At 74.5% G+C, this 114552-nt stretch carries 103 protein-coding genes and 2 riboswitches (2 of these 105 only partly in view); of the genes, 48 read left to right on the forward strand and 55 right to left on the reverse strand.

Features of this window, described 5'->3' with window-relative positions; translation table 11 throughout:
• Nucleotides 1-758: the 5' portion of a YibE/F family protein gene (locus O2V61_RS20385; protein ID WP_269185091.1), read on the reverse strand. Its footprint begins 517 nt before the window's first position; only the first 758 of its 1275 coding nucleotides appear in the window; the start codon lies at nt 756-758; its stop codon lies beyond the left edge, outside the window.
• 143 nt (nt 759-901) lie between these two features.
• On the opposite strand from O2V61_RS20385, the gene O2V61_RS20390 reads away from it, so the two are divergent.
• Nucleotides 902-1789: an oxidoreductase gene (locus O2V61_RS20390; protein ID WP_269185092.1), complete on the forward strand. Its 888-nt coding sequence runs from the start codon at nt 902-904 to the stop codon at nt 1787-1789.
• On the opposite strand, the gene O2V61_RS20395 is transcribed toward O2V61_RS20390, so the two are convergent.
• Nucleotides 1752-2906: an MFS transporter gene (locus O2V61_RS20395; protein WP_269185093.1), complete on the reverse strand. Its 1155-nt coding sequence runs from the start codon at nt 2904-2906 to the stop codon at nt 1752-1754. The genes O2V61_RS20390 and O2V61_RS20395 overlap by 38 nt on opposite strands.
• A 45-nt stretch (nt 2907-2951) precedes the next feature.
• On the opposite strand from O2V61_RS20395, the gene O2V61_RS20400 reads away from it, so the two are divergent.
• The 4 genes from O2V61_RS20400 (at nt 2952) to O2V61_RS20415 (ending at nt 5695) form a co-directional block, all read left to right on the forward strand.
• A complete protein-coding gene (locus O2V61_RS20400) occupies nt 2952-3554 on the forward strand; it encodes a TetR/AcrR family transcriptional regulator (protein WP_269185094.1) in 603 nt (200 codons plus the stop codon).
• Nucleotides 3555-3652: 98 nt separating this feature from the next.
• Complete coding sequence (locus tag O2V61_RS20405) at nt 3653-4630, forward strand: YihY/virulence factor BrkB family protein (protein ID WP_269185095.1); 978 nt, start codon at nt 3653-3655, stop codon at nt 4628-4630.
• Between the two features lie 170 nt (nt 4631-4800).
• Nucleotides 4801-5286, forward strand: a complete 486-nt coding sequence (locus O2V61_RS20410; RefSeq protein ID WP_269185096.1) for an Hsp20/alpha crystallin family protein — start codon at nt 4801-4803, stop codon at nt 5284-5286.
• A 64-nt stretch (nt 5287-5350) separates the two neighbouring features.
• A complete protein-coding gene (locus tag O2V61_RS20415; protein WP_269185097.1) occupies nt 5351-5695 on the forward strand; it encodes a helix-turn-helix domain-containing protein in 345 nt (114 codons plus the stop codon).
• A 10-nt stretch (nt 5696-5705) separates the two neighbouring features.
• Here the strand turns inward: O2V61_RS20415 and O2V61_RS20420 are convergent, their stop codons facing one another.
• From O2V61_RS20420 to O2V61_RS20430, 3 genes are read right to left on the reverse strand one after another with little or no spacing between them, the layout of a single operon-like run.
• Nucleotides 5706-6644, reverse strand: a complete 939-nt coding sequence (locus O2V61_RS20420) for a quinone oxidoreductase family protein (protein ID WP_269185098.1) — start codon at nt 6642-6644, stop codon at nt 5706-5708.
• A gap of 40 nt (nt 6645-6684) precedes the next feature.
• Nucleotides 6685-7623 carry a M56 family metallopeptidase gene (locus tag O2V61_RS20425; RefSeq protein WP_269185099.1) on the reverse strand — a complete coding sequence of 313 codons (939 nt, stop codon included), beginning with the start codon at nt 7621-7623 and terminating at the stop codon, nt 6685-6687.
• Nucleotides 7624-7625: 2 nt separating this feature from the next.
• A complete protein-coding gene (locus O2V61_RS20430; RefSeq protein WP_269185100.1) occupies nt 7626-7985 on the reverse strand; it encodes a BlaI/MecI/CopY family transcriptional regulator in 360 nt (119 codons plus the stop codon).
• Between the two features lie 156 nt (nt 7986-8141).
• Between O2V61_RS20430 and O2V61_RS20435 the strand changes: the two genes are divergently transcribed.
• The 5 genes from O2V61_RS20435 to O2V61_RS20455 are packed head-to-tail and all read left to right on the forward strand — an operon-like array spanning nt 8142 to nt 15387.
• Nucleotides 8142-9707, forward strand: a complete 1566-nt coding sequence (locus tag O2V61_RS20435; protein WP_269185101.1) for a cytochrome ubiquinol oxidase subunit I — start codon at nt 8142-8144, stop codon at nt 9705-9707.
• Nucleotides 9708-9737: 30 nt separating this feature from the next.
• Nucleotides 9738-10763: a cytochrome d ubiquinol oxidase subunit II gene (cydB, locus tag O2V61_RS20440; RefSeq protein ID WP_269185102.1), complete on the forward strand. Its 1026-nt coding sequence runs from the start codon at nt 9738-9740 to the stop codon at nt 10761-10763.
• Nucleotides 10760-14203, forward strand: coding sequence for a thiol reductant ABC exporter subunit CydC (cydC, locus tag O2V61_RS20445; RefSeq protein WP_269185103.1), 3444 nt, complete (start codon nt 10760-10762; stop codon nt 14201-14203). The genes cydB and cydC overlap by 4 nt, the downstream gene beginning before the upstream one ends.
• A gap of 38 nt (nt 14204-14241) precedes the next feature.
• Nucleotides 14242-14982, forward strand: a complete 741-nt coding sequence (locus O2V61_RS20450) for a GAF domain-containing protein (protein WP_269185104.1) — start codon at nt 14242-14244, stop codon at nt 14980-14982.
• A gap of 30 nt (nt 14983-15012) precedes the next feature.
• Nucleotides 15013-15387, forward strand: coding sequence for a DUF1801 domain-containing protein (locus O2V61_RS20455; protein WP_269185105.1), 375 nt, complete (start codon nt 15013-15015; stop codon nt 15385-15387).
• A gap of 7 nt (nt 15388-15394) precedes the next feature.
• Here the strand turns inward: O2V61_RS20455 and O2V61_RS20460 are convergent, their stop codons facing one another.
• The gene (locus tag O2V61_RS20460) at nt 15395-16069 is read right to left on the reverse strand and encodes a hypothetical protein (RefSeq protein ID WP_269185106.1); all 675 of its coding nucleotides are present in this window, start codon (nt 16067-16069) and stop codon (nt 15395-15397) included.
• Between the two features lie 19 nt (nt 16070-16088).
• Here O2V61_RS20460 and O2V61_RS20465 point away from each other — a divergent pair, with 19 nt between their 5' ends.
• Nucleotides 16089-16358: a hypothetical protein gene (locus tag O2V61_RS20465; protein WP_269185107.1), complete on the forward strand. Its 270-nt coding sequence runs from the start codon at nt 16089-16091 to the stop codon at nt 16356-16358.
• Between the two features lie 112 nt (nt 16359-16470).
• Here the strand turns inward: O2V61_RS20465 and eutC are convergent, their stop codons facing one another.
• The 4 genes from eutC to O2V61_RS20485 all read right to left on the reverse strand — a co-directional run bounded on the left by eutC (nt 16471) and on the right by O2V61_RS20485 (nt 21665).
• Nucleotides 16471-17247, reverse strand: a complete 777-nt coding sequence (gene eutC / locus O2V61_RS20470; RefSeq protein ID WP_269185108.1) for an ethanolamine ammonia-lyase subunit EutC — start codon at nt 17245-17247, stop codon at nt 16471-16473.
• Nucleotides 17244-18656 (reverse strand): ethanolamine ammonia-lyase subunit EutB, encoded by a 1413-nt coding sequence (locus tag O2V61_RS20475; protein WP_269185109.1) that lies wholly within the window; start codon nt 18654-18656, stop codon nt 17244-17246. Before O2V61_RS20475 ends, eutC begins: the two co-directional genes overlap by 4 nt.
• Nucleotides 18653-20116 carry an ethanolamine permease gene (gene eat, locus O2V61_RS20480; protein WP_269185110.1) on the reverse strand — a complete coding sequence of 488 codons (1464 nt, stop codon included), beginning with the start codon at nt 20114-20116 and terminating at the stop codon, nt 18653-18655. The genes O2V61_RS20475 and eat overlap by 4 nt, the downstream gene beginning before the upstream one ends.
• Before the next feature lie 151 nt (nt 20117-20267).
• Nucleotides 20268-21665 (reverse strand): MFS transporter, encoded by a 1398-nt coding sequence (locus tag O2V61_RS20485; RefSeq protein WP_269185111.1) that lies wholly within the window; start codon nt 21663-21665, stop codon nt 20268-20270.
• Nucleotides 21666-21898: 233 nt separating this feature from the next.
• Between O2V61_RS20485 and O2V61_RS20490 the strand changes: the two genes are divergently transcribed.
• The gene (locus tag O2V61_RS20490; RefSeq protein ID WP_269185112.1) at nt 21899-22858 is read left to right on the forward strand and encodes a hypothetical protein; all 960 of its coding nucleotides are present in this window, start codon (nt 21899-21901) and stop codon (nt 22856-22858) included.
• A 4-nt stretch (nt 22859-22862) separates the two neighbouring features.
• On the opposite strand, the gene O2V61_RS20495 is transcribed toward O2V61_RS20490, so the two are convergent.
• The 11 genes from O2V61_RS20495 to O2V61_RS20545 all read right to left on the reverse strand — a co-directional run bounded on the left by O2V61_RS20495 (nt 22863) and on the right by O2V61_RS20545 (nt 35054).
• Complete coding sequence (locus tag O2V61_RS20495) at nt 22863-23465, reverse strand: TIGR03086 family metal-binding protein (RefSeq protein WP_269185113.1); 603 nt, start codon at nt 23463-23465, stop codon at nt 22863-22865.
• A 32-nt stretch (nt 23466-23497) separates the two neighbouring features.
• A complete protein-coding gene (locus tag O2V61_RS20500) occupies nt 23498-24145 on the reverse strand; it encodes a response regulator (RefSeq protein WP_269185114.1) in 648 nt (215 codons plus the stop codon).
• The gene (locus O2V61_RS20505; protein WP_269185115.1) at nt 24142-25395 is read right to left on the reverse strand and encodes a sensor histidine kinase; all 1254 of its coding nucleotides are present in this window, start codon (nt 25393-25395) and stop codon (nt 24142-24144) included. Before O2V61_RS20505 ends, O2V61_RS20500 begins: the two co-directional genes overlap by 4 nt.
• A 77-nt stretch (nt 25396-25472) precedes the next feature.
• Nucleotides 25473-26675 carry a hypothetical protein gene (locus O2V61_RS20510; RefSeq protein ID WP_269185116.1) on the reverse strand — a complete coding sequence of 401 codons (1203 nt, stop codon included), beginning with the start codon at nt 26673-26675 and terminating at the stop codon, nt 25473-25475.
• 115 nt (nt 26676-26790) lie between these two features.
• Nucleotides 26791-27204 (reverse strand): hypothetical protein, encoded by a 414-nt coding sequence (locus O2V61_RS20515; RefSeq protein ID WP_269185117.1) that lies wholly within the window; start codon nt 27202-27204, stop codon nt 26791-26793.
• Complete coding sequence (locus O2V61_RS20520) at nt 27201-27347, reverse strand: hypothetical protein (RefSeq protein WP_036337061.1); 147 nt, start codon at nt 27345-27347, stop codon at nt 27201-27203. Before O2V61_RS20520 ends, O2V61_RS20515 begins: the two co-directional genes overlap by 4 nt.
• Nucleotides 27348-27367: 20 nt before the next feature.
• Nucleotides 27368-28345, reverse strand: coding sequence for a siderophore-interacting protein (locus O2V61_RS20525; RefSeq protein WP_269185118.1), 978 nt, complete (start codon nt 28343-28345; stop codon nt 27368-27370).
• Between the two features lie 112 nt (nt 28346-28457).
• On the reverse strand, nt 28458-28853 hold the full coding sequence (locus O2V61_RS20530; RefSeq protein ID WP_269185119.1) for a very short patch repair endonuclease: 396 nt from the start codon (nt 28851-28853) through the stop codon (nt 28458-28460).
• A 65-nt stretch (nt 28854-28918) separates the two neighbouring features.
• Nucleotides 28919-32377 carry a TM0106 family RecB-like putative nuclease gene (locus O2V61_RS20535; protein ID WP_269185120.1) on the reverse strand — a complete coding sequence of 1153 codons (3459 nt, stop codon included), beginning with the start codon at nt 32375-32377 and terminating at the stop codon, nt 28919-28921.
• 104 nt (nt 32378-32481) lie between these two features.
• A complete protein-coding gene (phaZ, locus tag O2V61_RS20540) occupies nt 32482-33291 on the reverse strand; it encodes a poly(3-hydroxyalkanoate) depolymerase (RefSeq protein WP_269185121.1) in 810 nt (269 codons plus the stop codon).
• Entirely contained in the window at nt 33288-35054 is a 1767-nt protein-coding gene (locus O2V61_RS20545; protein ID WP_269185122.1) for a PHA/PHB synthase family protein, read from the reverse strand. Before O2V61_RS20545 ends, phaZ begins: the two co-directional genes overlap by 4 nt.
• 366 nt (nt 35055-35420) lie before the next feature.
• On the opposite strand from O2V61_RS20545, the gene O2V61_RS20550 reads away from it, so the two are divergent.
• Nucleotides 35421-36434 carry a LacI family DNA-binding transcriptional regulator gene (locus O2V61_RS20550; protein ID WP_269185123.1) on the forward strand — a complete coding sequence of 338 codons (1014 nt, stop codon included), beginning with the start codon at nt 35421-35423 and terminating at the stop codon, nt 36432-36434.
• A gap of 56 nt (nt 36435-36490) precedes the next feature.
• Here O2V61_RS20550 and O2V61_RS20555 read toward each other — a convergent pair whose 3' ends face one another.
• From O2V61_RS20555 to O2V61_RS20565, 3 genes are all read right to left on the reverse strand, one after another.
• The gene (locus tag O2V61_RS20555; RefSeq protein ID WP_269185124.1) at nt 36491-37489 is read right to left on the reverse strand and encodes an iron-siderophore ABC transporter substrate-binding protein; all 999 of its coding nucleotides are present in this window, start codon (nt 37487-37489) and stop codon (nt 36491-36493) included.
• 91 nt (nt 37490-37580) lie between these two features.
• Entirely contained in the window at nt 37581-38798 is a 1218-nt protein-coding gene (locus tag O2V61_RS20560; RefSeq protein ID WP_269185125.1) for an acetyl-CoA C-acetyltransferase, read from the reverse strand.
• Between the two features lie 78 nt (nt 38799-38876).
• A complete protein-coding gene (locus tag O2V61_RS20565) occupies nt 38877-39671 on the reverse strand; it encodes an SDR family NAD(P)-dependent oxidoreductase (RefSeq protein ID WP_269185126.1) in 795 nt (264 codons plus the stop codon).
• A 172-nt stretch (nt 39672-39843) separates the two neighbouring features.
• On the opposite strand from O2V61_RS20565, the gene O2V61_RS20570 reads away from it, so the two are divergent.
• The 3 genes from O2V61_RS20570 (at nt 39844) to O2V61_RS20580 (ending at nt 42481) form a co-directional block, all read left to right on the forward strand.
• On the forward strand, nt 39844-40068 hold the full coding sequence (locus O2V61_RS20570; protein ID WP_269185127.1) for a hypothetical protein: 225 nt from the start codon (nt 39844-39846) through the stop codon (nt 40066-40068).
• Nucleotides 40069-40072: 4 nt separating this feature from the next.
• Nucleotides 40073-40182: riboswitch (TPP riboswitch) on the forward strand.
• Nucleotides 40173-41183: an alcohol dehydrogenase catalytic domain-containing protein gene (locus O2V61_RS20575; RefSeq protein WP_269185128.1), complete on the forward strand. Its 1011-nt coding sequence runs from the start codon at nt 40173-40175 to the stop codon at nt 41181-41183. It overlaps the preceding riboswitch by 10 nt.
• 44 nt (nt 41184-41227) lie before the next feature.
• On the forward strand, nt 41228-42481 hold the full coding sequence (locus O2V61_RS20580) for an MFS transporter (RefSeq protein ID WP_269185129.1): 1254 nt from the start codon (nt 41228-41230) through the stop codon (nt 42479-42481).
• Between the two features lie 13 nt (nt 42482-42494).
• On the opposite strand, the gene O2V61_RS20585 is transcribed toward O2V61_RS20580, so the two are convergent.
• Entirely contained in the window at nt 42495-43187 is a 693-nt protein-coding gene (locus tag O2V61_RS20585; protein WP_269185130.1) for a maleylpyruvate isomerase family mycothiol-dependent enzyme, read from the reverse strand.
• A gap of 176 nt (nt 43188-43363) precedes the next feature.
• Here O2V61_RS20585 and O2V61_RS20590 point away from each other — a divergent pair, with 176 nt between their 5' ends.
• Nucleotides 43364-43669 (forward strand): UBP-type zinc finger domain-containing protein, encoded by a 306-nt coding sequence (locus tag O2V61_RS20590; protein ID WP_269185131.1) that lies wholly within the window; start codon nt 43364-43366, stop codon nt 43667-43669.
• 21 nt (nt 43670-43690) lie between these two features.
• Here the strand turns inward: O2V61_RS20590 and larA are convergent, their stop codons facing one another.
• Nucleotides 43691-44962 carry a nickel-dependent lactate racemase gene (gene larA / locus O2V61_RS20595; RefSeq protein WP_269185132.1) on the reverse strand — a complete coding sequence of 424 codons (1272 nt, stop codon included), beginning with the start codon at nt 44960-44962 and terminating at the stop codon, nt 43691-43693.
• A gap of 221 nt (nt 44963-45183) precedes the next feature.
• Nucleotides 45184-45642 carry a hypothetical protein gene (locus O2V61_RS20600; RefSeq protein WP_269185133.1) on the reverse strand — a complete coding sequence of 153 codons (459 nt, stop codon included), beginning with the start codon at nt 45640-45642 and terminating at the stop codon, nt 45184-45186.
• Nucleotides 45643-45878: 236 nt separating this feature from the next.
• Here O2V61_RS20600 and O2V61_RS20605 point away from each other — a divergent pair, with 236 nt between their 5' ends.
• From O2V61_RS20605 to O2V61_RS20625, 5 genes are all read left to right on the forward strand, one after another.
• On the forward strand, nt 45879-46688 hold the full coding sequence (locus tag O2V61_RS20605) for a TetR/AcrR family transcriptional regulator (RefSeq protein WP_269185134.1): 810 nt from the start codon (nt 45879-45881) through the stop codon (nt 46686-46688).
• Nucleotides 46689-46821: 133 nt separating this feature from the next.
• Complete coding sequence (locus O2V61_RS20610) at nt 46822-47664, forward strand: PRC and DUF2382 domain-containing protein (protein ID WP_269185135.1); 843 nt, start codon at nt 46822-46824, stop codon at nt 47662-47664.
• Nucleotides 47665-47818: 154 nt separating this feature from the next.
• Nucleotides 47819-48490 (forward strand): hypothetical protein, encoded by a 672-nt coding sequence (locus O2V61_RS20615; protein ID WP_269185136.1) that lies wholly within the window; start codon nt 47819-47821, stop codon nt 48488-48490.
• Between the two features lie 185 nt (nt 48491-48675).
• On the forward strand, nt 48676-48915 hold the full coding sequence (locus O2V61_RS20620; protein WP_269185137.1) for a hypothetical protein: 240 nt from the start codon (nt 48676-48678) through the stop codon (nt 48913-48915).
• 157 nt (nt 48916-49072) lie between these two features.
• The gene (locus O2V61_RS20625) at nt 49073-55297 is read left to right on the forward strand and encodes a DUF4011 domain-containing protein (RefSeq protein WP_269185138.1); all 6225 of its coding nucleotides are present in this window, start codon (nt 49073-49075) and stop codon (nt 55295-55297) included.
• Here the strand turns inward: O2V61_RS20625 and O2V61_RS20630 are convergent.
• The 4 genes from O2V61_RS20630 to O2V61_RS20645 all read right to left on the reverse strand — a co-directional run bounded on the left by O2V61_RS20630 (nt 55287) and on the right by O2V61_RS20645 (nt 58069).
• The gene (locus O2V61_RS20630; RefSeq protein ID WP_269185139.1) at nt 55287-55895 is read right to left on the reverse strand and encodes an HD domain-containing protein; all 609 of its coding nucleotides are present in this window, start codon (nt 55893-55895) and stop codon (nt 55287-55289) included. The two genes, O2V61_RS20625 and O2V61_RS20630, sit on opposite strands and share 11 nt — an antisense overlap.
• 289 nt (nt 55896-56184) lie before the next feature.
• Complete coding sequence (locus tag O2V61_RS20635; RefSeq protein WP_269185140.1) at nt 56185-56331, reverse strand: hypothetical protein; 147 nt, start codon at nt 56329-56331, stop codon at nt 56185-56187.
• Nucleotides 56332-56415: 84 nt separating this feature from the next.
• Nucleotides 56416-57081 carry a hypothetical protein gene (locus O2V61_RS20640; RefSeq protein ID WP_269185141.1) on the reverse strand — a complete coding sequence of 222 codons (666 nt, stop codon included), beginning with the start codon at nt 57079-57081 and terminating at the stop codon, nt 56416-56418.
• Between the two features lie 19 nt (nt 57082-57100).
• The gene (locus O2V61_RS20645; RefSeq protein WP_269185142.1) at nt 57101-58069 is read right to left on the reverse strand and encodes a TIGR03557 family F420-dependent LLM class oxidoreductase; all 969 of its coding nucleotides are present in this window, start codon (nt 58067-58069) and stop codon (nt 57101-57103) included.
• 108 nt (nt 58070-58177) lie between these two features.
• Here O2V61_RS20645 and O2V61_RS20650 point away from each other — a divergent pair, with 108 nt between their 5' ends.
• The gene (locus O2V61_RS20650) at nt 58178-59077 is read left to right on the forward strand and encodes an SMP-30/gluconolactonase/LRE family protein (RefSeq protein ID WP_269185143.1); all 900 of its coding nucleotides are present in this window, start codon (nt 58178-58180) and stop codon (nt 59075-59077) included.
• A 141-nt stretch (nt 59078-59218) separates the two neighbouring features.
• Nucleotides 59219-60061, forward strand: coding sequence for a hypothetical protein (locus O2V61_RS20655; RefSeq protein ID WP_269185144.1), 843 nt, complete (start codon nt 59219-59221; stop codon nt 60059-60061).
• A gap of 11 nt (nt 60062-60072) precedes the next feature.
• Here O2V61_RS20655 and O2V61_RS20660 read toward each other — a convergent pair whose 3' ends face one another.
• On the reverse strand, nt 60073-60543 hold the full coding sequence (locus O2V61_RS20660; RefSeq protein ID WP_269185145.1) for an NUDIX domain-containing protein: 471 nt from the start codon (nt 60541-60543) through the stop codon (nt 60073-60075).
• Nucleotides 60544-60650: 107 nt separating this feature from the next.
• On the opposite strand from O2V61_RS20660, the gene O2V61_RS20665 reads away from it, so the two are divergent.
• Nucleotides 60651-61814: an RtcB family protein gene (locus O2V61_RS20665; protein ID WP_269185146.1), complete on the forward strand. Its 1164-nt coding sequence runs from the start codon at nt 60651-60653 to the stop codon at nt 61812-61814.
• Between the two features lie 58 nt (nt 61815-61872).
• On the opposite strand, the gene O2V61_RS20670 is transcribed toward O2V61_RS20665, so the two are convergent.
• The gene (locus tag O2V61_RS20670; RefSeq protein ID WP_269185147.1) at nt 61873-62640 is read right to left on the reverse strand and encodes a biosynthetic peptidoglycan transglycosylase; all 768 of its coding nucleotides are present in this window, start codon (nt 62638-62640) and stop codon (nt 61873-61875) included.
• Nucleotides 62641-62805: 165 nt separating this feature from the next.
• Nucleotides 62806-64671 carry a metallophosphoesterase gene (locus O2V61_RS20675; RefSeq protein ID WP_269185148.1) on the reverse strand — a complete coding sequence of 622 codons (1866 nt, stop codon included), beginning with the start codon at nt 64669-64671 and terminating at the stop codon, nt 62806-62808.
• A gap of 127 nt (nt 64672-64798) precedes the next feature.
• Here O2V61_RS20675 and O2V61_RS20680 point away from each other — a divergent pair, with 127 nt between their 5' ends.
• A complete protein-coding gene (locus tag O2V61_RS20680) occupies nt 64799-65698 on the forward strand; it encodes a hypothetical protein (RefSeq protein ID WP_269185149.1) in 900 nt (299 codons plus the stop codon).
• A 59-nt stretch (nt 65699-65757) separates the two neighbouring features.
• On the opposite strand, the gene O2V61_RS20685 is transcribed toward O2V61_RS20680, so the two are convergent.
• The gene (locus O2V61_RS20685) at nt 65758-66852 is read right to left on the reverse strand and encodes a DUF3048 domain-containing protein (protein WP_269185150.1); all 1095 of its coding nucleotides are present in this window, start codon (nt 66850-66852) and stop codon (nt 65758-65760) included.
• Between the two features lie 155 nt (nt 66853-67007).
• Nucleotides 67008-67415 (reverse strand): type IV pilus modification PilV family protein, encoded by a 408-nt coding sequence (locus tag O2V61_RS20690; protein WP_269185151.1) that lies wholly within the window; start codon nt 67413-67415, stop codon nt 67008-67010.
• Nucleotides 67416-67817: 402 nt separating this feature from the next.
• On the opposite strand from O2V61_RS20690, the gene O2V61_RS20695 reads away from it, so the two are divergent.
• The 5 genes from O2V61_RS20695 to O2V61_RS20715 all read left to right on the forward strand — a co-directional run bounded on the left by O2V61_RS20695 (nt 67818) and on the right by O2V61_RS20715 (nt 73309).
• Entirely contained in the window at nt 67818-69344 is a 1527-nt protein-coding gene (locus tag O2V61_RS20695) for a M20/M25/M40 family metallo-hydrolase (protein WP_269185152.1), read from the forward strand.
• 153 nt (nt 69345-69497) lie between these two features.
• On the forward strand, nt 69498-70448 hold the full coding sequence (locus O2V61_RS20700; RefSeq protein WP_269185153.1) for a threonine/serine dehydratase: 951 nt from the start codon (nt 69498-69500) through the stop codon (nt 70446-70448).
• 1 nt (nt 70449) lies between these two features.
• Nucleotides 70450-71643: an amidohydrolase family protein gene (locus O2V61_RS20705; protein WP_269185154.1), complete on the forward strand. Its 1194-nt coding sequence runs from the start codon at nt 70450-70452 to the stop codon at nt 71641-71643.
• Entirely contained in the window at nt 71640-72086 is a 447-nt protein-coding gene (locus tag O2V61_RS20710; RefSeq protein ID WP_269185155.1) for a RidA family protein, read from the forward strand. Before O2V61_RS20705 ends, O2V61_RS20710 begins: the two co-directional genes overlap by 4 nt.
• A complete protein-coding gene (locus O2V61_RS20715; RefSeq protein WP_269185156.1) occupies nt 72083-73309 on the forward strand; it encodes a M20 family metallo-hydrolase in 1227 nt (408 codons plus the stop codon). Before O2V61_RS20710 ends, O2V61_RS20715 begins: the two co-directional genes overlap by 4 nt.
• 42 nt (nt 73310-73351) lie before the next feature.
• Here the strand turns inward: O2V61_RS20715 and O2V61_RS20720 are convergent, their stop codons facing one another.
• From O2V61_RS20720 to O2V61_RS20755, 8 genes are all read right to left on the reverse strand, one after another.
• The gene (locus tag O2V61_RS20720) at nt 73352-74584 is read right to left on the reverse strand and encodes a metal-dependent hydrolase family protein (protein WP_269185157.1); all 1233 of its coding nucleotides are present in this window, start codon (nt 74582-74584) and stop codon (nt 73352-73354) included.
• A gap of 40 nt (nt 74585-74624) precedes the next feature.
• A complete protein-coding gene (locus O2V61_RS20725; RefSeq protein WP_269185158.1) occupies nt 74625-75590 on the reverse strand; it encodes a threonine/serine dehydratase in 966 nt (321 codons plus the stop codon).
• 8 nt (nt 75591-75598) lie between these two features.
• Nucleotides 75599-76444 carry an ABC transporter permease gene (locus O2V61_RS20730; protein ID WP_269185159.1) on the reverse strand — a complete coding sequence of 282 codons (846 nt, stop codon included), beginning with the start codon at nt 76442-76444 and terminating at the stop codon, nt 75599-75601.
• Between the two features lie 30 nt (nt 76445-76474).
• On the reverse strand, nt 76475-77401 hold the full coding sequence (locus tag O2V61_RS20735) for an ABC transporter permease (protein WP_269185160.1): 927 nt from the start codon (nt 77399-77401) through the stop codon (nt 76475-76477).
• A gap of 94 nt (nt 77402-77495) precedes the next feature.
• A complete protein-coding gene (locus O2V61_RS20740) occupies nt 77496-79043 on the reverse strand; it encodes an ABC transporter substrate-binding protein (protein WP_269185161.1) in 1548 nt (515 codons plus the stop codon).
• A gap of 136 nt (nt 79044-79179) precedes the next feature.
• Nucleotides 79180-80232: an ABC transporter ATP-binding protein gene (locus O2V61_RS20745; protein WP_269185162.1), complete on the reverse strand. Its 1053-nt coding sequence runs from the start codon at nt 80230-80232 to the stop codon at nt 79180-79182.
• On the reverse strand, nt 80229-81272 hold the full coding sequence (locus O2V61_RS20750; protein WP_269185163.1) for an ABC transporter ATP-binding protein: 1044 nt from the start codon (nt 81270-81272) through the stop codon (nt 80229-80231). The genes O2V61_RS20745 and O2V61_RS20750 overlap by 4 nt, the downstream gene beginning before the upstream one ends.
• A 135-nt stretch (nt 81273-81407) precedes the next feature.
• Nucleotides 81408-82430, reverse strand: coding sequence for an Lrp/AsnC family transcriptional regulator (locus O2V61_RS20755; protein WP_269185164.1), 1023 nt, complete (start codon nt 82428-82430; stop codon nt 81408-81410).
• Nucleotides 82431-82522: 92 nt separating this feature from the next.
• Here O2V61_RS20755 and O2V61_RS20760 point away from each other — a divergent pair, with 92 nt between their 5' ends.
• On the forward strand, nt 82523-83734 hold the full coding sequence (locus O2V61_RS20760; protein WP_269185165.1) for a M20 metallopeptidase family protein: 1212 nt from the start codon (nt 82523-82525) through the stop codon (nt 83732-83734).
• A gap of 90 nt (nt 83735-83824) precedes the next feature.
• Nucleotides 83825-89560, forward strand: coding sequence for a DUF4011 domain-containing protein (locus O2V61_RS20765; protein WP_269185166.1), 5736 nt, complete (start codon nt 83825-83827; stop codon nt 89558-89560).
• 121 nt (nt 89561-89681) lie between these two features.
• Here the strand turns inward: O2V61_RS20765 and O2V61_RS20770 are convergent, their stop codons facing one another.
• Nucleotides 89682-90884 (reverse strand): HNH endonuclease signature motif containing protein, encoded by a 1203-nt coding sequence (locus tag O2V61_RS20770; protein ID WP_269185167.1) that lies wholly within the window; start codon nt 90882-90884, stop codon nt 89682-89684.
• 541 nt (nt 90885-91425) lie between these two features.
• Nucleotides 91426-91558, forward strand: a riboswitch (cyclic di-AMP (ydaO/yuaA leader).
• Between the two features lie 16 nt (nt 91559-91574).
• On the opposite strand from O2V61_RS20770, the gene O2V61_RS20775 reads away from it, so the two are divergent.
• Together O2V61_RS20775 and O2V61_RS20780 are read left to right on the forward strand one after the other, a co-directional pair.
• The gene (locus O2V61_RS20775) at nt 91575-92111 is read left to right on the forward strand and encodes a C40 family peptidase (RefSeq protein WP_331254239.1); all 537 of its coding nucleotides are present in this window, start codon (nt 91575-91577) and stop codon (nt 92109-92111) included.
• Between the two features lie 220 nt (nt 92112-92331).
• Nucleotides 92332-92616 carry a HesB/IscA family protein gene (locus tag O2V61_RS20780; protein WP_269185168.1) on the forward strand — a complete coding sequence of 95 codons (285 nt, stop codon included), beginning with the start codon at nt 92332-92334 and terminating at the stop codon, nt 92614-92616.
• A 260-nt stretch (nt 92617-92876) separates the two neighbouring features.
• Here the strand turns inward: O2V61_RS20780 and O2V61_RS20785 are convergent, their stop codons facing one another.
• Complete coding sequence (locus tag O2V61_RS20785) at nt 92877-93578, reverse strand: helix-turn-helix transcriptional regulator (RefSeq protein WP_269185169.1); 702 nt, start codon at nt 93576-93578, stop codon at nt 92877-92879.
• A 62-nt stretch (nt 93579-93640) separates the two neighbouring features.
• On the opposite strand from O2V61_RS20785, the gene O2V61_RS20790 reads away from it, so the two are divergent.
• Nucleotides 93641-94222: a dienelactone hydrolase family protein gene (locus O2V61_RS20790; RefSeq protein WP_269185170.1), complete on the forward strand. Its 582-nt coding sequence runs from the start codon at nt 93641-93643 to the stop codon at nt 94220-94222.
• 95 nt (nt 94223-94317) lie between these two features.
• Nucleotides 94318-95151, forward strand: coding sequence for an alpha/beta fold hydrolase (locus O2V61_RS20795; RefSeq protein ID WP_269185171.1), 834 nt, complete (start codon nt 94318-94320; stop codon nt 95149-95151).
• A gap of 21 nt (nt 95152-95172) precedes the next feature.
• Here O2V61_RS20795 and O2V61_RS20800 read toward each other — a convergent pair whose 3' ends face one another.
• Nucleotides 95173-96351 (reverse strand): ROK family transcriptional regulator, encoded by a 1179-nt coding sequence (locus tag O2V61_RS20800; RefSeq protein ID WP_269185172.1) that lies wholly within the window; start codon nt 96349-96351, stop codon nt 95173-95175.
• 139 nt (nt 96352-96490) lie between these two features.
• On the opposite strand from O2V61_RS20800, the gene O2V61_RS20805 reads away from it, so the two are divergent.
• The 7 genes from O2V61_RS20805 (at nt 96491) to O2V61_RS20835 (ending at nt 102483) form a co-directional block, all read left to right on the forward strand.
• Nucleotides 96491-97231, forward strand: coding sequence for an amino acid ABC transporter ATP-binding protein (locus O2V61_RS20805; RefSeq protein WP_269185173.1), 741 nt, complete (start codon nt 96491-96493; stop codon nt 97229-97231).
• A gap of 83 nt (nt 97232-97314) precedes the next feature.
• On the forward strand, nt 97315-98274 hold the full coding sequence (locus tag O2V61_RS20810) for a glutamate ABC transporter substrate-binding protein (protein ID WP_269185174.1): 960 nt from the start codon (nt 97315-97317) through the stop codon (nt 98272-98274).
• 59 nt (nt 98275-98333) lie between these two features.
• A complete protein-coding gene (locus O2V61_RS20815; RefSeq protein ID WP_269185175.1) occupies nt 98334-98978 on the forward strand; it encodes an amino acid ABC transporter permease in 645 nt (214 codons plus the stop codon).
• On the forward strand, nt 98975-99844 hold the full coding sequence (locus O2V61_RS20820) for an amino acid ABC transporter permease (RefSeq protein WP_269185176.1): 870 nt from the start codon (nt 98975-98977) through the stop codon (nt 99842-99844). The genes O2V61_RS20815 and O2V61_RS20820 overlap by 4 nt, the downstream gene beginning before the upstream one ends.
• Nucleotides 99834-100796 carry an asparaginase gene (locus O2V61_RS20825; RefSeq protein ID WP_269185177.1) on the forward strand — a complete coding sequence of 321 codons (963 nt, stop codon included), beginning with the start codon at nt 99834-99836 and terminating at the stop codon, nt 100794-100796. The genes O2V61_RS20820 and O2V61_RS20825 overlap by 11 nt, the downstream gene beginning before the upstream one ends.
• Nucleotides 100793-101524 carry a copper homeostasis protein CutC gene (locus O2V61_RS20830; RefSeq protein ID WP_269185178.1) on the forward strand — a complete coding sequence of 244 codons (732 nt, stop codon included), beginning with the start codon at nt 100793-100795 and terminating at the stop codon, nt 101522-101524. The genes O2V61_RS20825 and O2V61_RS20830 overlap by 4 nt, the downstream gene beginning before the upstream one ends.
• The gene (locus tag O2V61_RS20835; protein ID WP_269185179.1) at nt 101521-102483 is read left to right on the forward strand and encodes an ROK family protein; all 963 of its coding nucleotides are present in this window, start codon (nt 101521-101523) and stop codon (nt 102481-102483) included. The genes O2V61_RS20830 and O2V61_RS20835 overlap by 4 nt, the downstream gene beginning before the upstream one ends.
• Before the next feature lie 39 nt (nt 102484-102522).
• Here the strand turns inward: O2V61_RS20835 and O2V61_RS20840 are convergent, their stop codons facing one another.
• Entirely contained in the window at nt 102523-104199 is a 1677-nt protein-coding gene (locus O2V61_RS20840) for a GmrSD restriction endonuclease domain-containing protein (protein WP_269185180.1), read from the reverse strand.
• A gap of 254 nt (nt 104200-104453) precedes the next feature.
• Here O2V61_RS20840 and O2V61_RS20845 point away from each other — a divergent pair, with 254 nt between their 5' ends.
• Nucleotides 104454-104831, forward strand: a complete 378-nt coding sequence (locus O2V61_RS20845; protein WP_269185181.1) for a VOC family protein — start codon at nt 104454-104456, stop codon at nt 104829-104831.
• The gene (locus tag O2V61_RS20850) at nt 104831-105148 is read left to right on the forward strand and encodes a DUF1905 domain-containing protein (RefSeq protein ID WP_269185182.1); all 318 of its coding nucleotides are present in this window, start codon (nt 104831-104833) and stop codon (nt 105146-105148) included. The genes O2V61_RS20845 and O2V61_RS20850 overlap by 1 nt, the downstream gene beginning before the upstream one ends.
• A 25-nt stretch (nt 105149-105173) precedes the next feature.
• Here the strand turns inward: O2V61_RS20850 and O2V61_RS20855 are convergent, their stop codons facing one another.
• From O2V61_RS20855 to O2V61_RS20865, 3 genes are all read right to left on the reverse strand, one after another.
• Nucleotides 105174-105572, reverse strand: coding sequence for a type II toxin-antitoxin system VapC family toxin (locus O2V61_RS20855; protein ID WP_269185183.1), 399 nt, complete (start codon nt 105570-105572; stop codon nt 105174-105176).
• Entirely contained in the window at nt 105569-105805 is a 237-nt protein-coding gene (locus O2V61_RS20860) for a FitA-like ribbon-helix-helix domain-containing protein (RefSeq protein WP_269185184.1), read from the reverse strand. The genes O2V61_RS20855 and O2V61_RS20860 overlap by 4 nt, the downstream gene beginning before the upstream one ends.
• 114 nt (nt 105806-105919) lie before the next feature.
• A complete protein-coding gene (locus tag O2V61_RS20865; RefSeq protein ID WP_269185185.1) occupies nt 105920-106048 on the reverse strand; it encodes a hypothetical protein in 129 nt (42 codons plus the stop codon).
• Between the two features lie 301 nt (nt 106049-106349).
• Here O2V61_RS20865 and O2V61_RS20870 point away from each other — a divergent pair, with 301 nt between their 5' ends.
• Entirely contained in the window at nt 106350-106673 is a 324-nt protein-coding gene (locus tag O2V61_RS20870) for a DUF898 family protein (protein WP_269185186.1), read from the forward strand.
• 57 nt (nt 106674-106730) lie between these two features.
• On the opposite strand, the gene O2V61_RS20875 is transcribed toward O2V61_RS20870, so the two are convergent.
• Together O2V61_RS20875 and O2V61_RS20880 are read right to left on the reverse strand one after the other, a co-directional pair.
• Nucleotides 106731-109460 carry an MGH1-like glycoside hydrolase domain-containing protein gene (locus O2V61_RS20875; protein WP_269185187.1) on the reverse strand — a complete coding sequence of 910 codons (2730 nt, stop codon included), beginning with the start codon at nt 109458-109460 and terminating at the stop codon, nt 106731-106733.
• A gap of 161 nt (nt 109461-109621) precedes the next feature.
• On the reverse strand, nt 109622-109774 hold the full coding sequence (locus O2V61_RS20880) for a hypothetical protein (RefSeq protein ID WP_269185188.1): 153 nt from the start codon (nt 109772-109774) through the stop codon (nt 109622-109624).
• A gap of 300 nt (nt 109775-110074) precedes the next feature.
• Here O2V61_RS20880 and O2V61_RS20885 point away from each other — a divergent pair, with 300 nt between their 5' ends.
• Entirely contained in the window at nt 110075-111115 is a 1041-nt protein-coding gene (locus O2V61_RS20885) for an NAD(P)-dependent alcohol dehydrogenase (RefSeq protein ID WP_269185189.1), read from the forward strand.
• Between the two features lie 26 nt (nt 111116-111141).
• On the opposite strand, the gene O2V61_RS20890 is transcribed toward O2V61_RS20885, so the two are convergent.
• Nucleotides 111142-112863, reverse strand: a complete 1722-nt coding sequence (locus tag O2V61_RS20890) for a putative bifunctional diguanylate cyclase/phosphodiesterase (protein ID WP_269185190.1) — start codon at nt 112861-112863, stop codon at nt 111142-111144.
• A gap of 88 nt (nt 112864-112951) precedes the next feature.
• On the reverse strand, nt 112952-114552 hold the 3' portion of the coding sequence (locus O2V61_RS20895) for a putative bifunctional diguanylate cyclase/phosphodiesterase (RefSeq protein ID WP_269185191.1). 193 nt of this gene lie beyond the right edge of the window; only the last 1601 of its 1794 coding nucleotides appear in the window; its start codon lies beyond the right edge, outside the window; its stop codon occupies nt 112952-112954.

The following is a 114552-nucleotide window of genomic DNA, read 5'->3' on the forward strand; positions in this document are numbered from 1 at the left end:
ATCGTCCCGAGCACCGCGCTGAGCGCGAGCCCGAACAGGGTGCCCAGCAGCGCCGTCGTCGTCCGGGCGTTGAAGCCGTGCGCCAGGTACAGGACGACGTACATGATCGCCGAGGAGCCGATCAGGCTGACCCAGATCGGTGAGGAGCCGGCCAGCAGGCCGGGCAGCATGAACTGCAACAGGATGAAGAACGCGAACACCAGGCCGAGCAGGGCGAGCAGCCCGCGCAGCCGGGCCACCGCCCCCACCACCAGGGTGAACGCCAGCGCCAGGGTGATGATCGGGGTGCTGCGCGGAAAGTCCTGGAACGAGTAGGTCACCTGCCCGCTGTCGATGCCCGGGTCGCGGTTGAGCACCAGCTCGTCACCCACCTCGATGCCCTCGGCCACCACCTCCGACGAGAGCTCGACCTGCACGTACTCGCCGGCGCTGTCGCCCTCGGCCACGACCAGGACCGCCCGGGCACATGTCTGCGCGGGCGCGCTCCCGGTCGCCGGGGCGCACTCGTAGGTCTCCAGCGAGGCGATGGTCGCCTCCGGGAAGGTGGTCCCCGGCGGCAGGAAAGACTCCGCCGCCCGCTGCGCCGCGGTCTGCTCGCCGCTGGGCCACAACGCCACCAGGCCGACCAGCGTCGCGATGCCGACCGGCACCAGGACCAGGAGCATCAGCCGGACGGCGGTGCGACGACGGGCGACCGCGGCCGGGTCGGAGGGGCGGACCTCGCCGTCGGGTCCGTGGACGTGGGAGTGGGCCGACACCCGGACAGGCTAGGTGGCCGGTGGGCCGGTCCCCGGCCGGACGGGCGGACGGCGTGGCCGCGTCCGGGCGGAGGGTCGCCCAGCGCCCGCCCGTCTGCAGCCGGCGCCCTGCCGGCCGGGGAGGCGCTGCCTACAGTCGGGACATGGCCTCCTGGAACACCGCCGACATCCCCGCGCAGACCGGCCGCACCGTCGTCGTGACCGGCGCGAACAGCGGCCTCGGGCTGGAGACCGCACGTGCCCTGGCCGTGGCCGGGGCGCGGGTCGTGCTGGCCGTGCGGGACACCACCCGCGGCACGGAGGCTGCTGCTGACCTCCCGGGTGAGGTGGAGGTGCGCCGGCTCGACCTGGCCGACCTGGCGTCGGTGCACGAGTTCGCCGAGGGGTGGACCGGCGACCTCGACGTCCTGGTCAACAACGCCGGGATCATGCAGGTGCCGGCCGGGCGCACCGCCGACGGCTTCGAGCTGCAGTTCGGCACCAACCACCTCGGCCACGTCGCGCTGACCTGCCTGCTGCTGCCGCACGTGACCGACCGGGTGGTCACCGTCTCCTCGATGCTGCACCGGTCCGGGGAGATCGTGCTCGACGACCTGAACTGGGAGCGCCGGCCCTACTCGGCCACCGGGGCCTACGCGCAGTCCAAGCTGGCGAACCTGCTGTTCACCCTGGAGCTGCAGCGGCGGCTCACCGCGGCCGGCTCGACGGTGCGTGCGCTGGCGGCCCATCCGGGCTGGGCGGCCACCAACCTACAGGGCCGCACGGGCAACCGGGTGAAGGACGCCGCGATGGCGGTGGCCAACCGCGCCCTGGCCACCAGCGCCCAGCAGGGCGCGCTGCCCACGCTGTTCGCCGCCGTCGCCGACGTGCCCGGCGGGAGCTTCGCCGGGCCGGACGGCACCACCATGCGCGGCGCGCCGACCTTGGCCGGCCGCAGCACCGCGGCCTCGGACCCGGTGCTGGCCGGGCGGCTCTGGGCCGCCTCCGCCGAGCTCACCGGCGTGGACTTCCCGACGCAGTCGGCCGCCTGAGCACCGCCGGTTCCGCGGCCGGCGCCGCCGCGAGGACGAGGACCGCAGCCACCACGAACGCCGTCCGGGTGCTCATCGCGTCCGCGACCGCGCCGAGGACCAGGGCGCCGGCAGCCTGGCCCACGGTGAGGCCGATGAAGAGCGCCGCCGCGGCCTGCGGCGCTGCAGCAGGCAGCCGGTGAGCACCCCAGACGATGAGCACGCCGCTGAGCGCGACGAATGCGGCACCGAACCCGGCCAGCGCCAGCGCCACGACGGCGGGTGAACCGGGCAGCGCGGCGAGAGCCAGGGTGGCCGCCGCGGCGGTCCCGGCCGAGCACGCCCACGCCCGGCGCAGCCCGACCCGCAGCACCAGGTCGCCGCTGAGCCCACCGATCAGGCCGGCACCGCCGAGCACGCACCAGAGCAGCCCGGTGGTACCGGCGGACAGCCCGCCGTCGACGGTCATCAGGTCCCGCCCGAACGTCCACACGGCGGCGCAGCCCGCGCCTGCCAGTGCGGCGGCGACCAGGGGCCGGACGAGGTCGCGCAGCGGCGCCTCGGGGCGGGTCTCCGGAACGGTGGGCCAGCGGCTGGCCCGGTCGGCCCACGCGGTGACCAGGACGGCGACCAGGGCGAACCCGGCCCACGCCGCCCGCCACGCGTCCGGCACGGCGAGCACGAGCAGCCCGCCGACGACGACCCCGGCGCCGGTGCCGCTGTTGACCAGGGCCTGTGCCCGCGGTGCGGCGTCCGGCCGCACGGTGGCCGCCACGGCAGCGACCAGCGCCGGGGTCGCTGCACCCGCCCCGCTGCCGGCCACGAGCGCACCGACCGCCAGCACGGGGACCGACCAGGCGGCGGCCACCAGCAGTGACCCGAGCGCGGCCGTGGTCCCCGCCAGCCACAGCGCCGACCGCCCGCGCGCCTGCCCGGCCAGCCGCTGGCCGAGGAAGGCGGCGAGGCAGTAGGCGACGTAGCTCGCTGCGGCGATGACGCCGGCGGTCCCCGGGGAGAGCCCGAACGCCGCGCGGAACTGCGGCAGGTAGAGGCCGAAGCCGTAGCGGGCCAGCCCGTAGGTGACGGCGATGACGGCCAGGCCGGGCACCACCAGGGCGGCCGGTCGGGTGGGCGACACTGACTGAAACGATCGTTTCATCATAACGAGCGTTACAGTAGGCCCATGACCCCGCGCTCCGCGACCCGACCCGCCCGCGACCGGCTGCTCGCCGCCGCCGGCGAGCTGTTCTACGAGTCCGGCATCGCCGCGACCGGGGTCGACGCGGTCCTGGCTCGCGCCCAGGTGGCCCCGGCGACGATGTACGCGCACTTCGCCGGCAAGGACGGGCTGGTGGCGGCCTATCTGGAGCAGCGGTTCGAGGTGTGGCAGCGAACCTGGGACGAGGTGCTCGCCGAGCTAACCGACCCGGTCGACCGGCTGCTGTCGCTCTTCGACGCCGTGGCCCGGTACCGGGAACGGGAGGGCAGCCGCCGTGGCTGCGGGTTCCTCGCGGCGGCCACCGAACTACCGCCGGACCACCCGGGCCAGCCGTGGCTGCGGGCCGACTCCCGGTTGCTGACCGACCGGCTGCGGGAGCTCGCCGTCGCCGCCGGCCTGGCCGACCCGGACGAGGCCACCACCACCCTGCTGCTCTGCTACGACGGCGCACTGGCCCGCTCGGCTCGGGAGTGGACCACCCCCGAGCTGCACGCCGGCGACCCGGTGCAGCGGGCACGCGACCTGGCCACCGCCTGGCTCGCCCAGCAAGGCCACGCCGCTCACTGAGCCCCGCGCGGCATCACGGCCGACGGTGACGACCGGGCGCGCCGCCGTCCTCAGCCCCACGTGCTGCGGCGGCCCGGGTGCCGTGATGCACTGCCGCCGTGTCCGTCGTGGAGAAGCTCGACCGGCTGCAGCGCCGGCGCCGCGCGGCCGGGTTCCCCATCGCCGTCGTCTACAAGTACGTGGACGACTCCGGCCCGTACCTCTCCGCACTGATCACCTACTACGCCTTCGTCTCGCTGTTCCCGCTGTTGCTGCTGTTCTCGACGATCCTGAGCAACGTCCTGGTCGGCAACCCCGAGCTGCAGCAGCAGCTGCTCGACTCCGCGGTGAGCCAGTTCCCCGTGGTCGGCCAACAGCTCGGTGAGCCGCGGGGCCTCAGCGGCGGCACCCTCGGGGTGGTCGTCGGCATCCTGGGCTCGCTGTACGGCGCCCTCGGGGTGGCCCAGGCGATCCAGTACGCGATGAACACCGCCTGGGCGGTGCCGCGCAACAGCCGGCCCAACCCGTTCCTCGCCCGGGGGCTGAGCCTGCTGCTGGTCGCCACCGCCGGGCTCGCCGTGATCGGCACGACCGCCCTGGCCACCTTCACCGCCGGCCACGCCGGCTCGATGGGCGGGGCGTCCCGGGTCCTGACCGTGCTCGGGTCGGTGCTGCTCAACGCCGCCGTCTTCGTGTTCGCCTTCCGGCTGGCCACCGCCCGACCCCTGACGATCCGCCAGGTGCTCCCGGGAGCGTTCCTCGCCGCCGTGCTGTGGCAGCTGCTGCAGACCTTCGGGGTCACCTACGTCAGCCGGGTCATGACCACGGCGAGCGCCACCAACGGCGTCTTCGCCCTGGTCCTCGGCCTGCTCGCGTTCCTGTACCTGGCCGCCGTGGTCGGCGTCCTGTGCGTGGAGATCAACGTCGTGCGGGTCAACCGACTCTGGCCGCGCGCCCTGCTCACCCCGTTCACCGACGACGTCGACCTCACCCCCGGCGACCGGCGGAGCTACACCGGCATGGCCAAGGCCCAGCGGACCAAGGGCTTCGAGACGGTGCACGTCACCTTCGACCCACCCGACCGCACGAAGGACTGAACCGGCTCCGACCCACGGCCGGAGAAGTCTCTAGCCGTCGCTGGAACTTCGTGCGTCGAGGGTGTTTACTCCAACGCGCGGCCGAGGTAATCTCCAGTTGCCGCTGGAGGTTCACCAGAGGCGGCGACACCAGAACATCGGACCTGCACGACATCCGGAGGTATGCAGCCATGATGCTGACTTCCTACGACCCCTTCGCCGCGACGTCCGCCGCCTTCCGCGCGCTGGACCAGCTGACCGGCCGATCCGGTACCACCACCGCCCGGCCACTGGCCGGCATGCCGATGGACGCCTACCGGGTGGGCGACAACTTCGTGGCCCACTTCGACCTGCCCGGCGTCGACCCCGGCTCGATCGACCTGTCGGTCGAGGGCACCACGCTGACCATCAGCGCCGAGCGGTCGGTGCCGCAGATCGAGAACGCGCAGTGGCAGGTCGCCGAGCGCCCGTTCGGCAGCTACACCCGGCAGCTGGTGCTGGGCCGCAGCCTGGACACCGACCGGCTCGAGGCGAGCTACCACGACGGCGTGCTCACCGTGAGCATCCCGGTCGCCGAGAAGGCCAAGGCCCGCAGGATCGAGGTCACCCGGGCGGACACCCAGGCCGCGGTGGAGTCGCACACGATCGAGGGCGAGCAGCCCGCCGTCGAGAGCTGACCGCCAGTCCGGGAGGGGCGGGACCAGCCGGTCCCGCCCCTCCCGTCGTCTTCCCGGAGGACCCATGAGCGCCGACCCGTTGCAGCCGCTGGACGACCCGGACCACCCGGTGCTCACCATGAGCCAGGCCGCCGACCTGCTCGGCGTCCAGGCCGCCTTCCTGCGCAGCCTGGACTCCTCCGGGGTGCTGCACCCACACCGCTCCCCCGGCGGGCACCGTCGCTACTCCCGACACCAGCTCCAGCTGGCCGCCCGGGTGCGGGTGCTGCTGGACGACGGCCACCTGCTCGGCTCGGCCCAGGTCATCGTCCAGCTCCAGGACGACCTGGCCGAGGCCGTCGCCGACGCCGAGCACGCCCGCGACGAACGCGACGCCGTCCGCGAGGAGCTCCGCGACCGGAGCCGGTGACCGGGCCGGGTCAGGGCTCCAGCACCAGCTTGCGGTGGGCGAAGGAGGTCTGCCGCGCCCAGGCCGCGGCCACGTCGGCCAGTGGTGCGCGCTCGACCTCCACGGCGATCCGCCCGTCGGCGGCGTGCCCGGTGAGCTCGTCCCAGCCCCGGGCTACGACGTCCGGCGGCACGTGCCGGGTCGTGTAGCCGAGCAGGTCGACCATCGCCTCCCGGAAGCCGCCCGCGACCACCTCCGCCGACGGGCCCGCTGAGTGGCCGATCTGCACGTGCCGCATGCCCATCCGGGCCGCCCCCATCGCCGCCACCGCCGGCTGACCCCAGACCGGGTCGATGGTCACGTCGACCCCGCCGTCGGCCGCCACCCTGATCCGCTCCGTCATCGCGGCGACGGACTCGTCGCCGGCGAGCTCGACGGTGGCGTCGGCGCCCAGGCCGGCCAGCCGTCGCAGTGACGCGCCATCCCGGGCCACGGCGACCACCCGGCCGGCGCCGAGCACCTTCGCCGCCTGGACGGCGATCGTGCCCAGCACCCCGCTGGCGCCCAGCACCAGCACCGTCTCCCCCGGCTGCAGCCGGGCCCGCCACTGCAACGGCAGCCACGCCGCCAGCCCGGCGATGCCCAGGGCGACCGCGAGCCCGTCGTCGAGCCCGTCGGGCACGTCGAACAGCGAGTCGGCCGGCACCAACGTGCGCTGCGCCATCGAGCCGAACGGCGCCACGCAGCCGTTGAAGTAGACCCGCCGCCCCTCGACCGTGCCGACCCCCTCCCGCCCGGCGACCGAGGGGAACGGCGGCTTGGTCACGAAGGCGCCGGCGGCGATGGCGACGTCGACCGGGTTGACCCCGGCGACCCGGACGTCCACGACCACCTGCCCCGGGCCGGCGACCGGCTCGTCGAACGAGGCGAAGGTGGGGGTGCCGGGCTCGGTGAGCACTGCTGCGTCCATGCCCCGACGCTAGGGGAGCAGGCGATCGCGCGCTCCGCGCCTACACCACCGCGGGGAGCAGCAGCAGCAACGTGGGCAGGAAGATCAGGGCGACCGCGCTCGCCAGCGCCGCCCAGCGGGCCCGGGCGGGCAGCGGGTCCGGTGCGGCGAGCAGCCGGCGGACCCGGACCGCGACCGGTCCCCCGGTGACGGCGAGCGCCCCGTCGGGCACCTGGCCACCCGCCCCGCCGGCGGCGGCCACGATCGCGACGGCGAGGGTGCGCCGCGGGTCCGGCCCGGACAGCGACCGGAGGGCGACGTCGTCGGCGCGCATCTCCACCAGGTCGCGGACGCCGTCGTGCGCCCGGTCCGCCGCCGGCAGCACCGGCAGCGCCGCCCGCCAGGCGACGAAGGGCAGCAGCAGGAGGTGGTGGTGCTCGCGCAGGTGCGCCCGCTCGTGCGCGACGACGGCGTCCAGCTGCGCGCCGTCCAGCTCGGCCACCATCCCGGAGGAGAGCACCAGCAGCGGGCGGGCGCCGGGGATGCAGAAGGCCACCGGCGCGGGGTGGTCGAGCAGCAACGTCTCCCCCTGCGCCGGGGTGTCGCTCGGGCGGACCAGCAGTTCCAGCAGCGCGCGGTGCCGCCGCCGGGTGCGGGCGGTCCGGACGCCGGAGAGCGCGAGCACCCCCAGCAGCTCCAGGGCCAGCACCGCGGCGAGGGTCTGGGCGACCCAGTGGTCACCGCGGACCGGCTCGGCGCTGTCCTGCCAGGTCACCCAGTGCCACCACGCCTCGGGCAGCGAGTGCCCCCACGGCGCGAGGCCGTGCACCAGCAGGGCCCCGATGATCGACAGGCCGCCGGCCAGGCCGACCGCCTGCCAGCAGACCAGCGCCGCCAGCGGGTCGCGCCGCGGCCAGCGCGCCCGGGCGAGCGCCGCCGGCACCGGCCAGGCCAGGAGTGCGGCGAGGACGCCGAGGGCCAGTGCGGTGGCCGGGAGCACGCTCAGCGAGCGCCGGCGGCGTCCGAGCCGGCCCCGTCCCCGCCGGCCAGCAGTGCCCGCAGCATCGCGGCATCCTCGGCGTCGACGCTGCCGACGAAGCGGGCGAGCGCCGCCTGCCGGTCCCCCGCCTGGCCGAGCACCTCGTGCATCAGCTCGGCCGCGTGCGCCTCGCGCGTGGCCCGGGGGGTGAAGCGCCGGGGGCGCCGCTCGTCGTGGACGAGGAACCCCTTCTGCTCCAGCCGGCTGAGCACGGTGTGCACGGTGGTCAGCGCGAGCCCGCGGTCGGCGAGCTGCTGCTGGAGCTCGGTCGCGCTCACCGGACCGGGCGCCGCCCAGAGCCGGTCCATGAGTGTGCGCTCCAACTCACCGAGTGAGGCCATTGGTCCCTCCCCTGTCCGGCGTCTCACACCCGATGGTCACTGCGGGTCGTGGACGAGAAGTTCTACGAAGCGTAGAAATGAGTTCTACAACAGGTAGAAGACTACGCGCCGATCGCACGAGGCAGGGAGGCAACAGCCGTGGACGTCCTGGACGTAGCGCGCTGGCAGTTCGGGATCACCACCGTCTACCACTTCATGATGGTCCCGCTGACCATCGGGCTCGGCATCCTGCTCGTGGTCATGCACACGATGTGGGTGCGCACCGGCAACCCCGAGTGGCTGCGGATGACCCGCTTCTGGGGCCGCATCTACCTGATCAACTTCGTCCTCGGCGTGGCCACCGGCCTGGTCCAGGAGTTCCAGTTCGGGCTGGCGTGGAGCGAGTACAGCCGCTTCGTGGGCGACGTCTTCGGGTCACTGCTCGCGCTGGAGGCGCTGCTCGCCTTCTTCCTCGAGTCGACCTTCCTCGGCCTGTGGATCTTCGGCTGGGGCCGGATCCCGAAGAAGGTGCACCTCGCCGCGCTCTGGGCCGCGGTGATCGGCTCGATCGTCAGCGCGTACTTCATCATCGCGGCCAACTCCTGGATGCAGCACCCGGTGGGGGTCGTGACCGACGACGCCACCGGCCGGCCGGAGCAGGTCGACTTCCTCGCCGTGCTGACCAACAACACCGCGCTCGCCGCGTTCAGCCACGCCATCGTGGGCGCCCTGATGGTCGCCGCCGCCCTGCTCGTGGGCATCGGCCTGTGGCACCTGCGCAAGCGCCGGCTGGCCGGTCTCTCCCCCGAGGACGTCGACCACGCGGTGTGGCGGCGCTCGGTGCGGATCGGCGGCTGGGCCTCGCTCATCGCCTTCGTGCTGGTGGCGGTCACCGGTGACTACCAGGCCAAGCTGATGTACCAGCAGCAGCCGCTGAAGATGTCCTCGGCCGAGGCGCTCTGCGAGAGCGAGGCGCCGGCGCCGTTCTCGGTCTTCGCCTTCGGCAAGCTGGGCAGCAACGAGTGCGACGACGTCCACTCCTGGACCGTGCCGGCGCTGCTCTCCTTCCTGGCCCACGGCGACTTCTCCAGCGAGGTGCCCGGGGTCAACGAGCTGCAGGAGGAGTACGCGGCGGCCTACGGGGCGACCTACCCCGACGACCCGTCCTTCGGCGACAAGGCCGGCGAGCCGATCGACTACGCCCCGCTGCTCGCGGTCACCTACTGGAACTTCCGGCTGATGATCGGCATGGGCATGGTCTCCGCCGGCGTCGGGGCCTACGCCCTGTGGGCGACCCGCCGGGGCAGGGTGCCGACGTCCCGGATCGGCGTCTACGGCTCCCTGCTCGCGGTCGGTGCGCCGTTCGTCGCCAACGCGTCGGGCTGGATCTTCACCGAGATGGGCCGCCAGCCCTTCGTGGTGTACCCGAACCCCGACGTGCCGCGCGAGGACCAGGTCTACTTCTTCACCGCCCAGGCGGTCTCGCCCGGGATCAGCGCGGCCGAGGTCTGGACGTCGCTGATCGCCCTGACCGTGGTCTACGGCGCCCTGGCCGTGGTGGAGCTGTGGCTGATCGTCAACTTCGTCCGCCGCGGGGTGACCACCAGCGACGGCTCCCCGACCCCCGGACACACCCCCGACGGCGACCCGGACGCCGACGTCACGCCGGGCAGCGCGAGCACCCGGCGACCGGACGACGACGACGTCCTGTCCTTCGCGTACTGACCGGCCCCGAGACCCGAGAGAGACCCTGACATGGACCTGCAGACCGTCTGGTTCGTCGCCGTCGCCGTGCTCTGGACCGGCTTCCTGCTGCTGGAGGGCTTCGACTTCGGCGTCGCCGCCCTGCTGCCGGTGATCGGCCGCAAGCCCGCCGACCGGCACCTGATGCTCCGGTCGATCGGCCCGCTCTGGGACGGCAACGAGGTGTGGCTGATCACCGCGGTCGGCGCGGTCTTCGCCGCCTTCCCCGGCTGGTACGCCACCTGGCTGCCCGCGCTGTACCTGCCGTTCGTGCTGGTGCTCTTCGGCCTGATCATCCGGGCCGTCGCCTTCGAGTGGCGGCACTCGCACCACACCGCGCAGTGGGACAGCACCTGGACCAACGTGATCACCACCGGCTCGCTGATCGCCGCCCTCGGCATCGGCGCGGCGCTGGGCGGCACCACGCTGGGCCTGCCGGTCGACGGCGACGGGGTGCGGGTCGGCGGTGCCTTCGCCGGGGTGACCTGGTCGGCGCTGCTGGGCGGGATCGCCGTCCTCGGCTACTCGATGGTGCACGGCGCCGTCTTCCTGGCGTTGAAGACGGAAGGCCCGGTGCGGCTGGCCGCCCGCGCCTTCGCCCGGCGCTGGTCGCCGGTCGCCGCGCTGCCGCTGCTGGCGTGGGCCGGGCTGGTGCACCTGCGCGAGGGGACGACCGTGACCGCGCTGCTGTGGCTGGTCGCCGCGCTCGCCGTGCTGGTCACGTGGGTGAGCACCCGACTGGACCGCGAGGGGCCGGCGTTCACCGCCTGGGCGGTGGTCATGCTCGCCTCGGCGGCGACCATCTTCGGCGCCGTCCACCCGGTGGTCGTGGTCTCCTCGATCGACCCGGCCTTCGACGTCACCCTGGCCGAGGCGTCGGTGAGCGACTACACGCTGACCGTGATGACCTGGGTCGCCGGCTTCGGGCTGCCCGTGGTGCTCGGCTACCAGGCCTGGACCTACTGGGTGTTCCGCAAGCGGCTGACCGCCGACCCGGAGACCCCGCACACCGCCGCCGGCGAGCCGGTGAACGCGTGACCGAGAACCCTTCCGGGGCAGAAATGGCCATTTCTGCCCCGGTGCGGGGGCGGGGGCCGCTGGGGGCGCTCGCGGGGGTGCCGGGGCTGACCGGGGCGCTGGTGCGGGCCGGGATCGCCGCGCTCGGGCAGACCCTGGGCGTCGTCCTGCTCGCCGCCGGGCTCGCCCGCGCCGTGGCGGACGTCGCCGACGGCGTCACGCCGGGGACGTCGTTGCTCGTGGCGCTGCTCGGCGTCGGGATCCGCGCGGCCGCCGGCGGGCTGGGCAGCGCACTCGCCACCCGGGACGCCCGGCGAGCCGAGGACACGCTGCGCCGCCGGCTGCTGGACCGGTTGCTGGCCGGAGAGGGCGAGGCGGTCACCGCCGCCGGCGGCAGCGGGCCGGCCGCGGTGCTGGCCACGACCCGGCTGCACGACCTCGGTCCGGCGCTGGCCACCTACCTGCCGGCGCTCGCCCAGACGGTCGTCGTCCCGCCGGTGCTGCTGGTGGTGCTGGGGCTGACCGACTGGCTCTCCGCGCTCCTGGTGGCGCTCACCCTGCCGCTGGTGCCGCTGTTCATGGCGCTGGTCGGGCTGCACACCCGGGATCGGACCGTCGATGCCGCCCGGGCGCTGGACCGGATCGCCGGGCACGTCGCCGAGCTGGTCCGCGGCCTGCCGGTGCTGGTCGGGCTGGGCCGGGCAGCCGACCAGCTGTCCGCACTGGCCGACCTCGGGGAGACCCACCGCCGGCGCACCCTGGCCACCCTGCGGATCGCCTTCCTCTCCTCGCTGGTGCTCGAGGTGCTCGCCACCCTGTCCGTGGCGCTGGTCGCGGTGACCGTCGGCGTGCGGCTGGTCAACGGGGACATGGGCCTGGACGTCGGCCTGCTCGCCCTGCTGCTCGCCCCTGAGGCGTTCGCGCCGCTGCGGGCGCTGGGCTCGGCCCACCACGCGTCCGAGGACGCCGCCGAGGCCGCCGCTGCCGCACGTGCGGTGCTCGCCGCCCCCGCCCCCCGGCCGGTGCTGAGCGCGACCCCGGCCGGCCAGTTGCGCGGGGTCACCGTCGACGGGCTCACCGTCGCGTTCGCCGGCCGCGGACGACCCGCCGTCGACGGCGCCTCCTTCGAGGTGGCACCGGGGGAACTGGTGGCCCTGCGCGGGCCGAGCGGATCGGGCAAGTCCACCGTGCTCGCCGTCCTGGCCGGGCAGCTCCTCGACGGGGCGACCGCTCAGGTCGACGGGGTGGTGCTGCGGCCAGAGGACGTCGCCGTCGTCCCACAGTTCCCGCACACCGTCGCCGACACCGTGCTCGACGAGCTGCGCCGGCACGCCGGTGACGCGCCGGTCGAGTCGGCCACCGACCTCGCCGACACCGCACTGGCCTGGCTGGACGCCGGGCACCTGCGCGAGCGCGCCTGCCGCACGCTCTCCCCCGGCGAGCTGCAGCGGGTCGCGCTGGCCCGGGCACTGGTCCGGGTGCAGCGGGGAGCGCGGGTGCTGCTGCTCGACGAGCCGACGGCGTCACTGGACGCGGCGAGCACCGCCCGGGTCGCCGAGCTGCTGGTGCGGCTGCGCGGCTCGCTGTGCACGGTGCTGGTCACCCACTCCCCGGCGCTGGCCGCGCTCGCCGACCACACCGTCGACCTCGCCGGCACCGACGCACTGCCGCCGCTCACCAGCACCCCGGCGCCCGAGCGCACCGGCACCCTCAGCGACGCCGGTCCCGCGCTCCCCCCGATCACCGAGCCCGGGGCTGTCCGCGACCCGGACGCCGGGCCGGCGGGCTGGAGCTGGCCACGACGGGCGGTGGTGAAGGCGGTCGCCGCGGGAGCCGCCTCCGGTGCGTCGGCGGTGGCGCTGACCGCGGTCTCGGGCTGGCTGATCGTCCGGGCCGCCGAGCAGCCGCCGATCCTCACCCTGCTGGTGGCCACCGCCGGCGTCCGCGGCTTCGGGCTGGCCCGTGCGGTGTTCCGCTGGCTGGAGCGGCTGGCCGGCCACGATGCCGCCTTCCGGCTGGCGTCGCGCACCCGGCTGCGGGTGTGGCGCGCCCTGGTCGCGCAGGGCCCGGCCGCCGACCGCACCCCCGGCCGCGCCCTGGCCCGGGTCGTCGGGGACGTCGGCCTGCTGCAGGACCTCTCCGTGCGGGTGGTCACCCCGCCGCTGGTCTCCGCGGTCGTGCTGGTCGGGACGACGGCGGTGCTGGCGCTGCTCGACCCGCAGGCCGGCGCGCTGGTGGCCGGGCTCGTCGGGATCGCGGTGCTGGGGGTGCTCGGCGTGCACCGCTGGGCCGACCGGCGCGGCGCCCGGCACGCCGCCGAGCTGCGCACGGTCACCCTCCGGGAGACCAGCGCGACGCTCGAGGCCGCCGGCGACCTGCGCGCGCACGGGCTCACCGGCGCTGCGGTGGACCGGCTCGACGCGCTGGGCCGCCGGCAGGGCCGCGCGGCCCAGGCCGGCGCCACGGCCACCGCGCTGGGCGACGCACTCGCGGTGCTGGCCACCGGCGCCGCCGCCGTCGGCGCGCTGGCCGTCGCTGCGGTGAGCGTCCGCGCCGGGGAGCTCTCCGCACCCACCGCGGCGATCCTGGCACTGGCGCCGCTGGCGCTGCTCGAACCGTTGACCGCGCTGGGCGCCGCGCAGCGCCACCGACTGGCCTGGCACGACGCGCGGGCCCGGATCGACGCCGTGCTCGCCGAGCCGGTGGCCGCCGACCCCGCACCGGCCGACCGGATGAGCCCGCCGCGACCGGTGCGCGAGCTGGCGCTGGAGCACCTGACCGCCGGCTGGCCCGGACGTCCGGGGGTGCTGCGCGACCTGGACGTCGTCGCGACCGCCGGGTCCGGTTGGCTCGTCGTCACCGGCCCGTCGGGCTCGGGCAAGTCGACGCTGCTGTCGGTCCTGATGGCCTCGCTGCGTCCAGCGGCCGGCGAGTACGTCCTCGGCGACGGGCGCCGCCCGGTGCCCGCCGACCGGCTGACCCGGGCCGACGTGCAGGCCGCCATCGCCTGGTGCCCGCAGGACGCGCACGTCTTCGACGCGACGCTGCGGGCCAACCTCGCGCTGGCCCGCCCCCGCGGTGAGCTCACCGGCGAGGACGGCGAGGCCGCGATGCACCAAGCCCTCACCGACGCCGGGCTCGGCGCGCTGCTGGCCGGCCTCCCGACCGGGCTGGACACCCCGGTGGGCGCCGGCGGCACCTCGCTGTCCGGTGGCGAGCGGCGGCGGTTGGCGGTGGCCCGGGCGCTGCTGGCCGACCGCGACGTCGTGCTGCTGGACGAACCGACCGCCCACCTGGACCCGCCGACGGCCGCCGCCCTGATGGCCGACCTGCGCCGGGCCCTGGCCGGCCGGCTCGTCGTCTGCGTGACCCATGACCCGGCGCTGACCGGGGAGCGCGACACCCTCCTGCACCTGGACGGGGCCCTCCCCGGGCAGGTCCCGGCACCGGCGCGCCGCTGACCGGTTTGCCGCCGCCGCGGCCGCGGCACGTCTGGGGCATGACCCTGGCCCAGCGGTTCGCCGCCGCGGTCGCCGCAGAGGTGGCCGCGGCGGCGGACGACGACGGTCACCTGCTCCCCGATCAGCTGGCCCGGGCCACCGTCCGGGTGCTGGCGGTGGACGGCGCCGGCCTCAGCGTGCTGACCGGCACCCACGGTCGCTGCCCGCTGGGCGCCAGCTCACCGGAGGCCGCCCGCGCCGAGCGGCTGCAGTTCACGGTGGGCACCGGCCCGTGCCTGCTCGCCCACGCCTCCGGCCAGCCGGTGTTCGCCGCCGAGGACGACCTGCACCGGCGGTGGCCCACCTTCGCCGACCTGCTGGTGGCCACCACGCCGTACCGCGGCGTCGTCTCCCTGCCCGTCCCCGGCGCGCTGGCCGGCGCGGGTGCGCTGGACCTCTTCCTCGTCGACCCTGACGACGTCGTGCGCCTGGACGTGTTCGACGCCCTCGGCATCGGTCACCTGGTGTCCGGCGCGCTCAGCGACGCCGTGGTGTGGTCGCCGCGGGCGGAGGGCGATGGCCCGGGCTGGTTGCACAGCCCGGCCGCGGTGCGCCGGGCCGCGGTCTGGCGGGCGGTCGGGGCGCTCAGCGTCTCGCTGGACGCCGACGCCGACGCCGCGCTGGCCGTGCTGCGGGCGCACGCCTGGGTGACCGGCCGCTCGGTCGACTCCGTCGCGGCGGACCTGGTGAGCGGCCGGCTGGTGACCGCCGACGTCCTCGGGCGGCCCGGCGGACCCTGACCGGGCGCACCGATGAGGCACGCTGGGCACATGGCGCAGCCGACGGTCGAGGAGTTCCTCGCCACCCTGGACCACCCACGCGCCGACGACGTCCGCCGGCTGCGTGCGGCGATCATGGACTCGGACGCCGAGCTCACCGAGCACGTGAAGTGGCGGGCGCCGAGCTTCTGCGCCCGGGGCGTCGACCGGGTGACCTTCCGGCTGTTCCCCGCCGACCACCTGCAGCTGGTCTTCCACCGCGGCGCGAAGCCCGAGGAGACCGCGGGCTTCGCGTTCGGTGACGACACCGGGCTGCTGCGCTGGGCCGACACCGACCGCGCCGTGCTGACGCTGGGCGACTCCGCCGACGTCGCCGCCAAGCAGAGGGCGATCGTGGCGCTCGTGGAGCGCTGGGTGAGGGGCTGAGCCGACCTCAGTCGCAGGGCGGCCCCTCCGGCACGTCGACCTGGATCTCCGGGCCCAGCTCGGCGTCGACCAGCGGCAGGTCGTCGCCGGACCAGAAGCTGCCCGGGTCGTAGGCGTTGAGCGGCCGGTTCTTCGGCAGCAGGCCCATCGCCGTGTAGGTGGTGGCGACCAGCTCGGCGCAGAAGACCGTGTCGTTCGTCTGGTGCCGGCGCAGCTTGCCGTTGACCCAGCCGTGCGCCAGGTGCCGGGTGGTGGGGAACGGCTTGCCGTCGAGCCGGGCGATGGTGCGCAGCACGGCGTCCTCCATCTCCCGCGTCACCCCGCCGTCGTCGGACGGGCCGACCAGCTGGCGCAGCCACGCCTGCTGGCCGTACCGCTTCTTCCAGACGCAGACCGCGTCCGAGAGGTCGTGCAGCTGGACCCCGCGCTGATGCCGGCCCGACCACACGTCGGCCAGGGAGTGACCCAGCTCGGCGTGCCAGAGCAGCGGGGGGAGGTCCTCGATGACGACGGCCATGCCGACGTGGTTGACCGGGGCGTTGGTGGCCGCCCGGATGGCCCGGTCGGCCAGCGAACGGCCCCGGAAGACCCAGACGTCGCCGGTCCGGGTGAGCTCGACGGCGTCGTGCAACGGCAGGACGCGGGCGGACGAGGTGCGGGACACAGCGCGGGAGTGAGCCACACCACTACCGTATCGGCTCATGCGCCTCTCGAAGCTGCTCGGAGTCGCCGGGATCGTCGGCGTTGCCGCGACCGGCACCGTCCTGCTCCGCCACGAACGCCACCGCCGGGCCTACACGCCGGAGGAGGTGCGCGCCCGGCTGCAGGGCCGGGTGGCCGACGTCGCGATCGCCGACGCCGACCCCGACCTGGCCCCCGACTGGCCGGCCGAGGTCGAACGGCCCCAGCGCCACCCGATGGAGGCGCTGCTGTCCTCGGTGATGAAGATCGGTCCGCTCCGCCGCATCTGACGGGCCCCCTCTCCCCCACCCTCCGGTGGGCCCGGGAGAGAGGGCCACCGGGCGCGCGCCGACGCTCGAGCTCTGGTGCACCCGTGCAGCCAGAGCTCGAGCATCGGCGCGGTCACCCGGCCCCCGGCGGGAGACTCGTCCCCTCGTCCTTCAGGACGACGCCGGAGGCCCCCAGCTGGCGGGAGGCCTGCAGCAGCGCGGCCAGGGTGTCGGCGGCCTGGGCGTAGCCGAGGCCGTGCGGCGGGCGGACGTTGGAGATGCAGTTGCGCTCGGAGTCCGCCCGCCCGGGCCGCGGCCCGTGGGTCAGGTACAGGCCGAGGCTGTCCGCGGAGCTCAGCCCCGGTCGCTCCCCCACCAGGACGACGACGATCCCCGCCCCCAGCGCCTCCCCCACCGGGTCGCCGAGGGCCACCCGCGCCTGGTGCGCGAGGACCAGCGGGGCGACCGACCACCCGGGCAGCCGGTCCAGCACCGCCGCCACCGTGCCGGCCGCGTGCTCGTGCACGGCCCGCGGGGACAGCCCGTCGGCCAGTACCAGCGCCAGGTCGTACGCGCCGCCGGGCAGCTCGGTGTCCGGGGCGAGCCGCCGGCCCAGGTCCGGGCGCTGCAGGTAGGTGGCCCGGTCGGGTGCCTGGCTGTGCACCTCCAGCACGTCGAGTCCGACCCCGGCCCCGGTCAGCGCCGTCCGCACCCGGTCGGCGTCCAGCGCGGTGTGCACCGCGTCGCGGGCGGCCGCGTGCGCCGCGCGGAACTCCAGCTCCCGCGAGGTCGGCAGCCCGTCCCCGGCCCGGCCGAGCGCCACCCGCGCCCGGGTCGCGTCCCGCAACACCGCCCACGGATCACCCCCCGGGGCAGAAATGGCCATTTCTGCCCCGTCCCGGTCGGTCATGGGCGGGCGGCGGCGAGGAGTGCGCGGGCGGCGGGCGCCTCCGGGGTCAGCTCGCGGACGTGGCCGTCGTCGTCGAGCAGGTCCATCATCGCCAGCCACGCCTCGAACTCCGGCGCCGGCCGCAGGTCGAGCACCGACCGGGCGGTGAGCACGTCGGTGAACGACAGCGACTGGTAGTGCAGCATCACGTCGTCCGAGCCCGGGACGGCGATGACGAACGCGCAGCCCGCCGCCCCCAGCAGCAGGGTGAGGACGTCGGTGTCGTCGCCGTCGACGTCGGTGTGGTTGGTGTAGCAGACGTCCACGCCCATCGGCAGGCCGAGCAGCTTGCCGCAGAAGTGGTCCTCCAGCCCGGCCCTGATCACCTGCTTGCCGTCGTACAGGTACTCCGGGCCGATGAACCCGACGACGGTGTTGACCAGCAGCGGGTCGAAGTGCCGGGCCACCCCGTAGGCGCGGCACTCCAGCGTCTGCTGGTCGACCGGGCCGTCGACCCCGTGGTGCGCGTCGGCCGAGAGCGCCGAGCCCTGCCCGGTCTCGAAGTAGGTGACGTTGCTGCCCACCGTGCCCCGGCCCAGCTCCAGCGCCCCGGCGCGGGCCTCGGTGAGCTGGTCCAGCGTGATCCCGAAGCCGCGGTTGCCCGCCTGGGTGCCGGCGACGGAGGCGAAGACCAGGTCGACCGGCGCACCGGCCTCCATCGCCCGCAGCGTGGTGGTCACGTGCGCCAGCACGCAGGACTGGGTGGGGATCTCGTAGCGGCTGATCACCGCGTCGACCAGCTCCAGCAGCGCGATCGTCTGCGCCGGGGAGTCGGTGGCCGGGTTGATCCCGATCACGGCGTCCCCGCTGCCGTGCAACAGCCCGTCGAGGATCGACGCGGTCACCCCGACGGCGTCGTCGGTGGGGTGGTTGGGCTGCAGCCGGGAGGCGAGCCGGCCGGGCAGGCCGAGGGTGCTGCGCAGCCCGGTGACCACCCGGGTCCGCCGGGCCACGGCGACCAGGTCGGCGTTGCGCATCACCTTGGAGACGGCGGCGACCATCTCCGGCGTCAGCCCGCGGGCCAGGCCGGAGATCGCCGCCTCGTCCCGCTCGGCGGCCCGGGCCAGCAGCCAGTCGCGGAACTCCCCCACGGTGAGCGACGCGACCGGGGTGAAGGCGGCCGGGTCGTGGGTGTCCAGGATCAGCCGGGTCACGTCGTCCTCGTCGTAGCCGACCACCGGCTCGGTGAGGAAGGTGGCCAGCGGGACGTCGGCGAGCACGTGCTGGGCGGCGACCCGCTGGGCCTGCGACTCCGCGGCGACCCCGGCCAGGACGTCCCCCGAACGCGCCGGGGTGGCCTTGGCCAGGACGTCGGTGAGCGAGCGGAACTCGTGGGTGTGCCCGCCCAGCGTCGTCCGGCGGACGGTCATCGCACGTCCTCCTCGGCGGCGGCCAGCAGCGCGAACTCCTCCTCCGGGGCGGAGGCGACCAGGTGGTGGCGGCTGTAGAGGGCGAAGTACGCGAGGAACGCCAGGAACGCCCCGAGGGTCCAGAGCGCGGCGGTCCGGTCGACGAGGAAGGTGGCGATCACCGCGGCGGCCGCGAGCACCAGGGCCACGCCGGTGGTGACCGTGCCCCCGGGCGTGCGGTACGGCCGGGCCAGCTCCGGCTCGCGCCGGCGCAGCACGATGTGGCTGACCATCATCAGCACGTAGGAGACGGTGGCCCCGAAGACGGCCATGTTCAGCAGCATGGCGCCCTGCCCGGTCAGCGAGAGCGCGAAGCCGATGGCGCCGGGCACCAGCAGGGCCAGCGTCGGCGCCTTGCGGGAGTTGGTCACCGAGAGCGCCCGCGGCAGGTACCCGGCGCGGGAGAGCGCGAAGGTCTGCCGGGAGTAGGCGTAGATGATCGAGAAGAAGCTGGCGACCAGGCCGACCAGCCCGGCGTAGTTGATCACCGTGGTGAGCCCGCTGGACGCCCCGGCGACCTCGAGCGCCTCCACCGGCGGGTTGCCGCTGACCGACATCGTCTGCGCACCACCGGCGCCCGCGGTGAAGACCAGCATCAGCACCGCCAGGACCAGCAGCAGGCCCATCGCGGCGACGATCCCCCGGGGCATGCTCCGAGCCGGGTCCTTGGCCTCCTCCGACGCCAGCGGCACGCACTCGACCGCGAGGAAGAACCAGATGGCGAACGGGAACGCCGCCCAGACGCCCAGCACGCCGAACGGCAGGAACTCCGAGGCGCCGGCGGCGTCGGTGGGCGCGATGTCGGTCAGGTTGGCCGCGTCGAAGGCGGGGACGGCACCGAACAGGTAGAGCACCAGGCCGGCGACGGCGACCGCAGCGATCACCAGCATCACCTTCAGCGCCTCACCGACACCGAGCAGGTGGATGCCGATGAACAGGCCGTAGGCCGCGAGGTACACCCACCAGCCGTCGGTGATGCCGAACAGGCCGAGCGACTCGACGTAGGCGCCGATGAACGTGGCGATCGCCGCCGGGGCGATCGCGTACTCGATCAGCACGGCGACGCCGGTCGCGTAGCCACCCCAGGGGCCCAGGGCCCGGCGGGCGAAGGTGTAGCCGCCCCCGGCGGTCGGCAGCGCCGATCCCAGCTCGGCCAGGCCGAAGACCATCGCCGAGTACATGACCGCCATCAGGACGACGGCGATCAGCAGCCCGCCGAACCCGCCCTGCTCCAACCCGAAGTTCCAGCCGGCGTAGTCACCGGAGATGACCGCGGCGACGCCGAGTCCGGCGAGCAGCACCCAGCCGGCGGTGCCGCCGCGGAGCTGCCGCTTCTCCAGGTAGCCGGCGCCGACCGCCTCCGCCTCGACCCCCCGCCCCGGTCCGTGTGGTGCGCGCGCGGGTGCGGGTTCGACGGTCATCTGCAGGCCTCCGGCTCATGGCCCCCGCATCAGGCGGAGGCATCAGGCGGGGGCCAGCGTGTTCCCCTCGCCCCCGCCGGTCAACGGGGTGCGACGTGCTGGAACACGTTGTTCACACCCGCCCCTGCTGAGCCCGGTGACCTGCCTGCGGTCAGCCGACCTCGAGCAGCTGCAGGTCGCGCACGTAGCTGCAGGCGCCGACGTTGGCGCGGGCCGCTGCCGGGCGGAGCACCACACCCACCGGACGCAGCACCACCGCCACCGGACGCCGGCCGAACAGCACCGGGTAGGTCCAGCCCCGGCGGGGCAGCACCGGGCGCCGCACCTGCTCGCCCTCGATGCCGAGCACCAGCACCGCGGCCAGCACCGCCATCAGCGCCACCGTGCCCAGCGCGGCGGGCAACCCGGCGTGCTCGGCGAGGAAGCCGATCACCGGCGGACCACCGAGCAGGCCGGTGTACCCGACGGTGGTGGACAGCGCGACGCCCGAGGGCCCGCCGAGGGCACCGGCCCGGGCGATGGCCAGCGGGAAGACGTTGGCCAGCCCGAGACCGACGACCACGAAGCCGGCCAGCGCGACGGGCAGCGACGTCGTCGTCACCGCGGTCAGTGCGCCGGCCGCGGCCAGCAGCGAGCCGCCGACGAGCAGCCGCCGCTCACCCAGGGCGAGGACCAGCCGCCCACCGGCCAGCCGGCCGGCCGCCATCGCCGAGGAGAAGCCGGCGTAGCCGGCCGCCGCCAGAGCCGGAGCGGCGGCCAGCTGCTCGCGCAGGTGCAGCGCACCCCAGTCGCTGAGCGCGCCCTCGCCGTAGGCGGTCGCCCCGGCCACCGCACCCAGCAGCACGAGGACGCCGGTGGGACGGGGGCCAGGTGCCCCGTCGACGGCCGGCGCCAGGCCGGCGGTCGGCAGGGGCTGGGACGCGTCACCGCGGACGAGCACCGGCCCGGCCCAGGCCATCACGACCAGGCCGACGACCGCCACGGCCGCTAGGTGTGGCGCCACCCCCATCACGGCGGAGGCCAGCCCACCGAGGAGGGCACCCACCAGGCCGCCGCCGCTGAAGGCGGCGTGCAGCCCGGACAGCAGCGGCCGTCCGGCGCGGGCCTCGACCTCCACCCCGACGCTGTTGGCGGCGACGTTCACCGCGCCGGTGACGGCGCCGAACAGGAACAGCCCGGCGCACAACGCCGGAACGGTGCCGGCCAGCCCGGGCAGGACGGCGCTCACGCTCGCCGCCACGCCGGCCAGCGCGGCCAGCCGGCCGGTGCCGAACCGGGCGCACAGCGCACCGGTGGCCTGCATGCAGGCGAGCGCGCCGAGCGACAGGCACAGCAGCGCGATGCCCAGCGCGGTGTGGCCGGCGCCGGTGGCGGCGCTGACGTCGGGGACCCGGGCGGCCCAGCTGCCGAAGACGAAGCCGTCGAGGCCGAAGAGGAGGGCGACGGCGACCCGCAGCCGGCGCAGGGAGGGTGGGCCGGATGGCGGGACGGCTCGGGCGAGGGCCGACCGGAGCAGACCCGGAGCCCGGGCAGGCGGACGAGTGGGCACAGAGATGACCATGGAAGACCTTCGGGGAGTGGGCGCGCAGCACCGCGGAACGGCTGGCGGGGGTCGGGGAGGAGCACACGACCTCGGGCGCTGGGTTCCACGGTGCCACTCGGACGCGCGCACTGCGTGTCCATCCGGTGTACAGACGGCGTGAGAGCGCGCACGGTGTCGCACCCCACGTCCCGCCGGCCTCTGCGGTTGCCGGACCGGCGCCGGGGGCCGAGGGTCAGGACATGACCGGGACCTTCGCTCGTGGGCTGCTCGCCGGCGCCGCCGGCACGACCGCCCTCAACGCGCTCACCTACGTCGACATGCTGCGCCGCGGCCGTCCGGCCAGCAGCGTGCCGGACCGGACCGCCGCCGCGCTCGCCTCCGCCGCCGGGGTGGACGTGCCCGGCAGGGGGGCGGCGAGGGAGGCCCGGACCAGCGGCCTCGGTGCGCTGCTGGGGATCGGCAACGGCCTGGGCGTCGGCCTGCTGGCCAGCCTGGTCCGCGCCGGTGGCGTGCGGATGCCCGGACCGGTCGGCACGGTCGTCACCGGCGCCGCCGCAATGGCGGCCACCGACGGCCCGACGGCGGCGCTGGGCGTGACCGATCCGCGCACCTGGACGGCCTCGGACTGGGCGGCCGACGTCGTGCCCCACCTCGCCTACGGCGCCGCGGTGCAGGCCGTCGTCTCCGCGCTGCCGACGCGCAAGGAGCGGGTCCTGGTCAAGCAACGCGCATCGGCCGGGCTGGTCGCCAGGTCGCTGCTGCTCGGCACGGCGGCCGGGTGCCGCAGCTCCCTCGGGCTGGCCGCGCCGACGCTCACCGCCGCCGACACCGGCGTCGTCAAGAAGCTGGGCTCCCTGGTCTCCGTGGGCGGTGAGGTCTACGCCGACAAGCAGCCGGGCATCTCGCCGCGGACCAGCGCTGCGGTCCTCCCCGCACGCCTGGCCAGCGGGGCCGCCGGCGCCGGGCTGCTCGCCCGGCGTCAGGGGCAGAACGCCGCGCTGCCGGTGCTGGCCGGGGCCGCCGGTGCCGCCGCCGGCTCCTTCGGCGGCCTGGCCTGGCGGCGCTGGGCCGCGGACCTGATGCCGGACTGGCAGGCCGCGCTGATCGAAGACGGCGTGGCCGTCGTCCTGGCGCTGTCCGCCTGTCTGCCCGGCCGCCGGCGCTCCACCCGGTTGCGCGTGGTCAAGATGGCCGACTGACCCGTCAGGCCCGCCAGCCGGGGTCGCGGCCGGTGAGCCCGAGCGCCCGGTCGAAGGCGGGGGCGTCGGCCGGCACGGTCACTGCGGGCCCGTACCAGCCGCCGTCCCGGCCCATCGACGCCAACGGCTCGACCGCCGCCAGCACGGCCTCCCCCAGCTCGGCCGGGACGTCGTAGCCCGCGCCGACCGCACGGGCCAGATCCCAGCCGTGCAGCGCGAACTCGGCGAGCATCAGCGGGCCGACGACGCCGGCGGGCATCGGGGTGGTGCCCAACAGCGTCTCCCCCTCCCAGGCGGCCGGGTCGGCCCAGGCGTCGGCCGCGGTGTCCAGTTCGACGGGGACGGCGCCGGCCCACTGCTCGACCGGGACGCCGTCCAGGAACGGGGCCGGCCGCAGGCTGGTCCCGTCGTGCTTCAGCGGCATGCCGGTCGCGGCCCGCTGGGACAGCAGGGCGGCCCAGGCCAGGTGGTCGACCAGCGCGCGGACGTCGTAGTCGCCGCACGGCGTGGGCGCGGTGAGCTGCTCGGGGCCGACCGCGCCGAGCGCGGTCGCGGCCAGGTCCGAGGCGGCGCGCACCGCGGCCGACGGGCTGAGGGGGGAGGTCATGCAGACAGCCTGCACCGTGGCCGCTGGGCGGCTCACCCGGGGACGAAGCCCGAGCGGTAGGCGAGCACGACGGCCTGCGTCCGGTCCCGGGCCCCGGTCTTGGCGAGCACCCCGGCGACGTGGGTGCGGACCGTCTCCACCCCCAGGAACAGCTGCCCGGCGATCTCGGCGTTGCTCAGCCCCTGGGCCATCAGCCCGAGCACCTGGCGCTCCCGCTCGGTCAGCCGCGCCAGCCCCGGCGCAGCCACCGGGTCGGCCGCGCGCACCTGCCGCCGGGCCAGTTCCCGGATGGCGTCGGGGAACAGCAGCGACTCCCCCCGGGCCACCGTCCGGATGCCGTGCAGCACCTCCTCGGGGGTCGACCGCTTGAGCAGGAACCCGTCGGCGCCGGCGGCCAGCGCAGCGAAGACGTGGTCGTCATTGGAGAAGGTTGTGAGCACCAGCACCCGGGTGGGCGAGCCGGCCCGCACCAGCGCCCGGGTGGCCGCAATCCCGTCCACCCGCGGCATCCGCACGTCCATCAGGACGACGTCCGGCGATGTCCGTCCGACGAGGTCCAGCACGTCGGCACCGTCCCCCGCCTCCCCGACCACGGACAGGTCCGGCTCAGCCCCGATGACGGCGGACAGGCCGCGACGGATCAGCGGCTCGTCGTCGACCAGTGCCACCCGGACGGTCACCGGACCGCGCTCCGGGCGTGTACCGGCAGCCGTACGGCGAGCTGCCACCGGCCGTCGGCGGCGACGCCGGCCCGCACCTCGCCCCGGAGGTCGCGCACCCGTTCCCGCACGCCGCGCAGCCCGCGCCCACCGCCGGACCCGGCGGCCGCGGCGCCCCGCCCGGTGTTGGCCAGCACCAGCTCGAGATCGTCCCCGGCGGCGTCGACCACCAGCCCGCAGGCGGTGTCCGGGGCGTACCGCAGCACGTTGGTCAGCCCCTCCTGCACGATCCGGTAGGCCTCCCGGGAGACCAGCGCCGGCAGGCTCTCCACCGTCCCGCGGACCTCCACCGAGACCACTGCACCGGCGGCCCGGGCGGTGCCGACCAGCTCGGCCAGGTCGCGCAGGTCGGGGGCCGGGGCGACGTCGGCGGCGGCCTGTTCCTCCTCGCGCAGCAGGCCGAGCACGTGGTCCAGGTCGACCAGTGCCCGCCGCGTGGCGTCCTCCGTCGCCCGGATGGCCTCCTCGGCGGCGACCGGGTCGCGGCTGAGCAACCGGCGGGCGGCGCCGGCCTGCACGCTGGCCAGGCTCAGCGCGTGCCCGACGCTGTCGTGCAGCTCGCGGGCCAGCCGATCCCGGCCGGTCAGCACCGAGACCGAGGCCTCGGCCGCAGCCAGCCGCTCGGCCGTGGAGCCGGTCAGCAGCCGGGGGGCGACCGCGGCCAGGCCCCGGCCGAGCAGCTCCCCGCCGGCCGCGACGAGCAGCAGCAGGCCGGCGGCCAGCCCGGCCCGGGCCGGCCATCCAGCGGGCACGGCCATCCCCAGCAGGTCGTCCGCCCCCGCGCCGCCCGGCACGGCCACCAGCAGCACGGCGGACGGCACACCGATGACCAGCAGGGCGCCGGCGACCGTGCCGGCCAGCACGTGCAGGGCCAGCAACAGCGCGGTGCGGACCCGCTGCGGCGCGGTGGTCGACGGCCCGGGGCGGTCGGTAAACCCACGGGCCAGCAGCCCACCGACCGCGACCGCCTCCACCGGCCGGACCTCGGCGAGCGCGCCGACCGCCACGACCGGGGCCGCCACCAGCAGCGCCACGAGCACCCCGATCAGCACCGGCGGCAGACCGGACGTGGCAATCACCTGCACCGGCCAGGCCAGCACGATCCCGACCGCCACTCCGATGGCCCCGCCCAGCAGCAGGTAGAGCCAGCGGTGCAGCGAGCGGCGCACCGCCGGGACCACCGCTGTCCGAGCCACCACCTTCCGAGCCACCACGCCATCCTCTCCGGCCGGACAAGACCCGGCCGATGCCCGCGCCACCCGATCGGCGCGGGCATCGGGGGGCCCGGTCAATCGCGCACCGACAGCGCCGACTCGCCCTGCCCGCAGGTGGCGCACGGACCCCGGCGCCGGAACGCGTACCCGGTCACCGCCGCGGCCAGCGCCAGCCCCCAGGGGAGCGTCGGGAAGACCAGGACCAGAGCGGCGTCGCCCAGATCGCCGGCCAGCAGCCGCTCCACCGCCATCGCCAGGAACGCCGGGCTGGCTGCCAGCAGGGCCACGGCGACCAGTCCGCCGGCCAGTACGGGGACCCGCACCGGCACCGGCCGGTCGTGCAGCCCGGGCAGCCACCGCGGCCAGACCTCACCCCACGGCTGGATCAGCCCGAGGGTGAGCACCGCTCCACCGAGCGCGGCGAAGCCCAGGCCCAGCCCGAACAACCGCATCTGCGGCTCCAGCACCACATCGGTGGGCATGCCCACTGGCCACGGGGTCAGCCAGGTCATCCGCAGCAGGGCGTACGGCAGCGGACCGGCCACGGCGATCCAGGTGGCCACGGTCCCCCAGCGCCGGGCCGCCTCCGGTCGGGTCCACGCGGCACCGGGGCGCCCACAGACCGCGCACCGGCCGGTCGCCGACCGCCGCAGCAGCATCGCGGTGGTGCCCCAGATCGTGGCGCCGGCCAGCAGCAGCGCCAGGTGGAGGTGCGGCATCGCATGCTCGGTGAAACCGGAGCCCAGCTCGCCGGCGAGGTCGGTGACCGTTCCCGGCCGCAGCAGCCCGGCGGCCATCCCGGCGGCGAGCACGACAGCCACCCCGATCAGCCACGGCCGGGTGCGCCGGTCCCGCGCCGCCCCGACGGTGAAGACCACCAGGAAGGTGGCCGGGCCGACGATCGCGGCCAGGTAGCCCAGCAGCACCAGCGAGCCGAGGTCAGTGGCGAGCCCGCCGAGGACCGCAGCCTGCACCGCCATGGCGGCCACCAGCAGAGGCGATCCGTTCCGCTGGCGGGTCAGCAGGGCGAGGACCAAGCCGGAGCCAGCGAGAGCCAGCAGGGTCCACGCCGTGGACGTGCGATCGAGCAGGGAGAGCACCCCGTACCGCTCGTCGGCGTCCAGTCCGGGCCAGCTACCTGGGTCCAGCAGCCAGCGCAGGGCCACCAGTGCGTGCAGCACGCTCCAACCGACGCCGGCGGCCAGCAGCCGGCGGACCGTGGGCGTGCTGTGGCCGTCAGCATGGGCTGGGGCGGCGGGTGCAGGGTCGAGGGTCACGGTGGACCTCCGGATCAGCGGCCCGGGTGGGTCCCGGGGTCGCCGTCCAGCGTCGTGAGCGCGCTCGACCACCGGCTCCCCCGCTCGGGGGACCTGCCTCCGCCGTGCGGGTGTCTCAGCCCTCGGCGGGAGCGGCCGCTCGGTCGGCCGCGGCCAGCAGCCAGCCTGGCCCGGCGATCCGGGCGACGGCGGGGAGCCGGTCGCGCAGCCCCCGGTCGGCGGTGACCACCAGCAGGTCGTCGTCGCCGTCGGCGAGGTCGGCGGCGGTCTCGGCCAGCGCGTCGTCGCCGCTGCCGGGCGCCCGGACCACCCGCAGGCCGGCCGGGGCCGCGACGTCCCGGGCCTGCCCCTCGACCACCGCGACCAGTGCGGTCACCGGAACCGGCTCGCCGTCGGGCCCGGCCAGCTCCCGGCCGGGCAGCACTGCCAGCTGCTCCAGCAGCCGGGCGGTGGCCCCGGCCCGATCACGCCACCAGCCGTCGGGCCGGGACCCGACGGTGTTGGCGACGTCGACCAGCAGGACCGTCATCGTCGTCGGGACGCGCCGAGCACTGCGGTGGCGACGAAGAAGAGCAGGCCGACGATGGCGAGCCAGAACAGGCCCTCCACGATCACGCCGACCACGGTCACGGCGACCCAGACGAGGAGCAGCAGGAGCAGGAGACGGAGCACGGGTCCGACCGTAGCGAGGGTCAGCTGCCCTCGGCTGCGCCCAGCCGCCAGTAGCCCATGAAGGCCACCGAGGTGCGCGGGACACCGAGGTCGCGGACCAGGCGGCGGCGCAGCTTCTTGACCATGCCCGCCTCCCCCGCCAGCCAGGCGTAACAGCCATCGGCGCCGCCCTCGTCCGGCACCTCCCAGAGGACGCCGCCCGCCAGGTCGACGTCCTCGACCTCCTGCCCGGCGGTGCGGGCGGCCACGCCGAGCTCGCAGAGGGCGGCGTGCACCGCCGTGCCGAGCGCCTCGCCGGGGGCCCGGCTGCCGCGGACGAGCCAGCGGACCTCCACCCCCGGGGGCACGGCGAGCGACAGCACGTCCCGGGCCTCGGGGACCTCGAGCACGGCGATGGCGCGCCGGCCGGCGGGGAGCGCCTCCACGATCGCGCTGATCGCCGGGACGGCGGTCTCGTCCCCGGCCAGGAACAGGGGGCCGTCGGCCGGCGGGGCCCACTCGACTCCCCAGGGTCGGCCGGACTCGGCCCGGCTGGGTCGGGGCCGGTCGGGGCCCAGCACGACGATCGGGTCGCCGGGGACAGCGGCGGCGGCCCAGCTGGCGGCCGGGCCGGAGTGTCCCTCCTCGACCCCGTGCAGCACCACGTCGACGTCCAGCTCGCCGAGGTCCGGGCGGGCGGCGCGCACGGTGTAGGTGCGGAGGTACGGACGGCGCTCGTCGGGGAGCGCGCAGTAGTCCTGGTACCAGGTCGGGCCGTCGGTGAGCAGATCGGTGACCGGGGCGCCGTCCCGGGAGAGCACCAGCTTGATCCGCTGGTCGTCACCGGCCGCACCGAAGCCGGTGAGCTCCGGGCCGCGGAGGGTGAGGCGGAGGAAGCTGGGGCTCAGCCGCTGGACGCGCCCGACGGTGGCGCTGAAGAAGCGGTAGCTCGGTGCGGCGACCGCCGGTTGCGGCTCGGTGAGGTTCTCGAGAACCGCCGTTCCGGCACGTCCGGTCATCGCTGCTCCCGCGCTCGTCGTGACCGGCTCGTGCGTAACCGGACGATGGTGAGGCTAGCCTAACCAGGGCATCGAGGGAACGCCCGGAGCAAGAAGGACTGCTCGAGGCCGCTCACCGAGCGCCCGGCGCGCGTCCCAGCGCGGCGCAGATGGCGTCCGCGACCGACTCCGGGTCCTCGTGCTCCCAGAAGCGCAGCACCCGCCACCCCAGTTCCGTCAGCACCGCGTCGGTGCGCCGGTCGCGCGCGACGTTGGCGGTCAGCTTCGCCGCCCACCACTCGGCGTTCGCCCTCGGCCAGTGGCCGCAGGTCGGGCAGGCGTGCCAGAAACAGCCGTCGATGAAGACGACGAGGCGCCGGCCTCTCCACACCAGGTCACCGCGGGCGCGGGTCTTCCGACAGGGCCGGACGTCGACCCGGTAGCGGACGCCGCGGGCGTGCAGCCGACGGCGGACTGCGAGCTCCGGCGCGGTGTCCCGCCTCCCCTGCCGGCGGAACCTCGCCCGCACCGGAGCCGACGAGGCAGCCGGAGCGCGCCGGAGGTCGACCGCTTCCGGCCCTGCGCCCGCGCTGCTCACACCTGAGTGGCCAGTGCTGATGGCGCCGGCACGGTCGCCTGGGTGGCGATCTCGACCAGCCGGCACAGGCCGTTGACCAGCCGCAGCTGCTCCGGGGTCTGCACGGGTGAGGTGAGCAGCGCCGGGCTGCCGACGAGGTAGGCAACGGTCTTCGCCCGGGACAGCGCCACGTTCAGCCGGTGCCGGTCGAGCAGGAAGTCCAGTCGGCGGGGCACGTGCGCGCCGCTGGAGGCGGCCAGGGAGAAGACCGCCACCGCCGCCTCCCGGCCCTGGAACTTGTCCACCGTGCCCACCTCCACCTCGCCCAGCCCGACCGCGGCGAGTGCGCTGCGCACCTGGTTGACCTGCGCGTTGTACGGCGTGACGACCAGGACGTCGGCCGGCCCCATCACCCGCTCGACCCCGCCGGTCCGCCAGCTCCGGCCCATCAGCCCGGCGACGAGCTCGGCGACGACGGCCGCCTCCTGTGGCGAGGCGGAGCCGTTGCCCTCGTGCACCACCGGCACCCAGCCGATCCCGGCCGGCGCTGCCCACCGGGCAGGGGCGTCGAGCTCGTTCCCGGCCGTGACCGGCGCAGGCTCCAGCTGCCCGCCGTAGGACAGCCCGGAGACCACCCGGCACAGCGCCGGCGCCATCCGCCAGCTGCGGTCCAGGAAGACCCCCCGGTCAGCGGGCAGCACCTCCTGCTCGCCGAGCACGTGCTGCAGCGCGGAGACGTCGGCGCCGTCGGGGTGGATGCCCCGGCCGGGCTGGCGCAGCTGCTGCGGGTCTCCGAGCAGCACCAGGTTGGTCGCGGCCCGGCTCACCGCCAGGGTGTTGGCCAGGGACAGCTGCCCGGCCTCGTCGACGACGAGCACGTCCAGCCGGCCGACCAGCTCCGGGCGGGCGAACAGCCACGAGGTGCCGGCCACCAGGTCGACGTCACCACCGTCGAGGGCGTCGACGACCTGGCCGTTGGAGCCGACGCACTGCACGTCGGCGTCGCGGCACCGCTGCAGCTCGTCGGCCTTCTGCAGCGCCCGGACCGGCACCCCGGCCTCCCGGGCAGCCGCCATCACCGCGTCCAGCAGGTTGCCGATCACCTTGTGGCTGGAGGCGGTCACGCCCACCCGCTTGCCGGCGCGGACCAGGTCGACGACGGCTCGGGCGCCGGTGTACGTCTTCCCCGCCCCCGGTGGTCCCTGGACCGCCAGCACCCCGCCGTCCAGCAGCCCCGCCAGCCGGCGCACCGCGGCCGCCGACTCCTCCCCCGGTTCACGCTGCGGAGCCCCGGCGAGCAGCCGTGGCGGCCGGCGCAGCAGCAGGTCACGCGCCGAACGGACGGGACCTGGGGCGTCGATGCCGCTGCCCGCCACCTGCTCGCCGAGGTCGGTGAGCGCGGCCCGGAAGAGCTTGTCGCTCGGCGGCGAGGTGGGCAGCAGGCCGGTCGGGTGCTCGAGGGCGGCGGCCGCGCGGCGCGCCAGCACCACCCAACCGGCGGTCGGGTCGATGTCGACGACCGAACTGGTCAGCCGCTTCCCGTCCGGGTCGGGCACCAGGTGCTCGTACCGGTTGCCGGCCGACACCTTCGTCTCCTGCGGCGGGAAGCGGTAGCGCCAGTGCTGCGACCGCTGCGCCGCACCGACCAGCTCGGGCGCCTCCAGCGGGCCCAGGGCCGGGGTCTCCCGCTCCAGGTCGTCGGCCGCGAGGTCGCGCAGCCGGAAGTACTCCCACCAGGCGGAGCGGGCCTCCCGGGCGTGCCACCCCAGCTGCTGGGCCAGCAGCCAGGTGGCCTCCTGGTCCGGGGTCCGGTCGGTGTCGGGCAGCCCGGCGGTCAGCCGGAGCTCCAGCTCCTCGCGCAGCTCCTGGGCCGCAGCGTTCTCGGCGGAGCCGTCCGGGTCGCCGTCCTCCGGCCGGCCCAGCCGCGCGCCCGAGGCGAGCAGCTCGGTGCGCCGGGCCTCCAGCCAGTCGCGCAGCTCCTGGGTGGAGACGCAGTCGTCGCGGTTGTAGGCCTCGATCTGGTCGAGCAGCGCCTGGTCGCGGGTGGCGAGCCAGCGCTCGAAGGCGACGATGCTCTCCCCGGCGTCGGACACGTCGGCGCCGTGCGCGCGGGTGTGCCCGCGGTAGTAGTCCTCGACCTGCTTGATCGAGTACGACTCCTTGCTCAGCCGCAGCCCCTGGCGCACCACGGCGTAGAGGTCGACGAGGACGTCGGCCCGCAGCAGCCGGTCGACCTCGGCCTCCCGGGTCTGCAACCGGGCCGACAGCGTCTTGAGCCGGGTCGGTTCGTAGGGCGCGTAGTGGAAGACGTGCATCGCCGGGTCGGCGGCGTGGGCCGCGGTCAGGTGGTCGACCAGCGCCTCGAACGCGAGACGCTCGGCCGCGGACTGGTCGTCCGCGGCCGGGTCGCAGCCCCAGAAGGCGGTGAACTCCCCCGCGGTGTCCAGGACCCCCCAGAGGTACTCCAGCCCGGCGTCGCCGGCGAACGGATCACCTTCGATGTCGAAGAACAGGTCGCCGGCGCTCGGCGGCGGCAGCAGCTCGAAGCCGCGCCCCGGCTCGCGCGGCAGGAACTCGTAGCTCGGCAGCCCGGACTCGCGCTCGGCCACCTGCAGTCGCGCCTGCTGGGTGAGCCGCTCCCGCGAGCTTCGGCCGATGGCGTCGGGCAGCTCGTCGGGGGCGCGGGTGGCCAGCGCGGTGACGGTCGGGACACCGGCCTCGACCAGCGCAGTCGCGTGGTCGCGGCGCATGAAGGCCACGAGGGACAGCGAGTCCTCCGCGCGCCAGCGCGCCGTGCAGGTCTCCCGCCAGGGGCAGACGCCGCAGTGCGCGTTCGGGTACGGCGGCGCCAGCTCCCCGTCAGCGAGCCGGGAGAGGAACCGGGTGCGGGCGGCCCGGGTGTAGGCCTCCGCGTCGGAGTACCGGAACACCAGCTCCTGCTGGTCGCCGGTGACCACGGTGAGCAGCTCGGGCGGCACGCCCTGCAGCCCGGCCAGCAGGTCGCCGTAGAGCGCCATCTGCAGCAGGGCCGGCACCTTGATCCGGCGGGCCAGCTTGGTGTCGGCGACGTCGTAGGCCCAGGCCCCCAGGTCACTGACCCGGTCGGTGCGCTTGACCAGGAAGTCGGCGTGCCCGCGCCAGGTGCCGTCGAAGAAGGTGGCCTGGTAGACGACGTCCGCACCGGCGCGCATCGCGGCGAGCGTCTCGGCCTGGGCCCGGTGCAGGCCGGCGGCGTCCTTCCCCGACGGCCCGGTGACCTCCACGACGGACAGGCCCCGGTCGCGCAGCCGCTGCACGTGCCGCTCCTCGTGCGCCATGCCGTGGGCGGCGACCAGCTCGGTCATCGGGTCGACCGCCGGCGGGCGACTGCGGGAGCCGCGGGCGACCTCGAGGGAGAGCCGGGTGAGGTGCTCGCACTCGATGAAGCCGGTCAGGTCACTGGCACTGACCACCAGCGCGCCGTCGGACTCGTACACCGTTGCCCCCGTCCCTCCCCCCGGTGGAGGAGCTGCCGCGACCGTACGGCGGGGGTACGACACGACGGCGGGGGCGCCGACCAGACCGGGTCCCAGCCCCCGGGTCAGCTGAGGAAGCGGTCCACGACCGGCGCCAGCTCCGGCGCCTCGGTGACCAGGGCGAGGTGTCCGCCGCGGTAGAGGTGCAGCTCCGCACCCGGGATCATCCGGGCCATCAGACGGGGGTTCACCGCGGGGATGATCGGGTCGTCGTCCCCGGCCAGGACCAGCGTCGGCTGCTGGATCAGCCGGAGCAGCGGCAAGCTCGTCCAGCCGGCGCCGGCGGCCAGCTGGTAGTAGTAGCCGCGCCGCGGACCCAGCCGCGACTGGGCGTGCAGCGCCTCGGCGGCACGCTCGGGGTGCTGCCGCATCGTGCCGCCGTAGATCTCCCCAGCGATGGCTCGGGCATAGCCCGGGTCGCGGTGCCGCCGCGGGGTGAGCATCTTGGACAGCACCCGTGGGTGCGCCGGCACCATGAGCGATCCCGTCCCGGTGGCGGCGAGCACCAGCCGCCGACAACGCCGCCGGTGCTGCACGGCGAACTGCTGTGCCAGTCCGCCGCCCCAGGAGAAGCCGAGGACGTCGACGGCCGCCCGGTGCCCCAACTTGGTGAGCAGCCCCGCGACGACCGGCGCGAACGTCATCATCGTGTAGGGCAGGACCGGCTTCGGGGAGCCACCCACGCCCGGGACGTCGAAGCGGATCACCTCACGCCGCGGGTCGAGCGCGTCGACGAAGGGCTGCAGGACCTCCAGGCTGGCGCCGATGCCGTTCAGCAGCAGCAGCGGCGGCAGCGTGCCGTCGCCGGGCCGCACGGCGACCCGCAGCGTCCGGCCCCCGACGGTGAGAGTGCGCAGCTCCGGTCCCCCGCTCACTTGTCGAACACGTACGTGCCGGGTGCCGCGCCCAGGGTGGGCTGCCCGCCGCCGAGCTCCGTCGGGGCGGGGACCTCCTCGCCGGACCGCTCCGCCACCCATCGGGTGTAGTCGGTCCACCACGACCCCTTCTCGGTCTGGGCCGAGGCGAGCCACTCGTCGGCGTCCGGGACGTTGGGCGAACCCGTCCGCCAGGTGGACTTGGGGTTGGTCGGCGGGTTCACCAGCGAGGCGATGTGGCCGCTGGTGGAGAGGACGAAGCGACTGTCGCCACCGAGCAACTGGGTGGTCGCGTAGCAGGACTGCCAGGGGCAGAGGTGGTCGGCGATCCCGGCGACCACGTAGGCATCGACGGTGACCGCGGACAGGTCGACCGGCGTGCCGAGCATGGTGGCCGCGCCCGGCTTCGTCAGGGAGTTGCGCACCGCCATCTCCAGGAACCCCCGATGCAGGGCCGCGGTCATCCGGGTCGTGTCGGCGTTCCAGAAGAGGATGTCGAACGCTGCCGGCGGCTTGCCCTGCAGGTAGTTGTTGACCCAGTAGTTCCAGATGAGGTCGTTGGGCCGCAGCCAGGCGAAGACCTCCGCCAGCGTCGCGCCGTCCAGGTACCCCTTCTTCGCCGACGCCCGGGTGGCCGCCTCGGCGGACTTCTCGTCCAGGAACGCCCCCACCGTGCCGCCCCGGGCCTGGTCGAGCACCGTCACCGCGAAGGTGGCCGACGCGACCCGGTCCTGCTGGCCGACGGCAGCCAGGTGGCCGAGGACCATGGCGGTGATGATGCCGCCGGAGCAGAAGGACATCAGGCCGGTCTGCTCCGCACCGGCGATCCGCTCGGCCGCGGTCATCGCGTCCAGCACCGCCTGCCCGTAGGTGTCCAGGCCCCAGTCGGCGTGCCGGGCGTCGGGGTTGCGCCAGGACATCATGAAGACCTGCTGCCCACCGCCGACGACGTGCTCGACGATGCTGCGGCCCTCGGCGAGGTCGGCGATGTAGTACTTGTTGATCGTCGGCGGCACCATCACCAGTGGGACGGCGTGCACCGTCGGCGTGGTGGGCTGGTACTGGATCAGTTCGAAGACCGGCGTCCGCAGCACGACGACGCCGGGGGTGCGGGCCAGGTCCTCGCCCACCTCGAAGGCGTCCGGCTCGACCATCGAGGGCACCCGGGGCGCCGAGGACAGGTCACGGACCAGCCGCCTGGTGCCGGACACCGCGCTGCGCCCGCCCGTGTCGATCGCCGTCTTCCAGGCCGAGGGGTTCAGCGCCGGGTTGTTGCTGGGCGCCAGGGCCTCGACGATGTTGGTCACGGAGAACCGGATCCGCTCGTCGTGGGCCCAGGGCAGGGCGGCGTCGTCGACCAGTCGGGTCGCCGTCTGCGCCGTCACCAGGTGCGCCTGCATGGCCCGCTTCAGCACCGGGTTGCCCGACCAGGCGGGATCGACGTACCGCTTGTCCTTGGCGTTCGGCGCCACCTCGGAACGGCCGAGCCCGATGCGACCCCACTCCCCGACGAGCCGGCCGGTGTGGCCGAGCACGGTGCGCGGGCGGCGGGCCAGCGCCGCGGTGAAGCGGAGACTGCTGCTGACCGGCGGTACCAACCGGCGCAGCGGCCCCAGCGCGGCGTCGGTCAGGATCATGTCCAGCCCGGTGGCCGACTCGGCGATCCGCTCCGGCTCGGCATCGGGATCGCCGCCGGTGGTCGACGCCGCCACCGGTACGGGCCGTGCGATGCCCTGCCCGGACGAGCGCGCGGGGCCGCTCACGTCGCGCTCCTCGCGCCGAGCTGAACTGACCGTGGTGGGGTGGTGCGGAGCTGGCACACGAGGGCTCCTCGTCTCGACACGCTGGTGGTCACGCGGTGGTCCATCCGGGCGTACTGGACGTGATGGACATCACACAGCCCGCAGGCCGGTTGAGCAACCGGGTGGGGTGCACGGCGAGCGTGCCGCTCCTCGTGCGGCACGCCACGGGTTCCGACGTCCTCCAGCACGCTGAGCCAGGAGGGCACACGTCGCCGTACATCGAAAGACACATTCCCGGATGTGTCTTCGCCGCCTGCACACCTACATCCGCCGCCTGCGCCTGGGGCAGCGGTTTCACCCTTTCTCCACTTCGGTAGAAAGCGCGCTGTGCCCGCGACGCTGAACTCCGTGGCCGCGGCCGCGGGGGTCAGCACCAGCACCGCGAGCCGCGCCCTCTCCGGCCACCCGGCGGTGCTGCCCAGCACCCGCGCCCGGGTGGAGGCGGCCGCCGCTGCCCTCCAGTACCAACCCAACCGCACCGCCAGCGCCCTGCGCACGCGGCGCACGGGACTGCTCGGGCTGGTCGTCAACAGCCTGCGCACGGCGACGTTCCACACGATCGCCGAGACGCTGCAGAGCTGGGCTGCCGGGCACGACTACCAGGTCCTGGTCTGCACCACCGGCGGCGACCCCGCGCGCGAGGCGGCGTTCCTGCAGATGGCCCGCCAGCACCACTTCGACGGCGTGGTGATCGCGGGTTCCGGCGCGAACACCGACCTGGTCAACGTCCTGCTGCAGGAGGGACGGGCGGTCGTGACGATGAACCGCGAGGTGCCCGGTTCACTGGCCCCGTCGGTGATGTCGGCGTACGAGACCGCCGCCCGGATGGCCACCGAGCACCTGCTCCAGCTGGGGCACACCCGGATCGCCGCGATCGAGGGCCCACCCGAGGTGACCTCCGGCCGCCTGCACCACGCCGGCTTCCTGGCCGCGATGGCCGCCGCCGGCGTCCCGGTCCACGACGAGCTCGTGTGCCGGGGGCCCTTCACCCCCGACTTCGGCCGGTGGGCGGCCACCCAGCTGCTCGGCCTGACCGAGCCTCCGACGGCCCTGCTGGTGACCAACCACGAGGCGTCGTTCGGCGCACTGCCGGTGGTCGGGGACAGTCACCTGCGGGTGCCGGGCCAGCTGTCGGTGATCTGCACGGAGGACGAGCCGTTCTACCAGTGGTGGTCACCGCCGGTCACCACCGTGGACAACCGCGCCGAACTGCTGGCCACCAGCGCCGCCGGCCTGCTGCTCTCCCAGCTGACCGCGGGGAGCCCAGCGCAGCCGGCGCCCCGGGTCGAGGTCGTGCCGCCGGTGCTCGTCGCCCGGGGGACGACCGCACCGCCGGCCTGACCCACCACCGGGCCGCCTCAGGAAGGCGACCACGGTGGCCCGGTGATGGGCTCGGCTCAGCCGACCACCTCGGACAGCTCCGGGGCGAAGCCGTCCAGCAGGTAGGGCAGGCTCAGGGCGCTGGCGAACTGCAGGGCCGCGTAGTCCTCACCCTCGATGAAGACCGACCGGCCCTCGGCGACGGTGGGGAGCCCGGTCAGCACCGGATCACCCTCGATCCCCGCCCGCTCGGTGTCGGAGCCGGACTGGAAGACCAGCACGTCGGCGTCCAGCATCCGGGCCTCCTCCCGGCTGACCGTCCCGTAGAACTGGCTCTGCGCCGCGGCGTCCAGGGCCGGGTCGACGACCATGCCCAGGTCCAGGAAGAACCGCGTGCGCGTGTCGTCGGAGGTGTGGAAGGGGTACTCGCCCTCGTAGGCCGGCCCGGAGAGGGTGATCGTCTTCCCCTCCAGCTCCGGGTGCTCGGCGCGGGCGGCCGCGATCTGCTCCTCGACGTCGGCGATCAGCTCCTCGGCGCGGTCGGGCCGGCCGAGCGCCTCGCCGGTGATCCTGGTCTGCTCCTGCCACGGGGTGCCGAAGGCGATGAACTCCTCCGGCTGCACGACCGTCGGGGCGATCGCGCTCAGCGTCTCGTACTCGTCCTCGGTCAGGCCGGCGGTGACGGCCATGATCAGGTCCGGGTCGAGCGCGGCGACCTGCTCCGGGTCGACCTCGGCGCGCGGCAGGATCTCCGGGTCGGCGTCCCCGGCCGCCTCGTCGGCCCACGGGAAGAAGACGTCGTCCTCGGGGCCGAAGGCGTACCGGACGGCGACCGGGACGACGCCGAGGGCGAGGATCGCGTCCTGCTCGGTGTAGCCGAGGGAGACCACGCGCTCGGGCTGCTCGGGGATCTCCGTCGTCCCGTAGGCGTGCTCGATGGTGACCGGGAAGGCGGAGTCGCCGGCCGAGCCGGTGGCGGCCGCGGCCGGCTGCTCGTCGGACTCCGACGAGCAGCCGGCCAGGACGGCGACCGCCAGGACGGGGAGGGCCAGCGAGGTGGCGGACGTGCGTCGCATGCGCGAACGAGATCGAGGCATGCGCTCTTCTTACATGAGGGCAGCCTTACCTAAGTAGTCGGCACCGTTCGTGGTGCCCGCCGGACGACCGTCAGACCACCCGCTCGAACACCGCGGCGAGCCCCTGCCCGCCGCCGATGCACATCGTCTCCAGGCCGTAGCGGGCCTCCCGGCGGCGCATCTCGTGGGCGAGCGTGGCCAGGATCCGGGCACCGGTCGCGCCCACCGGGTGCCCGAGGGAGATGCCGGAGCCGTTGACGTTCACCCGCTCGCGGTCGTCCGCGCCCAGGCCCCACTCCCCCAGGCAGGCCAGCACCTGGCTGGCGAAGGCCTCGTTGAGCTCGATGAGGTCCATGTCGGCCAGCGTCAGCCCGGTCCGCTCCAGCACCGCGGCCGTGGCCGGGACCGGGCCGATGCCCATGGTCTCCGGCGGCACGCCCGCCACGGCCCAGCCGGTCAGCCGGACGAAGGGCTGCCAGCCGCGGCGGTCGGCCTCGGCCCGGGTGGTCACCACGCAGACGGCGGCACCGTCGTTCTGGCCGGAGGCGTTCCCGGCGGTCACCGTCGCCTCCGGGTCGACCCGGCCCATGACCGGGCGCAACCCGGCCAGGTCCTCCATGGTCGTGTCGGGGCGGGGGTGCTCGTCCTCGGTGACCGTGCGGGCCGGCGTCTTGCGGGTGCCGGGCACCTCGACGCCGATGATCTCGTCGGCGAACCGGCCCTCGCGGATGGCGGCACCGGCGGCCTGCTGGGAGCGCAGCGCCCAGGCGTCCTGCTCGAGCCGGTCGACCGAGTACTCCCGCCGCACGTTCTCCGCGGTCTCCAGCATGCCGCCGGGCACCGGGTGGTGCAGGCCGCCGGCGGTCTCGCGGGCCCGGGCCAGCCGGTCGTGCAGCATGACGCCGTCGCCCTTGGCCCCGGTGCGCAGCCCCAGCGCGTAGTGCTCGACGTTGCTCATCGACTCCACGCCACCGGCCACGACCACCGTGCCGGCGCCGGCCGCCACCTGCATCGCGGCGTAGATGACCGCCTGCAGGCCCGAACCGCAGCGCCGGTCGATCTGCAGACCGGGGACCTGCACGCCCAGGCCGGCGTCCAGCGCGGCGATCCGGCCGATCGCCGGGTTCTCACCGCTCGGGCTGCAGTTGCCGAGGATGACGTCGTCGACCTCGCCCTCCCCCAGCCCGGTTCGTTCGACGAGCCCACGCAGCGCGGTGGCGGCGAGCTCGTTGGCGGACAGACCGGCGAAGACCCCGCCGAATCGACCGACGGGTGTACGGACCGGGGAGCAGATGACGACGTCGTCCATGCCCCGACTCTGCCAGCCCCCGGCCACTCCCAGGCAGCGGAACCGACCGCTGGCCGGAAGCCGACGCAGTCGGAGACGTCAGTCGCGCGGCTTGGCGATCACCTCGTGGGCGGAGGACTTCACCGAGTCGGGCAGGACCTTGCTCATCGCCTCCTGCGCCCTGGTCAGCAGCGAACCGGCGAGGACCTCCTTCTTCCCGGCCATGAGCCCCTCGAAGCCCTGCGCGGCGACCTTGGCCGGGTCGTCCTTGGGCCCCGTGCCCATGGCCGTGTCCTCCAGGTCCGCCCGGGGGAAGAAGTCGGTGTCCGTGGGGCCGGGCATCAGCGAGGTGATCGTGACGGCGGAGTCCTTGAGCTCCTGCTGCACGGCCTCGGTCAGCGACTGGACGAAGGACTTCGAGGCGTTGTAGACCGGCTGGTAGGCCCCCGGCATGGTCGCCGCCACCGACGAGGTGACCAGCACCCGTCCGGCGTTGCGGCCGGTCATCTGCACGAGCACGAGCTTCAGCAGCGCGGCGGTGGACACCACGTTGAGCTGCATGACCGCGAGGTCCTCGGCCCAGTCGGTGTCGACGAAGGCACCCCCGCGGCCCACGCCGGCGTTCAGAGCGGCGGCGTCCAGCGGTCGGCCGAGGCCCAGCACCCGGTCCCACAGCTGCTCGATGCCCTCGGGGGTGCGCAGGTCGGCCTGGACGGCGATCACCTCGGTGCCCTCGGCGCGCAGCTTGGCCGCCGCGGTGTCGATGCCGGCGTCCTCGGCGTCGATCACCAGGTCGAAGCCGTGCTGGGCGAACTGCTTGGCGAGCTCGAACCCGATCCCGCTGGACGCCCCGGTCACCAGGGCGAGCGGCGTGGTCGGCGTGGTGTCAGTCATGTCCGCGCGGTACCCGGCTCAGGCAGGACCTCACCCGCCGCCGACGTCCTTTTCGGTCGCCGGCGTCCGATCCGCTGTGCTGGTGGCCGCACCCGGGGTCAGGGGGCACGGCCAGGGAGCACCCTGGCACCCCCTGCTGACGGTTTCCTGTGCGGCGGCTCAGACTCGGCCCATGACCGAGGACACCGGGCCGGCCGGGCACGCCGACGTGATCTGTTCGGCGAAGGGCTGCCGGGCGCCGGCGACCGTGGTCCTGGTGTGGAACAACCCGAAGGTGCACACGCCCGACCGGGAGAAGACCTGGACCGCGTGCGAGGCGCACCGCGAGCAGCTCTCCCACCACCTGGCGATCCGGTCGTTCCTGCGCCGCGTCGAGCCGGTTCCCCCGCTCGGGTAGCTTCAGCGGCGCACACGGGAGCCCGGGCGCGGGCTGAGAAGGCGGACGACCACCGCCGACCGTCCACACCTGATCCGGTTCATGCCGGCGGAGGGAGCTGCTCGATGCTCGCTGCTCGATTCCACGCACCCGGTCGACCCCTGGCCCTGGACGACGTCCCGATCCCCGAGCCCGCCCCCGACGAGGTGCGGGTGCGGGTCCGCGCGGCCGGGGTCTGCGGCACCGAACTGCACTTCACCGAGGGGCTCTACGCGCCGTCCCGGACGCCGATGACCCTGGGACACGAGGCCGCCGGCACGGTCGAGGCGGTCGGGTCCGCGGTCACCGGCTGGGCCGAGGGCGACCGGGTCGCCGTCTACTACTACCTGTTCTGCGGCAGCTGCCGCTGGTGCCTGCGCGGCCGGCAGAACCTGTGCCTGGCCCCGCGTGGCGTGCTCGCCTTCGCCGCGGACGGCGCCTTCGCCGAGCAGCTGGTGGTGCCGGCGCACTGCCTGGTCCGACTGCCCGACGAGCTCTCCTTCGAGGCTGCCGCACCGCTGTGCTGCGCCGGCACCACCGCGGTGCACGCACTGACCGAGGCCGGGGTCGAGCCCGGTGACGTGGTGGTCGTGCTCGGCGCCGGCGGCGTGGGCCTGGCGGCGGTGCAGGAGGCCCGGCGACGCGGCGGCGTGGTCGTGGCCGTCAGCCGGGACGACGCCCGCCGGTCGGCCGCCCGGTCTGCCGGGGCCGTGACCGCGGTCTCCCCCGCCGAGCTCGCCGAGACGGTGGCCCGGCTCTCCGGCGGGCAGGGCGCCGACGTCGTCGTCGAGCTCGCCGGGGTGACGGCGACCCTGGAGCTGGCGACGGCGGTGCTCGGCCGCCGCGGCCGGCTGGTGCTGGTCGGGTACAGCGCCGACGCACTGACGGTGAGCCCGCTGGGGATGGTGGTCGCCGAGCAGCGGGTCATCGCCAGCGTGGGCAACACGTTGGCCGAGCTGGAACAGGCGGTGTCCCTGGCCGCCGCGGGGCAGCTCACGCCGCCGGTGGCCGGCACGATGCCGCTGACCGAGGTCAACCAGGCGCTGGACCGGCTGCGCGCCGGGGACGTCGCGGGTCGGCTCGTGCTCGCCCCCTGACGCCCCGCAGTCGCGCGCCGGGCGGCGTGTGAGGATCAGCGCTCGTGCGACCACGCGGCAAGGACACCCCCCTCCCCCGGGAGGTCGGCGTCCTGGCCATCGTCGCCTTCGTCGTCGCGCTCGGGTTCGGCATCGTGGCCCCGGCGATCCCGCTGTTCGTCCGCGACTACGGGGTGGGCACCACGGCCGTCGGGTTCGCCGTCAGCGCCTTCGCCTTCTTCCGGTTCGTCTCCGCCTTCGCCGGGGGCTCGCTGGTCGAGCGGCTCGGCGAGCGGGCGGTGCTCGCCGCCGGGCTGGCGATCGTCGCGGTCGCCACCGCCGCGGCGGCCCTGGCCGGCAACTTCCCGCTCTTCGTCGCCCTGCGGGCCGCCGGCGGGGTCGGCAGCGCGATGTTCACCGTGGCCGCCCTCTCGCTGCTGCTGCGCACGGCGCCGGCAGCGCAGCGCGGCCGGGCCGCGGCCACCTACCAGGGCGGCTTCATCCTCGGCGGCATCGCCGGCCCGGCAGCCGGTGGGTTCCTGGCCGAGGTCTCGCCGCGGCTGCCGTTCTTCGTCTACGGCGGCTTCCTGCTGATCGCCGGGGTCGTCGCGCTCGTCCTGCTGCGCCCGGCCGCGCTGCCCCCGGTGACCGGGGTGGCGACCGGCGTGCCACCGGCCCTCGACCAGGTGAACGCCGGCGGGCCCTCGAGCGTGGCCGTGCCCCCGGCGGGCGCCGACGGCGGGGGGCTGCGCGCGGCACTGCGGTCCCGGGCCTACGTCGCGGCCCTGGTGGCCAACCTCGGCGTGGGCTGGGTGCTGTTCGGCGTCCGCAACTCCCTCGTGCCGCTCTACGTGACCGAGGAACTGGGCAAGACGGTGGCCTGGGCGGGCGCCGGCCTGCTGGCCGGGTCGGTCGCGCAGGCCGTCGGGCTGCTGCGCGCCGGGCGGTTGGCGGACACCTGGGGCCGCCGCCCCTCGCTCCTGCTGGGGTCGGGGCTGGCGACCGCGGCGATCGCCGTCCTGGTGCTGCCGCCGAGCACCGCGGCCTTCCTGCTCTCGATGGCCACCTTCGGCCTGGGCGCCTCCCTGCTGGCCAGCGTGCCGGCCGCGGTGGTCGGTGACGTCAGCCCCGCCCGGGGCGGGCGGGTGGTGGCGGTCTTCCAGATGGTCGCCGACCTGGGCGCGGTGGTCGGGCCGCTGGCCGCCGGCTGGCTCACCGACACCTTCTCCTACCAGGTCGCCTTCGCCGTCAGCGCCGCCGTGCTGGGGGCGGCGCTGCTGGCTGCGCTGGCGATGCCGCGGGACCGACCCGCCGGCTGACGCGGCAGGCCGGTCAGAGCCAGGGCGCCAGGGTCGGCACCGGCCCGTCGGCCTCCAGCTCCTCCCCCGTGCTGCGTCCGGTGACCCACGCCGCGACCGCCGGCAGCGGACCGGCGACGGCCAGGGCACCGGTGCCCCACTCGCGGTCACCGGCGAACAGCGCCACGTCGGGCACGGTGTCGCGGCGGTCCCACATCCGGAACACGTCGTCGACCAGCGCGGCCAGCACGTCGTCCGGGATGTCGGTGAAGGCGACTCCCTCGTCCAGGTCGACGGCGTGCACCCACACCTCCCGGCAGCGCATCCAGGGCACCTCCGCAGCCGGCACCTGCCGCCCCTGGGCGGTGCGCACCTGCGCGGCCCAGGCCTCCTCGGGCATGCCCCGGACGGCAGCCGCCAACCGGCCGGTCGCCGCGACCACCGCCGCGCGCAGCTCGGGCGCCGGCAACTGCGCCGCCTCGTCGATCTGGGCGTCCCGCGCCTCCGTGGAGGCGTACATCGGCGTCTCCACCCCGGTCCGCGCCCAGCTCAGCAGGTTGACCAGCGCGTCGGCGTTGGCTGCCAGGTGCGCCAGGAGGTGCCGCCGGGTCCAGCCGGCCAGCAGCGAGGGTGCGTCCAGCTCCTCGTCGGTCAGCCGGCCCAGCGCCGTCCCGAGGAGTCGTTCGCCGTCCTCCCACCAGGCGAGCGTCTCGACCGGGGCGGTCATCGGCGGGTTCCGGAGGTCGTGTGCGGCGCGTCCATGAGGCCACCCTGCCGCGCCGCCGGGCGGTGTGCCAGAGCTGGCGGCCGGGGCTACCGCCGTGCCCCTCCAGCCGGTTGGATGGAGCTGCCCCGCCGGCCGTCCACCGGTGGTCCCCCTCGACGGCAGCGACCGGAGGTCCCGTGCCCGCGAGCCCCGTCGCCGGCTGGCGGGTGGAGACCGGTGCCGTCTGCGCGCACGCCGCCGGACTGCCGGCGTCGCCCGGCCCGGCCGAGGCGTGCGCCGACTGCCTGCCGATCGGCGGGCAGTGGGTGCACCTGCGGCGCTGCCTGAGCTGCGACCACGTGGCGTGCTGCGACTCCTCGCCGCACCGGCACGCGACCGCGCACGCCACCGCCACCGCGCACCCGGTGGCCGCCTCCGCCGAGCCGCGCGAGCACTGGGCCTGGTGCCACCCCGACCGGGCCCTGCTCCTGCCCTTGCCCTGACCCTCGTCGTCGGAGCAGGGCTCAGCTGCGGACGTAGGGGATGGTCTGCGGCCCCTCGGGCAGCGCACAGACCCGGGCACCGGGGCCCGCGGCCACGACCGCGTCGGCGACGGTGGCTGCGATGTCGGTCGTCTGCGCCAGGTGCGCGTCGGCGAGCTGGGCGTCCGTGAGGTGGTCGGTGTGCATGACCACCCGGTGCGCCGACTGGATGCGGGCCTGGATCTGCACCTGCCACTGGTCGGGCACCGTCTGCTCGCGCGCGCCGATCAACTCCAGCAGCGCCTCCGGTGACGCCGCCGAGGTGAGCACCTCCCGGTAGGAGCCGTGGTCGGGGAAGCCGTCTTCGCAGGCGGCGGCGCAGACGATCAGCCCGTCGGGCCGGGTGACCTGCGCGGCCGCCGACATGCCCTTCACCGACTGGTAGAGGTTCTGGTCCAGCGGGAACCCCGAGCCGGTGGTGACGACGACGTCGAACGGCGCGTCCACCGGCGCCATCGCGACCTCGCGGGCCCGCTCGATCGCCACCGCGTGCATCTCCAGGGTGTCCCCGCCGAACGCGGCGATGACCTCCTGGCGGGTGTTGAGCACGACGTCGAAGGAGAAGGTCACGTCGGTGCCGGCGGTGATCGCCCGGACGTCGTCGTGCACCGGGTTGCCCTGGGTGACGCCCCAGGTCGCCCGCGGGTCGCCGATCCGCTTCGCGTCGTGCAGGACCAGCACCGTGTCCAGGGCGGCCAGGCCGGGGGCGACCATCTTCGGGCCGCCGGAGAACCCGGCGAAGAAGTGCGGCTCGACGAAGCCGGTGGTCAGCCGGACGTCGGCGTCCACCCACTGCTCGTTCAGCCAGACGGGCACCCCGTCCCCGAACGTGCCCATCCAGCGGTGCGTGTCGCTCGCCCGGGAGTCGTGGTTGACGATCCGGACGGTGTCCACGACCTCGTCGCCGAACATCGCCCGCAGCTCGGCGTCGGTGTTGGCCCGGTGGGTGCCGGTGGCGACCAGGACGACGACGTCCTCCAGGCGCACGATGCCGTCGAGCTCCTCGAGCACCGCCGGGATCATCAGGTGCCGGGGCTGGGCGCGGGTGCCGTCACAGGCCGAGATCGCCACCGTCTGCCCCGGCCGCACCCGCTCGCGCAGCGGCAACCCGCTCACCGGTTCGCGCAACGCCCGGCGCAGCTCGGCGGCGACGTCCGGGGCGGCCGGGTGCTGCACCGGGGTGATCACCGCGGCGTCGTCCGGGAGCTCGACGAGGAGCCCTCCGCGCCCGTAGGCGAGCGTCACCTGCTGCACGTCGTCCTCCTGGAGCCGGGTGCCCCATCAGACCACCGGACCGCGCATCCCACCGATCGACCAGGTCCAGCGGCCGCTGCGCAGACCGGCCGGCTCGCCGTCCAGGCAACGACCTGGCCCCTGTCGAGGAGCTGGCCGACGCCGGCTGCACCCTGGGGTGAGCGAAGGGCACCTGGACCAGATGCTGGTCCAGGTGCCCCGGCGGTACGTCGAGCAGCGGGTCAGGCGGGACGGCGGCCGGCGAGCCGGCGGGCCGCGGCGAGGGCGTCGGCGTCGAGGGCGTCGACGTCTCCCGCTCGCCGCGCCGTCTCCTGGCCGTCCAGCCAGCTGACGTGCCGCTCCCAGGCGGCCCGCGGCGAGGTGCCGAGCGCCCGCCCGATCTGCTCCCAGTCGGCCCCGCCACGCAGCGCAGCGCGGATGCCGAGCTGGCGGTGGGCGTGGGCCTTGCGGGCGACGACCTCGCCGAGGGCGAGCAGTTCCAGGGCCTCGTCGACGTCCAGGGAGGTGCCGAGGGTCTTGAAGCTGGCCCAGTCGTCGGCGTCGTCCGACCGGTCGTTCGGGCCGTCGACGGCGACGTTGTCGCGCCGGCTCAGGAAGTCCAGCCGGGTCACGGCGGTCGTGAGCGAGAACTCGCTCTCCAGCACCTCAGGGGTGGTGGCGACCTCAGGCACAGTGGTCATGAGGACCAGCATTTCCCGGACCTGGGCGGCTGTAACGCGTTCGTGACCATCGTCTCGTGTCCAGCCGAGTGGCCTCGCACACGGTGGTCGGCCACGCGCGGGACGTGCCGACCGGGCCCGCCGGACGGCGGGCCCGGTCGGGGCGCGCCGTGAGCCTCCCGACCGGGCCGCCACCGGGCCAGCCGCACGGGAGCCGGACGACGGCGAGGACAGTGGAGGGCGACACGAGGAGGTGGATGGTGCCCACGATCAGCGACCAGACGAGCGACGACGTGCGAGACCCCGACCTGGTGGCCGTGCAGGAGGGCCCCGAGGCGGCCGGCGAGCTGACCCGCCCGGCCGGCCTGGACCGGGAGAAGATCCTGCAGGCCGCCATCGACTTCATCGACGAGCAGGGCCTGGCCGCCCTCACCATGCGCCGACTGGGCTCCTCCCTGGGCGTCGAGGCGATGGCCCTCTACCGCTACGTGCCCGGCCGGGAGGACCTGCTCGACGGAGTCGTCGACCGGGTCGTCGAGACGCTGTGGGACGACCGGGACGGCGACGACATCCAGGTCGTCGACCACTCCGGCTGGCAGGACTACCTGGTGCGGCTGGCCCACGGCATGCGCCGAATCGCCCTCGCCCACCCGGCGGTGTTCCCACTCGTGGCGAGCCGGCCCCCGGCCGCACCCTGGGTGCGTCCGCCGCTGCGCAGCCTCCGGCTGGTCGAGTCCTTCCTCGGCACCCTGCGGGAGGGGGGCTTCTCCGACCAGGCCGCCGTGGCCGCGTACCGGGCCTACTCCAGCTTCCTGCTCGGCCACCTGCTGCTCGAGGTCACCCAGATCGGCGCCCAGGTGAGCCTGCTGGACCAGCCCGAGGGCGACGAGCAGGCGCAGCGGGAGACCGACATGAGCGAGTACCCGAACCTGGCACGGACCGAGTCGCTGCTCGGCCAGGACAAGTCGGCGGCCGAGTTCGAGGAGTCCCTCGAGAACCTCCTGGACCGGTTGGAACGGGTGCTGCACGAGGCGAGGAACTCCGGCGGCGACGTCGGCGACCTCTGATCCCGCGGACGGGCTGCCGGCCCGGTCACGGAATCTGGTCCCGGCGTCGTTTACGCCGTAAACGGGTGGGCACAGATGTCCCCGGCGGCAACCGCACCGTGGTCGCCGCAGTCACTCAGACCCGGAGGCACGCGTGATCACCCAGCAGGACATCACCACCATCATCGGCACCAACGCCGTGGACACCGACGGCGACAAGCTGGGCAAGGTCGGTCAGGTCTACCTCGACGACCAGACCGGCAGCCCGGAGTGGGCCACGGTCAGCACCGGCATGTTCGGCACCTCGGAGACCTTCGTCCCGCTGGCCGACGCCTCGGTCGCCGACGGCGTCCTGCGCGTCCCCTACCAGAAGGCCAAGGTCAAGGACGCTCCCCGGATCGACGCCGACCAGGGTCACCTCAGCCCGGAGGAGGAGACCGAGCTCTACCGCTACTACGGCGTGGGCGTCGGCACCGAGACCGCCCGGGTGGACGTCGCCGAGACCGGCCGCGTGGACACGGACCGCGTGGACACGGACCGCGTGGACACTGCCCGCGTCGACACCGACCGCCGCGACACCGTGGGCCACGACACCTCCGGCCCGACGACCGACGACGCGATGACCCGCTCCGAGGAGCAGATCCGGGTCGGCACCCAGCACGTCGAGACCGGCAAGGCCCGGCTGCGCAAGTACGTCGTCACCGAGGACGTGACGACCACCGTCCCGGTCTCCCACGAGGAGGTCCGGATCGAGCGCGAGCCGATCACCGACGCCAACCGGGACGAGGCACTGGCCGGCCCGTCGATCTCGGAGGAGGAGCACGAGGTCGTGCTGCACGCCGAGCGCCCGGTGGTGGCCAAGGAGGCCGTGCCCGTCGAGCGCGTGCGCCTGGACACCGAGACGGTCACCGAGCAGGAGACCGTGACCGACACGGTCCGCAAGGAGCAGATCGAGACCGAGGGCGTCGACGGCGTCCGGGCCGACGACCGCCGCTGACCCCGGGGGTGGTCCGCCCGCCGGCGGACCACCCCGTCGCCTCCGCACCACCCCCGCGACCGGGACGGCCCGCCCGCCGGTCGCCCTGCACTCGTCGCGATCGGCGAGCGGCTGCTCGCCCGCCGATCGTGACGACCTCCTCCCTGGAGACCCCATGACCGGCAGCACCACCCCCTCCGACCCGGCCGACCGCGGCACCTCGCTCGGCGACCGGACGACCAGTTTCCGCAACAACGAGGTGACCCCCGGCACCGGCGCCCGCGCGAGCCGAGGCGCAGCCCGCGACGCCGTCGACCGCCAGCACGACCGCTTCGGCGGGATCAAGTGGGGCGCCGCCTTCTTCGGCTGGCTGTCCGCCAACGGGCTCGCCGTGCTGCTCATCGCCGTCGTCTCGGCCGCCGGGGTCGCGGTCGGCCTCACCGAGACCGTCGCCTCCGTCGAGGAGGCCACCGACAACGCGGGCGGCATCGGGATCGGCGGCGGCATCGCGCTGCTCGTCATCCTGTTCCTGGCCTACCTGGCCGGTGGCTACGTCGCCGGGCGGATGGCCCGCTTCGACGGTGCCCGGCAGGGCATCGCGGTATGGGTGATCGGCCTGCTCGTGGTGCTGGCCCTGGCCATCGCCGGTGCGGTCCTCGGTTCCCAGTACAACGTGCTGTCCGAGCTCGACCTGCCGCGCATCCCGATCGACGAGGGCACCCTGACGACCGCGGGCATCATCGCCCTGGTCGCCGTCCTGCTGGTCACGCTCCTGGGCGCCGTGCTCGGCGGCAAGCTGGGCGAGCGCTTCCATCGCAAGGTGGACCGGGCGGGCTTCGCCGCCTGACCGCCGGCGGACCAGGCGACCGGTCGAGCACGCAGCGCCTCCGGCACCGCCACGGTCGGCCTCGTCCAGGCCCGACGGTGGCGGTGCTGCTGCGTCCGGGGCAGCTGGGGCTGGTGAGGTGACACCCCGGACACGGTGCGCGTGTTGCGCGCGTCGGAGCCGCCGCCGTCTCACATCGTGGCGCCATGGCCTTCCCGTACCGCACGGCCCGCGCCGTGATGATGGTCGGGTCGCTGAACGACCCTGCCGGCCAGACGGCACGGCTGATCGGACCGGCGCACGCCACCCTGGGGCTCCGCGGTGCTCGCGGTCGCACGGCCCTCTGCGGCGCCTATGTGGCCCGGGACGAGGAGGTGCCGTGGCCGCCGGAGCCCGAGCTCTGCGACACCCTCTGCCCGGACTGCAGCACCCTCGCCCGACTCTGACCCCGCTCGGCGGCGCGCCGGCCAGCCCGGCCTCCGGCGGCTCGACGAGCCCAGGCAGACGGGTGTTCGGTCACGGACCGGCAACTGCTGTCACACCCGCCCCGCGCGTGCGCCCCGCCTGAGCGGAACGGTCCGTCCGACCAGGTACACACACTCCATGCGCAACGCTGCCGACCTCCACGCGAGCACCGAGGGCCCGGCGGCGGCGCCCTCGCCGTCGGTCTCCGTCGAGCTCACGGTCAGTCCGGTGGTCAGCTACGCCCTCGCCGCCCACGCCGTGCCGGTCGTCTCCCGGCTCACCCTCGCCGGCAGCGCGGCCACCGTCCGCGGTGCGGTCCTCCGGCTCTCCGTTCGGGACGCCCAGGGCGACCTCGGCCCCGGCGTCGAGCGACTGGTCGACCTCGAGGCCGGCCGCAGCACCGTGCTCGACGACGTCGTCCTCACCCTCGACCCGGCCGCCCTGCGCCACGGCGAGGAGAGTCGGCCGGGCTGGGTGCAGGTGGAGCTGGCAGCCGCCGGCGAGGTGCTGGCCGAGCACCGGGCACCGATGACGGTCCTCGGCGCCGCCCAGTGGGTGGCCGCTCCCCTGTCGCCGGCCCTGGAGGTGCTCGCCGCCCACGTGCAGCCGCAGCACCCGGCGATCCCCGCCCTGGTGGCCGAGGCCGCCGCCCTCCTCGAGGAGGGCACCGGCAGCGACAGCCTGACCGGCTACGTCGACGGGCCCGAGCGGGTCGACGAGGTGGTGGAGGCGATCACCTGGGCGATGCGCCGCCGCGAGGTGCGGCACCGCCAGCCGTCGGCCGGCTGGACGGCGTCCGGCCAGCAGGTCCGCGACCCCGGGGAGGTCCTCGACGGCCGGGCCGGCACCTGCCTGGACACCGTCGTCACCCTGGCGGCCGCCCTCGAGCACGCCCATCTGCGACCGCTGCTCTGGGTGGTGGAGGGGCACGCCTTCCTGGGCTACTGGCGGGAGGAGCGCAGCGCGGAGACGGCCGCGACGACCGAGGTCACGGCACTGGTCGACCAGGTCGACCGGGGCCTGATCGGCCTGGTCGAGACGACCCTGCTGACCGACCGTGGCAACACCACCCCCGACCTGCACGGCCCGGCCTACAGCGCCTGGCTGTCCGGTGACCTCTCCCGGGTCCTCGGTGTCACCGATGTCCACCGCGCCCGCCTCGACGGGATCCGGCCGCTGCCCCGCCGCACCGGCGAGGACGGGGGGACGGAGCAGTCCCCCGCGCACCACCCGGCCGAGGCCCCGGCACCGTCCCTCCCCGACGAACCCGCGGCGTCCGCGACCGACGACTCCCCGGCTGCCCCGCCCCGGGTGCAGCAGTGGGAGGACGCGCTGCTCGACCTGAGTCCGCGCAACCGGCTGGTCCACCACCCCGAGGGCTCCGGGCTGCCGCTCGCGGTGCCGCACGATGCGCTGCCCGTGCTGGCGGAGCTGGTCACCAGTGGGGCCGCGCTGACGCTGCTGCCCAGTGACCGGATCGCCGGGGTGCACGCCGAGCGCGGGGTGCGCGTGGCCCGGGACCTGCCGCCGCAGCAGCTGCACCAGCTCCTCACCGAGCACCGGTCGGTACACGTCGACCTCCCCCATGCCGACCACCACTCCCGGCTGCGCGCTCTCGTCCACCGGGCGCGAACGGTGGTCGAGGAGACCGGTGCCAACGCCCTGTACCTGGCCCTGGGCAGCCTGGTCTGGGAGCTCGACGGCCGCTCGCTGCGGTCACCGGTGGTGCTCGTCCCGGTCCTGCTCACCCCGGCCGGCCCGGACGGCGGGTACCGGCTGACGGTCGACGAGACCGGTAGCAGCGTGCCGAACGCGTGCCTGCTGGAGAAGCTCCGCCGGGTGCACGGGCTCACCGTGCCGGGGCTGAGCGCTGCGGCCGAGGACGGCGCCGACGTCGACCTGGCCCCAGCGCTGCAGGCGCTGGGCGAGGCGCTGGCCGCCGCCGCGCTCCCCCACCGGGTCGAGGCGACCGCGGAGCTGGCCGTCCTGCCGGTCGCGGCGCACCGGCTCTGGCGCGACCTCGACGAGCACTGGGCCGAGTTCGCGTCCAACCCGCTCCTCGCCCACCTGGTGCACTCCCCCACCGGTGCCTTCGTCGACCCGGTGCCCGCCCCCGCCGGCCCGGTCGACCTCGACGAGCTCGCCGCGCAGTGCCCGCTCCCGGCCGACGCCGCCCAGCTGGGTGCGGTCGCCGAGGCCACCGCCGGACGCACCTTCGTGCTGGAGGGCCCGCCGGGCACCGGCAAGTCCCAGACCATCGCCAACCTGGTGACCCGGGCCGTCGCCGAGGGCAAGCGGGTGCTGGTCGTCGCCGGGAAGCGCGCCGCGCTCGACGTCGTCGCCCGCCGGCTGGACGCGGTCGGCATGGGCCCCTTCGCCCTCGACCTGCACGACAAGGGCAGCCGGCCCGCCGTCGTCCGGGCACAGATCCGGGCCGCGCTGCAGCACGGGGTCGACGTCGACGTACCCGGCCTGGCGGCCGACGCCGAGGAGCTGCGGTCGGCGCGGCGCAGCCTGCAGCGCTACGCGGAGCAGCTGCACGCCGACAACCCGGCCGGGCTGTCCTGCTGGTCCGCCCGCACGGCCGTGCTGGCCGCTGCCCCCGGCGTCGACCCGCTGCCGGTCACCGTCCGCTTCGCGGCCCGGGCCACCGCCGAGGTGGTCACCGAGGTGCGCCGGGCGCTGGCGCTGCTGCCCGACATCGCCGGGCTGGCCCGACCGTCGGCCGGGCACGCCTGGGCGTTCATCGACACCATCGAGCTGGACATCACCGAGGTGCAGCAGGCCGCGGTCGCCGTCGACTCGGCGATCCGGGAGCTGCCGGGCGAGGGTGGGCTGGCCGCGGTGCTGCGCGCCACCGGCACCCCGGAGGACCTGGACGCCCTGGTGCACCTGCTCGGCGGCCCCCGGATCAGCCTGGCCGTGCTGGACGAGGTGCGCACGCCGCGCTGGTCGGCGGCCACCGAGGACCTGCTCGGCGAGATCGCCGCCCTGGTCGCCGCGCCCCACCCGAGCCTGGACGCCGTCACCCCGGCCGCCCTCGACCTGCCGTTGGCCGACCTGTTCGTGCAGGCCCAGGAGGCCGCGGCGGCGAGCTGGGTGGGCCGGCGCGGCAAGCTGACCGCCGTCCGGGACCAGCTGACCCCGGTACTGCGCCCGGGTGGGTCGATCAAGCCCGGCGAGGTGCCCGAGCTGACCGCCGCGCTGCGCCGGCTGCAGTCCGCCGTCCAGGCCCTGGCCGCCCGGGCCGCCGGCATCCCGGGGTTGCAGGTGCCGCCCGGGTGGAACCCCTTCACCGAGCCCGGCCGGTCGGTCTTCGACGCCGAGGTCCGCTGGCTGCGCCGCGCCGCCGCCACCGTCGACGGGGACTCCGGCTTCCCGGCTGCGGTGCGCCGGTTCCTCACCGCCGGCCCGGTGGCCGACGCGGCCGGCGCCCGCACCGTGGCCACGCTGCGCGATGCCCTCCGCCAGCTGCTGACGGTCTGCTCCAGCGACTCCGCCCGGCTGGCCGCCTGGAGCGGCGAGGACGGCCTGGTGCTGCGCTGGACGATGACCCGGCCCGAGCGGGGTGTCGAGTACGTGCACCCGATGTCGCTGCGCCGGTGGGTCAGCCTGCTGGACACCCTGGAGCCGCTCCGGCTGGCCGGGCTCACCGAGGCCCGGCTGCAGTTGCTGCACGGTGCGGTGCCCGCCGACGACGCGGTCCGCGCCTTCGATCGGGGCCTCGCCGAGGCCTCGGTCGTCGAGCGGCAGCAGGCCACCGGGCTGGACGCGTTCGACGCCGGGCTGCACGAGCGCACCGTCGCCCGGTTCGCCGCGGCCTCGCGGGCCGTGCGGTCCCACCTGGTCGATGCCGTGCCCGCCGGCGTGCTGGCGGCCCGGTCGTTCGACGCGGACTCGGCCGACGGCCCGGTCGGTGCCCTGCAGCGCGAGCTGGCCGAGCAGGGCCGTGGGCTGGGCGTGCGCGGGCTGCTGGCGACCTACGGCGACCTGATCACCGCCGTCCTGCCGTGCGTGCTGGCCAGCCCGGAGTCGGTGGCGCGCTTCTTCCCTCCGGTCGCCGACCAGTTCGACCTCGTCGTCTTCGACGAGGCGTCGCAGATCCGGGTCGCCGACGCCGTCGGTGCGCTGGGCCGGGCCCGAGCGGCGGTGGTGGTCGGGGACAGCGAGCAACTGCCACCGGCGTCCCCCGGCGAGCCGGCCGGCATCGACGACGAGGGCCAGGTCGCCGATGCGGTCCGCCCCGAGGAGAGCATCCTCTCCGCGTGCGTGGAGGCCGGGGTGCCGCGGCAGTGGCTGTCCTGGCACTACCGCAGCCAGGACGAGTCGCTGATCGCCTTCAGCAACGCCCACCACTACGGCAACCGGCTGTCCTCCTTCCCGGCGCCGGCGGACGGCCCGGCCTCCTCCGCCCCGGATGGCCACGGGATCTCCCTGGTGCAGGTCGCCGGCACGTTCCTGCGCTCCGGCCCCGGCGTGCACACGAACCCGGTGGAGGCCCGTGCCGTCGTCACCGAGGTGCTGCGCCGCTTCTCCGTGGCCGCGCCGGCGACCCCGTCGATCGCGGTGATCACCGTGAACGCACCGCAACGGGCGCTGATCGAGGAGCTGCTGCGCGACTCCGGGGACGAGCGCGTGGCCGAGGCGCTGGACTCCGGCGACGGGCTCCTCGTCAAGGACGTCGAGCACGTGCAGGGTGACGAGCGGGACGTCGTCCTGCTCTCCCTCGGGTTCAGCGCGGACGTGCGCGGCCGGCTCCCGCAGGACCTCGGGCCGCTGAGTCGCAGCGGCGGGGAGCGACGGCTGAACGTGGCCGTCACCCGTGCCCGCCGGCAGGTCGTCGTCTTCAGCTCCTTCGCCCCCGAGCACCTGAACGCCGGACAGACCGCATCGGTGGGGGCCCAGCACCTGCGCGCCTACCTCGACCTGGCCGCCCGGGGCACCGACGCCCTCCCCCGTGCTGCCCGGGCCGCGGAGCTGCACGACGGTCACCGCGACGAGGTGGCCGCCGGGCTGCGCGCCCGCGGTCTGGTGGTGCGCACGGACGTCGGGCTGTCGGACTTCCGCATCGACCTGACCGTCGCCCACGGGACGGCGCCGGACGCCCCGGTGCTGGCGGTCCTGCTCGACGGCCCGGAGTGGGCCCGGCGCCGCACGGTCGGGGACCGCGACGGTCTCCCGGTCGAGGTGCTGGGTGAGCTCCTGCGCTGGCCGGCGGTGGAGCGGGTGTGGCTGCCGACCTGGCTGGCCGACCGCGAGACCGTGCTCACCGCACTCGAGGCGGCGGCGGAGGCGGCAGCTCCCGGACCGGCAGTGGCCGAGCCGGCGATGCCGGACGAGGCGGAGGAGCCCTACGACGGCCCGCTGGCCGACGTCATCCCGCTCCGCCCGCTCTCGCTCCGGCCGGCGCCGGTCGTGGAGCCCACCGTCGAGCCCGCGCCCGAGCCCGAGCCCGTCCTGGTCGAGCCCGAACCCCAGCCCGAGACGGTCGTGGTCGAGCCCGTCGTGGTCGAGCCCGTCGTGGTCGAGCCCGTCGCGGTCGAGCCCGAGCCCGTCCTGGTCGAGCCCGTCGCGGTCGAGCCCGAGCCCGTCGCGGTCGAGTCCCAGCCCGTCGTGGTCGAGCCTGCACCGGAGCCGGTCGCGGTCGTGGCGCCGGCACCCGCTGTGGCACCGACGCCCGGCGTGGCACCGACACCCGGCGTCGAGCCGGTGGCCCCTGAGCCGGCAGAGGCCGCTGCGCCGGCACCGACCACGCCCACCCGCAGGACGACGCCGAAGGCGCCGGCCAGGGTCATCCGCGCCGCCGCCACGCCGCTGGACGAGGAGCAGCCGTTCATCCCGTGGGCGCCGAAGCCGGCCGGCGACAAGCGGCAGCTCGACCGGTTGACCGACCCCGCCGTCGCCCGACTGGTGCGCCGGGTGCTCACCGCGGGCATCAAGGCGGAGGGGCCGGTGCACCGGGACCGGCTGACCCGGCTCACCGCAGCGGCGTTCGGGCTGTCCCGGGTGACCGAGGCCCGGCGGGACGCGCTGCTGGCGTTGCTGCCGGCCAGCACCGTCGACGGCGACTTCCTGTGGCCGGCTTCGATCGACCGGGAGACGTGGAGCTGGTTCCGCCGCCAGGACAGCAACGCCGACCGTCCGCTGGACCAGGTGGCGCCCCGGGAGATCGCCAACGCCATGGTGGCGCTGTGCCGGGCGGCCAACGGTCTGTCCCGCGCCGAGCTGCAACTCCGGACGCTCGAGGTCTTCGGCCACCGCCGGCGCACCGCCGCCCTGCAGCCGCTGCTGGACGCCGTCCTGGCCGGTGCTCTGGCCGGCGGGCGGCTCACCGAGCAGCCGTCCGGCCGGATCACCGGCTGAGGGCAGGCCGGTCCAGCGGGTTGGCCCGGACCCGCTCGGCGAAGCCGCCGGCGACGAACTGCCCCGCCAGGGACGACGGCTTGCGACGCGCCTGCTCGGTGAAGCAGCCGAGGAACTCCTCGGCCAGCCCGAGCCGCGGGAACGCCTCCAGCACCTCGGCGCGGACCTCCGCCGGCCAGTCCTCGTGACGGCGGCCGGAGACGTCCAGCCCCGTGGCCAGCTCCAGCAGGTGGCCCTCCGGGTCGGCGGAGACGTCGACCTCCGGTGCCATGTGGGCGACGATGACCTCGGCGGTGCGCCGGCGCCGGTCGGCGTCCCACCCGGCGCCGGCGCCGAAGACCCAGACGACGGCGGCGCCGGCCTCCTCGAACGGCACGGTGGCGCTGTCGAACACCGGCACCAGCCCGATGTCGTGCAGCATCGCCGCGACGTAGAGCAACTCGGGATCGAAGGCGATCCCCCGCACCCGGCCGTAGGCGGCTGCCCAGAGGTGGGAGCGCCAGCAGTGGTTCAGCAGTGCGGGCGAGTGGAACTGCTGGGCCACCTGGAGCGCGGAGGCCGCAGCGGCGGTGTCGGGGACGAGGTCGTCGAGGTGCACGGACGGCAGTCTGGCGACCGATCGTGTCGCCTGTCCCGCGCGGCGAGCGCCGTGGCAGGAACCCCGCGATCATCGGCGGGATCGACCTCGTCCGGTCAGGAGGTGGGGCCCAGCCGGTGCTCTGCAGCCAGCGGGGCAGGTCGTGCAGGTCCAGCACCTGCTCGGCCGGCGGCGAGGTCACGCCGACCGCGCGGCTGATCGAGCTGTCGAGCTCGATCAGCCGCAACGTCGGTTGGTGTCGGTTCGGACCCACAGGTCCTGACCGGGTCCCGACGGGGAGGCGCCGGGGTCAGCCGCGCCGGGTGGTGCCGCCGCTCTTCTTGCCGCGCATGGAGGAGATCGCGCTCTTGATCTTGCGCTGGTTCTCCGGCTTCTGTGCGGCCGACATGGCCTTCTTCGCCGCCGCGCCCTTGGTGAGCTTGCTGAGCATGCCCATGGTCATCTCCTTGTCTCGGTGCTCCTGCTGGTCACTGGACGATGCCCACCCAGCCGGCGCTCAACCGGCGCGGGGCGGTCTCGTTCAGCTGGGCGTCGGCCGTTCCTCCTCGGCGTCCTGGTCGTCCTCCTCGGATTCGTCCTCGTCGTCCAGGGCGTCCCCCAGACCGCTGTCCCGGGCGAGCAGGTAGGTCGCCCCGCCCAGCAGGGCGCCGGCGATCACCGAGAGGACCACGACGACCGGTGGGCTGACCGGCCCGAGCGCCCAGGTGAGCAGCGAGCGGGAGCGCGAGGTCGGGTCCGCCAGCACCACCCCCACGAAGACGGCGGCCAGCACGCCGGCGCCGGCCGCGAAGAAGCCCGAGGCGCGGCCGGTCCACCCCAGGCGGTCGGCGAGCTCCCGGGCCGCCCGCACGATCCGGCCGGCCCGGAGCACCCGGAGCGCGCCGACCGCCCGGACCAGCCGGAGCAGCTGGACCGGTCCGACGGCGAGCACGATCGCCACCAGCACGGCGAAGCTCAGCGCCAGCAGCCCCAGGTGTCCGCGGATCCAGGCGCGCTTGTCCTCGGCCACCACCAGCAGCACGACCGCCTCGCCGACGAGGACGGCGCCGCTGGCGATGTCCACCCAGCGGCCGGCGGTGCCCAGTGGCCCGCCGGCGAAGGTCAGGAACATCGCCGGCACCGAGGCCAGCGCCGCGACCAGGACCGGGAGCGCCAGCCGGCGTTCCCACCGCTCCTCCCGGCTCACGGCTCACCCCGCACAGCGATCAGGACGACGGGGTCAGCGAACGCACCCGCTCGATGAGCTCGCTCTTGCAGACCTCGAGGAACCCGTCGGGGTCCGGACCGGCGTTCTGGAAGACGATGTGGTCGAAGCCCGCGTCGACGTAGGGCTGCGCCTGCTGCACGTGCCGGTCGAGGTCCGGGCCGCAGGAGAACTGCCCCTTGATGTCCTCGGCGGTCACCGTGCTGCTGGCGGCGTCGAAGTTGACCGGGTTGGGCAGCTCGCTCATCACCTTCCAGCCGGACAGCGCCCAGCGGCTGGTCTTCAGCGCCTCCTGCGCCGCGGCGTCCTCGTCCGGCGCCCAGGCCATCGGCACCTCGCAGTACTTCGGCCCGCTGCCACCGTGCTCGACGTAGGCCTGGACCAGCTCGGGCTTGGGCTCGGTTGTGAACAGCCCACTGCCGTACTGGGCCGCGAGCTTGGAGGCCCCCGGGCCACCGCTGGCGACGGCGATCACCGGCAGCTGGTCGGGCAGGTCGAAGACCCGGGCGTCCTCCAGGGTGAGGTAGTCCCCCTCGTAGGACTGGTAGCCGCCCTGCCACAGCAGGTTGATGATCTCCAGGGCCTCGCGCAGCATGTGGTGCCGGATCCGGACCGCCGGCCAGCCGCCGCCGACGACGTGCTCGTTGAGCCGCTCACCGGCCCCGATGCCCAGGGTGAACCGGTTGCCCGACAGGATCTGCACCGTCGCCGCGGCCTGGGCGATGACCGCCGGGTGGTACCGGATGATCGGGCAGGTCACCCCGGTGGCCAGGCCGATCCGCTCGGTCTTCGCCGCCATGCTGCCGAGCATCGACCAGGTGAACCCGCTGTGGCCCTGCTCCTCCAGCCACGGGTGGTAGTGGTCGCTGAGCTCGACGAAGTCGAAGCCGGCCTCCTCGGCGGCCACCGTCTGCTCGACGATCTGCATCGGGCTGAAGGCCTCGGTGGCGAGTTTGTAGCCGACCTGCATGGGGTGTCCCTCCGTCGTCCACTGCGGTGTCGTCCTGCCGGTGCCCGGGCGGCCGGGACAGGAAACCGGGAGCTGTCCGCGGGGCGCTGCCCTGGCTAGGGTCCGGACATGACGACGAGGTCACTCACCACCCTGTTCACCGGCGGCGCCTTCTTCGAGGGCCCGCGCTGGTACGACGGCACCTGGTGGGTGTCCGACTTCTACCGGCGGACGATCAGCCGGATCAGCACCGACGGCGTCGAGCAGGTGGTGGCCGAGGTGGCCGGGCAGCCGTCGGGGCTGGGCTGGCTGCCCGACGGCACCCTGGTCGCCGTCTCGATGAAGGACCACCGGCTGCTCCGGGTCGCCGACGGGCGGACCACCGAGCTGGCCGACCTCACCGAGCACTGCGGCGGCCACCTCAACGACCTGGTGGTGGACGGGGCCGGGCGGGTCTTCGTCGGCGACTTCGGCTTCGACCTGATGGGCGGCGGCGCGGCCCGCACCGCGTCGCTGAAGCGGGTCGACCCGGACGGCACGGTGACCGTGGTCGCCGAGGGGCTGCAGTTCCCCAACGGCATGGCCATCACGCCGGACGGCGGCACGCTGCTGGTCGACGAGACCCTGGGGAACCGGGTCACCGCCTTCGACCTCTCCCCCGACGGCTCGCTCACCGACCGGCGGGTGTTCGCCCAGCTCGGCCCGGAGGTCACCGGGGCCACCACCGAGGAGGTGCTCGGCCAGCTGGTGGTCGCCCCCGATGGCTGCGCCCTGGACGCCGAGGGCCACCTCTGGATCGCCGACGCGGTCGGCGGCCGGGCGGCCCGGCTCTCCCCCGGCGGCGAGGTGGTCGACGAGGTGCGGGCGCCCGAGGGGCTGGGGGTGTTCGCCTGCGCCCTCGGCGGGGACGACGGCCGGACCCTGCTGCTGTGCAGTGCGCCGGACTTCTACGAGCACAACCGCGCGCCGGCGCGCGAGGCGGTCCTGCTGACCACCACGGTCGACGTCCCGCACGCCGGCCACTCCTGATCGATGGGGCGGCCGATCGAGGTGGGCCGCCGGCCCGGATGCGCCGGGGCCGGCGGTCCGCGCTCGTCGGCCTAGGATGGTCAGCTCGCGCGACGGGCGGCGGCATCCGGCACCGTCCATCACCCGAGGAGTTGTTCGGCGTTGCTGCCTGTCGTCCGGCCCGGTCGTCTGCTGCTGATCACCGCCCTCGCGACCCTGCTGGTCAACGCCACCTCCGCGACGCTGCGGCTCGTGGGGCTGTCCCTGCCGGGCTCCGGCACGCGGACCGGCGGGCGCCCCACCGAGGAACCGTTCCCCGGCTTCACCACGTTGACCGAGCAGTTCTCCACGGACGCCGAGGCCAACCTGGCGGTCTGGTTCTCCGGCCTGCTGCTCCTGATGGTCGCCCTCGTCAGTGCCGGCATCTGGCTCACCCTCCGGCGCCAGGGCGCGTCCGGACGCTGGCCGTGGCTGCTGCTCAGCCTGCTGTTCTTCTACGTGTCGTTGGACGAGGTCGCGGTCCTGCACGAGCTGGCCACCCCGCTGATGGGTCAGGTGGTCGACGCGCGCGGGGCCCTCACGTTCACCTGGGTCGTGCTGGCCGCACCGATCGTCGTCGTCCTGGCGGTGCTGTTCCTGCCCTTCCTCTGGCGACTGGAGCACCGCACCGGGCTGCTGCTGGCGCTCTCCGGCGTGGTGTTCGTGAGCGGGGCACTCGGACTGGAGCTGCTCGGTGGCTGGGTGATCGACGGCAACAGCAGCCCGTTCAGCACGCCCTACGTCTGGATCACGACGGTCGAGGAGCTGCTGGAGAACCTCGGTACCGTCCTGGCCCTCTACGCGGTCACCCGGCACGCGGCGCTCACGTTCGGGGAGGACGCCGACCCCCCGTCCGACCGGCCGGCGGCCATCGCCTCCGGGTCACCCGAGGGCCAGGTCTCCGGGTCACCCGAGGGCCGGGCGTGGACCGACCGGACCGCTGACCACCCGACCCCCGCCCGGTAGCGCCCGGCCGCTCACGCCGCGACGCGGGCCAGCAGTCGGTCCAGGAACGGCACCTGGCCACGCACCAGCGCCACCCGGGCCTCCTCGACGGAGAACCAGTCCGCCCGGTCGATCTCCGGGAACTGCTGGACCCGGCCCGACCGGGGCGGCCACTCCAGGTCGAAGGTGTTGCTGGTGCAGGCCGTGGCGTCCAGGTCGCCCTCCCCGGCGAAGACGGTGAGCAGCTTGCCGCTGGTCACCCGCAGCTCCCCCAGGTCGAGGAACGTCTGCGCCGGCACCGGCGAGCCGAGCTCCTCGGCGAACTCCCGGCGGGCCACGTCCAGCGGCTCCTCGCCCGGCCCGTGCTCGCCCTTGGGGATCGACCACCCACCGGCGTCCTTGCGCGCCCAGAACGGGCCACCCATGTGCCCGAGCAGCACCTCGACGTCGCCGTCCCCGGCGACCCGGTAGAGCAACACACCGGCACTCCTCCTGGCGGGCACGCCCGGCAGCGTGCCATGTCCCGGACGGGGTAATCCGGGTGCGGCCGGCCCTTCGGGGGGCCAGAGTCGCGACTTCGGCCTCAGGGACGACCGGACAGGAAGGGACCATGGAGACCATCAGCGGACGCCTGCTCAGTTGGGCGTCCATCCTCGAGCCGAGCACCCGCGAGCAGGCCGAGCGGACCGCGGCGATGCCGTTCGTCCGGCCGCACCTGGCCCTGATGCCCGACGCCCACCTGGGCAAGGGCGCGACCGTGGGCTCGGTCATACCGACCGAGGGCGCCATCATCCCGGCGGCGGTCGGGGTGGACATCGGCTGCGGGATGCGGGCCGTGCGCACCCAGTTCGACGCCGCCGACCTGGCCGGCCGGGACCTGTCCGTGCTGCACGGGCAGATCTCGCGTGCAGTGCCACTGTCGGCCGGTCGGTACAACAGGAGGGTCCTGCCCACGGCCGAGCCCCGGGTCGAGGAGTTGCGGGCGCTGCCCGGCGTGGCCCAGGCCGACGGCGCCGCCGGCACCTGGCCGCTGCAGCTGGGGTCGCTCGGCTCGGGCAACCACTTCATCGAGGTGTCGCTGGACGAGCAGGACCGGGTCTGGCTGTTCCTGCACTCCGGCTCCCGCGGGGTCGGCAACAAGCTCGCCTCGGTGCACATCCGCCGGGCCCAGGAGCGGTGCCGCGCGCTCGGCATCGAGCTGGCCGACCGCGACCTGGCTTACCTGGAGGAGGGGACGACGGAGTTCGACGCCTACCTCGAGGCGCTGCGCTGGGCGCAGCGGTTCGCCGTTCTCAACCGGGAAGAGATGATGGACCGGGTCGTCGAGCAGCTGGGCAGGTTCCTCCGCGACGACGTCCAGCGGCTGGAGACCGTGGACTGCCACCACAACTACACCGAGCGCGAACGGCACGACGGGCGCGACGTGTGGCTGTCCCGCAAGGGCGCGATCAGCGCCCGGAAGGGGCAGGCCGGGCTGATCCCGGGCTCGATGGGGACGGCGTCCTACGTCGTCTCCGGGCTGGGCAACCCGGCCGCGCTGATGTCGGCTCCGCACGGCGCGGGGCGCAACCACTCGCGCACCGCCGCGCGCCGGCTGTTCAGCCGGGCGGACCTGGAGCAGCGGATGACCGGGATCGCCTGGGGGCACTCCGACGCGTTCCTGGACGAGCACCCGGACGCCTACAAGCCGATCGACCAGGTGATGGCCGACGCGGCCGACCTGGTGGAGGTCCGGCACACGCTGCGGCAGATCGTCAACGTCAAGGGCGACTGATGAAGGACCCCGTCTCCCTCATCCCTCGCAAGCTCGGGACGAGCCTCCAGACGGGGCCTCAACTACTGACCAGGCCCCAGTCCTCGGTGGCGATCGTGTCGGCCCGCACGCGGGTGAGCACGCCCGCGTCGACCAGCCGGTCCAGCACGTGGGCCTGCCGCTGCGCGGCGAGGTCGGGGTGCACCAGCGGGTCGTAGGCGGTGGGCGCCTGGAACAGGCCGGCGAGCAGCGTCGCCTGTGCCCAGCTCAGCTGGTCGGGCGGGACCCCGAAGTAGCCCGCGGTGGCCGCGGGCAGCCCGACGAAGCCGTGCCCGTAGTACCCGTTGTCGAGGTACATCCGCAGCAGGTCGTCCTTGCTGTACGCGGCGTCCAGCTTGAGGGCGAGGAGGACGGCCTCGGCCTTCTGCACCGGGCCGTTCTCCCCGTCCAGGTAGACGTTCTTGGCCAGTTGCTGCACCAGCGTCGACCCACCCTGGTCGGTGCCCGACAGCAGCCCCCAGAACGCCCGGACGGCACCGGTCGGGCTGACCCCGGGGTGGTGGGCGAAGCCGGCGTCCTCGGTGGCGAGCAGGGCCTGCACGAAGGCCGGCGCAGGTTCCACCTGCAGCGCGGGCGCACCGTTCTCGGCCAGGTGCGCGGCGACCCGGGCCGCGGCGTCGTCGACCGCCGGCGTGCGCACCCAGCCGACGCCGACCACGGCCACGCCGAGGACCACCAGCACGGTGGCGAGCGCACCGAGGCGGCGCGCCACCCGCCGGGGCCAGGACCGCCGGGCGGGCACGGGCCCGCCGGGCACGTGGACACGCTGCAGGGTGCCTGCGGACACCGACCGACCACCTCCCGTCCCGGCCACACCGGGACCGGTACGGCACCGATCATGATCAGTGCCGGACGCGGTCCCGGGGAGCCCGGACGGTGGCCGGGGCGGCTCAGGGCGCCGGATCCCACCCTTCCGGGGGACCGCCGGGACGGGTGTCCCTCAGCGGAGGGCTCACTCCGACAGCGGCCAGGGGCGCTGGTCGCTGATGCCGAGCTCCGTGCCGCACAGGCGGTCGGGATCGATGTCCTGCGGGCGGAAGTACACCGTCGAGGCGGTGACGTCGTCGCCGAACTCCTGCGGTGAGTCCGCCGCGGGCGGGGCGACGAGCACGGGCTGATCGGACTCGATCGAGAAGCGGATGACCCGGGTGAACTGGCAGTCGGCGGCCACCGACACGATGCTGAACTGGATCGGCGGGCGGCCTTCGCCGCGGGCTATGTTGTCCAGCCCGCCGGCCCCGGTGGTCCCCTCCACCAGGTCGATCCCGCCGTCCTCGCCCTGGATCTCGGAGCTGTCGTTCTGGCGGTGCACGTGGCCGGAGACCGTCTGCCGGATCCGCCCGGGGAGGACCTCGCGCAGCTCCTCGGCGGCGACCGGTTCGTGCACCGCGAAGACGTCGATGGCCTCCAGGTCCGCCGGGGCGTCCCCCGCCGCGGCGAGGGCGCCGTCCGGCACGGCAGCCCCGTCGCCGACGGGGGAGCCCGCCTCCGCTGCCGCCGCCCCGTCGGTGGGGACGTCCTCCTCGGCCACCGCGATCTCCTCGTCGGCCGGGATCTCCTCGTCCGCCGGCACGCCGAGCGCCTCCCGGACGGCCTCGCGCTGCAGGCCCTCCACCACGTCGGGTGCGTCGGCGCCGTACCGGCCCGGGCCTCCGTAGACCCGGGGGTCCGACAGGCCGGCGACGGTGAGCCCGTAGGCGTCCACGATGCCGGCGGTGACGTCGTAGCCACCCTCGGTGGCGACCTTGTCACCCAGCACCGTGACGCCCGGGATGGTGCGCATGACCTCCACCGTGGCCGGGGAGTCGTGGTTGCCGGCCACCCAGAGCATCGGGGCGACGGAGGTGAGGGCGGTGATCCCCTCGAGGTAGGCCGGCGTCAGCTCCTGGCGGGTGCCGAACGCGCTCTCGTCACCGGCGTTGATGATCAGGTCGACGTCGTAGTTCTCCGCGTACCGCGCCACGAGCGGGTAGGTGGCCGACAGGTGCATGTCGGAGATGGTCATGATCTGCAGCGCCGTCGCCGGCGTCTGGGCGTCGTCGATCTGCGCCTGCAGAGCCGCCTGGATGCCGACCACCGAGCCCAGCACGTCCAGCGCCTTGTTCGACTGGCTGTAGTAGGCGGTCAGCTCGCTGGGGAACAGCTGCGCCGCGGCGAGCGTGCCGGTCAACTGGGAGTCGCGGACCCAGTTCGGGTTGTAGCTGAGCACCCCGTACCCGGCGACGGCCACCGTGACGGCGGCGGCGCCCGCCGCCTGCAGCGCGCGATGCCGCAGCTCGTCCGGGCGGCGCGGCCGGCCCCGCAGGTAGCGGACCGACATGTTGATCGCCGCGGCGATCAGCAGACCGGCGAGCAGGCCGAGCATGAGCTCGGCGATGAGCCAGGCGGCGATCCTCGGCACCTGGGCCGCGAAGTCGGCCTGCATCCGCTCCACGAAGCCGGGCAGGTCCCCACCGGCCAGCCGGGTCAACTGCAGGACGTCGACGTCGACCGGGCTGATGTGCACGCCGAACGGCACGCCGCTGACCTCGGGGAACTCCCAGCTGCCCAGCGTGGTGTCGGCGCTGAGCCCCGGCCGGCTGAGCAGCGTGCCCCGCACCTCGAACGGCACGCCCTGCACCGTGGCCTGGTACGGGAACGCACGCAGCGCCGCGGCGGCGCAGACCAGCGGCAGGACCAGCCGGAGCGCCCAGCGCAGCAGCACCTCGAGGACGTGGGAGGCGCCCGATCCGGTGCGCCGGGCGATCTGCTCCGCCTGCTGCCGGCGGGTGAACGGAAGGGGAAGGGGGAGCTGGTCCCCGCCCCGGGTGCTTGACATCGGGGTCGATCCTCCCGCCTACCAGGACACACCGCCGCGCTGCCCTGTCCCTCCGGCGCGTCCTCCGGGGCCCCCGGCCCAGGAAATGGGGCCGGAGGTGACGTGCTCCCGGCCCGGCGTGGGACCCTTGACCCTGACTGACGACGACGCGCTCGCTGACTCGCCGCCGACGAACGGGGCTCCCTTGGCACTGATCACCTGCCCCACCTGCAATTCCGAGGAGATCTCGGGCAAGCCGCAGCCGGACGGCCGGCTGCTGATCCACTGCGACGACTGCGGCGCCGAGTGGTTGCGCGGGGAGACCCGCCGCGACCCGGCCCGGCCCGCCGTCCAGTCCTTCGACTCCTTGCAGGCGGCCTTCCCGACCCCGGCCGACGTCCGTCCCGACGTGCGGGAGCGGGTGATGCTGCTGCAGTCGGAGTTCGCCATGGACCGGCCCGAGCCGGACCCGGACGTCGAGCCCTACCGCGAGCGGTACGCCGCGCTGTTCACCCGCGAGAACCTGCCGTCGGCGACGCCGGAGCAGCTGCTGCACTTCGCCAACTCCACGACCGTGGCCGACCCGGGCAACGTGTCCGGCTTCAACCGGGCGTGGAAGACCGCCGGCCCGGACAAGGCGGCCACCCAGGTGCGCGCGACGATCGAGCACCTGCTGTACGGGCCGGAGAGCCTGCGGCTCGAGGACCGGATGACCCAGCTGATCGACGGCAGCAAGAAGGGCCTGGGCTTCCCGTCCTTCAAGGAGGCGCTGCTGACGAAGGTCCTCTGCGTCGTGGAGCCCGAGCGCTTCCTGCCCGTGGTGCGGTACACCGCCGCCAACGGTGGCAAGAAGGAGCTGGCCAAGACGGTGTTCGAGCTCGACCTCCCGCCCGTGGAGAAGACGGCGTGGACGAGTGGCCGGCTGGCCGTCTGGAGCAACGACCTGCTGCGCTCGCTGGTCGGCAACGACCTCCCCGACCTGCAGCAGGCAGCCCGCTTCCTGCAGTGGGCCAAGTCCCGCCCGGTGCTGTCCCGCAGCGACAGCTGACGCCCCGCAGCGACAGCTGACCGCCCCGCCCCCGTCCCCGGGTGCGGGGCGTTCGGCGTTCAGCTGACGGCGACCGCGCCGCCGGAGTCGGGCACCAGTTCCACCCAGGTGTTCCCCGGAGCCAGCCGGACCGGGTTGCCGTCGGCCCCGCGCAGCACCACGCGCTCACCGACGCCGGTCTTGACCCAGGTGGCGGCCACCGTCTTCCCACCCGTGGCGACCAGGGCCTCGCCGTCGGCGACCAGCACGGTCTCGGGCACCGCGTTGCCGGCCGGGTCGCGGGCCGCGGTCGGTCGGACGGCGACCCGGAGCACGACCACGTTGGTGGCGCCGAGCCGGGCACCGTCGGCCTCGACGGCGGGGGTGCCCCCCTCGGAGCGCAGCCACCGGGCGTCGGGCGGGCTCCAGGTCCACTGCGGGTGGCTGACCCCGGTGAGGGTCAGCGCCAGGTTCGTCGCCGGCGTACCGGCGGTCACCGCGGTGGCCTGGTCGGCCGTGGCGGCCAGGTCGAACTGGGGAGGCGGCGCCGCCCGATGGGCGGGGTCTGCCTGGGCGAGGAAGAGCAGCGGATCGGCGTGCACGTTGTGCGGGGCCGGGCGATCGGTGGTGCGGGAGAAGCCGCCGGCGCCAGCGTCGTTGCTGAGCACCTGCATCCCGGCGTCGGCCACCGCGTCGACGTAGCCGGGCAGGCCACCGGAGAAGGCGAACAGCCCGTGCAGCGGGGCGGCGATCGCCGCGTCCATCGGACGCACGGACCGGATCGGCCCGATCCGGGCCGGGAGGTTCGAGTGGTAGACCGCGACGTAGCGGGTGATGCCGCCCTCCACGACCTGCTCCCACACCAGGTCGGCGGCGCCCAGGCCGGTCTGCGGCCGAGCCGAGACGGAGTTCTCGACCTTCACGGCGAGCGCGGGGCGGGGATCGACCGGGCCGCTCTCCAGCCCGGTGAGGGGCCAGAGCACCGGCGGAGGTGGCGGCGGAGGAGGCGGCGGCGTCGCCGTGCTGCTCTCCGCGACGGCCGTCGTCCCGGTCGAGCCGCCACAGGCGGCAGCGCCGGCCAGGGCCACCCCCACCAGCAGTGCTGCCGCGAGAGAGCGGTGGGCGCGGCGCCGGGTCGCCCGGCCGGCGTCGGCGGAGGAACGGCGAGGGGCCACGGCGGGTGCTCCAGCGTCGGGGGGATGCGGGCGGTCGGGCCACCGTAGGTGGGTGCGGAGCCCGGATCGGGCTCCGCACCGCCGACGCACCAGGCGGTGCGTCCCCCTCGTCCCACGGGCCTCAGCCCGGGGGCGGGACCGGGTGCCGGCCCGCCTCAGTCGCCGGTGTAGGCGGCGACGCCGAAGTGCTGCTCGCCGTCCTCGTCCTCCTGGACCAGGACGGTGTAGGCCTGGCCACCGATGACGGCCGCACAGGTGTCGCCCTCGCACTCCACGGTCTCGACGGTGGCGCCCTGGCCGCCGACGACCGCGACGAAGGCCGCCTCGGTGTCGGCGTTCGCGTCGTCGGCCTGCTGGTGGTACCAGGACAGGCCGCCGATCGCGAGGGCTGCGACGATGACCGCGACCAGCACGGTGATCAGCGAGGTGGTGTGCCGGCTGACGAAGCCCGGCTCCTGCTCCGGCTGGACGGTCCCGTCGTCCGCGGGCTCGACGGGGGTGGCGCCGGGCTGGGTCGGGACCTCCTGCGTGGGGGTGGCCGGGGTGGTGCTGTCGGTGCTCATCTGGTGCGTGCCTCGTCTGTTCCGGGGTGGGACGCCGTGGGGCCGTCCGTGGTGGGCCGGCAACGGCGCCGGCCAGGTCAGCGCCGAACAGTGCCACACCCTCCGGTCGATACGGGCCGCTCCCAGGGAGCTGGGACCGGGTTCACAGCGGACGGGCAGTCAGGCGGGTCGACACCCAGTGCTGCGGTGTGTCGCCACGCCGTGTGTTCGTCTGCGCCGAATACGCCGATCGGTTCGGACCCGCCGTCGTCACCTGCACGTTCGCCGTCAGCACCGCACCTACATGCGGAACCGGACCGGCTCGGGACCGCCGGCGGGCTCTCGACGCGGACGCGGGACCGTGCCTAGGTTGCCGTCACCGGCCGCCCGACGGACCTGCGGCCGCTTCCCGGAAGGACGTCCATGTCGCGCCGCACCCGCCGATCCGCCCTCACCCTGGGCACCGCCGCCGCCACCTTCGCCGGCTCGGTGCTCCTGGCCGCACCGGCCAGCGCCGGGGGCAACCCGCACCCCCACGGCTTCGCCCAGCGGGTCTCCACCGAGGAGGTCGCCGCGCACCTCGCCGCCTTCCAGGAGATCGCCGACACCCACGGCGGCAACCGGGCCAGTGGCACGCCCGGGTACGACGCCTCGGCCGACTACGTGCAGCAGCTGTTGGAGGAGGCCGGCTACCAGGTGGAGCGGCAGTACTTCGACTTCGTGGCCTCGTCCACGACGGCCCAGGCGCTGACCGTGGCCGGCGCCGCGGTCGACGTCATCGCGATGGAGTACTCGCCGTCGGGCACGGTCACCGGGGCGCTCTCGGCGCTGGCCGCCGACGACGCGACGCCGGGCTGTGAGGCCGCCGACTACCCGGGGACGGTGGCCGGCACCGTCGTCCTGGTCTCCCGCGGCGCCTGCTCCTTCACGGTCAAGCAGCAGCTGGCCACCGCGGCCGGCGCGGTGGGCGTCCTGGTCTACAACAACATCGCCGACGAGCCGCTGAACGGCACCCTGGGCGAGGCCGTCCCCGGCGCCCCGGCCGGGGGGATCACCCAGGCGGCCGGGCAGGCGCTGCTCGGCCAGGTGGGGCAGCAGGCCACCCTCGACGTACAGGTCGAGGTCACCGAGACCGCCACCTCCAACGTCATCGCCCAGACCCCCTACGGCGACACCGACAACGTGATCATGCTCGGCGCCCACCTGGACTCGGTCCCCGACGGCCCCGGCATCAACGACAACGCCACCGGCTCGGCCGGCATCCTGCAGACCGCGCTCGAGCTCGCCGAGGTGAAGCCGACGCAGAACGCGGTGCGGTTCGCCTGGTGGGGTGCGGAGGAGTCCGGGCTCGTCGGATCCTGGGAGTACGTCGAGTCGCTGACCGAGGCCGAGCGCGGGCAGATCGCCGGATACCTCAACTTCGACATGATCGGGTCGCCGAACCACATCATCGGGGTGTACGACGCCGACGAGTCGACGTACACCGCACCGGTCGCGGTGCCGGAGGGGTCGACCTCGCTGGAGCAGGTCTTCACGGGCTACTTCGACCGCACCCAGCAGCCCTGGGTCGACACCGAGTTCTCCGGCCGGTCGGACTACCAGGGCTTCATCGAGTACGGCATCCCGGCCACCGGGCTGTTCACCGGCGCCGACGACATCAAGACCCCCGAGGAGGTCGCGCTCTTCGGCGGCACCGCCGGGATCCCGCACGACCCGAACTACCACTCCCCCGCCGACGACCTCAGCAACGTCGACCTGACCGCACTGGGCATCAACAGCCAGGCGATCGCCTTCGCCACGCTGTCGCTGGCCCAGGACCCCACCCCGCTGGACCTGACCGACAACCACCCGGGCAAGGCCAAGGGCAAGGGGAAGAGCAAGGGCGAGGGCAAGGGCGGGGACCGCGGGCAGGGCGCCAGCGGCAACCGGAGCACCGACGTGGCGGCCTGACCTCCCGCCGCTCCACCACGGGGCCGGACACCAGCTGGTGTCCGGCCCCGCTGCCGTCCCCGCCGGGTCGTGCCCGCCCGGTCGTGGCAGCCCGTCGCGGGGGGATAGCGTGCGGGAGCCGCCGCTCCCCGGACGGCCGGAGGAGGACGCTGCATGACGATCACCCGGTCCGACGTCCGGCAGGCGGCCGCCCGGATCGCGCCGTTCGTCCGGCGGACGCCGGTCGTCGTCCTGGCCGGCTCCGGCCTGGGGCTGCCGCACGACGTCCTCGTCAAGCTCGAGCAGCTCCAGCACTCCGGGTCGTTCAAGGCGCGCGGGGCGTTCAACACGCTGCTGGCCGCCGACGTCCCGGCCACCGGGGTGATCGCCGCCTCCGGCGGCAACCACGGCGCCGCCGTCGCGTACGCCGCCCAGCGGCTCGGGCACCGGGCCAGGGTCTATGTGCCCGCCGCCGCACCGGAGGCGAAGCTGGCGAGGATCCGGCGGTACGGCGCCGACGTGGTGGCGGTCGGCAACGACTACGCCGAGGCGTACCGGGCCAGCGTCGAGGAGGAGTCCCGCACCGGGGCGCTGCGGGTGCACGCCTACGACCAGCCCGAGGTGGTCGCCGGGCAGGGCACGGTCGCCCACGAGCTCAGCGAGCAGGCACCCGACCTGGACACGGTGCTCATCGCCGTCGGCGGCGGCGGCCTGATCGCCGGCTGCGCCAGCTGGTACACCGACAGCCTGCGCGTGGTCGGGGTCGAGCCGGAGCGCGCGCCGACGCTGCACGCCGCACGGGCGGCCGGGCACCCGGTGGACGTGGAGGTCGGCGGGCTGGCCGCCGACGCCCTCGGCGCCCGCCGGCTGGGTGCGATCGCCGCCGAGGTCGCCGACCGGTACGTCGACGAGGCCGTGCTGGTGCCGGACGAGGCGATCCGGGAGGCCCAGCGGCTGCTGTGGGAGGAGCTGCGGGTGCTCGCCGAACCCGGCGGCGCGACCGCGCTGGCCGCCCTGCTGTCCGGCGCGCACGTCGCTGCCGCCGGGGACCGGGTGGGCGTCGTGGTGTGCGGGGCGAACCTGGACCCGGCGTCCTGGTCGGTGCTGCCCGAGACGGGGGTCTGACGTGCCGGTGCTGCTGCGCGGCCTCGTCCTGCCCGTCCTCGCCGACCCGGTCCCGCGCGGTGCGGTGGTCGTCGAGGACGGCGTCATCACCTACGTCGGCCCCGCGTCCCGGGCCCCGCACCTGACCGGGGAGGTGACCGAGGTCGACGCCGGCGACGGCGCGGTGATCCCGGGGATGATCGACGCCCACGTGCACCTGGTCGCCGACGGCGCCGCCGACTTCGCGGGTTCGGTGCTGCGGTCGAACGGCGAGCAGCTGGCAGCGCGAGCCGCGGCCAACGCCCGGCGCACCCTGGCCGCCGGCACCGTCGCGGTGCGCGACCTGGGCGCCCCGGACGGGATCGCCATCGCCCTCGGGCAGCAGATCGCCGCCGGCCGGGTCCCCGGCCCGGAGGTCACCGCGGCCGGCCGGGCACTGACCGCCCCCGGCGGCCACATCCCCTACCTCGGCGTCGAGGTCCAGGGGCCCGCGGAGCTGGCCGCCGCCGCCCGGGCGGAGCTGACCACCGGCGCCGGGGGCATCAAGCTGGTCGCCACCGGTGGGGTGCTCACCCCGGGATCCGCCCTCGGCAACGCCCCCTTCGCCGAGGAGGAGCTCGCCGCGGCCGCCGCCGTCGCCCGGGCGCAGGGCCGGTGGGTCGCCGCGCACGCCATCGGCCACGAGGGCACCCAGCGGGCGCTGCGCGCGGGGGCGACCACCGTCGAGCACGGCTACCTGCTCGACGACGAGACGGTCGCGCTGATGGCCGCGACGGGCGCGGTGCTGGTGACCACCCAGGTCGCGGTGGCCCGGATGCTGCGCAACCGGCACCTCGTCGACCCGGCCGTGGTGGCCCGGGCCGAGGAGATCCAGGACGTCGCCGTCTCCTCGCTGCGGCGCGCGGCGCGGGCCGGCATCCCGATCGCCGGGGCCACGGACGCCGGCACCCCGTTCAACCCGCACGGTGGGGTCGCCGAGGAGGCGGCGCTGCTGGTGGCCGACATCGGGCTGACCACGGCGCAGGCGCTGCGGGCGGTCACCGCCACTGCGGCGTCCTGCCTGCTGCGGCCCGACCTCGGGCACCTGTCGGTCGGTGCTCCCGGGCACGTCCTCGTCACCGGCGGGGACCCGCTGGACGACGTGGCCGCCCTGGCCGACGTCCGCACCGTCGTCCTCGGCGGTCGGCTGCTCGACACCGCTGAGAGGACGACATGACCGACACCCCCACGATCTCCCTGCCCACCCCACCCCCACCGGGGGCCAACTACGTCTCCGCCCGCCGGCACGGCGACCTGCTCTTCATCGCCGGCCAGCTGCCCTTCGTCGACGGGCGGCTGCCGCGCACCGGCAAGGTCGGCGACACCGTCGACGTGCCGGCGGCCGCGGAGCTGGCCCGCCTGGCGGCGCTCAACGGGCTCGCCGTCGCCGACGCATCCCTCGGGTCGCTGGCCGACGTCTCGGTCGTGCAGCTCACCGTCTTCGTCGCCAGCACGTCCGACTTCACCGAGCAGCACCTGGTGGCCAACGGCGCCAGCGACGTCCTGATCGAGGTGCTCGGCGAGCGCGGCCGGCACGCCCGCACCGCCGTCGCCACCCCGGTGCTGCCGCTGGACACCCCGGTCGAGGTCCAGCTCGTCCTCGGGGTCGGTGCCCCGTGACCGCCGTGCACGTCGACGAGCAGCTGCTGAACACCTACGTCACCGAACTGGGCGCCCTCGGCGAGACCCCCGACGGCATGTACCGGTTCGTGTACGACGAGGCGTGGCAGCGGGCGCGAGACACCCTGCTCCGCTGGATCGACGAGGCCGGCCTCGAGGGCCGGGTCGACGCGGTGGGCAACGTCTTCGGGCGGTTGCCGGGCTCCGGCGACGGGGTCGTCCTCACCGGTTCGCACGTCGACACCGTGCCCTCCGGCGGCAAGTACGACGGCGCGCTCGGCGTCGTCGGCGGGCTGGCGGCGCTGGCCGCGCTGCGCGCCCAGCACGGCACCCCGACCACGAGCGTGGAGGTCGTCGCGCTGTGCGAGGAGGAGAGCAGCCGCTTCCCGGCCAACTTCTTCGGCACCCGCGGGATGCTCGGCCTGATCAGCCCGGACGAGCCCGACCGGCTCCGCGACCGGGACGGGGTGCTGCTCGCCGACGCCATGCGGCAGGCCGGCCTGGACCCGGCGGCGATCGCGAGCGCGGAACGGCACGACCTCCGCGCCTTCCTGGAACTGCACATCGAGCAGGGCCGGGTGCTGGCCGACGAGGGCGTCGACGTGGGGCTGGTGGAGGTCATCCCGGGCATCGCCTGGGAGACGGTCACCGTGCACGGCCGGCAGGACCACGCCGGCGCCACGCCGATGGACCTGCGCCGCGACGCCCTGCAGGCGGCGGCGCAGATGGCACGGGAGATCACCACCGCGGTCGAGCAGGAGGGCCGGCCGGCCGTGGTCACCACCGGACGCTGGACCGTCGAGCCCGGCCAGCCGAGCATCGTGCCGGGCCTGGCCCGGTTCTCCGTCGACCTCCGGCACCCCGACCTCGGGGTCCGCGACCGGCTGCTGGACACGGTGCACCGGATCTGCACGGCCGTGGCCGAGCGGCACGGGGTGGAGGTGGACGTCGTCCGGGACAAGGACGAGGAGCCGGCGACGATGGACGCCGACCTGCTGGAGGTGCTCCGCGGCTCGGCCGAGGAGTGCGCGGCCAGCTGGCGGCGGATGCCCAGCGGCGCCGGTCACGACAGCCAGCTGATGGCCTCCCGGGTGCCGACCGCGATGGTCTTCGTGCCCAGCGTCGAGGGCCGCTCGCACACCCCGGCGGAGTACACCTCCCCCGCCGACTGCGCCCGCGGCGCCTCCGTCCTCGCGACCGCCCTCCACCGCCTCGCCTGGTGACCCACCCCGGGGCAGAAATGGCCATTTCTGCCCCGGGGGTCCTCAGGCGGTGGGGACGGCGGGGCCGGTGTCGGGGAGCTCGTCGCGGTGGACGACGCCGTCCTTGACCACCAGGACAACCCGGCCGGTCGCGGTGATGTCGGCGACCGGGTCACCGTCGACCACGATCAGGTCGGCCAGCTTGCCGACCTCCAGGGTGCCGAGCTCGTGCGCCAGCCCGAGGTTCTCCGCGGCCCCGCGGGTGGCGGCGATGATCGTCTGCATCGGGGTCAGCCCGTAGTGCACCATCAGCGCCAGCTCCCGGGCCAGGTCACCGTGCGGGTTGAACGGGGTGCCGGCGTCGGTGCCTGCGGCGATCCTCATCCCGGAGGCGACGGCGGCGGAGAAGCTCTCCCGCTGCTTGGCCGCCTCCTTCTCGGCCTTCTCCACGACCCAGCCGGGGATCCCGGCGGCCGTGCCGTTCCGGGTGATCCCGTCGACGGCGAGGATCGTCGGCACCAGGAACGTGCCCTGGGCGACGGCGATGTCCAGCAGCTCGTCGTCGAGGTAGAAGCCGTGCTCGATGGAGTCGATGCCGGAGATCAGCGCGTTGTGGATGCCGGACCGGCCGATGGCGTGGGTGGTGACCCGCCGGCCGGAGTTGTGCGCCTCCTGGGCCACCACCGCCAGCTCCTCGGGCAGCAGCGCGGTCTGGGTCGGGGAGACGCCGGCGGTCAGGACGCCGCCGGTGGCCATGACCTTGATGACCGCTGCGCCGGCCTTGATCTCCGCGCGGGTGGCCTTGCGGACCTCGTCGGGGCCGTCGGCCTCCCGGCCGATGAAGTGCCCGTGCCCGCCGGTCATGGTGATCACCCGGCCGGCCGCCTGCACCCGCGGCCCCGGCACCAGGCCGCGGTCGATCGCCTTGGCCAGCTCGACCACCACGTCGTCGGCGGCCCCGCAGTCGCGCACCGTGGTCACGCCGGACATCAGCGTCTCCACCGCCCCGGCGGCCGCGCGGAGGGTGGCCAGCGGGACCGTGTCGCCGGCGGTCTGGGCCATCAGGTCCGGTGCGCCGTCGGCGGTCAGGTGCACGTGGCAGTTGATCAGCCCGGGCAGCACGGTGCGGCCACCGCCGTCCACCACGTTCTCCGGGGCGGTGCTCGGCGCGTCGGCGACCGGGCCGATCCAGGCGATCCGGCGGCCCTCGACCACCAGCGCCTGCCCGGGGACGGGAGCGGAGCCGGTGCCGTCGACGACGGTGACGTTGCGGAGCAGGAAGCTGGCGGGGGTCATGCGATGCCTTCCGGTCAGGGGTCGTGCGCCCGAACAGGGCTCAGCTGGTCAGTCGACCGAACAGGCCGAGGTCGACGTTGCCGCCGCTGGCGATGGCCACGACCCGGGTGCCTGCGGGGAGGTCCAGCACCCCGGTCATCAGCGCAGCCAGCGGGGCGGCGGCCGAGGGCTCCATCAGCAGCTTGGTGCGGGAGACCGCCAGCGGCAGGACCCGCAGGATGTCCTCGTCGCTCACCGTGACGACCTGCTCGACGAAGGCCTGCACGTGGTCGACGGTGACCTGCCCGCTCATCGGTGCGGCCAGGCCGTCGGCGATGCTCCGGGCGGCAGGGTGCCGCACCGGTCCGCCGGCAGCCAGGCTGCGGGTCATCACGTCGGCGGTCTCCGGCTCGACCCCGATCACCCGGACCCCCGGCGCCAGCCGGGCCAGCGCTGCGGCGACCCCGGAGATCAGCCCGCCCCCGCCGACCGGGACCAGCACCACCTCGGCATCCGGGACCTCCTCGGCGATCTCCAGCCCGACGGTGCCGGTGCCGGCGACGACCGCAGGGTCGTCGAACGGGTGCACCGGCACGCGGCCGGTCTCGGCGACCGTGGCGGTGTAGACGTCCAGCAGGTCTCCGTCGGTGAGGACGACGTCGGCCCCGTACGCCCGGCAGGCGGCGATCTTCGCCGGCACCGCGGTGGTCGGCATGACCACCGTGCCGGGCACGCCGACGCTGGCGGCCGCGTAGGCGACGGCGGCCCCGGCGTTGCCGGCAGACAGCGTGATCACCCCGCGGGCGCGCTGCTCGGGCGGCAGGGACAGCACCTTGTTCAGCGCGCCGCGGGCCTTGAAGCTGCCGGTCCGCTGGAAGAGCTCGGCCTTGAGGTCCAGCCGCACCCCCCACAGCTCGCCGAGGCTGGTGGAGCGGAGCACCGGGGTGCGGTGCACCCGGTCGGTGAGCCGCGCCGCCGCCGCCCGGATGTCGTCCAGGGTCACCAGTGCCGGGTCGGTCGTCTGCATGCCCGCGATCATCCGGCCGGCCCGTTGACGGTCCGCATCCGCGGGTCCAGGGCGTCGCGCAGGCCGTCACCGAGCAGGTTGAACGCGAGGATGGCCAGGAAGATCGCGATCCCGGGGAACGTCGTCAGGTGCGGGGCGCTGAAGATGAACTGGCGCCCCTCCCCCAGCATCGTGCCCCACTCGGCGGTGGGTGACTGCACGCCCAGGCCGAGGAAGCCCAGGCCGGCGGCGAGCAGGATGCTCACCCCGATGCTGAGCGTCCCGTGCACGAGCACCGGGGTCAGCGAGTTGCGGAACACGTGCCGGGTGATGATCCGCAGGTTGCTGGCGCCCAGCGCCCGCGCGGCCTCCACGTAGGGCTCCTCGCGCAGGCTGAGCACCGAGGAGCGCACCAGCCGGATGATCACCGGGATCACGCTGATCCCGACCGCGATGATCACGTTCTGCAGGCTGACGCCCAGGACGGCGACCAGCGTGAGCGCGAGCAGGATGGAGGTGAAGGCGAACATCATGTCGGCGAACCGGGAGATCGCCAGGTCCGCCCAGCCGCCGTAGTAGCCGGCGATCATGCCCAGCGGCACGCCGATGACCAGGCCGATCGAGACGGCCAGGACGCCGATGAGCAGCGAGATCCGGGCGCCGTACATCAGCCGGGTGGCGATGTCCCGGCCGAGCTGGTCGGTGCCCAGCCAGTGCTCGGCCGAGGGGCCCTGGATGGCGACCGACAGGTTCTGCCCGTTCGGGTCGTACGGCGAGATCAGCGGCGCGAAGATCGCCAGCACGACGAACGTGACGATGATCCCCAGCCCGATCATCGCCGGGGTGTGGTGCCGGAACCGGCTCCATGCCCTCATGACTCTGCCCTCATCGGACCCTCTCCATCATCAGTACCGGATCCGCGGGTCGACGACGACGTAGAGCACGTCGACGATCACGTTGAGCAGGATGAACGCCGCCGCGTAGACCAGCACGATCCCCTGGACGACGGCGAAGTCGCGGGCGCCGATCGAGTCGACCAGCAACCGCCCGATGCCCGGCCAGCCGAACACCGTCTCGGTCAGCACCGCGCCCCCGAGCAGGGCGCCGAACTGCAGGCTGATCACCGTCAGGATCGGGATGAACGCGTTGCGCAGCCCATGCCGGAGGATCACCGTGATCGGCGGTGCGCCCTTGGCCTCGGCGGTGCGCACGTAGTCCTGGCCGAGCACCTCGAGCATGCTGGCCCGGGTCATCCGGGAGATCAGCGCCGTGGAGAAGGCCGCCAGCGTCACCGCCGGCAGCACGATGCTCAGCGGTTCCCCGCTGCCCGCGGCCGGCAGCCAGCCCAGGGTGACGGCGAACAGCAGGATCAGCAGCAGGCCCAGCCAGTAGACCGGCATGGACACGCCCATCATCGCCACGCTGGAGATCACGTGGTCGACCATCGAGTTGCGGCGGACCGCGGCGACCACCCCGGCGGTGACCCCGGCGATGGTGCCGATGATCGTGGCCACGATGGCCAGGATCAACGTCGCCGGCAGCCGGACGCCGATCTCGGTCGCCACCGGCGCCGAGGTGCGCGCCGACGTCCCGAGGTCACCGGTCAGCACACCGGTGATGAAGGACCAGTACTGCAACAGCAGGGAGTCGTCGAGCCCCAGCTCGGCCCGGAGCCGGGCGACCTGGTCCTCGCTGGCGTTCAGCCCGGCCAGCACCCGCGCGGGGTCACCGGGCAGCACGCGCAGCATGAGGAAGATCAGGACCGACACCCCGAAGAGGGTGATCAGCGACAGCAACAAGGTGCGCACGATGTGCGCGGCGGTGCCCGTCATCCCCGTCCTCTCCCGTACCCGGCCCGGCGGCTCGCGTGCACCGCCGGGCGGTGGCCGCCCCTGCCCGCAGGCAGGGGCGGCCGTCCGATGGTGGTCAGTTCGCCGGCCGGGCGTACGTGGCGTCGAACTTCTCGACCGGGGTGGCGCTGACACCGGTGATGTCCGCGTCGTAGACGATCGGGAAGGACTGGGTCCAGAGGAAGATCCACGGGGCGTCGTCCCAGATGATCTGCGAGGCGTCGCAGTACAGCTGCTCACGGGTGTCCGGGTCGATCTCCACGTCCGCCTGGGCGAGCAGCTCCTCGACCTGGGGGTTGGTGTAGAACGACGTCCCCAGACCGGCCGGCGGATGGGTCGCCTGGCGGAACATCTGCATCTGGAAGTCGGCGTCCAGGTAGGCCGGGGCCCAGCCGAGCAGGTGCGCCTCCGGCGTGTTCTCCGTGACCGGTGCGTTCACCCGGGCGAGGAACGACGGGAAGTCACTGGTGGAGACGCTGACGTCCAGCCCGGCCTCGCGCAGGTAGCCGGCGATCGCCTCGGCGGCCTGGGCGTCCTGCACGTACCGGCCGCTGGGGGTGAGCAGCTCGATGCTCGCCCCCACTGCCCCGGCCTCCTCCAGCAGCTGCTGGGCCCGCTCCGGGTCGTAGTCGTAGGAGCCGGTCTCGCAGTAGCCGAACAGGCTGGGGGCCATCGGCGCATCGAGGACCTCGGCCGCGCCGAAGAGGACGTTGTCGATGATCGCCTGCTTGTCGACCGCGTAGTTCAGCGCCTGGCGCACCCGCGGGTCCTGCATCACCGGGTCGGTGTTGTCCAGCGCGATGAAGATCGTGCGGTCGCTCTCGGCGAGCAGCACCTCGACGTCGTCGTTGGCCTGCAGCGCCTCGATGTCCGAGACCGGCGGCAGGATGATCATGTCGACCTGGCCGGCGAGCAGCAGGCTCTCCCGGGTCGCCGCCTCGGGGACGACGCGGAAGACGACCGTCTCGTAGTAAGGCTCCTCGCCCCAGTAGTCGTCGTACTTGGTGACGGTGACGCTCTCCCCGGCGGTGTACTCGTCGAACACGTACGGCCCGGTACCGACCGGCCGGGTGTACTCCTGGTAGCTGTTGCCCTCCGCGTCGACCGAGGTCGGGGAGATCATCCCCGCCACCGTCGCCGACAGCGCGCTCACGAAGCCGGGCGAGGGCTGGCTGAGGGTCACCTCGACGGTGCTCTCGTCGACCGCGGTGGCCGACTCGAAGGCCGCGAAGGCGGCGCCCTGCGGCACGGTCAGCTCCGGGTCGGTGATCCGCTCGAAGTTGTAGACGACCGCCTCGGCGTCGAACGGCGTCCCGTCCTGGAACGTCACGCCCTCCCGCAGCTGGAACGTGATCGACAGACCGTCCTCGGAGACCTCGTAGGACTCCGCGAGCACGCCCTCGATCTCGTTCTCGTCGTTGAACGTCACGAGCGTCTCGACCACGTAGTCGACGATGTTGGAGACGGTCGTGGTGGTCTGCCCGGCCGGGTCGAACGTGTCCGGGTCGATGCCCACGGCGATGGAGAAGGTGGCGTCACCGCCCTCTCCGTCGGCTGCGGGCGCTTCCGGGTCGCTGACGCTGCAGGCGCTGATCAGCAGGCCCAGAGCCGCGACGGCGGCCATGGACCTGATCCGGGAGGGGCTGCGTCGTGCTCGGGTCGTGTTCATCGGCTTCCGCTCTGACGAGGTGGCACACAACGGGACGGACGGCGGGACGGTGTCGTCGGCGACGACGGGGCTGGCGGGGAGGCGGATCCGGTCATGCGATCACCGGCTTGACCTCGGCGAAGTGGCAGGCGCTGGGGTGACCGGAGCCGGCGCGGTCGATCAGCGCCGGCTCCTCCTCGGCGCAGATCTGCTGGGCCTTGGGGCACCGGGTCCGGAAGTTGCAGCCCGACGGCGGGTTCGCCGGGCTGGGCACGTCGCCGGTGAGGATCATCCGTTCCCGGCTGCCGCGCTTGGTCGGGTCCGGGATCGGCACCGCCGACAGCAGTGCCTGGGTGTAGGGGTGCGTGGGGCGGGCGTAGATGTCGGCCCGGTCACCGATCTCCACGACCTTGCCCAGGTACATCACCGCGACCCGGGTGGAGATGTGCCGCACCACCGACAGGTCGTGGGCGATGAAGACGTAGGCCAGGCCGAGCCGGTCCTGCAGCTCCTGGAGCAGGTTGACCACCTGGGCCTGGATGGAGACGTCCAGGGCCGAGACCGGCTCGTCGAGCACCAGCACCTGCGGGTCCAGCGCCAGCGCCCGGGCGATGCCGATCCGCTGCCGCTGCCCACCGGAGAACTCGTGCGGGTAGCGGCTGGCCTGCTCGGCGCTGAGCCCCACGGACTCCAGCAGGTCGTCGACCTTGGCGCGCAGCTCGCTGCCGGAGGCGATGCCGTGGATCTGCAGCGGCTCGGCGACGATGCCGCGCACCGTCATCCGCGGGTTCAGCGAGGTGTAGGGGTCCTGGAAGACGAACTGCATCTCCCGGCGGACCGCCTTCATCTGCGCCCGGCCGAAGCCGGTGATGTCCACGCCCTTGAAGTGCACCGAGCCCGACGTCGGCTCCAGCAGCTTGACCAGGGTGCGGCCGGTGGTGGTCTTCCCGCAGCCGGACTCCCCGACCAGGCCGAGGGTCTCCCCTGCGGTCAGCGTGAAGCTCACGCCGTCAACCGCGTAGACCGTGCCGACCTGTCGCCGGGTGACCCCGCCGCGGATCGGGAAGTGGGTCTTCAGGTCGGTGACCCGGAGGATCTCGGTGCCGTGCGCGGCGCGGGTGTGCAGGTCCGCACGCTCGCCGGTCGGTGTGGCGACGGAGCTCATGCGCCGCCGCTCCCCAGCCGGGCGCCCATCTCGCGGTACACGACGGCCATCTCGGCGGGGACCTCCTCGGTGAAGTGGCAGGCGGCACGTGCGCCGTCGCCGGTGTCGTAGAGCGGCGGCACCTCGGTGCGGCAGCGCTCGCGGCCCTTGGAGACGCGGCAGCGCGGGTGGAAGGAGCACCCGGGCGGCAGGTCCATGAGGTTCGGCGGGGCACCAGGGATCGGGTCCAGCCGGGCGAGGTCGACGTCCAGCCGGGGCAGGCTGCTCATCAGGCCCAGCGTGTACGGGTGCCGAGGTGCGGCGAAGATCGAGAAGACGTCGGCGACCTCGACCACCTTGCCGCCGTACATGACCACGACCCGGTCGGCGTGCTCGGCGATCAGGCCCAGGTCGTGGGTGATGAGGATGGTGGCGGCGTTGGTGCGCTCCTTCGCCGTCTTCAGCACGTCGAGCACCTGGGCCTGGATCGTGACGTCCAGGGCGGTGGTGGGCTCGTCGGCGATGAGCACCTTCGGGTCGTTGGCGATCGCCATGGCGATCATCGCCCGCTGGCGCATGCCGCCGGAGTGCTCGTGCGGGTACTGGTCGACGCGGCCCTCGGGGTTGGGCACGCCGACCATCGTCAGCAGCTCGACCGCCCGGGTGCGGGCGGCGGACTTGCTCATCTTCTTGTCGTGCAGCCGGAGCGCCTCGGAGATCTGGGCACCGACGGTCAGCACCGGGTTCAGGCTGGTCATCGGGTCCTGGAAGATCATCCCGATCTCGCTGCCGCGCAGCCGGCGCAGTTCCTTGTCCGGCATGGTCAGCAGGTCGCGGCCCTCGAAGAGGATCTCGCCCGCGGTGATCCGCCCCGGGGGGCTCTGGATCAGGCCGAGGATCGACATCGCGGTGACGCTCTTGCCGGAGCCGGACTCCCCGACCACGCCGAGGGTCTCGCCGGGGAACAGGTCCCAGCTGACGTCGTTGACGGCTCGCACGACGCCGGCGGGGGTGACGAATTCCGTCGTCAGGCCCCGGATGGAGAGAACAGGACTGCTCACAAACAGCGCCTCCTCGACCGATCAGTGGGTGAAAGTTAGGTCACTCCGACGCGGTTTGGGTGACGGTCGTGTCACGACGGTGAGTCCATGCGCTCCGTGTGACGACCCTCACACTCGGTGTGGTCGAAGGGGAGACTACTGCTCGCCGGGCACCGGATCGGACCAGACGTCCATCCGCACCGTCCCGGTCGCGCAGCCCTGGGCGTCGAGCAGGTGGCCCATCCGCTTCACCGCGCGCAGCACCACCAGCCGGTCGACCACGACGACGTCGGGCACCACGTGCGCCAGCTCCTGCTCGAAGCGGTGCACCTCCTCCAGCGAGGCGAGCCAGGCGACCACCAGCAGGCTGGGCGTGCCCGCGAGCGTCGTGGACAGCCGCACCTGGCGCAGCCGGCCCAACCGGGCCGCGGCGTCGTCCAGCCGCCCGGCCGGGGCGTCGGCCGACAGCACGACCATCACCGGCAGCCCGGCCAGCGGCGCGGCCACCTCGGTCCGCATCAGCACCCCGCCGGAGCTGATCAGCCGGTCGACCCGGCGGCGCGCGGTCGGCTGGCTGATCCCGGTCGCCGCGGCGAGCGCGGCGTAGGACGCCCGGCCGTCCTCCCCCAGCGCCGACATCAGCTCCCGGTCGACGTCGTCCAGCACGGTCGGGCGGGCCAGGTTCGGCGGCCCGCCGCTGCTGCCGTTCGAGGGCAGCACGCCGAGGCGCCAGGTGCTGCCCTCGGCGTAGAGCCGGGTGGCGATCCGCGCCCGGGTGCCGGTGACCCCGGGCACCCGGTCCAGCCGCTCCAGCAGGTAGCGCCCGAGGGTGGGCAGGTCGACGGCGGCCACGGTCAGCATGAGGTCGCGGCCGCCGGCGGTGATGTCCACCGAGAGGGCGTGCGCGTCGCCGGCGAGCTCGTTGGCGACCCGGGTCTTCTCACTCGGCAGACAGGTCACGTCGACGTAGGCGAGCACCTGGGCGTGGTGCGAGCCCGGGCCGGGGGTGCCGGTGACCCAGGCGGCGCCGGTGGCGCGCAGCCGGTCCCACCGCCGGGACGCGGTGACCGCGTTGGTGCCGACCATCGCCGCGACCTCGGTCCACGGGGCCCGCGGGTCGCGCTGCAACGCCTCGACGAGAGCCAGGTCGTCCTCGTCCAGCACAACCGATCGGGTCACTTCGGGCCCCTCTCGTGACGGATGACTGCAAATCCTGTCGGAGAACGTGCCGAACTCCTAACGTCCCGCCCACCCGATCCCCAGGAGGGCACGTGATCCGGTCAGGCGCGCTGCGCGAGGACGCCCGAGCGATGCAGGACGAGCTGGTGCAGCTGCGGCACGCGCTGCACCGGCGGCCCGAGGTGGGGCTGCAGCTGCCCTGGACTCAGGAGACCGTGCTCGCCGCCCTGGACGGGCTGGGCCTCGAGGTCAGCACGGGCACCGACCTGACGTCGGTGACGGCGGTGCTGCGCGGTGGCCGGCCCGGTCCCGCGGTGCTGCTGCGCGGTGACATGGACGCCCTCCCGGTGCAGGAGCAGACCGGGGTGGAGTTCACCAGCGAGGTCGACGGCACGATGCACGCCTGCGGGCACGACCTGCACACCGCGATGCTGGTCGGCGCCGCGCGGCTGCTGAGCGCGCACCGGGAGTCCCTGGCCGGGGACTTCGTCCTGATGTTCCAGCCGGGCGAGGAGGGCTGGGACGGCGCCGGCCACATGCTGCGCGAGGGCGTGCTGGACGCCGCCGGGTCGCGGGTCACCTCGGCCTACGGGATGCACGTGATGTCGGCGATGAGCCCCCGCGGGGAGTTCACCACCCGCCCGGGGACGCTGATGGCGGCCAGCGACGAGCTGCGGGTGACCGTGCGCGGGAGCGGCGGGCACGGCTCGGCCCCGCACCTGGCCCGCGACCCGATCTCGGTGGCTGCGCAGCTGATCGGCGACCTGCAGACGATGGTCACCCGGCAGTTCGACGTCTTCGACCCGGTGGTGCTCACCGTCGGCCTGTTCGCCGGCGGCACGAAGCGCAACATCATCCCCGACGAGGCGACCTTCCAGGCCACCGTGCGGACCTTCTCGGCCGAGGCCCGGGAGCGGATGCGGGTGGCCTCGGTGCGGCTGTGCGAGTCGGTGGCGGCCGGCTACGGCCTGGAGGCCGAGGCGCTGTACCTGGAGGAGTACCCGGTGACGGTCAACGACCCGACGCACACGGCGTTCGCCGCCGGGGTCGCCCAGGAGGTGTTCGGCGACGAGCGGTACGCGCCGAAGGTGTTCCCGCAGTCGGGGTCCGAGGACTTCTCCCGGGTGCTGGCGGAGGTGCCCGGCTGCTACCTGTTCCTCGGCGCGGCCGTGGGCGAGGACCACGCCGCCGCCCCGAACAACCACAGCCCGCGGGCACAGTTCAGCGACGAGGTGCTCGCCGACGGCGCGCTGCTGCACGCCGAGCTGGCCGTGCGGGCGCTGGAGCGCGACGCGGCCGCCTGACCAGCGGAGGGGGGCGACCCTTCCGTCTCAGTTGTCACACCTCCGCCGAGGCTCCCCGATCCGGGGGCCCGGCGGAGGTAGAACGACTCCATGGGCGTCTCCCCGTGCCCGCAGCACACCGCGGAAGCCGAACCGCTGGTGGCCGTGGAGCTCGACTGCGTGCCCGTGGTCGGCGAGGCACTCGCCCGCGCCGGCGTGCCGGTCGTCGCCGTCCTCACCCTGACCGGCGCCGCCGAGCCGGTGCGCGGCGCGCGGGTGACCGTCACGATCTCCACCGCCGCCGGCCCGCTGGGCGCCCCGTCCGAGCTGACCGTCGACGTCGAGCCCGACCGGACCACGGTGCTCACCGACGTCGACCTGCGCCTGGACCCGGCGGTGCTCGCCGCCGTCGCCGAGCCGGGCACCGCGACCGTCGAGGCCCGCGTCGAGCGGGACGGCCGGCTGCTCGGCTGCACCCGCACCGCGGTGCGGGTGCTCGCCGCCGGCCAGTGGCTGGCGGCGCCGACGCCGCTGGCCCTGGAGCTGCTGGCCGCCCACGTGCAGCCGGGCTCCCCCGCGGTCGCCGGCCTGGTCGGCGCGGCCGCCGACCTGCTGCGCCAGCGCACCGGCGACCCCACCGTCGGCGGGCACCCCACCGGCGCCGACCGCATCGACGAGACCGCCGCGGCCATCGTGGAGGCGATGCGCCGCCGGGCGATCCGCCCCCGCCCGCCGGTCGCCGGCTGGGCCGACGTGCCGCAGTGGGTGCGCACCCCCGACCAGGTGCTCGACGACCGGGCCGGCACCAGCCTGGACACCGTGCTGACCCTGGCCGCCGCACTGGAGCACGCCGGGATCCGCCCGCTGCTGTGGGTCGCCGCCGACGGCGCGACCTGCCTCGGGCACGCCTTCCTCGGCTACTGGCGCACCGAGCGCTGCGCCGAGAGCGCGGCCACCACCGAGGTCTCCGGGCTCGCCGAGCTGGTCGAGCTGGGCCAGATCGCACTGGTGGAGACCACGATGCTGGGGATCGCCGCGGAGCCGGCGACCTTCGGCGACCTGCACCGCACCGCGGCCGCCGCCTGGCTGGCCGGGGACCTGCACCGGGTGCTCGGGGTCACCGACGTGCACCGCGCCCGGCTGGACGGCGTCGCCCCGCTCCCGCTGCCCCAGCTGCCCGAACGCCGCCCGGCCGCGAGCCCCCCGCGCCCGGGCGGGCGACCGACGGGTCCGACGGCCGCGCTGCTCGACCTGGACCGGGCCGACGGCGGCACCGTGCCGCTCACCGTGCCCCCCGGCCGGCTCCCCGTCCTCGCCGAGCGGCTCGCCGCCGACGCCGCGCTGACGTTGGTGCCCACCGACCAGCTGGGCGCCGCGGCACGGCGCCGGGGCATCCGCTCGGCCCGGGACCTGCCGCCGCACCAGCTCGGTGAGCTGCTGGTCGAGCACGGGGGGCTGTACACCGGGCTCGGCTCGGCCGACTACGCCCACCGGCTGGCGGCGCTCGCCGACCAGGCGGCCGCGCTGCTCGAGGAGGCCGGCGCCGGGGACCTGCACCTGGCCCTGGGCTCGGTGACGTGGGAGCTCGACGGGCGGTCGGTGCGCTCGCCGCTGGCGCTGGTCCCGGTCGCCCTCACCCGGGTGGCGAGCACCGGCGCCTACCGGCTCACCGCTGACCCGGCCGGGGCGATCGGGCCGAACGAGCAGCTGCTGGCCGAGCTGCGCCGCCGCACCGGGGTGACCGTGCCGGCGCTCGAGGCCGACGGGGACCTCGACCTCACCGTCGCGCTCCCGGCGCTGCGGCAGGGGCTGGCCCAGCGCGGGCTGCCGCACCGGGTCGAGCCGACCGCCGACCTCGCCCTGCTGCCCGCGGCGGCCGCCCGGATCCGGCAGGACGCCGACCACCTCGGCGCGGCGGCGCTGCGCAACCCGCTGGTGCCGGTGCTGCTGCGCCCCGGCCAGCCGTTCGTCGACCCCGCGCCGGCGCCCGGCACCGCCCTGGCCACCGACCTCACCGAGCTCGCCGCGACCCTGCCGCTGCCCGCCGACACCGACCAGCTGCGGGCGATCACCGACGCCACCGCCGGGCGGACCTTCGTGCTCGAGGGCGCACCGGGCACCGGGAAGTCGCAGACCGTCGCCAACCTGGTCGCCGCAGCGGCGGCCGGTGGTCAGCGGGTGCTGGTCCTCGCCGCGCAGCAGTCCGCGCTGGACGCGGTGTCCCGGCGGCTGGCGGGCGTGGGGCTCGGCGGGCTGGTCACGACCCTGCGCCGTCCCGCCGACGCCCCGTCCGAGGCCGGGAGCGCGCCCGACGTCCCCGCCCTCCCCGACGAGCTGCGGGCGGCGCGGCGCCAGCTGGCCGGCTACGCCGAACGGCTGCACGCGCCCAACTCCGCCGGGCTGTCGCTGTACGCCGCGCGCGTCGGGGTGCTCTCCGCGGTGCCCGGCACCCCGGCGCTGCCGCTGGCGACCACGTACGTCGCCACCGCGTCGGCCCGCACCACCGCGAAGGTGCACGAGCTGCTGACGACGCTGCCCGAGGTCGCCGCCCGCACCCGGCCGCGGCCGCGGCACCCGTGGGGCTTCCTCGACTCGGCCGACGCCGACCCGGTCGCCGTGCACGCGGCGGTGCTCGCCGTCGACACGGCGCTGCGCGCGCTGCCGCCCGCCGGGCCGCTGGCGCGGGTGATCGCCGCGGCCCGGACCCCGGAGGACCTGGACGCGGTCGCCACCGTGCTCTCCGGCCCGGACGTGCCGCTCGCCGCGGTCGACGCCGTCCGCACCCAGCAGTGGGCGCAGGACGTCGACGCACTGCTCGCCGAGGTCGCCGCCTTCGTCACCGCGGAGCACCCCGGGCTCGACGTCGCCCTGCCCGAGGCGCTGGACCTGCCGCTTGCCGGGATCGCCGAGGACGCCGAGCAGGCGGCCGTCTCGGGGCGGTTCGGCCGGGCCAAGCGGCTGGCCGCGGTGCTCACCGAGCTGGCTCCGTCACTGCGCCCGGATGCCCACGTCGAGCCGACCGACGTCCCGCTGCTGACCGCGGAGCTGCTCCAGGTGCAGCGCGCGGCCCGCGAGCTGACCCTGCGGTGCGGATCCGTCGCCGGACTGGCGGTGCCGTGGAACTGGAACCCGCTGACCGACCCGCTGCTGCTCGAGCGGCAGGTGGCCGCGTTGAACCGGCTCGGCTCCGCGCTGGACGGCGACCCGGCCTTCACCCCCCCGCTGCGCCGGTTCCTGGACACCGCGCCGGCGCCGGACCCGACCCGGGCGGTGGCCGTCCGGAAGCTGCGGGCAGCGCTGACCGCACTGCCCGTGGCCTGCCTGAGCTCGCTGGACCAGCTCCTCGCCTGGGCTGGGGACACCGGGATCGTGCGGCTGTGGGAGGCGACGCAGGACGAGCGGGCGGTGGAGGAGTTCGGCGTCCCCTCGCTCGGGCACTGGCTGGACCTGCTGCGGCACCTGCACCTGCTGGAGGCCGCCGGGCTGGCCGAGGCGCGCGCCGCGCTGCTGTCCGGGGCGGTGCCGGCCGGCGGCGCCGTCGCCGCCTTCGACCGCGGGGTGGCCGAGGCGTCGTTCGCCGAGCGGTCGGCGGCCGGTGGGCTCGGTGCGTCGGACGCGCAGGCGGCGGAGCAGGCGGTCCGACGGGCGCTCACGGTCATGGCGGAGACTCGGGTCCAGGCGGCCGCGGCCCTGGCTGCCGGCGACCGGACCCCCGCCGTGCTGGCCACCCCGGACGCCGTGGCCCGCTTCCTCCCCGCCACCGCCGGCTCCTTCGACCTGGTGGTGATCGAGGACGCCTCGTCGCTGCGGGTCGCCGACGCCCTGGGCGCACTGGGCCGGGCGAGCGCGGCGGTCGTGGTCGGCGACCGCGAGCAGCTGCCCCCGCGCGCCGCGGTCGACGAGCCCGCCGACGAGGGGCTGCTGGCCGCCTGCCTGCGGGCCGGGGTCCCCCGGCGGGAGCTGACCTGGCACCACCGCAGCGCCGACGAGTCGCTGATCGCCTTCCCCAACGCCGTCGCCTATGGCTCCCGGCTGACCACGGTGCCCGGCCCACCGGCCGGGCCGGCGATCTCCCTGGTGCGGGTGGACGGCGTGTTCCTGCGTGCCGGCGAGCAGCGGGAGACCAACCCGGCCGAGGCGGAGGCGGTGGTCGCGGAGCTGCGGCAACGGTTCGCGGCGTCACCGGAGGCGGTGCCGTCGGTCGCCGTGCTGACCCTGCACGGGCCGCAGCGCCGGCTGATCGAGGGCCTGCTGCGGGTGGGCCGGGACCGGGTGGCCGAGGCGCTGGACGCCGGCGAACTGCGGGTCCGGGAGGTGGAGGCGGCGCAGGGCGAGGAGGCCGACGTCGTCCTGTTGTCGCTGGGGTGTGCGGCCGACGAGCGCGGCTGCCTGCCGTTGGACCTCGGGCCGCTGAACCGGGCCGGCGGTGAGCGGCGGCTGACCGTGGCGGTGACCCGCGCGCGCCGGCAGGTGGTGGTGTTCGCGTCGTTCGCCCCGTCGCTGCTGCGGCCCACGACGACGACCCAGCCGGGCGTGCGCCGGCTGCGGGCCTGGCTGGAGCAGGCGCTGCACGGCGTGGACGCGGTCCCGCGGAGCGCTGTGGCCACGCACGACCCGCACCGCGAGGAGGTCGCGGCGGCGCTGCGGGGCCGTGGGCTGGTGGTGCGCACCGACGTGGGGCTCTCCCGGTTCCGGGTCGACCTGACCGTGGCCCGGCCGGAGGCACCGGAGCGACCGGTGCTGGCGGTGCTGCTGGACGGCCCGACGTGGGCGCAGCGGGCGACGGTGGACCGCGAGCTGGCGTACCAGGAGCTGCGGGGCTGGCCGGCGGTGGAGCGGGTGTGGCTGCCGGAATGGCTGGCCGAGTGGGAGACGGTGCTCGACCGGCTGGTCGCAGCGGTGGCGTCGGCTGTCCCGGTGGAGCCGCTGCTCCCGCCGCTGCCGGCCCCGGTCGCCGCGGTCGAGGAGCCGGCGGAGGAGATCGACCCGTTCGACCCGGAGGCCCCCGAGGACCTGGACGAGGTGTCGACGGCGGAGCCGGTCCGCTGCGCGGCGCACCCGGTGGTGACGCCGGCGCTGCTCGCGGGTGAGGTGCCGTTCCGGGCGTGGACGCCGAAGCCGGTGGGCGAGCCGCGGATGCTGCGGCAGCTGGAGAACCCGGAGGCGGCCCGGCTGGTGCGGCGGGTGCTGGCGGCGGGGATCCGGGCGGAGGGACCGGTCCACCGGGAACGGCTGGCCCGGCTGACGGCGTCGGCGTTCGGGGTGCCGCGGGTGAACGCGGCCCGGATGGAGTCGATCCTGGCGCTGCTGCCCGACCCCGGTGCGGAGTTCCTGTGGCCGGCGACGTCGGACCGGACGCCGCCGGACCCGGCCGGGTGGACGACGTTCCGACGGCAGGCGACGGGCACCGACCGGGCACTGGAGCACGTGCCCCCGGAGGAGATGGGCAACGCCATGGTGGCGCTGTGCCGGTCGGTGGCCGGGATGACCCGCGACGACCTGTTCCAGCAGACGCTGGCGGTGTTCGGGCACCGTCGCCGGCACCCGGTGCTGATGCCGCTGCTGGAGGCGGCGCTCGCGCAGGCGGTGCGGGCCGGCCGGATCACCCGGCAGGGCGCCGGTCAGTGGCTGACCGCAGTGGCCGACGGCGATGCGGACCTGCAGCCGGTCACCACCCCACCCGTCCCGCACAGCCCCGCGACGCCGTCAGGGCGCGCGACGCCGTCGGGGCGCGCAGCGCCGGAAGGACGCCCAGCGCCGGAAGGACGCCCCGCGCCGGAAGGACGAGCGGTGCCGGAAGGGCTCGCAGCGTCGGAAGGGCTCGATCAGCCCGTCGCCGTGATCTGATCCGCCGGCCGGGCAACTCCGGTAGACGGGCAACTCCGGTAGCCGGGCGACGCGACGGCCTCACGCGCGCGCCGAAAGCCGGCCACGGTGGACCCGTGGCCGGCTACCGGAATCGGGCCGATCAGTGCGGCAGTGCTCCGATGAGGATCTCGGTGTCGTCGGGGCGGTAGGTGCGCCATCGCCCGCCGGGATCTCTTTCGACCCGGAACCCGTGGTGGACCTTGGTGTGGTGCCGTTCGCACAACAGGGCGGAGTTCTGCAGTGAGGTCTCGCCGCCGTGCAGCCAGTGGATCAGGTGGTGCACGTCGCACCACCACGATGGGGCGCCGCAGCCGGCGAACACACACGACTTGTCGCGGCGCTCGACTGCCTTGCGCAGCCCCGGGGTGACCACCCGGTGATCCCGGCCCAGGTCCAGCGGAGTGCCGTCGGGGCCCATCACGATCCGGGAGATGCTGCCGTCACACGCCAGGTAACGGGCCCGCGCCGCGGAGATCGTCGCCCCGAACCCCATCTCCCCGGCACCAGGACCGGTCGCCGGGTCGACCAGGTCCTCCAGGTCGACGCCCACCACCACGTGCGGCTTCACCGTCCGCAGCACCGGCAGGTTCCCCGACGCCAACTGGTTCTCACACAGCTGCACCAACCCATCGGCGTTCTGCTGGGCGCGGGTCCGCTCATCACCCTTCGGGCGGTCGGCCTGCACGATCGACTCGATCGCCGCCTGCACCTTCTCCCCACCCACGACATCGAGGTCGGCCCGGAGGCTGATCGACCCGTCGGCGTGCTTGACGATCGTCAACCGCCGACCCTCGGTCGGATCCGGCTCCGGTCCATCGGGATCGAGGGCGTTCTCGAAGGCCTGCACCGCGGCGGCCAGCGACTCGTGCGGGGACTCCGTGGCCACCCGCGCCCACACCTGGTCGAAGGCGGTCAGGTCGATGCCCTGCTCCTCGGCCCGGGCCACCTCACCGGCCCCGATCTTCTCCGCCACCACGTTCACCTGCGCCGCCGTGATCTCACCTTGCGCGAACCCGGCCGCCAGCGCCGGGAAGTGCTCCAGCACCCGCCCTGACCGCACGACCCGCGACGCCTCCGTCTGCGACAACCGCGCATGCCCGATCAACCACGACCGCATCGACTTCAACCCGTCGTGCTCGCACGTCTGGGTCAGCTCTGCGTGCCGCACAGTCCGGGTCAACTCCGCAGACGCACGGTTGACCACCTGCACCAGCAACGCCGTCCGGTCCAGCACGGCGCCGTCCGTCAACCCGTGCAGGTCCTCGGCCACCAGGGCATCGAGAGCCGACTGCAACTCGCTCACGACACCTCCCGACCGGTTCGAACGTATGTACGAGCATTACCGCCGCGAGCACACCCGCACAACGTGAATCCGCAGGTCAACGACCTGTCCACAGATCCGCCCGACCTCTTGACACGGGGCAGCTCGGCACGCCAGCTGACGGCTCGAGACCGACGTCGGTCAACGAGATCGGCAACCCGACGAACTCTCGACCGTGGCCGGACGCCGGTGCCCGGCGTCGCGACCACACCCGGCGCCGGCCGTGACGCGCCGAGCACGCAACGTGCACACCCGCCGGTCCGCCCGAAATCGGTTTCCGGGTGGGAACAGCCGGTCCGAGCCGCCGTCGCAGCCAACCCCCTCCGGCGTTGCTCGACGTCACGTCGGCGAGTCGCCCGAGCAGCCCGGGCGTGTTGCGGCCCTGCGGGGTGTCGGAACCCCGACGCGCAGCACTTTGTGACGAATCCATGACACCCCTACCGTCATCCGCGCCCGCCGGCCCCTGAGTCGCCACGCACGGTGACACCGGCGAGCACCGCCGAACCGGGCACCCGCTGCGAGGTCGCAGCGAACGCCCGGACCGGGGACCCACCGCAGTTCTGGGGTGAAGCGCGACGGCACGCGAGTGCCGCAGCGCCGGGCGAGTTCCCCGCCCGAACCCGTCAGCTAACTCGGTAGGCGGTCGAGGAGAACAAGGAGAACCCGTCGTCCATGACGACCACTCGCACGTCCCCTGCCCGTCGTCCCTCTCGCTCCGGTCGCCGGGCACTGATCGCGCTGTTCGCCAGCGCCGGCGTCGCCCTCACCCCGATGGCCGCCCAGGCCTCGGTCGGTGGCAGTGGAGCGCCCGTCGCAGCACCCGTCGCAGCGGCGGCCGCCCCGGTCGCGGCGCCGAACGCAGCTGCCCAGATCATCGTGAACACGGCGCTCGCCCAGCAGGGCAAGCCCTACGTCTGGGCCGGCGCAGGTCCGAACGTCTACGACTGCTCGGGGCTGACCCAGTACTCCTACGCGGCCGCCGGCATCACGCTGCCGCACTCCTCACGCATGCAGTCGACGATGGGCGTCCCCGTCGCCCGCGCCGACCTGCAGCCCGGTGACCTGGTCTTCTTCTACGACCCGGTGGGCCACGTCGGCATCTACATCGGCAACGGCCTGATGGTGCACGCGCCGACCGCAGGGGACGTCGTCCGCACCATCAACGTCGACACCATGTGGGGCTACAACTCCGCGCGTCGTCTGGTCTGAGGTCGCCCGGGGTTGTTGCGACCCCGTGACGATCGGCGGTGCCCCTTGCCCCGTGTCGCCCCGCCCGCGAGGTTGGGAGGTGCGAGGTAGCGAGTCCCGGCCCCGTACGGCCCGGTCGCCCGCAGGGGCGGCCGACGAACTGCCGGCGGGTGCGGCGCAGTGTCGCGCCGCACCTGCCCGCAGCTGGTCAGGGCACCAGACACGAGAGGAAGCCTCACCGATGCTGACGTTGACCCCCCAGGCAGCAACCGCGATCCGCGGGATCCTCGACCAGACCGAGACGCCCGAGCAGGGCGGCCTGCGGATCGCCAACGACCCGACCGGCCAGTCGCTGGCGCTGAGCCTGGCCGCCGTGCCGGCCGAGGACGACCAGGTGCTGGACGAGTCCGGCGCCCGGGTGTTCCTGGACGAGAAGGCCGCGACGGTCCTCGACGACAAGGTCCTGGACGCCCAGGCCGATCCGGCCGGCAAGGTCCAGTTCGGGATCGCCGAGTCCGGCGCCTGAGCTCCCCCAGCACGACCACGTCCGCCCCGTTCCGGTCCGCCGGAGCGGGGCGGACGTCGTCCGAGACCCGGACGTACGCGAACGCCCCGCTCTCCCGGGGGCGGCCACGGCTGACCAGGGTGATGGACCCTGCCCACTCCTCTGCGGCCTGTCCCGCCACGGAGCAGCGCTCCCCCCAGGCCGTCAGCCGGCCGCAAGCGCCCCGAGTGGTGCACTCCGGGCCGGACCGTCCGACGCCGTGGGTGGGGGCCCGATGTGGATCACCGGGCGTGCTGCCCGACGGCGTGGGCGTCGGGGGGCGGGGGGCCGTAGAGGGCCGGGTCCCTCTGGGGGGCGGGTTCGGTCGTGAGGGCAGCGCTCTCGATCCGGTCCCAGCGGAACCAGCGGGGCGCGTCCCGCTCACGGCACCAGGCGACGAGGTACCAGCGGTCGCCGGTGCGGGCGAACAGGTGCGGCTCGACCCGTCGGCGGGTCACCGTGCCGTGGCCGTCCCGGTAGCGCAGGGCCACCACCCGACGCCGGGCCAGCGCCTCCTCGACCACGGCGGCTGAGGCGCTCGGTCGTGTCGTGGACGAGCCGCGGACCCACACCCGGCCGGCCAGCCGCTCGGCCTCGGTGCGGGCCGTCGGACCCATCACGTCGAGCACCTTCTGCAGCGCCGCGCGGCCGTCGACAGCGAACGGCGCGTCCGGCGCCTCGGCCAGCGCCACCGCCACCGCGACCGCCTGGGCAGGAGTGAGATTGACCGGCGGCAGGGTGGCCGCCGCGTCCAGCGCGTACCCGCCACCGGGACCGGCCGTGGCCCAGATCGGCACACCGGCCTGCTGCAGCGCGGAGACGTCGCGCTTGACCGTCCGGACCGACACCTCCAGCCAGCGGGCGAGCCACCCCGACGTCCGACCGCGGGGCCCGACCCGGCGCAGCTCCTCGCTGAGCGCGTGCAGCCGGTCGGTGCGGTTCACCCGGAGATCGTCGCAGGATCGGTGACAGCACGGTGTCACCGGGAGCGTCGCACAGTTCGCTCATGACATCGATCGCCCTGTTCCACTCAGCCCTCGGGGTCCGCCCCGGGATCAGTGATGCCGCAGAACGCCTCCGAGCGGCCGGCCACCAGGTCTCGGTGGTCGACCAGTACGACGGGCTGGTCTTCGACGACTACGCGACAGGCAGCGCCCACACGGATCAGATCGGCTTCCCGGCCCTCATGCAGGCCGCGCTGGACGGCGTCGCGGAGCTGCCCGACGGGTTCGTCGCGGCCGGGTTCTCCAACGGCGCGGGCATGGCCGAGTACGTCGCCACTCGTCGCCGCTGTGCCGGGCTGCTGCTGTTCTCCGGCGCGCTGCCGCTGGACGTGCTGGGCGCGGCCTGGCCGACGGGCCTCCCCGTGCAGATCCACTACAGCCTGGACGACCCCTTCCGTCGTCAGGAGTGGATCGACGCCGTGGCGTCGGACGCCACCCGCGGCGGCGGTCGGGTCGAGACGTTCGACTATCCGGGAACCGGCCACCTCTTCACCGACCCGAGCCTGCCCACCGAGTACGACCCAGCGGCCACCGAACTGCTCTGGCAGCGGGCCCTGGCCTTCCTCCACGACCTCACCGACTGACCGCGCCAGGGCATCCGGGCTTGCTCGGGGCCTTCCAGCCGTCGTCGGCGTGTGGTGTGCTCCGGGCCACACTCCGACCGAGCACGGGAGCCCCGTTGAGCACACCGACGACCCACCCGCCGCGCACCGTCCAGGTCGGCGACATCGCCGTCGCCGTCCAGGAGCACGGCGAGGGTGAGCCGCTGCTGATCGTCAACGGCACGAGCCAGTCCCTCGGCTTCTGGGGTGACCTGGCGCAGGCCTGGGCGGGCGACCACCGGGTGATCACCTACGACCTGCGCGGGATGGGCGGCACACAGCGCGGATCCGGCCCGTTCAGCGTCGCCTCACTGGCCACCGACGCGCTCGGGCTGCTCGACGCCCTGGCGATCGAGCGCACCCACGTGCTCGGCTACTCACTCGGCAGCGCGATCGCGCAGGAGCTCGCACTGGCCGCTCCGGAGCGGGTCAGCTCGCTCGTCCTGTACTGCACGTGGGCCCGGTCGGACGGCTTCCAGCGGGCGCTGATGACCGGCCTGGCGCACCCGTGGCGGACCGGTGACCTGGCGGCGGCGCTCGGCGCGCTCGGCGTCGCGTTCTCCCCGCAGCTGCTGGACAGCCCCGAGTTCGGCGCGCTGATCGAGGAGCTGCTGCCGCTGTTCCCGTCGACGCCGGAGCAGATCAGGACCACCGCCGAGCAGTGGGACGCCGACCTGGGCCACGACACCCTCGACCGGCTCGGCCAGATCACCGCGCCGACGCTGGTGATCGCCGGTGAGCAGGACCTGCTGACGCCACCGTGGCACGGACGGCAGGTGGCCGGGGCCATCCCGGGGGCGCGGCTGGAGATGTTCACCGGCCCGGGGTCCAGCCACGCTCTCGGCGTGGAGCGGGCCGAGGAGTTCGTGCCGCTGGTCGCCGGGTTCCTCGCCGCGCACCGGACGCCCTGAGCTGGGTCGCCGCCTCCCGGCTCAGCGGGCGGCGGCGCGGACGGCCAGCTGCTCCGGGGAGAAGGCCAGGTCCAGCGCTTCCCGCGCGGCGCCGAGCACGGCCGCCTGCTGGCCGACCCGGCTCACCGCGATCTCCAGGCCGTCGGTGATCATCGGCGGGCACTGCGCGTAGATCGCCGAGCGCACCCCGGCGACGAAGGCCTCGGCGCTGCTCAGGTGCCCGCCGATCACCAGCCGCTCGGGGTTGAAGAAGTTCAGGATGGTCGACAGCACGGTGCCGGTGCTCCCCCCGGCCTCGCGCAGCAGCTGGGTGGTCAGCGGGTGCGCGTCCCTCGCCAGGTCGAGCATCCCCTCGGTGTCGGGGGCAGGGACGCCGCGCTCCGCGAGCTGCTCGACCAGTGCGGCGCCGCTGGCCACCGCGTCCAGGCAGCCGACCCGCCCGCACGAGCAGGGCACCGGCGGGGCACCGGGCACGGTGGTGTGGCTGATGTCCCCGGCGAACCCGCCGCTGCCCCGGTGCAGCACCCCGCCGGCGACGACGCCGCAGCCGATGCCCGAGCCGACCTTCACGAACACCATCTGCTCGGCCGGGGACCCGCCGGCGGCGTGCTCGCCCAGCGCCATCAGGTTCGCGTCGTTCTGCACGATCACCGGCACGGGCAGCCACTGCCGCACGATCGCGGCGACGTCGGCACCGTTCCAGCCGGGCATCCGGGCCGGGGAGACCACCAGGCCGGTGCTCGCGCTGACCGGCCCGGGCACGCCGACGCACATGGCCAGCAGCGGCGGGGCGTCGTCCAGTCCGGCGACCGCCTCCTCCACCGCGGTGACCACGGTGCGCAACACGGCCTCGGGTCCGTCGGAGACGGCGATGGGCAGGTGCCGCTCGGCGACCTGACGGCCGGCGGCGTCCAGGACGGCGATCGCCGCGTGCCGCTCCCCCAGGCTGACGGCGACCACCAGGCCGGCCGCGCCACGCATCTCCAGCCGGCGCGGCGGCCGCCCGCCGGCCGAGGGCCCGGTGCCGGTCTCCACCAGCCAGCCGCGGCGGATGAGCATCTCCACCCGGGCAGCGGCGGTGGTCGCCGAGAGCCCCGTCTCGCGGGCGACGTCAGCCCGGGAGGTCGCGCGGCCGAGCCGGACCAGGGCGAGTACCTCGCTCGGGGAGGTGGCCGACCGGTCACCGGCAGGGGTGGGCATGCCGTCAGTGAAGCAACGGCCACCGCGGGAAGCAACGGCCACTTACTCCGAAAGTGGAAATACTTCATGGACTTCTCGCTGTAACGATCGCCACTTAGCCTTCGTCCAACGTTCAACGCCGACCGCGAGGAGCACGACGATGAGCACGCCGATGGTGAGCATGCGCGGCGTCGACAAGCGCTTCGGCGACCTCCACGTGCTCCGCTCGATCGACCTGGACGTGGCCCCGCAGGAGGTCGTCGTGGTCATCGGGCCGTCCGGGTCGGGCAAGTCCACGCTGTGCCGCACGATCAACCGGCTCGAGCCGATCGACGCCGGCGAGATCCGGGTCGACGGCCGGCCGCTGCCCGAGGAGGGCGCCGAGCTCGCCCAGCTGCGCGCCGACGTCGGGATGGTCTTCCAGTCCTTCAACCTGTTCGGCCACCTGAGCGTGCTGGACAACGTGATGCTGGCGCCGCTGAAGGTCCGCAGGGTGGCGAAGGCGACCGCCCGCACCGAGGCGATGGCGCTGCTGGAACGGGTGGGCATCGCCGACAAGGCCGACCGCTTCCCCGCCCAGCTCTCCGGCGGTCAGCAGCAGCGCGCCGCGATCGCCCGGTCGCTGGCGATGCACCCGAAGCTGATGCTCTTCGACGAGCCGACCTCGGCGCTGGACCCGGAGATGGTCAGCGAGGTCCTCGAGGTGATGGTGGGCCTGGCCCGGGACGGCATGACGATGGTCGTGGTGACCCACGAGATGGGCTTCGCCCGCCGCGCCGCCGACCGCGTCGTCTTCATGGACGACGGTCAGATCGTCGAAGAGGCCCCACCGGCGGAGTTCTTCGACGCCACCCGGAGCGAGCGCGCGCGCTCGTTCCTCTCCAACGTGCTGGCCCACTGACGGCCGAGCGCCACCCCGGGCGGACCCGCCCAACCCCACGCCCGGCGCCGCTCCCCCGGCAGGGCTGATCAGAAAGGCAAGGCATGAGTGACATCCGCCTTCCCAGGCGTCGCTTCCCGTTGATCACCGCCGTGCTGGCCACCGCCTCGGTGGCGGTCGCCGGGTGCGGGTCGTCCGACTCCTCGTCCGACGCCGTCCCCGGTGGCGGCGGCAGCGCCGACGCCGCCGGCCTGGACGCCGTCTACGAGGACGCGCCGGTCGCCGACGACGAGCTGATCCTCCCGGAGTCGACGATGGCCGAGATCAAGGAGCGGGGCGTGCTGCGCGTCGCCGCCGCCCTGGACGCGCCGCTGCTCTCCCAGCAGGACCCGAGCAACCCCGACGACGTCGAGGGCTTCGACATCGACCTGGCGAAGATGCTGGCCATCTACATCCTGGGCGAGCCGAACATCGAGATCGTGCCGCCGGCGTCGGAGACCCGGGAGGCGCTGCTGCAGAACGGCACCGTCGACGTCGTCTTCAACACCTACACGATCACCGAGGAGCGGGCCGAGCAGATCAGCTTCGCCGGCCCGTACTTCACCTCGGGTCTCGCGGTGGCGGTCGCCGCCGACAACGAGGACATCTCCAGCATCGAGGACCTCGACGGCACGAACGTCATCGTCGGCGCGAACACCCCCGCGGTCACCGCGGTGCCCGAGGTCGCCCCCGGCGCCGAGGTGACCAGCTTCGCCACCGACCCGCAGGCGGTGCAGGCGCTGGTGCAGGGCCGCGGTGACGCCTACGTGCAGGACTACACCCTGCTGCTGGCCGCGGCGGCCGCCAACGACGACATCAAGATCGCCGTCCAGCCGTTCACCGAGGAGCCCTACGGCATCGGCCTCCCCCCGGAGGACGCGGAGTACAAGGACTTCGTCAACGACTGGCTGGAGCAGATCCAGGACGACGGCTCGTGGGCCGAGATCTGGGAGGCCACCCTCGGCACGGTCGTCGAGGGCGACGCCCCGACGCCGCCGGAGATCGGCTCGGTGCCGGGCTCCTGACCCGGCACCCCTGAGGCGGCAGCCGTGAGGCAGCAGCAGCGCCAGCAGAGGACGACGACGTGACTGCAGTGATCGAGAACCTGGACCCCTTGCTGAGGGCGCTGGGGACCACCGTGCTGATCCTGGTGGTCTCCGCGATCGGCTCCCTCGTGCTCGGGGTGCTGATCACCGTGGCCCGGGTGAGCCCCATCCCGGTGCTGCGCGGGGCCGCGTTCGCCTACGTGCAGGTCTTCGTCAACATCCCCCTGCTGGCGCTGCTGCTGCTGGCCGTCTTCGCACTGCCCGACGCCGGGCTGCTGATGCCGCTGACCACCACGGTGATCGTGGTGCTCACCGTCTACGAGGCGGCCTACGTCGCGGAGGCGGTGCGCAGCGGCATCAACACCGTCGCCGCCGGCCAGGTCGAGGCGGCCCGGGCGATGGGGCTGCGGCTGTCGCAGACGCTGCGGCACGTCGTCGTCCCGCAGGCGGTGCGCGCCGTCGTCCAGCCACTGGGCAACGTGATGATCGCGCTGCTGATGAACACCGCCCTGGCTGCGACCGTCGGCGTGGTCGAGCTGACCTCGGCGGTGAACAAGGTGAACCTGGTCGCGGCCCAGCCGATCCCGATCTTCACCGCCGCCGGCCTCACCTACATGGCGCTCGCGCTGGCCATCGGACTGGCCGCCGGGCGGATCGAGAAGAAGGTGGCGATCCACCGATGAGCCACACCGGTGCGTTCCTCTACGACGCCCCCGGGCCCCGCGCCCGGCGGCGGATCATGCTCGGCTCGGTGGTCAGCGCCCTGGTGCTGGGCGGCCTGCTGACCCTGGCGCTGGTGCAGTTCGGCCGGACCGGGCAGCTGGACGCCGACCGGTGGACGCCGTTCCTCGACTGGCCGATCTGGTCCTACCTGCTGGTCGGGCTGCGCGGCACCGCGCTGGCGGCCGCGCTGGTCGCCGTCCTGGCCGGGGCGTTCGGCGTGCTGCTGGCGATCGGCCGGCTGTCGCAGAACCGACCGCTGCGCTGGCTGTCGACCGGCTACATCGAGGTGGCCCGCACGCTGCCGGTACTGCTGCTGATCTACCTGATGCTGTTCGGGCTGCCGGCCTACGGGATCAACCTGCCGGTGCTCTGGAAGCTCGTCGTGCCGCTGACCATCGCCAACGCCGCGGTGGTCGCCGAGATCGTCCGGGCCGGGGTGCTCGCCCTGCCGCGTGGGCAGACCGAGGCGGCGCTGAGCCTGGGCATCCGACGCGGCCAGGCGATGCGCTTCGTCGTCCTGCCCCAGGCACTGCGCCACGTGACGCCGTCGCTGGTCACCCAGCTGGTGAGCCTGATCAAGGACACCTCGCTGGGCTACGTCGTCGCCTTCACCGAGCTGCTCTACCGGGCCCAGGTGCTCAGCGCCTACAACCGGCTGCTCATCCAGACCTTCCTCGTGGTGGCGCTGGTCTACCTGGTGTTCAACGGCGCCCTGTCCTATCTGGCCGCACGGCTGCGCACCCGGGTCCGCCGCCAGGTGGCGCCACCGTCCGGGCCCGCCGAAGAAGCCGCCGACCGTGAACTGGAGACCCCCGTTGTCCGCTGAACTGGCCGTGGTCCGCCGCTCGGGACTGGTGGAGAGCCGACACCTCGGCTCACTGCTCGCCCTGGACGCCGACGGTTCCGTCGCGCTGTCGCTGGGCGACCCCGACGCCACGATCCTGCCGCGCTCCACCACCAAGCCGCTGCAGGCGCTGGCCTGCCTGACCGCCGGCGCGCCGCTGACCGGTCCGGAGCTGGCGATCGCCGCCGGCAGCCACACCGGCGAGGATGCGCACGTCGATGTCGTCCACCGGCTGCTGGACCGGGCCGGGCTGGACGGGTCGGCGCTGCAGTGCCCGGTCGACTGGCCCGAGGACGAGGCGACCCGCGTCGCGCTGATCCGGGCCGGCGCCGAGCGGAGCACCGTGCGGATGAACTGCTCGGGCAAGCACGCCGCGATGCTGCTGGCCTGCGCCGTCAACGGCTGGCCGACCGACACCTATCTCGACCCGGCGCACCCGCTGCAGCAGCACGTGCGCGCGGTGACGGCGGAGTGGACCGGCGCTCCGGTGCGGCACGACGCGATCGACGGCTGCGGCGCCCCGCTGTTCGGCACCACCGTTCGCGGCCTGGCGACCGCCTTCCGGTCGCTGTCGCTGGCTGTCGACGGGCCGGCCGCCGAGGTGGCCACGGCGATGCGGACGCACTCCTTCTTCGTCGGCGGCACCGGGCACCAGAACTCCGCGGTGATGGAGCTCGTGCCGGGTGCGGTGGCCAAGGGCGGCGCGGAGGGCGTCATCGGTGTCGCCGGGCCGGACGGCCAGGCGGTGGCGATGAAGATCGTGGACGGCAACCCGCGGGCGACGACGCTGCTGGCGCTGACCGTGCTGGGTGGGCTGGGCGTGGACGTCTCCGCCGCGGCCTCGCTGACCACGCTTCCGGTGCTCGGCGGTGGGGTGCCGGTCGGTGCGATCGAGCCGGGTGCCGACGTCCTGGCCTGGTTGGCGGGCCGGTGACCGCGGTCGAGATCTGCATCGACGACGTCGCCGGCGCGACGATCGCTCAATCGTGCGGCGCCGACCGGGTCGAGGTCTGTGCGGCGCTGTCGGAGGGTGGGACGACGCCGTCCATCGGGCTGGTGTCCACGGTCCTCGCCGAGGCGTCGCGGATCGGCGTGCAAGTGCTGATCCGGCCGCGCGCCGGGGACTTCGTGTACTCCCCCGCCGAGGTCGACGTGATGCTCGCCGACATCGCCGCCGTCCGAGCGCTGCCCGCGTCGGCGCCGGTCGGGTTCGTGGTCGGCGCGCTCACCGCCGAGGGCTCGATCGACACCGCCGTGCTGTCCCGGCTGGTGGCGGCCGCCGGGCCGAGCCCGGTGACGTTCCACCGGGCGTTCGACACCCTCCCCGACCTCCCCGCCGCGCTGCCGGTGCTGGTCTCCGCCGGGGTCGCCCGGGTGCTGACCTCGGGTGGTGCACCGACGGCCGCGGCAGGGGCTGAGGTGCTCCGCTCGCTGGTCGAGCTGGCGGGCGACCGGATCACCGTGCTCGCCGGCGGGTCGGTGCGTGGGTCGAACGTGGCGTCACTCGTCGCGGAGACCGGCGTGCCGGAGGTGCACCTGCGGGCGGCCTCGCCGGTCACGTCGTCGTCCCGGTCGGCCACCGCGGTCAGCTACGACGCCGTCCCCCGGCTGGTGACCTCTGCCGGCCCGATCCGGGCTGTCGTCGAGGCGCTCGCCTCGTGACGGCCACCCCCGCGGTGCTGGCGATCGACGTCGGCGGCACCTCGATGAAGGGCGCGGTCGTGACGCGCGACGGGCGGCCGGTCGTGGTCGAGCGCTGGCCCACCGACCCGGCGACGGACACCGTCGGCGCCATCGCCGGCCACCTCCGCTCGCTGGCTGCCCTCGCGCGTGACCACGGTCTGGACGTGGTCGGCGCCGGCGTGGTGACCCCCGGGATGCTCGACGAGGCGGCCGGGACGGTCGTCTACGCGTCGAACCTGGACTGGCGGGACGTGCCGCTGCGGGCACTGCTGGCCGGGGCGACCGGGCTGCCGGTGGTGACCGGCCACGACGTGCGGACGGCGGGGCTGGCCGAGCAGCTGCTCGGGGCGGCGCGCGGGGTCGAGGACTTCGTGCTGGTGACCATCGGCACCGGCGTGGCCGCGGCGCTGGTGACAGGCGGGAGGTCGGTCACCGGTGACGGCGGCGCGGCCGGCGAACTCGGCCACATCCCTCTCGTCCCGGGCGGAGAACCGTGCACCTGCGGCCAGCGCGGCTGCCTGGAGGTGTACGCGTCCGGGGCCGGGCTGTCTCGCCGGTATGCAGCTCTCTCCGGTGTCCCCTTGCCGGCGGAGGACGTCGTCGCCCGACTGGGGCACGACGCCGACGCGGACCAGGTGTGGGCCGAGGCGATGGCGGTGCTGGCGCAGGGGCTGGTGACGGCGACGCTGCTGCTGGACCCGACCACGATCGTGCTCGGCGGCGGCTTCACCGCCGCCGGCGACGCCCTGCTGGAACCGCTCCGCGCCGGCCTGGCTGACGGACTCGCCTGGCGATCGGCCCCACCGGTGAAGCTGGCCGAACTCGGCAGCGAAGCCGGCTGGATCGGCGCCGCAGCCCTGGCTTTCCGCCACGCCGGCCACGCCGACGCCCTCGAGACCTGGACCCCCCGCGCCCTTCTCGGAGCCCCCATCCCCTGAGGGGCCGAAGTCGCGACTTCGGCCCCTCAGGTCAGCGGGTCAGGACTCGCAGCCGATGCCGTCGTTGTCGTTGCCGTCGAACTTCGGCTGCCACCCCGGGTCACCCGGTCGGATGGGTGCAGCACCAGCTGCCTTCACCGCTGTGCAGTTCTCGTAGTAGACGCTCGGAGCCGGCGCGGGAGCCGGCGCGGGAGCCGGCGCCGGAGCCGGTACAGGCGCGGGTACGACGACCGGCGCGGGTGCCGGCTTGGGTGCGGGCTTGGGTGCAGGGGCCGGAGCCGGGGCCGGGGCGGCCGTGGTCGGTGCGGCTGGCGCCGGCACGTCGGCGACGACGCCGCCGGGCAGCGGCTCGTTCGGGCAGGTGCTGAGCACGGTGGCGACGGCGTTGCGCTCCGCTTGGGTCATCCAGAGCCCGTAGTTGACCTTCACCGCGACCTGGCGGGCGACGTAGGCGCAGCGGTAGCCCTTGTTCGGCGGCAGCCACGTTGCCGCATCGCCGTCCCCCTTCTGCATGTTCAGCGGCCCGTCCACGGCCAACAGGTTGAGCGGGTCATTGCCGAAGGCGGTGCGCCGGGCGGCGTCCCAGCCCTGCGCACCGGTCTGCCAGCTGTTCGACAACGCGACGACGTGGTCGATCTGGACGTCGCTGCTGGTGTCCTGCCCGCGCTGGAAGCCGATCGTGCGCCCCGAGTAGGGGTCGGCGAGTGAACCGGTGAGCACGACGCAGTCGCGGGTGCCGAGCTTGAACGTCTCGCCGGCGAGATCGCGGGCGAGCATGTCGTTGCGGGTGTCGCAGCCGTTGCGGTCGGTGTCGACCCAGCCAGAGCCGAAGAGGTCGCGGTCGTACCCGGTCTTCGGGGCGCGCCCCTGCACCGGCACCACGGCCAGCGCGGCGAGGGCGGTGGTCGGCTGCGCGGAGACGATGGCGCCGTCGGCGTCCGTGTCGGTGAGCAGGCCGGTGGCGGTGGAGCCGTCCGTCGCGGCGGCCGCCGCCTCCTCCGTCTCGGTGCGGACGAGCGCTGCCTCAGCGGCAGCGATGGCGGCTTCGTCGACGGCGGCGCTGGTGGTCGGGGCGGGGCGCGACATCGCGGCGACCGACTCGGTCTCCGGCATGGTGGCGCCTCCGACCATCACCGCAACGAGGCCGGCGACGGCCACCCCACCGGCGACCGCACGTGAGGCGATGAGCGCCCACCGCGCCCGGCCGACGACCAGTGCACCGATCCCGACGACGAGCACGGCGAGGCCGGCCATCATGAGTGCGCCGGAGAAGCCGCCGCTGGCGGCGCCGGCGAGCATGAACAGGAGGACGACCGCGGCGACGAGCGCGCGGACGACGGTCACCCGGCTGATGTGCCGCTCCTCTGCCGGGGCGCCGGCGAAGACGTCGAGCACCTCGGCCGGGTCGACGGCGTCGAACGGGAACTGGACGTCCTTGCGCCGGACCACGGCACCCGGCACTGCGGCCGCCCTCTCGCGCACGTCCGCGCCGACGGCGGTGAGCTGTAGCGCGTCCATGTGGAGGGTGACGGCGTGGCCCGACCGCGGTTCGTACACCAGGCGGAGGGAGCGCGCCGGACCCCAACCACCGGGCTCGGTGACGGTGAAGCCGAGGTCGATGGCCCGCTGAACCACCGGGCGGGCGGGAGTGCCTGGGTTCTTCGACTCCCATCGCTGCAACAACTGCTCGACGGCTGACTCGGACTCTGATGACATGCGCTGACCCCCGTGAACGTGTGAGGTGGGGCCATCCTGGGTGCGCGCAGCCGGCCCTCCCGGACGGACAGGCCGGAACGGCCCGTCCAGCCCCATTCACCCCAGTGCTCCCGCCCTGACGTGCGGGAATGGCTCCCCGAGGCCTTGCGTTGCCGCTGTCCCCTCCGGTCGGTAGGGCGCGAATCGATGACTTACCGCCTCGTGTGCGGTCCAGCTCTCCGTCCGGCGTTGCGTGCCGGGCGGAGAGGACCGACATGGACGAGACGACGAGGAACATCACCCGGGTCGCCACGACGACCGTGGTGGTGACGGACCTCGAGCGGGCGCTCACCTTCTACGTGGACGACCTCGGGCTGGAGGTCGTGCGCGACGCGGAGCTGGGCCCGGGCATGCGCTGGGTCGAGGTGGCGCCGGCCGGCGGTGGGACGACGATCGCCCTCCTCGTGGCAGGCAGCGGCTTCCCGCCGGGCATTCGCCTGGGCACGCCCGACGCAGACGCCGCCCACGCACAGCTGCGCAAGCGGGGCGTGGACATAGACGAGCACGTGCTGCGGATGGGCGACGTGGCCCCGCCGATGTTCACCGTCCGAGATCCGGACGGGAACGTCCTCGTGTTGGTGGAAGGTGCGTGATGGCCGCCATCGACGAGCGGTTCACGGCCCGGTTGCTGAAGAGCCCGGCGGACGGCGGGTGGACCTACCTGATGTGGCCGGACTCGGTTGCGTTCTTCGGCACGCGGGGCTTGGTGAAGGTCAGCGGGACGATCGACGGTCAACCGTTCCGGAGCTCCTTCATGGCGCTCGGGGGCGGCCGACACAAGCTGCCGGTGCGAGCCGCGCTCCGCGCTGCGATCGGCAAGCAGGCCGGCCAGACCGTCGAGGTCCACCTGACGGAGCGGATCACCACCGCCCACCCCGTGGGATCCCGCACCCGTGCGACGACCGGCTGATCAGGAGCTCCGATGCGCCCGCCGCTCAGCGGTCGGGGACCTGGAAGGTGCAGCGCGGGCCCGAGGCGGCGGCGAGCTTGCGGTCGAGGGTCCACAGCGGCGCATCGAGCTCTTCGGCGAGCGCGACGAAGGCGGCGTCATAGGAGGTGACGGCGCCGTGCAGTGCCCAGACCCGCTCGGCCAGTGGCTCGAACGGGAAGCTGGCCAGGGGGATGCGGACGAGGTCGGCGTGCGCCATGGCCCCAGCCTCGCGACCGAGCCTCCCGGTGATGACGGCGCGGCGGAGCACGTTGGACACCTCGACGTACAGGTGGGACGGCGCGGCGAGTTCCTGCCCGCGCAGGCCAGCCCGTGCCCAGGAGCCATCCGATGCACTGTCGACCAGAGCGGCGACGACGACCGAGGAGTCGACGACGATCGTCACCGGCGGTCGGCGTTCCGCAGGTCGAGGATCACCTCGGCCGACAGTGCGGTACCGGTCTCCTGAACCCGCTGCTGCACGCGGTCCCACAGGTCCTCGGGGCTCGGCCGTTTCGCCAACGCCGTCAGCTGAGCGCGGACGTACTCCTGCAGCGACTGACCGGCCCGGGCGGCCCGGGCGGCGAGCTCGTCGCGCGTCTCGTCGGGTACGTCGCGGATCGTCATCGAGACAGGCACGCATGCATAATAGCTGCGCCGCTGCGAATCTGCCGCAAATGCCCGACCGTGTGGGAACTCAAGGCCTGCCTCCTGGATGCCCCCGAGCAGTCAGACACCGCGCAGACCACGCGTTCACTCGTCCCGCCCCCACTGCAACCCGCAGGCACGGCAGTCGAGTGCCGGGTCGTCTGGCTCGACCATGCAGCCGCCCACCCCCACCAGGCCGCGTTCGGCCAGCAGCATCACCCGGGGATCAGGCATCCCCCGGATCAACGGCACGAACTCCTCCCGCCCGCAGGGCTGGCAGACCCCCCGGCCTGCACCCCCACCACTTCGCTCAACGGACCTCCACTCGTGATGATCGCGAGGGCCGGCCAACGGCTTCAGCGCAGCCCGCGTTCCACGCCTCAGGGGCAGCTCGGTCAGAGCCGTACACGAAACGGCCGATGAGGACTCGGAAGATCCAGCTCTGTTGACGGGGAGACACACGATGGCGCGATCAGGGCGATTCACGTTCGACGGTGGCGCAGCCACCTATGTCGGCACAGCACTACTGGCACTGGTGATCACCGTTGCCACCTTCGGGATCTGCTACCCCTTCGCGCTCGTCCTGCGCGAGCGATGGCGGGCCAAGCACTCCTACATCGACGGCTTCCCGCTCGTCTTCACCGGATCGGCCACGGCCCTGTTCCTCAACTGGCTGAAGTGGCTGCTGCTCTCGATCATCACCTTCGGCATCTACCTGTTCTGGGTCATGCCGAGGATCCAGAGCTGGAAGTGGGAGCACACGACCTTCGATTCCAGTCGGCAGCCGCTCCCGCTCACCGACGTCGTCGCCGCGGTCCCGCCGATGGGGTCGCCGTACCGGGGCCAGCTCGCGCACTGAGCCGCCGGCAGAGACGCCGCCTGAGGGGCCGAAGTCGCGAGATTGGCCCCTCAGGTATCAGGCCCAGCGGGGGTCGGCGGGGAGGCGGGGGTTGAGGAGGTGGGCGACCAGCGCCGTCCAGCCGGTCTGGTGCGTGGCGCCCAGGCCCTCGCCGGTGTCGCCGTCGAAGAACTCGCTGAAGGTGGGGTGGTCCCGCCACAGCGGGGAGTCACTCGCCTCGATGCGCTTGCCGTCGGCGGGGCGCTTGCCGTTCACCGGGCGGAACAGCCGGGTGAGCGAGTTGTCGATCAGGTCCGCGGCCTCGATCAGCGTGCACTGCTTGCCCGAGCCGGTCGGGATCTCGATGGTGAACGAGTCGCCGTAGTGCCGGCCCAGCGTGCGCAGCTTGTCCGCCAGCAGCACGTTCACCGGGAACCACACCGGCCCGCGCCAGTTGGAGTTGCCGCCGAACAGCTTGGTGCGCGACTCCCCCGGCTCGTACTCGATCGACACGTCCCGCCCACCGACGTTGGCGAACACCTGCCCGGTCGACTTCGACAGCGACCGGATGCCGAACGGGGACAGGAACTCCTCGGTGTCGAACATCCGCTGCAGGATCCGCTGCAACCGCTCCTTGCCGACCAGGGAGAGCAGCATCTTGCGCCCCTCCGGCGTCGACCGGCTGCGCAGCGGGCCCATCAGCTCCGGACGCCGCTTCTGCAGCCACCGCACCCGGTCGGCGACGTCGGGCAGCTGCGCCACCCACTGCGGGATCTCGGTCGCCCCCAGGATCGGCAGCAGCCCGACCATCGAGCGCACCCGCAGCGGCTCCGTCGTCCCGTCGGGGGCGATGAGGACGTCGTGGAAGAAGCCGTCCTCCTCGTGCCACAGCGACACCTCGTGCGAGCCGAACGCGTTCATCGCCTGCGCGATGGCGAGGAAGTGCTCGAAGAACTTGGTCGCGACGCCGTCCCATGCCTGGTCGTTCCGGGACAGCTCGAGGGCGATCTTCAGCATCTGCTGGCAGTAGAACGCCATCCAGCTGGTCGCGTCGGACTGCTCCAGCTTGTAGCCCGGCGGCAGCGGCGCGGAGCGGTCGAACAGCGCGATGTTGTCCATCCCGAGGAAGCCGCCCTCGAAGACGTTCGAGCCGTCGGCGTCCTTGCGGTTGACCCACCAGCTGAAGTTCAGCAGCAGCTTGGTGAACACCCGGACGAGGAACTGCTGGTCGCGGTAGCCGTCGATCCGGTACACGTGCCAGGCCGCCCAGGCGTGCACCGGCGGGTTGACGTCACCGAACGCCCACTCGTAGGCCGGCAGCTGCCCGTTGGGGTGCATCGCCCACTCGCGGCACATGAGCAGCAGCTGCTCCTTGGCGAAGTCGGGGTCGACGTGCGCCAGCGGCAGGCAGTGGAAGGCGGTGTCCCACGCGGCGAACCACGGGTACTCCCACTCGTCGGGCATGGAGATGATGTCGGCGAGCGCGAGGTGGCTCCAGCCGGTGTTGCGGGCACCGCGTTTCTTGCGCGCGTCCGGGGCCGGCGCCTCGGGGTCGCCCTCGAGCCACTGCGCGACGTCGTAGCGGTAGAGCTGCTTGGTCCACAGCAGGCCGGCGTAGGCCCGCCGGGCGACGTGCCGGTCGTCGGCGGACAGGCTCTCGTGGATGACGTCGGCGTAGAACTCGTCGGCGTCGGCCTTGCGGGCCGCGAGGACGGCGTCGAACTCAGGCCCGAACGTGTCGTCGTCCGGGTCCTCCTTGCGCAGCCGCAGCTTGACGCTGACCGTCTCCCCCGGCTGGACGGCGTCCCACGAGTACCAGAAGGCGGCCTTGGTCCCGGTGTCGGCGGGGTTGACCGCCTCCTTCTCCCCATGGACGACGCGGCGGTCGATGCCGTCCTTGGTGTACCTGCTGGCGTTCCGCTCGGCGCCGAAGAGCGCGACGGCGTTGGTCTCGTTGTCGCAGAACAGCACGTTCGGTGCGCCCTCGGCGGCGAGGACGTAGCGGCCCAGGAAGCCGTGCTCGGCCTCGACCGCCTCCAGGCCGTTGACGGTGAGGGTGGGCGCGAGCAGCTGGGCGAGGGTGCCCTGGCGCTTGTCGCCGCCCCAGGACCAGGTGTTGCGGAACCAGACCTGCGGCAGCAGGTGCAGCGGGGCCGCCTGCTGGCCGTGGTTGGTGGCGGTGACGACGATGCAGACGTCGTCGGGGGCGTTCTTGGCGTAGGTGACCTGGACGTCGAAGAACCGGTCACCCTCCAGGACGCCGGTGTCGGCGAGCTCGAACTCGCGCTCCAGCCGGGACCGCTGCGCGTTCTCCTCACGCAGCTCGGCGTAGGGGAACTCGGCCTGGGGGTAGCGGTAGAGCCACTGCATCCAGGAGTGCGTCGGGGTGCCGTCGACGGCCCACCAGTACTCCTTGGCGTCCTCGCCGTGGTTGCCCTCGGCGTTGGTCAGGCCGAACAGGCGCTCCTTGAGCACCGGGTCCTTGCCGTTCCACATCGCCACGGAGAAGTTGAGGAACCCGTAGCGGTCGCACAGGCCGCCCAGCCCGTCCTCGCCCCAGCGGTAGGCGCGGGCGTGCGCGTGGTCGAACGGGAAGGACGCCCAGGCGTCGCTGTCGGCGGAGTAGTCCTCACGGACGGTCCCCCACTGCCGGCCGGCCAGGTACGGGCCCCACATCCGCCACGGCGCGGACATGTCGGCGGACTCGGCGAGACGCGCGTGCTCGGCGCTGCGGGGGGTGGGGGTGTCCTGGGGAGCGGGCGCCGGGTCCGTGTTCTGGAGCGGGGCGCCGGGTTCTGCGGCAGACACGACCTCCACAGTGCCACGGCGAGGTTGCGCGCTCGTGTCACGCGCGGCCGTCCGAGACCAGGCTCACCGCCGGACGCCCCGCCCGTCGCTCCTGTCCCTGCCTGCGGACGACGCGAGGGCGGCAGCGGCGCCCGACCGGACGCCGCTGCCACGAGTTGGGCTCAGTAGCGGCGGCTGCCACCCGAGCCCTTGCCGCCGCTGCGCTTGGCCTGGAAGTCGGCGAACGCCTTCTTGATCTTCGCCTGGTTGTGCGGCTTGCGGGCTTCCTGGATGACCTTGGACGCGACGCCCGAGATCAGGAGCTTGCGGATCATGCCTGCCATGGTGGTCTCCCTCTGGTGAAGTGGCCGATGCCCTGAGGACGTGCCGGCGCCGGCCGCGCCTGACGAGGGTGCCCCACGACGTCGGGGTCCACGCCCGGTGTTGCCCAGTTCGCACCGGCCGGTCCTCCCACCCGCACACGGTGGCGCGGTGAGGGCGGCCCGGGACGGTGGGCGGCCAGGGCCGTCGGACCCCTGTCGAGGTGGCCAGCGACCGCAGCGGCACCGCGCCGACCTCTCTAGCGTCGGCCGCGGACGCCGACGGTCGGCGTCCCGGAGAGGGCGGGCAGGCGCATGCGAGCAGTGCAGTACCGGACGATCGGCGGCGACCCCGAGGTGGTCGAGATCCCGACCCCGGAGCCCGGACCCGGCCAGGTGCGGCTGCGGGTGACCGCCGCGGGGCTCTGCCACTCCGACTCCTTCGTCATGAGCCTGCCCGCCGAGCAGTACACCTACGGCCTGCCGCTCACCCTCGGGCACGAGGGCGCCGGGGTGGTCGACGCCCTGGGTGAGGGGGTCACCGGGGTGGAGCTCGGCGCGTCGATGGCGGTCTACGGCCCGTGGGGCTGCGGGCAGTGCCACGCCTGCGCCCGCGGCGCGGAGAACTACTGCACCCGGGCGGCGGCGCTGGGCATCGCACCGCCCGGCCTGGGTGCCCCCGGCGCGCTGGCCGAGTACCTGATCGTGGACGACGTCCGGCACCTGGTGCCGCTGGGCGACCTGGACCCGGTGGCGTCGGTCTCGCTGACCGACGCGGGCCTCACGCCGTACCACGCGATCGTGTCCAGCCTGGCCGCGCTGCCGGCCGGGAGCACCGCGGTGGTGATCGGCGCCGGCGGGCTGGGGCACGTCGCCATCCAGATCCTGCGGGCGATCACCGGCGCGACCGTGATCGCCCTGGACGTCAACGAGGAGAAGCTGATGCTGGCCCGGCAGGTGGGTGCGCACCACGCGATCCCGTCGGACGACTCGGCCGTCGAGGCGATCCGCTCGCTGACCGGCGGCGTGGGGGCGCAGGCGGTGTTCGACATCGTCGGCGCACCGGCCACGCTGGAGATCGCCCGGCAGACGGTGGCCATCGACGGCGTCGTGCAGATCGTCGGCATCGGCGGCGGGGTGCTGCCCACCGGCTTCTTCTCCACCCCGTTCGGCGCCTCGGTCCGGGCGCCGTACTGGGGCACCCGGACGGAGCTGATGGAGGTCCTCGACCTCGCCCGGAGCGGCGCGATCCACGTCGAGGTCGAGCGGTACTCGATGGACCAGGCGCCGGAGGCCTACCGGAAGCTGCACGACGGCACGCTCCGCGGTCGCGCCGTCGTCGTCCCCGGGGACTGACCCGGGTCCACCACCGCCCCGAACGCTCAGCCCGCGATGGAGAACGCCCCGTCCACCGACCGGTCGGCCAGCCACACCGCCAGCTCGGTCACCGCCATCGGCCGGCCGTAGAGCCAGCCCTGCGCGAGCAGGACGCCGAGCCGGCGGAGCTCGGCGTCCTGCTCGACGGTCTCGACGCCCTCCGCGACCAGCCCCAGACCGAGGTTGTCGGCCAGCGCGACGATGCTCGCCAGCAGCTGTGCACGGCGCGGCGAGGTGGTGACCGACGCGATGAACGACGTGTCGAGCTTGAGGTGCTGGACCGGCAGCACGTCGAGCCGGCTCAGCGACGAGTACCCGGTGCCGAAGTCGTCGGCGGCGACGACCAGGCCCAGCCGCATCAGCGTCTCGAGGTTCTGCCGGACGACGGCGGCGTCGGACTCCAGCTGGGTCTCGGTGATCTCGACGACGACGTGGTCGGCCGGCCAGCCGAACTCGGCGAGCAGTGCGGCGACCCGCTGCGGGTAGTCGGGGTCGACCAGCTCGCGCACCGACACGTTGACGCCGAGGACCAGTTGCACGCCGGTCGTCTCGCGGAGCGCGGTGAGCTGCACCAGCGACGTGCGCAGCACCAGCTCGCCGAGCGGGGCGATCAGGCCGTGCTGCTCGGCGAGGGCGATGAACTCGTCCGGTGGGACGGCGCCGCGTGCGGGGTGGTCCCAGCGGGCCAGCGCCTCGACGCCGATCACCCGGTTGCCGACGAGCTCGACCACCGGCTGGAAGGCCACCCCGAGCTGCCCGGCGGCGACGGCCGACGCGAGGTCGGTGGACAGCTGGGTACCGGCGGCGCCGTCGAGGGCGCAGCGGTTCCGACCGGCGTCCTTGGCGACGTAGAGGGCGGCGTCGGCGCGGCGCATCAGCTGCGCCTTGGTCTCGCCCTGGATGTGCTGGGCGACCCCGCAGGAGACGCCGATGCCCGGGTGCAGCGCCGTCAGCCGCTCCACCTCCGCCAGCGCGACCGGTCCGGTCAGGCCGGGCAGCAGCAGCGCGAACTCGTCGCCGCCGTGGCGAGCGAGCACGGCGCCGGGCGGGAGCTGGGCGCCCCAGGCGTCGGCGACCCGGACCAGCACCCGGTCGCCGGCCTCGTGCCCGTCGGTGTCGTTGACCTCCTTGAAGTGGTCGAGGTCCAGCAGCGCCGCCGACAGCGGCTCCCCGCGGCGTCCCGCGGCGGCGAGCAGCTCCGGCAGTGCGTCGTCGAAGCCCCGCCGGTTGGCCAGCCCCGTGAGCGGGTCGCGGCTGGCGCTGGATGCCCGCCACGCCAGGGCGCGGGTGACCGTGCCCAGCGCGATGACCACGGTGTCCAGGGCCAGGACGGTGGGCACCGGCACGTCGCCGCGCAGCACGAGCACGGTGCTGATGCCGAGCACCGCCACGCTGAGGTGGGCCAGCCCCGCCACGGGGCGGAAGAAGAAGAACGCATCGACTGCGACGAAGGCGATGATCGAGGCGAGCGCCAGCGCGGTGAGCGGGTCGGGGGCCAGCGTCGCGGCCGTCCCGATCAGGCCGGTGGCCCCGGCGACCGGGACGTGGAACGTGGCGCGCGGCCAGCGCGGCCCCCAGCGGACGAGGACGGCAGCGCCGAGCAGCGCGCTGACGGCGATCGCGGCGATCGCCCCGCGGCGTCCGGAGCCCGGGGCCGAGCCCAGCACCGCGAGCAGCCCGGTGACGCCACCGAAGGCGTAGAAGACGGCGAGGATGCGCGCCGTCATCCGTGGTGTCGCCACCTCGGGCGCGCCCGACCGGACCTGCCGCACCAGCCCACCTCCCACTCGTCCCGGTCCGCCCACCATCCCTGGGTCAGCCACGGTGGGCCGCTTCCTGCGGGGCGGCGTGCGCGCCGACCCGGAGGCCGGCGAGCAGCTCGGGCAGGGGGACGGCCTGGCCGTAGCGCCAGCCCTGCGCGAACGTGCACCCCATCGCGCGGACCGTGGCCTCCTGCCCCGCGGTCTCCACCCCTTCGGCGACCACGTCGAGGCCCAGCGCACGGCACATCGCCACGAGGCTCTGCAGCATCTGCGCCCGGCGTGCCGAGGAGCTGACGGTGGCGATGAACGAGCGGTCGAGCTTCAGCACGTCGGCCGGCAGCATGTCCAGCCGGCTGAGCGAGGAGTAGCCGGTGCCGAAGTCGTCGATGGACACCTTCAAGCCAGCGGCGCGCAGCTCGTGCAGGGCGGCGACGGCGGTCGGCGACTCGCCCTCGATGACGTTCTCGGTCACCTCGAGCACCAGGTGTGCGGCCGGGAAGCCGGTCTCGGCGAGCACGGCGTACACCCGCTGCGGGTAGTCGGGGTCGTTGAGCTCGCGGCCGGAGACGTTGACGCCGAGGGTGACGTGGTCACCGGCGGCGGTGCGGACGCCGGCGAGCTGGCTGCAGGCGGTGCGCAGCACGTGGTTGCCGAGGGTGTTCACCAGGCCGGTCTGCTCGGCGACGGCGACGAAGTCCGTCGGCGGCACCGGCCCGTGCTCCGGGTGGGTCCAGCGGGCCAGCGCCTCGACGCCGACCGTCGCGCCGTCCGGCAGCGAGACGATGGGCTGGTAGTGCACCTGCACGTCGCCCGCGGCCAGCGCGGTCGCGAGGTCTCGGGCCAGCTCGGAGCCCGGGCCGCCCTCCAGCTCGGCCCGGCCTCGGCCGGCGGCCTTGGCGTCGTAGAGCGCCCGGTCGGCCCGCCGCATCAGGTCGGCGGCGCTCTGGTCGCGGTGGTGCTCGGCGACGCCGCAGGACAGGCCGATCTCGGGGTGGCGCGCGGCGACCCGGCGCACCAGGTCCAGCGCGGCCGGCCCGGACATCCCCGGCAGCAGCAGGGCGAACTCGTCGCCACCGTGCCGGCTGAGCACGGCGCCGGTGGGCAGCTCCCGGCGCCAGACGTCGGCGATCCGGCAGAGCACGAGGTCACCGGCCTCGTGACCGGCGGTGTCGTTGATCTGCTTGAAGTGGTCGAGGTCGAGCAGGGCCGCCGACAACCGCTCGCCGGTGCGGCCGGCGGTGGCGAGCAGCTCCTGCAGGGCGTCGTCGAACCCGCGGCGGTTGGCCAGCCCGGTGAGCGGGTCGCGGCTGGCGCTGGAGGCCCGGAGCACGAGGCCGCGCACGACGGTGCCCATCGCGACGACGACCGAGTCGAGCGCGAGCGCGATGGACAGCGGGACGTGGCCCTGGGCCAGCAGCGCGGCGGTGACCACGCTGATGCCGAAGGCCATGTGCAGCCAGGCCAGCGGCAGGCTGAAGAAGAAGCAGGCGTCGACGGCGACGAACGACAGCACTGCCGCTGCGGTCATCGCGGTGGCCGGGTCGGGGCTGACCCACACCACGACGGCGACCAGCGCGGAGGCCGAACCGACGGGCCAGTGGAAGGCGTGCCGCGGCCAGCGCGGACCCCAGCGGAGCGAGACGGCGGCGCAGA

It is taken from the genome of Modestobacter sp. VKM Ac-2985 (genome assembly GCF_026967925.1).
GTDB lineage: Bacteria > Actinomycetota > Actinomycetes > Mycobacteriales > Geodermatophilaceae > Modestobacter.

Excerpts from the sequence above, each read along its gene's own strand:
- O2V61_RS20390 (WP_269185092.1), top strand. The coding sequence starts at position 902 with ATGGCCTCCTGGAACACCGCCGACATCCCCGCGCAGACCGGCCGCACC.
- O2V61_RS20400 (WP_269185094.1), top strand. The coding sequence starts at position 2,952 with ATGACCCCGCGCTCCGCGACCCGACCCGCCCGCGACCGGCTGCTCGCC.
- O2V61_RS20410 (WP_269185096.1), top strand. The coding sequence starts at position 4,801 with ATGATGCTGACTTCCTACGACCCCTTCGCCGCGACGTCCGCCGCCTTC.
- O2V61_RS20415 (WP_269185097.1), top strand. The coding sequence starts at position 5,351 with ATGAGCGCCGACCCGTTGCAGCCGCTGGACGACCCGGACCACCCGGTG.
- O2V61_RS20420 (WP_269185098.1), bottom strand. The coding sequence starts at position 6,644 with ATGGACGCAGCAGTGCTCACCGAGCCCGGCACCCCCACCTTCGCCTCG.
- cydB (WP_269185102.1), top strand. The coding sequence starts at position 9,738 with ATGGACCTGCAGACCGTCTGGTTCGTCGCCGTCGCCGTGCTCTGGACC.
- O2V61_RS20450 (WP_269185104.1), top strand. The coding sequence starts at position 14,242 with ATGACCCTGGCCCAGCGGTTCGCCGCCGCGGTCGCCGCAGAGGTGGCC.
- O2V61_RS20455 (WP_269185105.1), top strand. The coding sequence starts at position 15,013 with ATGGCGCAGCCGACGGTCGAGGAGTTCCTCGCCACCCTGGACCACCCA.
- O2V61_RS20465 (WP_269185107.1), top strand. The coding sequence starts at position 16,089 with ATGCGCCTCTCGAAGCTGCTCGGAGTCGCCGGGATCGTCGGCGTTGCC.
- eutC (WP_269185108.1), bottom strand. The coding sequence starts at position 17,247 with ATGACCGACCGGGACGGGGCAGAAATGGCCATTTCTGCCCCGGGGGGT.
- O2V61_RS20475 (WP_269185109.1), bottom strand. The coding sequence starts at position 18,656 with ATGACCGTCCGCCGGACGACGCTGGGCGGGCACACCCACGAGTTCCGC.
- eat (WP_269185110.1), bottom strand. The coding sequence starts at position 20,116 with ATGACCGTCGAACCCGCACCCGCGCGCGCACCACACGGACCGGGGCGG.
- O2V61_RS20490 (WP_269185112.1), top strand. The coding sequence starts at position 21,899 with ATGACCGGGACCTTCGCTCGTGGGCTGCTCGCCGGCGCCGCCGGCACG.
- O2V61_RS20495 (WP_269185113.1), bottom strand. The coding sequence starts at position 23,465 with ATGACCTCCCCCCTCAGCCCGTCGGCCGCGGTGCGCGCCGCCTCGGAC.
- O2V61_RS20515 (WP_269185117.1), bottom strand. The coding sequence starts at position 27,204 with ATGACGGTCCTGCTGGTCGACGTCGCCAACACCGTCGGGTCCCGGCCC.
- O2V61_RS20525 (WP_269185118.1), bottom strand. The coding sequence starts at position 28,345 with ATGACCGGACGTGCCGGAACGGCGGTTCTCGAGAACCTCACCGAGCCG.
- O2V61_RS20555 (WP_269185124.1), bottom strand. The coding sequence starts at position 37,489 with ATGCGACGCACGTCCGCCACCTCGCTGGCCCTCCCCGTCCTGGCGGTC.
- O2V61_RS20560 (WP_269185125.1), bottom strand. The coding sequence starts at position 38,798 with ATGGACGACGTCGTCATCTGCTCCCCGGTCCGTACACCCGTCGGTCGA.
- O2V61_RS20565 (WP_269185126.1), bottom strand. The coding sequence starts at position 39,671 with ATGACTGACACCACGCCGACCACGCCGCTCGCCCTGGTGACCGGGGCG.
- O2V61_RS20570 (WP_269185127.1), top strand. The coding sequence starts at position 39,844 with ATGACCGAGGACACCGGGCCGGCCGGGCACGCCGACGTGATCTGTTCG.
- O2V61_RS20575 (WP_269185128.1), top strand. The coding sequence starts at position 40,173 with ATGCTCGCTGCTCGATTCCACGCACCCGGTCGACCCCTGGCCCTGGAC.
- O2V61_RS20585 (WP_269185130.1), bottom strand. The coding sequence starts at position 43,187 with ATGACCGCCCCGGTCGAGACGCTCGCCTGGTGGGAGGACGGCGAACGA.
- O2V61_RS20600 (WP_269185133.1), bottom strand. The coding sequence starts at position 45,642 with ATGACCACTGTGCCTGAGGTCGCCACCACCCCTGAGGTGCTGGAGAGC.
- O2V61_RS20605 (WP_269185134.1), top strand. The coding sequence starts at position 45,879 with ATGGTGCCCACGATCAGCGACCAGACGAGCGACGACGTGCGAGACCCC.
- O2V61_RS20615 (WP_269185136.1), top strand. The coding sequence starts at position 47,819 with ATGACCGGCAGCACCACCCCCTCCGACCCGGCCGACCGCGGCACCTCG.
- O2V61_RS20620 (WP_269185137.1), top strand. The coding sequence starts at position 48,676 with ATGGCCTTCCCGTACCGCACGGCCCGCGCCGTGATGATGGTCGGGTCG.
- O2V61_RS20625 (WP_269185138.1), top strand. The coding sequence starts at position 49,073 with ATGCGCAACGCTGCCGACCTCCACGCGAGCACCGAGGGCCCGGCGGCG.
- O2V61_RS20635 (WP_269185140.1), bottom strand. The coding sequence starts at position 56,331 with ATGGGCATGCTCAGCAAGCTCACCAAGGGCGCGGCGGCGAAGAAGGCC.
- O2V61_RS20645 (WP_269185142.1), bottom strand. The coding sequence starts at position 58,069 with ATGCAGGTCGGCTACAAACTCGCCACCGAGGCCTTCAGCCCGATGCAG.
- O2V61_RS20650 (WP_269185143.1), top strand. The coding sequence starts at position 58,178 with ATGACGACGAGGTCACTCACCACCCTGTTCACCGGCGGCGCCTTCTTC.
- O2V61_RS20665 (WP_269185146.1), top strand. The coding sequence starts at position 60,651 with ATGGAGACCATCAGCGGACGCCTGCTCAGTTGGGCGTCCATCCTCGAG.
- O2V61_RS20675 (WP_269185148.1), bottom strand. The coding sequence starts at position 64,671 with ATGTCAAGCACCCGGGGCGGGGACCAGCTCCCCCTTCCCCTTCCGTTC.
- O2V61_RS20690 (WP_269185151.1), bottom strand. The coding sequence starts at position 67,415 with ATGAGCACCGACAGCACCACCCCGGCCACCCCCACGCAGGAGGTCCCG.
- O2V61_RS20695 (WP_269185152.1), top strand. The coding sequence starts at position 67,818 with ATGTCGCGCCGCACCCGCCGATCCGCCCTCACCCTGGGCACCGCCGCC.
- O2V61_RS20700 (WP_269185153.1), top strand. The coding sequence starts at position 69,498 with ATGACGATCACCCGGTCCGACGTCCGGCAGGCGGCCGCCCGGATCGCG.
- O2V61_RS20710 (WP_269185155.1), top strand. The coding sequence starts at position 71,640 with ATGACCGACACCCCCACGATCTCCCTGCCCACCCCACCCCCACCGGGG.
- O2V61_RS20720 (WP_269185157.1), bottom strand. The coding sequence starts at position 74,584 with ATGACCCCCGCCAGCTTCCTGCTCCGCAACGTCACCGTCGTCGACGGC.
- O2V61_RS20725 (WP_269185158.1), bottom strand. The coding sequence starts at position 75,590 with ATGCAGACGACCGACCCGGCACTGGTGACCCTGGACGACATCCGGGCG.
- O2V61_RS20730 (WP_269185159.1), bottom strand. The coding sequence starts at position 76,444 with ATGAGGGCATGGAGCCGGTTCCGGCACCACACCCCGGCGATGATCGGG.
- O2V61_RS20735 (WP_269185160.1), bottom strand. The coding sequence starts at position 77,401 with ATGACGGGCACCGCCGCGCACATCGTGCGCACCTTGTTGCTGTCGCTG.
- O2V61_RS20740 (WP_269185161.1), bottom strand. The coding sequence starts at position 79,043 with ATGGCCGCCGTCGCGGCTCTGGGCCTGCTGATCAGCGCCTGCAGCGTC.
- O2V61_RS20745 (WP_269185162.1), bottom strand. The coding sequence starts at position 80,232 with ATGAGCTCCGTCGCCACACCGACCGGCGAGCGTGCGGACCTGCACACC.
- O2V61_RS20765 (WP_269185166.1), top strand. The coding sequence starts at position 83,825 with ATGGGCGTCTCCCCGTGCCCGCAGCACACCGCGGAAGCCGAACCGCTG.
- O2V61_RS20775 (WP_331254239.1), top strand. The coding sequence starts at position 91,575 with ATGACGACCACTCGCACGTCCCCTGCCCGTCGTCCCTCTCGCTCCGGT.
- O2V61_RS20780 (WP_269185168.1), top strand. The coding sequence starts at position 92,332 with ATGCTGACGTTGACCCCCCAGGCAGCAACCGCGATCCGCGGGATCCTC.
- O2V61_RS20790 (WP_269185170.1), top strand. The coding sequence starts at position 93,641 with ATGACATCGATCGCCCTGTTCCACTCAGCCCTCGGGGTCCGCCCCGGG.
- O2V61_RS20800 (WP_269185172.1), bottom strand. The coding sequence starts at position 96,351 with ATGCCCACCCCTGCCGGTGACCGGTCGGCCACCTCCCCGAGCGAGGTA.
- O2V61_RS20805 (WP_269185173.1), top strand. The coding sequence starts at position 96,491 with ATGAGCACGCCGATGGTGAGCATGCGCGGCGTCGACAAGCGCTTCGGC.
- O2V61_RS20810 (WP_269185174.1), top strand. The coding sequence starts at position 97,315 with ATGAGTGACATCCGCCTTCCCAGGCGTCGCTTCCCGTTGATCACCGCC.
- O2V61_RS20820 (WP_269185176.1), top strand. The coding sequence starts at position 98,975 with ATGAGCCACACCGGTGCGTTCCTCTACGACGCCCCCGGGCCCCGCGCC.
- O2V61_RS20840 (WP_269185180.1), bottom strand. The coding sequence starts at position 104,199 with ATGTCATCAGAGTCCGAGTCAGCCGTCGAGCAGTTGTTGCAGCGATGG.
- O2V61_RS20845 (WP_269185181.1), top strand. The coding sequence starts at position 104,454 with ATGGACGAGACGACGAGGAACATCACCCGGGTCGCCACGACGACCGTG.
- O2V61_RS20850 (WP_269185182.1), top strand. The coding sequence starts at position 104,831 with ATGGCCGCCATCGACGAGCGGTTCACGGCCCGGTTGCTGAAGAGCCCG.
- O2V61_RS20865 (WP_269185185.1), bottom strand. The coding sequence starts at position 106,048 with ATGCCTGATCCCCGGGTGATGCTGCTGGCCGAACGCGGCCTGGTGGGG.
- O2V61_RS20880 (WP_269185188.1), bottom strand. The coding sequence starts at position 109,774 with ATGATCCGCAAGCTCCTGATCTCGGGCGTCGCGTCCAAGGTCATCCAG.
- O2V61_RS20885 (WP_269185189.1), top strand. The coding sequence starts at position 110,075 with ATGCGAGCAGTGCAGTACCGGACGATCGGCGGCGACCCCGAGGTGGTC.
- O2V61_RS20890 (WP_269185190.1), bottom strand. The coding sequence starts at position 112,863 with ATGACGGCGCGCATCCTCGCCGTCTTCTACGCCTTCGGTGGCGTCACC.